The 108,872-nt window shown below is 67.6% G+C and carries 120 protein-coding genes, 2 tRNA genes and 2 pseudogenes (2 of these 124 only partly in view); 105 read left to right on the top strand and 19 right to left on the bottom strand.

The genetic code is table 11. From position 1 onward, the window contains the following. From EDC36_RS04615 to EDC36_RS04545, 15 genes are all read left to right on the top strand, one after another. A protein-coding gene (locus EDC36_RS04615; RefSeq protein WP_132962070.1) for a hypothetical protein crosses the window boundary here: on the top strand, window positions 1-416 show its 3' portion. It extends 178 nt beyond the left edge of the window; the window shows 416 of its 594 coding nt (coding positions 179-594); its start codon lies off the left edge, out of view; it ends in the stop codon at window positions 414-416. Window positions 417-430: 14 nt separating this feature from the next. Then, window positions 431-742 (top strand): hypothetical protein, encoded by a 312-nt coding sequence (locus EDC36_RS04610; protein WP_132962069.1) that lies wholly within the window; start codon window positions 431-433, stop codon window positions 740-742. Between the two features lie 13 nt (window positions 743-755). Then, window positions 756-2,177, top strand: coding sequence for a hypothetical protein (locus EDC36_RS04605; protein ID WP_132962068.1), 1,422 nt, complete (start codon window positions 756-758; stop codon window positions 2,175-2,177). Beyond that, window positions 2,177-2,656, top strand: coding sequence for a hypothetical protein (locus EDC36_RS04600; protein ID WP_132962067.1), 480 nt, complete (start codon window positions 2,177-2,179; stop codon window positions 2,654-2,656). Before EDC36_RS04605 ends, EDC36_RS04600 begins: the two co-directional genes overlap by 1 nt. Further along, complete coding sequence (locus tag EDC36_RS04595; protein WP_132962066.1) at window positions 2,653-3,075, top strand: DUF1353 domain-containing protein; 423 nt, start codon at window positions 2,653-2,655, stop codon at window positions 3,073-3,075. The genes EDC36_RS04600 and EDC36_RS04595 overlap by 4 nt, the downstream gene beginning before the upstream one ends. A gap of 66 nt (window positions 3,076-3,141) precedes the next feature. Next, the gene (locus EDC36_RS04590; protein WP_132962065.1) at window positions 3,142-4,338 is read left to right on the top strand and encodes a phage tail sheath C-terminal domain-containing protein; all 1,197 of its coding nucleotides are present in this window, start codon (window positions 3,142-3,144) and stop codon (window positions 4,336-4,338) included. After that, on the top strand, window positions 4,335-4,844 hold the full coding sequence (locus tag EDC36_RS04585) for a phage major tail tube protein (RefSeq protein WP_132962064.1): 510 nt from the start codon (window positions 4,335-4,337) through the stop codon (window positions 4,842-4,844). Before EDC36_RS04590 ends, EDC36_RS04585 begins: the two co-directional genes overlap by 4 nt. 3 nt (window positions 4,845-4,847) lie before the next feature. After that, a complete protein-coding gene (locus tag EDC36_RS04580; RefSeq protein WP_132962063.1) occupies window positions 4,848-5,087 on the top strand; it encodes a phage tail assembly protein in 240 nt (79 codons plus the stop codon). A gap of 403 nt (window positions 5,088-5,490) precedes the next feature. Beyond that, complete coding sequence (locus EDC36_RS04575; RefSeq protein ID WP_165902811.1) at window positions 5,491-7,989, top strand: phage tail tape measure protein; 2,499 nt, start codon at window positions 5,491-5,493, stop codon at window positions 7,987-7,989. A 12-nt stretch (window positions 7,990-8,001) separates the two neighbouring features. Further along, on the top strand, window positions 8,002-8,397 hold the full coding sequence (locus EDC36_RS04570) for a phage tail protein (protein WP_132962061.1): 396 nt from the start codon (window positions 8,002-8,004) through the stop codon (window positions 8,395-8,397). Further along, window positions 8,394-8,600: a tail protein X gene (locus EDC36_RS04565; protein ID WP_132962060.1), complete on the top strand. Its 207-nt coding sequence runs from the start codon at window positions 8,394-8,396 to the stop codon at window positions 8,598-8,600. The genes EDC36_RS04570 and EDC36_RS04565 overlap by 4 nt, the downstream gene beginning before the upstream one ends. Continuing rightward, the gene (locus tag EDC36_RS04560; protein WP_132962059.1) at window positions 8,597-9,622 is read left to right on the top strand and encodes a phage late control D family protein; all 1,026 of its coding nucleotides are present in this window, start codon (window positions 8,597-8,599) and stop codon (window positions 9,620-9,622) included. The genes EDC36_RS04565 and EDC36_RS04560 overlap by 4 nt, the downstream gene beginning before the upstream one ends. Before the next feature lie 2 nt (window positions 9,623-9,624). After that, a complete protein-coding gene (locus EDC36_RS04555) occupies window positions 9,625-9,963 on the top strand; it encodes a phage holin family protein (protein WP_132962058.1) in 339 nt (112 codons plus the stop codon). Beyond that, window positions 9,956-10,465, top strand: coding sequence for a glycoside hydrolase family 108 protein (locus EDC36_RS04550; protein WP_165902810.1), 510 nt, complete (start codon window positions 9,956-9,958; stop codon window positions 10,463-10,465). Before EDC36_RS04555 ends, EDC36_RS04550 begins: the two co-directional genes overlap by 8 nt. Next, a complete protein-coding gene (locus EDC36_RS04545) occupies window positions 10,465-10,905 on the top strand; it encodes a holin family protein (RefSeq protein WP_132962056.1) in 441 nt (146 codons plus the stop codon). The genes EDC36_RS04550 and EDC36_RS04545 overlap by 1 nt, the downstream gene beginning before the upstream one ends. Window positions 10,906-10,971: 66 nt before the next feature. On the opposite strand, the gene EDC36_RS04540 is transcribed toward EDC36_RS04545, so the two are convergent. Next, window positions 10,972-12,195, bottom strand: coding sequence for a site-specific integrase (locus tag EDC36_RS04540; protein WP_165902809.1), 1,224 nt, complete (start codon window positions 12,193-12,195; stop codon window positions 10,972-10,974). 115 nt (window positions 12,196-12,310) lie between these two features. On the opposite strand from EDC36_RS04540, the gene EDC36_RS04535 reads away from it, so the two are divergent. From EDC36_RS04535 to EDC36_RS04525, 3 genes are all read left to right on the top strand, one after another. Then, window positions 12,311-12,973, top strand: coding sequence for a DUF3782 domain-containing protein (locus tag EDC36_RS04535; protein WP_132962054.1), 663 nt, complete (start codon window positions 12,311-12,313; stop codon window positions 12,971-12,973). A 229-nt stretch (window positions 12,974-13,202) separates the two neighbouring features. Beyond that, window positions 13,203-15,386: a beta strand repeat-containing protein gene (locus EDC36_RS04530; protein WP_132962053.1), complete on the top strand. Its 2,184-nt coding sequence runs from the start codon at window positions 13,203-13,205 to the stop codon at window positions 15,384-15,386. A 117-nt stretch (window positions 15,387-15,503) separates the two neighbouring features. Then, the gene (locus tag EDC36_RS04525; RefSeq protein WP_132962052.1) at window positions 15,504-15,794 is read left to right on the top strand and encodes a hypothetical protein; all 291 of its coding nucleotides are present in this window, start codon (window positions 15,504-15,506) and stop codon (window positions 15,792-15,794) included. 436 nt (window positions 15,795-16,230) lie between these two features. On the opposite strand, the gene EDC36_RS13235 is transcribed toward EDC36_RS04525, so the two are convergent. Then, window positions 16,231-16,512, bottom strand: coding sequence for a hypothetical protein (locus tag EDC36_RS13235; RefSeq protein WP_207895041.1), 282 nt, complete (start codon window positions 16,510-16,512; stop codon window positions 16,231-16,233). Between EDC36_RS13235 and EDC36_RS04515 the strand changes: the two genes are divergently transcribed. From EDC36_RS04515 to EDC36_RS04490, 8 genes are all read left to right on the top strand, one after another. Then, window positions 16,511-17,122, top strand: coding sequence for a DUF6088 family protein (locus tag EDC36_RS04515; protein ID WP_132962051.1), 612 nt, complete (start codon window positions 16,511-16,513; stop codon window positions 17,120-17,122). The genes EDC36_RS13235 and EDC36_RS04515 overlap by 2 nt on opposite strands. Further along, on the top strand, window positions 17,115-17,582 hold the full coding sequence (locus tag EDC36_RS13350; RefSeq protein WP_243646470.1) for a nucleotidyl transferase AbiEii/AbiGii toxin family protein: 468 nt from the start codon (window positions 17,115-17,117) through the stop codon (window positions 17,580-17,582). The genes EDC36_RS04515 and EDC36_RS13350 overlap by 8 nt, the downstream gene beginning before the upstream one ends. After that, window positions 17,542-18,174 (top strand): nucleotidyl transferase AbiEii/AbiGii toxin family protein, encoded by a 633-nt coding sequence (locus EDC36_RS04510; protein ID WP_341539529.1) that lies wholly within the window; start codon window positions 17,542-17,544, stop codon window positions 18,172-18,174. Before EDC36_RS13350 ends, EDC36_RS04510 begins: the two co-directional genes overlap by 41 nt. 64 nt (window positions 18,175-18,238) lie before the next feature. After that, complete coding sequence (locus EDC36_RS13460) at window positions 18,239-18,364, top strand: hypothetical protein (protein WP_260680257.1); 126 nt, start codon at window positions 18,239-18,241, stop codon at window positions 18,362-18,364. 17 nt (window positions 18,365-18,381) lie between these two features. Then, a complete protein-coding gene (locus EDC36_RS04505) occupies window positions 18,382-19,206 on the top strand; it encodes a hypothetical protein (protein WP_132962050.1) in 825 nt (274 codons plus the stop codon). An 82-nt stretch (window positions 19,207-19,288) separates the two neighbouring features. Next, a complete protein-coding gene (locus EDC36_RS04500; protein WP_132962049.1) occupies window positions 19,289-19,558 on the top strand; it encodes a helix-turn-helix domain-containing protein in 270 nt (89 codons plus the stop codon). An 11-nt stretch (window positions 19,559-19,569) separates the two neighbouring features. After that, on the top strand, window positions 19,570-20,352 hold the full coding sequence (locus EDC36_RS04495) for a hypothetical protein (protein ID WP_132962048.1): 783 nt from the start codon (window positions 19,570-19,572) through the stop codon (window positions 20,350-20,352). 242 nt (window positions 20,353-20,594) lie between these two features. After that, window positions 20,595-22,118: a replication endonuclease gene (locus EDC36_RS04490; RefSeq protein ID WP_165902808.1), complete on the top strand. Its 1,524-nt coding sequence runs from the start codon at window positions 20,595-20,597 to the stop codon at window positions 22,116-22,118. 120 nt (window positions 22,119-22,238) lie between these two features. Here the strand turns inward: EDC36_RS04490 and EDC36_RS04485 are convergent, their stop codons facing one another. Both EDC36_RS04485 and EDC36_RS04480 read right to left on the bottom strand, forming a co-directional pair. Further along, the gene (locus tag EDC36_RS04485) at window positions 22,239-22,559 is read right to left on the bottom strand and encodes a hypothetical protein (RefSeq protein WP_132962046.1); all 321 of its coding nucleotides are present in this window, start codon (window positions 22,557-22,559) and stop codon (window positions 22,239-22,241) included. Beyond that, window positions 22,546-22,830 carry a hypothetical protein gene (locus EDC36_RS04480; RefSeq protein ID WP_132962045.1) on the bottom strand — a complete coding sequence of 95 codons (285 nt, stop codon included), beginning with the start codon at window positions 22,828-22,830 and terminating at the stop codon, window positions 22,546-22,548. The genes EDC36_RS04485 and EDC36_RS04480 overlap by 14 nt, the downstream gene beginning before the upstream one ends. A gap of 213 nt (window positions 22,831-23,043) precedes the next feature. Between EDC36_RS04480 and EDC36_RS04475 the strand changes: the two genes are divergently transcribed. The 12 genes and pseudogenes from EDC36_RS04475 (at window position 23,044) to rfbC (ending at window position 32,352) form a co-directional block, all read left to right on the top strand. Next, window positions 23,044-24,042, top strand: a complete 999-nt coding sequence (locus EDC36_RS04475; protein ID WP_165902807.1) for a methyltransferase regulatory domain-containing protein — start codon at window positions 23,044-23,046, stop codon at window positions 24,040-24,042. A 206-nt stretch (window positions 24,043-24,248) separates the two neighbouring features. After that, window positions 24,249-24,530 (top strand): FitA-like ribbon-helix-helix domain-containing protein, encoded by a 282-nt coding sequence (locus tag EDC36_RS04470; protein ID WP_424565382.1) that lies wholly within the window; start codon window positions 24,249-24,251, stop codon window positions 24,528-24,530. Further along, the gene (locus tag EDC36_RS04465; protein WP_132962042.1) at window positions 24,527-24,955 is read left to right on the top strand and encodes a type II toxin-antitoxin system VapC family toxin; all 429 of its coding nucleotides are present in this window, start codon (window positions 24,527-24,529) and stop codon (window positions 24,953-24,955) included. Before EDC36_RS04470 ends, EDC36_RS04465 begins: the two co-directional genes overlap by 4 nt. After that, window positions 24,952-25,469: pseudogene (locus tag EDC36_RS13345) on the top strand (glycosyl transferase family 1); the annotation flags it as partial. The gene EDC36_RS04465 and the pseudogene EDC36_RS13345, both read left to right, overlap by 4 nt. A 30-nt stretch (window positions 25,470-25,499) precedes the next feature. Continuing rightward, entirely contained in the window at window positions 25,500-26,183 is a 684-nt protein-coding gene (locus EDC36_RS04460) for a glycosyltransferase (RefSeq protein WP_424565383.1), read from the top strand. Between the two features lie 18 nt (window positions 26,184-26,201). After that, on the top strand, window positions 26,202-26,831 hold the full coding sequence (locus EDC36_RS04455) for a hypothetical protein (RefSeq protein ID WP_132962041.1): 630 nt from the start codon (window positions 26,202-26,204) through the stop codon (window positions 26,829-26,831). Window positions 26,832-27,489: 658 nt separating this feature from the next. Continuing rightward, window positions 27,490-27,885: pseudogene (locus EDC36_RS13340) on the top strand (transposase); the annotation flags it as partial. A 306-nt stretch (window positions 27,886-28,191) separates the two neighbouring features. After that, complete coding sequence (locus EDC36_RS13335; protein ID WP_416340915.1) at window positions 28,192-28,545, top strand: transposase; 354 nt, start codon at window positions 28,192-28,194, stop codon at window positions 28,543-28,545. Between the two features lie 225 nt (window positions 28,546-28,770). Next, window positions 28,771-29,877 (top strand): dTDP-glucose 4,6-dehydratase, encoded by a 1,107-nt coding sequence (rfbB, locus tag EDC36_RS04445; protein WP_132962040.1) that lies wholly within the window; start codon window positions 28,771-28,773, stop codon window positions 29,875-29,877. Then, window positions 29,874-30,848 (top strand): dTDP-4-dehydrorhamnose reductase, encoded by a 975-nt coding sequence (gene rfbD / locus EDC36_RS04440; RefSeq protein WP_132962039.1) that lies wholly within the window; start codon window positions 29,874-29,876, stop codon window positions 30,846-30,848. Before rfbB ends, rfbD begins: the two co-directional genes overlap by 4 nt. Window positions 30,849-30,873: 25 nt before the next feature. Beyond that, on the top strand, window positions 30,874-31,773 hold the full coding sequence (gene rfbA, locus EDC36_RS04435; protein WP_132962038.1) for a glucose-1-phosphate thymidylyltransferase RfbA: 900 nt from the start codon (window positions 30,874-30,876) through the stop codon (window positions 31,771-31,773). A gap of 6 nt (window positions 31,774-31,779) precedes the next feature. Then, window positions 31,780-32,352: a dTDP-4-dehydrorhamnose 3,5-epimerase gene (gene rfbC, locus EDC36_RS04430; protein WP_132962037.1), complete on the top strand. Its 573-nt coding sequence runs from the start codon at window positions 31,780-31,782 to the stop codon at window positions 32,350-32,352. A 23-nt stretch (window positions 32,353-32,375) separates the two neighbouring features. On the opposite strand, the gene metK is transcribed toward rfbC, so the two are convergent. Beyond that, entirely contained in the window at window positions 32,376-33,560 is a 1,185-nt protein-coding gene (gene metK / locus EDC36_RS04425) for a methionine adenosyltransferase (RefSeq protein ID WP_132962036.1), read from the bottom strand. A 201-nt stretch (window positions 33,561-33,761) separates the two neighbouring features. Between metK and EDC36_RS04420 the strand changes: the two genes are divergently transcribed. Then, a complete protein-coding gene (locus tag EDC36_RS04420) occupies window positions 33,762-34,616 on the top strand; it encodes a lysophospholipid acyltransferase family protein (RefSeq protein WP_132962035.1) in 855 nt (284 codons plus the stop codon). Window positions 34,617-34,650: 34 nt separating this feature from the next. On the opposite strand, the gene EDC36_RS04415 is transcribed toward EDC36_RS04420, so the two are convergent. Together EDC36_RS04415 and yihA are read right to left on the bottom strand one after the other, a co-directional pair. Beyond that, window positions 34,651-35,586 (bottom strand): alpha/beta fold hydrolase, encoded by a 936-nt coding sequence (locus EDC36_RS04415; protein ID WP_132962034.1) that lies wholly within the window; start codon window positions 35,584-35,586, stop codon window positions 34,651-34,653. A 41-nt stretch (window positions 35,587-35,627) separates the two neighbouring features. Next, on the bottom strand, window positions 35,628-36,269 hold the full coding sequence (gene yihA / locus EDC36_RS04410; protein ID WP_132962033.1) for a ribosome biogenesis GTP-binding protein YihA/YsxC: 642 nt from the start codon (window positions 36,267-36,269) through the stop codon (window positions 35,628-35,630). Window positions 36,270-36,392: 123 nt separating this feature from the next. On the opposite strand from yihA, the gene EDC36_RS04405 reads away from it, so the two are divergent. The 5 genes from EDC36_RS04405 (at window position 36,393) to EDC36_RS04385 (ending at window position 42,308) form a co-directional block, all read left to right on the top strand. Next, window positions 36,393-37,007 carry a c-type cytochrome gene (locus EDC36_RS04405; RefSeq protein ID WP_132962032.1) on the top strand — a complete coding sequence of 205 codons (615 nt, stop codon included), beginning with the start codon at window positions 36,393-36,395 and terminating at the stop codon, window positions 37,005-37,007. 168 nt (window positions 37,008-37,175) lie between these two features. After that, window positions 37,176-39,317: a cytochrome c biogenesis protein ResB gene (locus EDC36_RS04400; RefSeq protein WP_132962031.1), complete on the top strand. Its 2,142-nt coding sequence runs from the start codon at window positions 37,176-37,178 to the stop codon at window positions 39,315-39,317. A gap of 1 nt (window position 39,318) precedes the next feature. Then, window positions 39,319-40,677 carry a c-type cytochrome biogenesis protein CcsB gene (ccsB, locus tag EDC36_RS04395; protein WP_132962030.1) on the top strand — a complete coding sequence of 453 codons (1,359 nt, stop codon included), beginning with the start codon at window positions 39,319-39,321 and terminating at the stop codon, window positions 40,675-40,677. Between the two features lie 13 nt (window positions 40,678-40,690). Beyond that, window positions 40,691-41,644 carry a protein-methionine-sulfoxide reductase catalytic subunit MsrP gene (gene msrP, locus EDC36_RS04390; RefSeq protein WP_132962029.1) on the top strand — a complete coding sequence of 318 codons (954 nt, stop codon included), beginning with the start codon at window positions 40,691-40,693 and terminating at the stop codon, window positions 41,642-41,644. A gap of 19 nt (window positions 41,645-41,663) precedes the next feature. Continuing rightward, window positions 41,664-42,308, top strand: coding sequence for a protein-methionine-sulfoxide reductase heme-binding subunit MsrQ (locus EDC36_RS04385; protein ID WP_243646468.1), 645 nt, complete (start codon window positions 41,664-41,666; stop codon window positions 42,306-42,308). Here EDC36_RS04385 and lysA read toward each other — a convergent pair. Beyond that, window positions 42,244-43,545, bottom strand: a complete 1,302-nt coding sequence (lysA, locus tag EDC36_RS04380) for a diaminopimelate decarboxylase (RefSeq protein ID WP_132962027.1) — start codon at window positions 43,543-43,545, stop codon at window positions 42,244-42,246. The two genes, EDC36_RS04385 and lysA, sit on opposite strands and share 65 nt — an antisense overlap. Further along, window positions 43,532-43,684 carry an LPS translocon maturation chaperone LptM gene (lptM, locus tag EDC36_RS04375; RefSeq protein WP_132962026.1) on the bottom strand — a complete coding sequence of 51 codons (153 nt, stop codon included), beginning with the start codon at window positions 43,682-43,684 and terminating at the stop codon, window positions 43,532-43,534. The genes lysA and lptM overlap by 14 nt, the downstream gene beginning before the upstream one ends. Before the next feature lie 15 nt (window positions 43,685-43,699). On the opposite strand from lptM, the gene cyaY reads away from it, so the two are divergent. After that, window positions 43,700-44,029: an iron donor protein CyaY gene (gene cyaY, locus EDC36_RS04370; protein WP_132962025.1), complete on the top strand. Its 330-nt coding sequence runs from the start codon at window positions 43,700-43,702 to the stop codon at window positions 44,027-44,029. Window positions 44,030-44,053: 24 nt separating this feature from the next. Here cyaY and EDC36_RS04365 read toward each other — a convergent pair whose 3' ends face one another. Further along, window positions 44,054-46,429, bottom strand: coding sequence for a penicillin-binding protein 1A (locus tag EDC36_RS04365; RefSeq protein WP_132962024.1), 2,376 nt, complete (start codon window positions 46,427-46,429; stop codon window positions 44,054-44,056). A 171-nt stretch (window positions 46,430-46,600) separates the two neighbouring features. On the opposite strand from EDC36_RS04365, the gene EDC36_RS04360 reads away from it, so the two are divergent. The 36 genes from EDC36_RS04360 (at window position 46,601) to tatC (ending at window position 79,708) form a co-directional block, all read left to right on the top strand. Beyond that, window positions 46,601-47,683: a pilus assembly protein PilM gene (locus tag EDC36_RS04360; RefSeq protein ID WP_132962128.1), complete on the top strand. Its 1,083-nt coding sequence runs from the start codon at window positions 46,601-46,603 to the stop codon at window positions 47,681-47,683. Further along, entirely contained in the window at window positions 47,680-48,288 is a 609-nt protein-coding gene (locus EDC36_RS04355; protein ID WP_132962023.1) for a PilN domain-containing protein, read from the top strand. Before EDC36_RS04360 ends, EDC36_RS04355 begins: the two co-directional genes overlap by 4 nt. A gap of 22 nt (window positions 48,289-48,310) precedes the next feature. Further along, window positions 48,311-49,009, top strand: coding sequence for a type IV pilus inner membrane component PilO (locus EDC36_RS04350; RefSeq protein WP_132962022.1), 699 nt, complete (start codon window positions 48,311-48,313; stop codon window positions 49,007-49,009). Beyond that, window positions 49,006-49,554, top strand: coding sequence for a pilus assembly protein PilP (locus tag EDC36_RS04345; RefSeq protein ID WP_132962021.1), 549 nt, complete (start codon window positions 49,006-49,008; stop codon window positions 49,552-49,554). Before EDC36_RS04350 ends, EDC36_RS04345 begins: the two co-directional genes overlap by 4 nt. Continuing rightward, window positions 49,551-51,761: a type IV pilus secretin PilQ gene (locus EDC36_RS04340; RefSeq protein WP_132962020.1), complete on the top strand. Its 2,211-nt coding sequence runs from the start codon at window positions 49,551-49,553 to the stop codon at window positions 51,759-51,761. Before EDC36_RS04345 ends, EDC36_RS04340 begins: the two co-directional genes overlap by 4 nt. Then, window positions 51,758-52,312 (top strand): shikimate kinase, encoded by a 555-nt coding sequence (locus EDC36_RS04335; RefSeq protein ID WP_243646466.1) that lies wholly within the window; start codon window positions 51,758-51,760, stop codon window positions 52,310-52,312. The genes EDC36_RS04340 and EDC36_RS04335 overlap by 4 nt, the downstream gene beginning before the upstream one ends. 9 nt (window positions 52,313-52,321) lie before the next feature. Beyond that, window positions 52,322-53,503, top strand: a complete 1,182-nt coding sequence (aroB, locus tag EDC36_RS04330; protein WP_132962019.1) for a 3-dehydroquinate synthase — start codon at window positions 52,322-52,324, stop codon at window positions 53,501-53,503. Between the two features lie 22 nt (window positions 53,504-53,525). Continuing rightward, entirely contained in the window at window positions 53,526-54,740 is a 1,215-nt protein-coding gene (locus EDC36_RS04325) for a deoxyguanosinetriphosphate triphosphohydrolase (protein WP_132962018.1), read from the top strand. A gap of 4 nt (window positions 54,741-54,744) precedes the next feature. Continuing rightward, window positions 54,745-55,962, top strand: coding sequence for an MFS transporter (locus EDC36_RS04320; RefSeq protein WP_185971240.1), 1,218 nt, complete (start codon window positions 54,745-54,747; stop codon window positions 55,960-55,962). A gap of 7 nt (window positions 55,963-55,969) precedes the next feature. After that, a complete protein-coding gene (locus EDC36_RS04315) occupies window positions 55,970-56,680 on the top strand; it encodes a transposase (RefSeq protein WP_132962017.1) in 711 nt (236 codons plus the stop codon). 121 nt (window positions 56,681-56,801) lie between these two features. Then, window positions 56,802-61,559 (top strand): glutamate synthase-related protein, encoded by a 4,758-nt coding sequence (locus EDC36_RS04310; protein WP_243646465.1) that lies wholly within the window; start codon window positions 56,802-56,804, stop codon window positions 61,557-61,559. Between the two features lie 33 nt (window positions 61,560-61,592). Further along, window positions 61,593-63,059 carry a glutamate synthase subunit beta gene (locus tag EDC36_RS04305; protein ID WP_132962016.1) on the top strand — a complete coding sequence of 489 codons (1,467 nt, stop codon included), beginning with the start codon at window positions 61,593-61,595 and terminating at the stop codon, window positions 63,057-63,059. A gap of 101 nt (window positions 63,060-63,160) precedes the next feature. Then, window positions 63,161-63,970, top strand: coding sequence for an ABC transporter ATP-binding protein (locus EDC36_RS04300; protein WP_132962015.1), 810 nt, complete (start codon window positions 63,161-63,163; stop codon window positions 63,968-63,970). Beyond that, complete coding sequence (gene mlaE, locus EDC36_RS04295) at window positions 63,967-64,752, top strand: lipid asymmetry maintenance ABC transporter permease subunit MlaE (RefSeq protein ID WP_185971241.1); 786 nt, start codon at window positions 63,967-63,969, stop codon at window positions 64,750-64,752. Before EDC36_RS04300 ends, mlaE begins: the two co-directional genes overlap by 4 nt. Window positions 64,753-64,761: 9 nt before the next feature. After that, window positions 64,762-65,235 (top strand): outer membrane lipid asymmetry maintenance protein MlaD, encoded by a 474-nt coding sequence (gene mlaD, locus EDC36_RS04290; RefSeq protein ID WP_132962014.1) that lies wholly within the window; start codon window positions 64,762-64,764, stop codon window positions 65,233-65,235. Further along, window positions 65,232-65,966, top strand: coding sequence for an MlaA family lipoprotein (locus EDC36_RS04285; protein WP_390617283.1), 735 nt, complete (start codon window positions 65,232-65,234; stop codon window positions 65,964-65,966). Before mlaD ends, EDC36_RS04285 begins: the two co-directional genes overlap by 4 nt. 98 nt (window positions 65,967-66,064) lie before the next feature. Then, window positions 66,065-66,715 carry an MlaC/ttg2D family ABC transporter substrate-binding protein gene (locus EDC36_RS04280; protein WP_132962122.1) on the top strand — a complete coding sequence of 217 codons (651 nt, stop codon included), beginning with the start codon at window positions 66,065-66,067 and terminating at the stop codon, window positions 66,713-66,715. Next, window positions 66,699-66,992, top strand: a complete 294-nt coding sequence (locus EDC36_RS04275) for an STAS domain-containing protein (protein WP_132962013.1) — start codon at window positions 66,699-66,701, stop codon at window positions 66,990-66,992. The genes EDC36_RS04280 and EDC36_RS04275 overlap by 17 nt, the downstream gene beginning before the upstream one ends. Window positions 66,993-67,005: 13 nt before the next feature. Further along, entirely contained in the window at window positions 67,006-67,926 is a 921-nt protein-coding gene (locus EDC36_RS04270; RefSeq protein ID WP_132962012.1) for an ABC transporter ATP-binding protein, read from the top strand. After that, window positions 67,923-68,678, top strand: a complete 756-nt coding sequence (locus tag EDC36_RS04265) for an ABC transporter permease (protein WP_132962011.1) — start codon at window positions 67,923-67,925, stop codon at window positions 68,676-68,678. Before EDC36_RS04270 ends, EDC36_RS04265 begins: the two co-directional genes overlap by 4 nt. A gap of 58 nt (window positions 68,679-68,736) precedes the next feature. Continuing rightward, window positions 68,737-68,991, top strand: coding sequence for a BolA family protein (locus EDC36_RS04260; protein WP_132962010.1), 255 nt, complete (start codon window positions 68,737-68,739; stop codon window positions 68,989-68,991). Continuing rightward, window positions 68,984-70,258, top strand: a complete 1,275-nt coding sequence (gene murA / locus EDC36_RS04255) for a UDP-N-acetylglucosamine 1-carboxyvinyltransferase (RefSeq protein ID WP_132962009.1) — start codon at window positions 68,984-68,986, stop codon at window positions 70,256-70,258. Before EDC36_RS04260 ends, murA begins: the two co-directional genes overlap by 8 nt. Further along, entirely contained in the window at window positions 70,255-70,941 is a 687-nt protein-coding gene (gene hisG, locus EDC36_RS04250) for an ATP phosphoribosyltransferase (RefSeq protein ID WP_132962008.1), read from the top strand. Before murA ends, hisG begins: the two co-directional genes overlap by 4 nt. Before the next feature lie 66 nt (window positions 70,942-71,007). Next, the gene (gene hisD, locus EDC36_RS04245; protein WP_132962007.1) at window positions 71,008-72,345 is read left to right on the top strand and encodes a histidinol dehydrogenase; all 1,338 of its coding nucleotides are present in this window, start codon (window positions 71,008-71,010) and stop codon (window positions 72,343-72,345) included. After that, entirely contained in the window at window positions 72,342-73,436 is a 1,095-nt protein-coding gene (gene hisC / locus EDC36_RS04240) for a histidinol-phosphate transaminase (protein ID WP_132962006.1), read from the top strand. Before hisD ends, hisC begins: the two co-directional genes overlap by 4 nt. Beyond that, window positions 73,433-74,053, top strand: a complete 621-nt coding sequence (gene hisB / locus EDC36_RS04235; protein ID WP_132962005.1) for an imidazoleglycerol-phosphate dehydratase HisB — start codon at window positions 73,433-73,435, stop codon at window positions 74,051-74,053. Before hisC ends, hisB begins: the two co-directional genes overlap by 4 nt. Window positions 74,054-74,087: 34 nt before the next feature. Next, window positions 74,088-74,780, top strand: a complete 693-nt coding sequence (hisH, locus tag EDC36_RS04230; protein WP_132962004.1) for an imidazole glycerol phosphate synthase subunit HisH — start codon at window positions 74,088-74,090, stop codon at window positions 74,778-74,780. A 22-nt stretch (window positions 74,781-74,802) separates the two neighbouring features. Then, window positions 74,803-75,543: a 1-(5-phosphoribosyl)-5-[(5-phosphoribosylamino)methylideneamino]imidazole-4-carboxamide isomerase gene (gene hisA, locus EDC36_RS04225; RefSeq protein ID WP_132962003.1), complete on the top strand. Its 741-nt coding sequence runs from the start codon at window positions 74,803-74,805 to the stop codon at window positions 75,541-75,543. A 7-nt stretch (window positions 75,544-75,550) separates the two neighbouring features. Then, window positions 75,551-76,351, top strand: coding sequence for an imidazole glycerol phosphate synthase subunit HisF (gene hisF / locus EDC36_RS04220; protein WP_132962002.1), 801 nt, complete (start codon window positions 75,551-75,553; stop codon window positions 76,349-76,351). A 38-nt stretch (window positions 76,352-76,389) separates the two neighbouring features. Continuing rightward, window positions 76,390-76,785: a phosphoribosyl-AMP cyclohydrolase gene (gene hisI / locus EDC36_RS04215; protein WP_132962001.1), complete on the top strand. Its 396-nt coding sequence runs from the start codon at window positions 76,390-76,392 to the stop codon at window positions 76,783-76,785. Between the two features lie 4 nt (window positions 76,786-76,789). Next, complete coding sequence (locus EDC36_RS04210) at window positions 76,790-77,194, top strand: phosphoribosyl-ATP diphosphatase (RefSeq protein WP_132962000.1); 405 nt, start codon at window positions 76,790-76,792, stop codon at window positions 77,192-77,194. Window positions 77,195-77,213: 19 nt separating this feature from the next. Next, on the top strand, window positions 77,214-77,597 hold the full coding sequence (locus EDC36_RS04205) for a DUF4870 family protein (protein WP_207895038.1): 384 nt from the start codon (window positions 77,214-77,216) through the stop codon (window positions 77,595-77,597). 24 nt (window positions 77,598-77,621) lie between these two features. Further along, on the top strand, window positions 77,622-77,981 hold the full coding sequence (locus EDC36_RS04200; RefSeq protein WP_132961999.1) for a histidine triad nucleotide-binding protein: 360 nt from the start codon (window positions 77,622-77,624) through the stop codon (window positions 77,979-77,981). Window positions 77,982-78,105: 124 nt separating this feature from the next. Then, on the top strand, window positions 78,106-78,342 hold the full coding sequence (gene tatA / locus EDC36_RS04195) for a Sec-independent protein translocase subunit TatA (protein WP_132961998.1): 237 nt from the start codon (window positions 78,106-78,108) through the stop codon (window positions 78,340-78,342). A 58-nt stretch (window positions 78,343-78,400) separates the two neighbouring features. After that, a complete protein-coding gene (gene tatB, locus EDC36_RS04190) occupies window positions 78,401-78,898 on the top strand; it encodes a Sec-independent protein translocase protein TatB (RefSeq protein ID WP_132961997.1) in 498 nt (165 codons plus the stop codon). A 6-nt stretch (window positions 78,899-78,904) separates the two neighbouring features. After that, window positions 78,905-79,708, top strand: coding sequence for a twin-arginine translocase subunit TatC (gene tatC, locus EDC36_RS04185; protein ID WP_132961996.1), 804 nt, complete (start codon window positions 78,905-78,907; stop codon window positions 79,706-79,708). A 124-nt stretch (window positions 79,709-79,832) separates the two neighbouring features. On the opposite strand, the gene EDC36_RS04180 is transcribed toward tatC, so the two are convergent. Further along, a complete protein-coding gene (locus EDC36_RS04180) occupies window positions 79,833-80,978 on the bottom strand; it encodes a S1C family serine protease (protein WP_132961995.1) in 1,146 nt (381 codons plus the stop codon). 126 nt (window positions 80,979-81,104) lie between these two features. Between EDC36_RS04180 and EDC36_RS04175 the strand changes: the two genes are divergently transcribed. The 9 genes from EDC36_RS04175 to EDC36_RS04135 all read left to right on the top strand — a co-directional run bounded on the left by EDC36_RS04175 (window position 81,105) and on the right by EDC36_RS04135 (window position 87,472). Next, on the top strand, window positions 81,105-81,254 hold the full coding sequence (locus EDC36_RS04175) for a DUF3149 domain-containing protein (protein ID WP_132961994.1): 150 nt from the start codon (window positions 81,105-81,107) through the stop codon (window positions 81,252-81,254). A 52-nt stretch (window positions 81,255-81,306) separates the two neighbouring features. Next, entirely contained in the window at window positions 81,307-82,098 is a 792-nt protein-coding gene (locus tag EDC36_RS04170; protein ID WP_132961993.1) for a Nif3-like dinuclear metal center hexameric protein, read from the top strand. Between the two features lie 7 nt (window positions 82,099-82,105). Continuing rightward, on the top strand, window positions 82,106-83,149 hold the full coding sequence (gene pdxA / locus EDC36_RS04165; RefSeq protein WP_132961992.1) for a 4-hydroxythreonine-4-phosphate dehydrogenase PdxA: 1,044 nt from the start codon (window positions 82,106-82,108) through the stop codon (window positions 83,147-83,149). Window positions 83,150-83,269: 120 nt separating this feature from the next. Beyond that, window positions 83,270-83,869 carry a ubiquinol-cytochrome c reductase iron-sulfur subunit gene (petA, locus tag EDC36_RS04160; protein ID WP_132961991.1) on the top strand — a complete coding sequence of 200 codons (600 nt, stop codon included), beginning with the start codon at window positions 83,270-83,272 and terminating at the stop codon, window positions 83,867-83,869. A 42-nt stretch (window positions 83,870-83,911) separates the two neighbouring features. After that, complete coding sequence (locus EDC36_RS04155; RefSeq protein WP_132961990.1) at window positions 83,912-85,333, top strand: cytochrome b; 1,422 nt, start codon at window positions 83,912-83,914, stop codon at window positions 85,331-85,333. A gap of 35 nt (window positions 85,334-85,368) precedes the next feature. Beyond that, entirely contained in the window at window positions 85,369-86,136 is a 768-nt protein-coding gene (locus tag EDC36_RS04150) for a cytochrome c1 (RefSeq protein ID WP_132961989.1), read from the top strand. A 114-nt stretch (window positions 86,137-86,250) separates the two neighbouring features. Continuing rightward, on the top strand, window positions 86,251-86,862 hold the full coding sequence (locus tag EDC36_RS04145) for a glutathione S-transferase N-terminal domain-containing protein (protein WP_132961988.1): 612 nt from the start codon (window positions 86,251-86,253) through the stop codon (window positions 86,860-86,862). Then, the gene (locus tag EDC36_RS04140) at window positions 86,862-87,374 is read left to right on the top strand and encodes a ClpXP protease specificity-enhancing factor (protein ID WP_165902806.1); all 513 of its coding nucleotides are present in this window, start codon (window positions 86,862-86,864) and stop codon (window positions 87,372-87,374) included. Before EDC36_RS04145 ends, EDC36_RS04140 begins: the two co-directional genes overlap by 1 nt. 22 nt (window positions 87,375-87,396) lie before the next feature. Continuing rightward, window positions 87,397-87,472, top strand: a tRNA-Thr gene (locus EDC36_RS04135). Here the strand turns inward: EDC36_RS04135 and EDC36_RS04130 are convergent. From EDC36_RS04130 to EDC36_RS04105, 6 genes are all read right to left on the bottom strand, one after another. Beyond that, window positions 87,456-89,846: a bifunctional diguanylate cyclase/phosphodiesterase gene (locus tag EDC36_RS04130; RefSeq protein ID WP_132961986.1), complete on the bottom strand. Its 2,391-nt coding sequence runs from the start codon at window positions 89,844-89,846 to the stop codon at window positions 87,456-87,458. The two genes, EDC36_RS04135 and EDC36_RS04130, sit on opposite strands and share 17 nt — an antisense overlap. A gap of 260 nt (window positions 89,847-90,106) precedes the next feature. Next, window positions 90,107-90,199 (bottom strand) — tRNA-Ser (locus tag EDC36_RS04125). A 44-nt stretch (window positions 90,200-90,243) separates the two neighbouring features. Next, window positions 90,244-91,542, bottom strand: coding sequence for a tryptophan--tRNA ligase (locus tag EDC36_RS04120; RefSeq protein ID WP_132961985.1), 1,299 nt, complete (start codon window positions 91,540-91,542; stop codon window positions 90,244-90,246). A gap of 31 nt (window positions 91,543-91,573) precedes the next feature. Continuing rightward, window positions 91,574-92,242, bottom strand: coding sequence for a site-2 protease family protein (locus EDC36_RS04115; protein WP_132961984.1), 669 nt, complete (start codon window positions 92,240-92,242; stop codon window positions 91,574-91,576). A 25-nt stretch (window positions 92,243-92,267) separates the two neighbouring features. Beyond that, window positions 92,268-92,906, bottom strand: coding sequence for an L-threonylcarbamoyladenylate synthase (locus EDC36_RS04110; RefSeq protein ID WP_132961983.1), 639 nt, complete (start codon window positions 92,904-92,906; stop codon window positions 92,268-92,270). Window positions 92,907-92,924: 18 nt separating this feature from the next. After that, entirely contained in the window at window positions 92,925-93,782 is an 858-nt protein-coding gene (locus EDC36_RS04105; RefSeq protein WP_132961982.1) for a 3',5'-nucleoside bisphosphate phosphatase, read from the bottom strand. A 39-nt stretch (window positions 93,783-93,821) separates the two neighbouring features. Between EDC36_RS04105 and murJ the strand changes: the two genes are divergently transcribed. Both murJ and EDC36_RS04095 read left to right on the top strand, forming a co-directional pair. Next, window positions 93,822-95,384 carry a murein biosynthesis integral membrane protein MurJ gene (gene murJ, locus EDC36_RS04100; protein WP_132961981.1) on the top strand — a complete coding sequence of 521 codons (1,563 nt, stop codon included), beginning with the start codon at window positions 93,822-93,824 and terminating at the stop codon, window positions 95,382-95,384. 4 nt (window positions 95,385-95,388) lie between these two features. Then, window positions 95,389-96,240: a SirB1 family protein gene (locus EDC36_RS04095; protein ID WP_132961980.1), complete on the top strand. Its 852-nt coding sequence runs from the start codon at window positions 95,389-95,391 to the stop codon at window positions 96,238-96,240. A gap of 11 nt (window positions 96,241-96,251) precedes the next feature. On the opposite strand, the gene purM is transcribed toward EDC36_RS04095, so the two are convergent. After that, on the bottom strand, window positions 96,252-97,283 hold the full coding sequence (gene purM, locus EDC36_RS04090) for a phosphoribosylformylglycinamidine cyclo-ligase (RefSeq protein WP_132961979.1): 1,032 nt from the start codon (window positions 97,281-97,283) through the stop codon (window positions 96,252-96,254). A gap of 38 nt (window positions 97,284-97,321) precedes the next feature. On the opposite strand from purM, the gene EDC36_RS04085 reads away from it, so the two are divergent. From EDC36_RS04085 to folK, 5 genes are read left to right on the top strand one after another with little or no spacing between them, the layout of a single operon-like run. Continuing rightward, the gene (locus EDC36_RS04085) at window positions 97,322-98,401 is read left to right on the top strand and encodes an AI-2E family transporter (protein ID WP_132961978.1); all 1,080 of its coding nucleotides are present in this window, start codon (window positions 97,322-97,324) and stop codon (window positions 98,399-98,401) included. Between the two features lie 3 nt (window positions 98,402-98,404). Beyond that, on the top strand, window positions 98,405-99,112 hold the full coding sequence (gene hda, locus EDC36_RS04080; protein ID WP_132961977.1) for a DnaA regulatory inactivator Hda: 708 nt from the start codon (window positions 98,405-98,407) through the stop codon (window positions 99,110-99,112). Next, window positions 99,109-99,834, top strand: a complete 726-nt coding sequence (locus EDC36_RS04075) for an HAD family hydrolase (RefSeq protein WP_185971222.1) — start codon at window positions 99,109-99,111, stop codon at window positions 99,832-99,834. The genes hda and EDC36_RS04075 overlap by 4 nt, the downstream gene beginning before the upstream one ends. Next, the gene (pcnB, locus tag EDC36_RS04070; RefSeq protein ID WP_132961976.1) at window positions 99,831-101,429 is read left to right on the top strand and encodes a polynucleotide adenylyltransferase PcnB; all 1,599 of its coding nucleotides are present in this window, start codon (window positions 99,831-99,833) and stop codon (window positions 101,427-101,429) included. The genes EDC36_RS04075 and pcnB overlap by 4 nt, the downstream gene beginning before the upstream one ends. Beyond that, window positions 101,422-101,889, top strand: coding sequence for a 2-amino-4-hydroxy-6-hydroxymethyldihydropteridine diphosphokinase (gene folK, locus EDC36_RS04065; RefSeq protein ID WP_132961975.1), 468 nt, complete (start codon window positions 101,422-101,424; stop codon window positions 101,887-101,889). Before pcnB ends, folK begins: the two co-directional genes overlap by 8 nt. Before the next feature lie 22 nt (window positions 101,890-101,911). Here folK and pdxH read toward each other — a convergent pair whose 3' ends face one another. Continuing rightward, window positions 101,912-102,544, bottom strand: coding sequence for a pyridoxamine 5'-phosphate oxidase (gene pdxH / locus EDC36_RS04060; RefSeq protein WP_132961974.1), 633 nt, complete (start codon window positions 102,542-102,544; stop codon window positions 101,912-101,914). A 42-nt stretch (window positions 102,545-102,586) separates the two neighbouring features. On the opposite strand from pdxH, the gene EDC36_RS04055 reads away from it, so the two are divergent. The 8 genes from EDC36_RS04055 to fabF form a co-directional block, all read left to right on the top strand. Next, window positions 102,587-103,216, top strand: coding sequence for a YceD family protein (locus EDC36_RS04055; RefSeq protein ID WP_132961973.1), 630 nt, complete (start codon window positions 102,587-102,589; stop codon window positions 103,214-103,216). 44 nt (window positions 103,217-103,260) lie between these two features. Then, on the top strand, window positions 103,261-103,443 hold the full coding sequence (gene rpmF, locus EDC36_RS04050) for a 50S ribosomal protein L32 (protein WP_132961972.1): 183 nt from the start codon (window positions 103,261-103,263) through the stop codon (window positions 103,441-103,443). Between the two features lie 54 nt (window positions 103,444-103,497). Next, the gene (gene plsX / locus EDC36_RS04045) at window positions 103,498-104,535 is read left to right on the top strand and encodes a phosphate acyltransferase PlsX (protein WP_132961971.1); all 1,038 of its coding nucleotides are present in this window, start codon (window positions 103,498-103,500) and stop codon (window positions 104,533-104,535) included. Between the two features lie 35 nt (window positions 104,536-104,570). Further along, window positions 104,571-105,590: a beta-ketoacyl-ACP synthase III gene (locus EDC36_RS04040; RefSeq protein ID WP_132961970.1), complete on the top strand. Its 1,020-nt coding sequence runs from the start codon at window positions 104,571-104,573 to the stop codon at window positions 105,588-105,590. Between the two features lie 16 nt (window positions 105,591-105,606). Beyond that, window positions 105,607-106,560 (top strand): ACP S-malonyltransferase, encoded by a 954-nt coding sequence (gene fabD / locus EDC36_RS04035; RefSeq protein ID WP_132961969.1) that lies wholly within the window; start codon window positions 105,607-105,609, stop codon window positions 106,558-106,560. 46 nt (window positions 106,561-106,606) lie between these two features. Further along, on the top strand, window positions 106,607-107,356 hold the full coding sequence (fabG, locus tag EDC36_RS04030) for a 3-oxoacyl-ACP reductase FabG (RefSeq protein ID WP_132961968.1): 750 nt from the start codon (window positions 106,607-106,609) through the stop codon (window positions 107,354-107,356). A gap of 88 nt (window positions 107,357-107,444) precedes the next feature. Further along, the gene (gene acpP, locus EDC36_RS04025; RefSeq protein WP_043703749.1) at window positions 107,445-107,684 is read left to right on the top strand and encodes an acyl carrier protein; all 240 of its coding nucleotides are present in this window, start codon (window positions 107,445-107,447) and stop codon (window positions 107,682-107,684) included. A 7-nt stretch (window positions 107,685-107,691) separates the two neighbouring features. Further along, window positions 107,692-108,872, top strand: partial view of a beta-ketoacyl-ACP synthase II gene (fabF, locus tag EDC36_RS04020; protein WP_132961967.1) — the 5' portion only. The gene runs 64 nt beyond the window's last position; the window shows 1,181 of its 1,245 coding nt (coding positions 1-1,181); the start codon lies at window positions 107,692-107,694; the stop codon falls past the right edge of the window.

Here is a 108,872-nt window from a genome sequence, read left to right as displayed (position 1 = left end):
TCACCGAGCACGCCGATCAGGTCAAGTCGGCGGCGATTGCCAACATCACATCGACCAAGAACGCGGCTGAGGCCAGCATCAACTCGACCAAGAACGCAGCCGAAGCCAGCGTCACGGCTACGAAGAACGCGGCTGAGGCCAGCATCAACTCGACCAAGAACGCAGCCGAAGCCAGCGTCACGGCTACGAAGAACGCGGCTGAGGCCAGCATCAATTCGACCAAGGATGCGGCCATTGCCGCCGTCAACACGGCGTCCAACGCCGCCATCACAGCGGCCAACAACAACCGCGACGCGGTGATCGCGCAAGCGAACGCCGCCAAGGACGCGATGCTGGCCGACATCGCGGCGGCGGCGAACTCGGTGACGCAGCAATTCACCTTCGGCGCGCGCGCTTTCTTCTACGCCCAGCTTTGAGAAAGGAGTGATCCATGAGCCTGCTTGCTTCAACCCGTCCGGCGGCTGCGGCCACGGTTGCGGTCTACACCGTGCCCACGCAGCGCCGCGCGACCATCAACATCAACTGCTGCAACGTGGGCGCGTCATCGGCCCGCGTGCGTCTGGCGGTCTCCGCCGATGCGACGCCAGCGGACGCCCAGTGGATCGAGTGGGACGCGGCGCTTGATCCGTCCGGGGTGCTGGAGCGCACCGGCATTGTGCTTTCCGCTGGGCAAAAGCTCTTTGCCCGCTCGGACACCGGCGCGGTCAATGTGGCGGTCTGGGGTATTGAGGAAATTGCCTGATAGGGGGTAGGACATGGGACGCAATTTGATGACGGCTACCCAGCCGCAGCGAATTTGGGAGCGCGAGGGCTACAGTGCCCGCCCGCTGTGGGAGTATGTGACCCAAAACAGCAGCGCAACCTCGCAATGGCGCGCGGCCTATGCGCCAAACGACACGATCAATTATCTGGAATACACGTCGCTTGGCTCACAGAACAACGGCCGCAGCCGCTCGTTGGGGCGAACCAGCGACGAGGCCGCAGCCCACTATTCCCTGATCGGTAACGCTACCGCAGGGTCGACCACGTCGGCCTGGTTGCCGGGTAGTGGCTATTGGGGCATCACGGGCTTTACCAACACCGGCACCTGCAACAACTGGTATTCGTCGGTGACGGAGTTCGGCTACATCGACGGCACTGACGCGGCCAACGTGCTGCGCTATTCGACCCCGGTGATCCTGCCGGCCATCGAGCTGCAGAACTTCGAGCTGATCACGCTGAACACCACGGTCGGGGTGTATCCGATTGGTGCCACCTGGGCGGCGCACGTCAGCAACACCGCATTCCCGCGCGTGGATGTGACGCAGCTGACCGGCTTTCAGGCGGCCACGGGACAAGTGGCGACCAACTTTGGCATGGCCTGCTACAACGCACGGATTGGCGTCTATGCGCTGCTGCTGCGCACGGGCACGAGCGGGGCGAACTACCGGCTGCACCTGTTCCCCATCGGGCCGGGCATCCGCGCACACACGACCTATGCCGAGCTCCTGGCGGCTTTCCAGGCGTCGATGTCGGGCTATCGGTTCGTGGACATCACGCTCAACGGTCTGTCCTACACCGGCACGGAGAACGACCGCTACGCGCATCGGCTGTGTCTGTGCAACGACGGCACGCTGTGGATCGTGGTCACCGACACCAGCAACACCACCTCCGGCGCCCAGGGCTTGCGGGTGTTCCGTGTCACCGACTCGGTGATGAGCGCCACTGGCACGCTGACACTCAGTCAGTACGTGCAAAGCGCCACGAGCGGCGCGCACTACGGGCTGAACGCGGGCGCGTATTACGCTACGCGCTTCATGTTGTCGGACGACCAGAGCGTGATGGCGGTCTACACCCACCACTACTACTACCTGAGCGGTGCGGTGGGGCGCTTCCTGCCGACCGATTCGGTCAACAACACGGCGCTGGGTTGCCGGGGGTTTCTGTACAACGACAGCAGCTATGGCTTTTCGATTGCGCCGGTCGGCGGCAGCGCCTTTGCCATCTGCCGGGGCCACGACAAGAACGGCGCCCAGGCGCATCTGTGGTTCCTCGATCCGCGCTTCTCGACGCTCGCCGAGACCGGCAGCGACACCACGATGCGCACGGTCGTCGGGGCCTATCCGCAGCGCGAGGACGGCACGATGTATCAGGCTCAGTTCGTCAACAAGATCCTGCCGCTGGATCGGTTCAAGTGATGGAGGGGGTGGAAGCGATGTTGTATCTGCATTTCGATGAGAGCGGGCGCTTTGTCGGCAAGACGAGCGATCCCAATGACGGCTACTTCAGCTTCAAGGTCGGCAAGGGCAAGGAGCTTGGCGAGCGCTTCTCGGTGGTCGATGGCAAGCTGGTCGACAACTTCCCCGGCAAGACCGACGAGGAGGTGCTCTCGATCCTGGCCGAGCAGGCCGCCCAGTCGGTCGAGGCGGCCGCCGAGCCGGCCAAGCCGACCCCGCGCCCCATCAGCAAGCTCGCCTTCATGGAGCGCTTCACCGACGAGGAGCTGGCTGCCATCTACGCGGCGGCCAAGACGGATGTGCGGGTGGAGGTCTGGATGGACAAGATGAAGCTCGCCAGCGAGATCGATCTCGCCGATCCCCGCACGCGAGCGGGCGTTGAGGCGCTGGAGACGCTGGGGCTCATTGGCCAGGGCCGCGCGGCTGAGGTGCTCTCGTGAGCAGCTTCACCACCCCCGCGATCCTGGAGATCGTGGGGCCAAACCGCTGGCGGCTCGTGGAGCCCTTCGAGTACCACGTCGGCGAATACCCCTCCACAGACGTCATCCGCGTGCCCAAAGGGTTCGAAACCGACCTGGCCTCGGTGCCGCGCATCTTCTGGCCGATCTTCCCGCCGCAAGGCCGCTACGCCAAGGCCGCCATCTTGCACGACTGGCTCTACGCCTTGGGGCCGGCGGGCGATGAGGCCGCAAGACGCCGGGCGGATGACATCTTTGCCGAAGCGATGGCGGTGCTCGGGTGTCCTGCCTGGCAGCGCTGGGTGATCCACCGCGCCGTGCGGCTTTTTGGCGGCTCCGCCTTTGGCCGCTCGGATCATCCCTTCGATGTGGCCGCCCGCCAGCAGCGCGGAGCAGGCTGACCATTCACGGCTTGCCCATCCCAGGCCGCGCCAGCGGCCTTTTGCGTTTCTTGAGGAGACCCTCCCATGTCCGAGACCTTCCTGCATGGCGTGGAGGTCGTCGAGATCGACGACGGCCTGCGCCCCATCCGCACCGTTCGCTCCTCGGTGATCGGCCTCATCGGCACCGCGCCCGAGGCCGATGAGAGCGCCTTTCCGCTTGACACCCCCGTGCTGATTGCCGGCAGCCGCCGCGAGGCGGCTAAGCTCGGCGCTGCCGGCACGCTGCCGGCAGCCATCGATGGCATCTTCGATCAGGCCGGCGCGGTGGTGGTCGTCGTGCGCGTCGCGCAAGGCGCAACCGAAGCCGCCACGCTTGCCAACGTCCTCGGCGGGGTGGACGCCGCCACGGGGCAATACCGCGGCCTGCACGCCTTCCTGGCGGCCCAGTCGGTGGTGAAGGCCACGCCGCGCCTTCTCATCGCGCCGGGCTTCACGCACCAAAAGCCTGCCGACCCGGACGACCCCGACGGCAAGCTGGCCAATCCGGTGGTGGCAGAGATGCTGGCGATCGCCGAGCGGCTGCGCGCTGTCATCATCGCCGACGGTCCCAACACGAACGATCAGGACGCCATTGCCTACCGCCAAGACTGGGGCAGCCCGCGCGTCTATGTCGTCGACCCCTGGGTCAAGGTCATGAAGGGCGAACAGATAGCGGTCGAACCTGCCTCGGCCCGCGTAGCAGGCTTGATCGCCAAGCTCGACAACGACCGTGGATTCTGGTGGAGCCCCTCGAACAACATCCTCCACGGCGTCATCGGCACGGCGCGTCCCATCGACTTCGCGCTGGGCGACCCCAATGCCCGCGCCAACCTGCTCAACGAGCAGGAAGTCGCCACCATCATCCAGGAAGACGGCTACCGGCTATGGGGCAACCGCACCTGTTCGTCCGACCCCAAGTGGGCGTTTCTCTCGGTGCGGCGCACCGCCGACATGATCAACGAGTCGATCCTGCAGGCCCACCTGTGGGCGGTAGATCGCAACATCACCAAGACCTACGTCGAAGACGTGCTCGAAGGCGTCAACGCCTATCTGCGCCACCTCAAGGCCAAGGGCGCGATCCTGGGCGGGCGCTGCTGGGCGGATGAAGAGCTCAACACGCCGGATCAGATCGCCCAAGGCAAGGTCTATTTCGACTTCGAATTCACCGCGCCTTACCCCGCCGAGCGCATCACCTTCCGCTCGCATCTTGTCACAGACTACATCGTGGAGGTCTTCCAATGATCCAGCTGCCCAAGGTTCTGAAGAACATGAATCTCTTCGTCGACGGGCGGGGCTTTGCCGGCCGCGTCGACGAAATCCAGCTGCCCAAGCTCGCCTTGAAGACCGAGGAGCACAGAGCCGGCGGGATGGATGCGCCCATCGAAATCGATCTCGGCATGGACAAGCTCGAGGCGGAGCTCACCCTTTCAGACTACGACCCGCAGGTCTTCAAGCTCTTTGGCCTGCTGGATGTTCAAGCCACGCCGATCACGCTCAGAGGCGCGATCCAAGCGCAAGGCGAAGCGGCCAAGCCCGTGGTGGTCAACCTGCGCGGCGGCCTCAAGGCCATCGAGCCCTCGAGCTGGAAGATGGGCGACAAAAGCACCGTCAAGCTCTCGGTGGCCGCCTCCTACTACAAGCTTGCGATCGACGGCGAGGAGCTCATCGAGATCGACGCGATCAACCTCGTGCGCAAGGTGGGCGGCGTCGATCAGATGGCGCGCATCCGGCAGGCCATTGGAGTCTAAGCGATGGAGCGCATCCCCCTGACCTACCCCATCGAGCATGAGGGCTTGCGCATTGCGGAAGTGGGCCTGCGCCGCCCCACGGTGGGCGACCACCTGCTGGTGGCCAAGCTCAACCTTTCGGATGCCGAGCGCGAGGTGCGGCTCATTGCCAACCTCGCGGAGCTGCCGCCGGAGGCGATCCTGAAGCTGGACCTGAAGGACTACGCGGCGATCCAGCGGGCGCTTTCGGGTTTTTTGTCGTAAGCGAGGGGCTTGCTGAGCTCGTGGTGGAACTGGCTCTGTACACCCACTGGCCGCGCTCGGAGATTGTCGCGATGGAGATCGATGACTTCCTGCAGGCGCTTCTGACCGCGCGCAGGCTCTCCCATCCTGAAGGGCAGGCATGACAAGCGCAACCTTTCCGCTGTCGGTCGAGATCGGCGCGGTGCTGTCCTCCAGCCTTGGGGCGGCGCTGCGCTCGGCTGAGGGGCAGCTAGGCCGCCTGGGCGCAGCGCTGGCCAGGCTTGAGGGCAAGTCTGCGGGCATCGCCAGGCTGGAGGCCCTGCGCGCGCAGGCGGCCGAAGCCGGGCAAGCCTGGCGACGGGCGCAGCAGGAGGTAGCGCGCTTTCAGGCCGACAAGACCTCCGGGGCGCTCACCCCCAAGGGGGTGCTGGCGGCGCGCCAGCGCGTTGAGGCGCTGCAAGCAAAGCTCTCGGATGCGAGCCTGCCTGAGTCTCGCCGCCTGCGCCTCATGCGCCAGCTCGAAGCCGCCCAGGCGCGGCTGGCCGAAAGAGAGGCTCAGGCCGAAGCGCGCCATGCCCGCCAGCTTGAGCGGCTCATCGCCCAGGCGGGCCGCGCCAAGGAGGCCTTCGGGCAGCTGAAAGCCGCCATCGCCGAAGAGCAGGCCGCGCTTGAGAAGGCAGGCATCGCCACGGGGCGGCTTGCCGCCGAGAAGGTCAAGTTGGGCCAGGCGCTTGAGGCCGTCAAAGCCAAAACCCAGGCGCTGGCCCAGGCGCAGGCCGCGCAGCAGGCCAACCTCGAGCAGCGCAGCGCCTACCGCGCCCAGCTCATGGACGCAGCCGCCCTAGGGGCCTCGCTCTATGGGCTCATCAAGCCTGCGGTGGCGTTTGAGTCGGTGATGGCCGACGTCAGGAAGGTGGTCGACTTCGAGACGCCTGCGCAGTTCGCGCAGATGTCCAAGGACATCCTGCAGCTGTCCACCCGCATCCCGATGGCCGCTGAGGGCATCGGCCAGATCGTGGCCGCCGCAGGCCAAGCCGGCATCGCGCGCGAGGAGCTCGTGCGCTTTGCCGAAGACGCCGCCAAGATGGGCGTGGCCTTTGACCTCACAGGCGAGCAAGCCGGAGCCGCGATGACGGGGCTGCGCTCGATCTTTGCGCTTGCGCAAGATGAGGTGGTGCGGCTCGGAGACGCCTTCAACCACCTCTCCAACAACATGGACGCCACCGCTGCCGGGCTGCTCAATGTGGCCAACCGCAGCGGCTCCACCGCCAAGCTCTTTGGGCTCACGGGCGCGCAGCTTGGGGCGCTTGGAGCCACGTTCCTGGCGCTGAAGACCCCGCCGGAGGTGGCCGCCACCGGCATCAACGCGCTGCTCTTGAAGCTCGCCACCGCCGACAAGCAGGGGAGCAAGTTTCAGGAGGCGCTCGAAGGCATTGGTCTGTCGGCAGGCGTCATGAAGGAGATGATCCGGCGCGATGCGCAAGGGGCGCTCATCACCTTCCTTGAGCATGTGGCGCGCGCGCCCGACGTCATGGGGGCTTTGTCCGACCTCTTTGGCGCGGAGTATGCGGATGACATCGCCAAGCTCGTGGGCTCGCTTGACCTCTACCGCCAGGCGCTGGGGCTGGTCGCGGATGAGGCAGCCTACGCCGGCTCGATGCAGCGTGAGTACGAGGCGCGCGCGGCCACCACGGCCAACAACCTGCAGCTGCTCAAAAACCAGATATCCCGCCTTGGCATCACCATCGGCAACGCGCTGCTGCCGCCCCTGAACAGCCTCTTGGGCGCGCTGATGGCCCCCATCGGGGCCTTGGCGCAGCTGGCCGAGCGGTTCCCCGTCATCACTCAAGTGGTGGTGGGGACTATCGGCGCGGTGGTGGGACTGAAGGTGGCGACCATCGCATTGGGCTATGCCTGGACCTTCGTGAAGGGGCCGATCCTCGATGCGCAGGTGGCGGTTCAGTCGGCCCGCGCGAAGCTGGCCCGGCTGCAAGCGCAGGCAGCAGCAACCGGGGCCAGCGCGGGCATTCTGTCGCTGGCCTGGGCACGCATCAAGATGGGCGCGCTTGGCTTGATCGCGCCGATCAAGTCGGCTGCGCTGGCCTTCTGGTCGATGCTGCCGGCCATTGGTGCCACCACGGCTGCGCTGCTTGCCAACCCGATCACGTGGATCGTGGCGGGCATCGGCGCAGCCGTCGCCGGCCTGGCGCTTGCGATCCGCCGATACTGGCAGCCGCTTGCCGCCTGGATCGGAGGATTCTGGCAGGGGATCCAGGAGGGCATTGCGCCTGCCGCGCAGGGCATCGCGCAGGCGCTAGCGCCTCTGGAGCCCCTCGGGCGCGGCATCGCCTGGGTCTTCGGCTCGGTGGCTGAGGCCTTCTCGGGGGCTTGGCGCTTCATCGGCGAGCTCATCAGCCCCGTCAGGGCGACCTCGCAGGAGCTGCAAGCGCTCTCCGCCAGCGGGCATTCGGTCGGGCAGGCCATCGGCAAGACGCTGGGCTGGGCGCTTGAAGCCATCACCGCGCCGCTCAGAGCTGTCTGCGCCCTCATGGAGCTGCTGGGCGCAGGAATGGCCAAGGTCGCGCAGGGCATCGACTGGCTCAAGACCAAGGCCGCGGGCCTTGCCAGCCTGCAGCCAGCAGCGGCGCTGTCGTGGCTCAAGGACCAGGCCCAAGCAGGCGTGGGCCGGCTCATGGGCGGTCGCGCAGGCGCGCCCGCGCAGCCTGCCCAGGCCATGCGTGCCGGCATGCCTGCCGCGCAGCCCGTGGCGCGCGCCTCAAGCGTGCAGGCAACGTACTCCGCCCCCATCACGATCCATGCGCCGGCCGGCGCGGATGCGCGCGAGATGGCCCGGCTGGTCGATGAGCGGGTAAGAAGCGCGCTGAAGGATCAATCGCGCCGCCTTGGGGCGCTGTACGACTGATGGGGCAGCCTCATGCCGCAGACGATGATGACGCTGGGCGGATTTCCCTTTGCGCTGGAGACGGCTGCTTACGAGCAGCTGGTCTTGTCGCAATCCTGGCGCTGGCCCAAGCACGATCGGCTTGGGCGCGAGCCTGCGCTGCAGTTCGTGGGGGCGGATGCCGCCGAAATCGAGCTCGAAGGCGCGATCTATCCGAGCTTGCGCGGCGGGCTTGGCGCTATCGAGCGGCTGCGCGAGCTCGCTGGCCAAGGCCAGCCCCTCATGCTGACCGATGGCTTGGGGCGCGTGTGGGGGCGCTGGGTCATCGCCCAGGTCAGCGACACCCGCTCGGTCCTCATGGACGACGGGCAGGCCAGGAAGATCGTCTTTCGCATCACGCTCAAAGCCTACGGGGAGGATGGCCGATGACCCAGGAGATCATCGCGCAGGAGGGCGAAACGCTCGATGCGGCGCTGTGGCGCGTCTTGCGCCGCACCGACATCGCCCCCCAGGTGCTGGAGGCCAATGCGCAGCTGGCGCGGCTGCCGATCAAGCTGCCCGCTGGCGCGCGCATCCTCGTGCCTGAGCTGCCCGAGCCGCCCGTGCAGTCCATCGTGAGGCTGTGGGGATGAGGCCGGCCTTTCGCATCCTGGCAGGACGCGCCGATGTGACGGCAGCCATTCGCGAGCGGCTGCTGGAGCTTGCCATCGTCGATGAGGCCGGCATCGAGTCCGATGAGCTGCGCTTGACGCTCGACGACCGCCGAGGCGAGGATGGCGCGATCGCTCAACTTCCCGGCATCGGCGCGCGGCTGGAGGTCGCCCTGGGCTACGAGGAGACGGGCATCATCCCGATGGGGGTCTTCCTCGTCGATGAGATTGAGCTGTCCAGCCCGCCGGCCACGCTTGTGGTGGCGGCGCGCGCCGCCGAGCTCTCAGGCCCCTTGCGCTCGCCCAAAACCCGCTCCTTTGACGGCCTCACGCTTGGCGAGCTTGCCCGGCGCATCGCCGCCGAGCACGGCATGCAGGCCCGCATCGATGCGGCGCTCGATGGCGTTGCGCTGGGCCACATCGACCAGACGGCCGAGTCGGACATCGCGCTCTTGACGCGGCTGGCCGCCCTTTATGACGCCATCGTCAAGCCCGCAGGGGGCTTGCTGGTCGTGGCCCGCCGCGCAGCAGGCCAGTCCGCCAGCGGCCAAGCCATGCCGGTGATCGAGCTCAAGGCGCGCGACCTCATCGAGTGGCGATACCGCCATTCGGCAAGACGCCCGGCGGGATCAGGCAAGCCCGAAGACGGCTCCTCCACCCCTGCCAAGGGGGGTGTGAAGGCCTACTGGTGGGATTTCGAGGCCGGCCAGCGCCAAGAAGTGACCGTGGGCCGGCCGCCCTATGCGGAGCTCAAGCACGTGCATGTCTCGCGTGAGAAGGCCCTGGCCGCGGCCCAGGCCGCCTTGCGCACAGGGGCAAGACAGCAAGGCGAGCTCAGCCTCACGCTGCCCGGCGATGCGCGGCTTGTGGCCGAGTGCCGCCTGCGCCTGCGGCTTCGCCCCGGCGTGCCTGAGGCGTGGGTGGTCAGCCGCGCCGAGCACCGCTTCGGCCCCCAGGGCTACGTGACGCAGCTTGAGTGCAACCTTCCCAACCCAGAATCCTAGCCATGCACGACAAAGACCCCACCGCCTATGGCCTCATCACCTACCTGTGGGTCACGGGGCTGGCCGCCTGGGGCGGCCTGGTGAGCTTTTACCGCCGCGTCAAAGCCGGCGAGTCAAGCTTTGCCAACCTCTTTGAGCTCATCGGGGAGCTTGCCACCAGCGCTTTCGCGGGGCTCATCACCTTCTGGCTGTGCGAGGCGGCGCAGTTCAAGCCATTGATCACGGCCGCCCTGGTGGGCATCTCCGGCCACATGGGCAGCCGCGCGATATTTCAACTGGAGCGCTGGGCGCAGGCGAGGTTTGGGCATCGCGATCATGAAGGAGATGGGAAAAATGGCTGACTTCCTCCCAGCTTTCGAGCGCATGATCCAAAACGAGGGCGGCTACGTCCTCCACGACGTTCCAGGCGACCGCGGCGGGCAGACCTACGCCGGCATCGCGCGGAACAGGCACCCCGACTGGCGCGGCTGGCGCGAGATCGACGCCGGCCGCGAGCCGGAGGCCGAAGCGGTGCGGGAGTTCTACCGCGAGCATTTCTGGCGGCCGCTGCAGGGCGAGGCGATCCGCTCGCAGGCCATCGCGCAGACCCTGTTCGATTTTGCCGTCAACGCCGGCGTCAAAACCGCCGTCGTGCTGGCGCAGGCCGTGCTCGGCGGCCTCACGCCCGATGGCAAGCTTGGCCCCAAGACGCTTGCCGCGCTCAATGAGGCGGATGAAGCGCTCTTCATCGCGCGCTATGCGCTTGCCAAGATCGCGCGCTATGCCGAGCTCGTGCGGCGGGATCGCAGCCAGGCGAAGTTTCTGCTCGGCTGGATCAACCGGACATTGAAGGAGGCCGCCTGATGCCGCTGCCTGCGCTTGCCCTTGGCGGCATCGTCTCGACGGTCGCCGGCCTCATCGACAGCCTGCACACCTCGGACAAGGAGAGGCTCGAAGCCGAGATTGAACTGCAAAAGCTCGGGCTCGAAGCCGCGAAGCTCGAAGCCGAGCTCATCAAAGGCCAGCAGGAGATCAACCGGACGGAAGCGCAGCATGCCAGCCTCTTCGTGGCCGGCTGGCGGCCGGCGATCGGCTGGATCGGCGCGGCGGCGCTCGGCTACCAGTTCCTGCTCTACCCGATGCTCACCTGGGCCTGGGCCGCGATGCAAGGGGCCGGATGGATACCGGCCAGCCTGCAGCCGCCGCCGATCCTCGACGCCGAAGCGCTCTGGGTCATCCTCACCGGCATGCTCGGCATCGCCGGCATGCGGACGGTGGAGAAATTCAAGGGGGTGGCAAGGTAGCTTAGGCCGCGATCAGCCCAGGCTCGGCCATGCGTGGCGAGCCAGAGACCTTGCTACGCCTTTGCCTCACGCCCCCGGTTCTGCTGGCCCAGCGCCGGCAGGGCCGGGGGCTTGGGCGTTTGAAGGGCGCTGCACGGCCCTGCCCACCACGTTGACCGCTTCCAGCATCGCCTGCGGCGACAGATGCGCATAGCGCATCGTCACCTTGGGGTCGTAGTGGCCCAGGAGCTTTTGCACTTCGAAGAGGCTCCTGCCCGCGTTGATGAGGAAGGAGGCAAAGCTGTGGCGCAGGTCGTGCAGCCGCACCTCGGGCAATCCTGCCTGCTTGCGGATGGAGTCCCAGGCGTAGAAGATAGACACGGGCGGCTTGCCCGTGGCGGGGTTGACGAAGACCCAGGGGCAATCCTCCTGCCGGGCGGCGCGGATCTGGCGCAGGATAGAGAGCGCCGCATCGGAGAGCGGCACCACGTGGGTCTTCTTGGACTTGCTGCGGCTAGCCGGGATGGTGAGGATGCGCCGCTCGAAGTCGATTTCCTCCCAGCGGGCATCGAGCAGCTCGCGCTTTCTGGCGCCGGTGTAGAGCAAGAGCTGGATGATCTGGCCGACCTGGGTGTTGCGGTTCTTCTCGATCACCGCCAGCAGACGCTGCGCTTCCTCAGCGGAAAGATAGCGCTCGCGCGCGCCGTGATCCTCGAAGAGCTCCACGCCCACGCAAGGGTTGGCATCCTTGGGCAAGACCTCCCAGCGGATGGCGCAGTTGTAGATGAACTTCAGAAGCACCAGCGCCCGGTTGCAGGTGCCCGCGGCGTAGCCCTGCTCTTTGAGGCGCTGGTGCCAGGCGATGACATCGGCGCGGCGGATGCGATCCATGCGCCAAGCGCCAAAGGCCGGCAGAATATGGTGCCTGAGCATGGTGGCGTCGGTGGCCCAGCTGCGCTTGCGCTGGCGGGCGTAGGGCAGATAGCGTTCCTCGACGAAGGCTTGCAGCGTGGGCGGATCGTCAAAGCGCCGCTTCTCAAGCCCGGGGTCGCCGCCTGCATCGAGCAGGGCGCGCATCTGGTAAGCCTTGGCGCGGGCATCCGCCAGGGGCATCTCATCGAGGCGGCCGATGCGCTCAAAGCGCACCTTGCCCTGGTGCCGGTAGCGGAAGTAGAAGGTGGCCCCGCCCGAGGCGCGCAGCTCCAGCACGAAGCCCTTGATCTCGGCATCGAAGAAGTGCGCTGCGCCGGAAGGCGGAACGAGCTCGGGCAGGCGGTTGAGGAAGTCCTGGGTGAGGCTTACCCTTGGCATGCGCATGGCCTCCTGTGTGCCTGAGCCATACTGCCATAGCCGGGCCAAGACAGGCAGCGGGCTTGGGTGCTAGACTGTTTGCCCCGATCCAGCCCAGTGCAAGCCAACCAGAACCATGACCACCGCCGCTGACATCTCCTGGGATGACCTCAAAGCGATGATTGCCTCCTTGGCTGAGTCCAGCAAGGAGACTGACAGGCGCTTGCGTGAAACCGATGAGCTCATCCGCGAGCTGCGCGACTCCAGCAAGGAGACCGACCGCCGTTTGCGTGAAACCGACGAGCTCATCCGTGCGCTGCGCGATGCCGATGACCGCATCGACCAGCAGCTTGAAAAGCTCGGCAAGGAGATTGGCGGGCTCGGCAACAAGTTTGGCTACTTCACCGAGGGGCTGGCGCTGCCCTCATTGGAGCGCATCCTGACCGAGCGCTTCGGCATGGAAAACATCTCGCCGCGCCACCGGGTGCGCCGGGGCAAGCGCGAGCAGGAATACGACGTGCTGGCCTGGGCCAACGGCGAGATCAACCTGGCTATCATCGTGGAGGTCAAAAGCCGGGTAGAACGAGCAGCCATCGAGCAGCTTATCAGGCAGCTTGAGCAGCTGCCCGAGCTGATGCCGGAGCTTGCTGGCAAGGCACGCATTGGCATTCTGGCGGGGGTGGAGTGGCAGCCTGGGGTGGCCGAGGAAGCGCAGAGCTTGGGCCTCATGACTGCAACCATCCACGATGAAATCTTCGATCTGACGGTGCCCGAAGGTTTTGAGCCCAAGCGCTGGTGATGCGGGTCAGAGGTTGGTATGAGCTCGGTATGACGAGCTGGCCAAGCATCACCAGCAGAGCAGAAATTCGGCGCTAACCCTTTGATCTGCCAAAGAAAACTTTGGCCAGGCGCGGCATTGGCGGCATAGGGCCGCAGGTGGTATGAGCGTGGTATGAGAAGGCGCGGGCAGCCCACGGGTGTCGGCCTAAGCCTTTGATCTGTCGAAGGCTTGCGGGTGGCTGGCTGTTTTGCTCACTACTGGTACGGACAATCTGACGGGTACCTCGGGCAACGACACCATCAACGCCAGCACCGGTCTGTCTGCTGATGGCACCAAGCAGATCCCCACCACCAACGCCCTCGACAAGATCGACGGTGGCGCTGGCATCGACACCCTGAAGATCGAGAACACCGGGGGAGTAAACACCATCACCGGCACGATCACGAACGTGGAAAGGCTGGTGCTGGTTGGTGCTGGCACGGTGAATGGTGACAACCCCATCAATGCTGCAGCCTTCTCTGACTCGATTACTCTGTCGCAGACGAACGACACGGCTGTCACCATTAACGGTATTACGGCTCAAGCCATCAACCTGGATGCTGTTGCTGATAGCACGGTTCTGACTGCAAACTTTGGTGCAAACCAAACGACTGGTTCCTTCGCAGTGACCTCCGCTGTCGGTGATGTCACTGTTAATGCCGCTGGTGCCAAGCTGGCTAGCATTTCGGTGTCTGTCGACGGAACCGAGAGCGGCAAAAAAGTGACGATTAATGATGCCGACACCACCGTGACCGCTGTGTCCATCGCCGCGTCGGCAGACTCGGCAGTTGCGGTGACTGGCAATAAGGTAGTCACCCTGACCGTGACTGGAGCTGGCGCTGTCGATCTGACCGGTACCACTGCTGATCTGAAGACCCTGACTGCTACCGACAACACTGGTGGTGTGACTTACGACAACACCGGTTCGCTCACCAATAGCCTGACGGCTAACCTCGGTTCTGGTAACGACACGCTGACCGTTGTTGGCGCTAAGGTCACCTCCGTGAGCACTGGCGCAGGCAACGATAGCGTTACCGTTGCGGACTCTGGTTTCGCAGCCACTTCCGTGGTTGACCTCGGTGATGGCAACGACACCCTGAACTTGGCTATCGCTCCGACTGCCGGCGCGACACTCAAGGGCGGCGACGGCATCGACATCCTGGCAACGGGCTACACGATCTTCGACACCATCGGTGGTTTCACCTCTGCTCAGAAGGCCCTGATCTCCGGTTTTGAAACGCTCGAGATCACCGACGCTCTGGTAGATGGGAGCGATGTCAAGGTCAATACGCTCACGGGTCTGACTAATGTCATCCTGGATAATGGCGTTGTAGCCGCCGAAACCGCAACCATCTCCAAGATCGGTGCAAATAGCTCGGTCACCTTGCTGGGTGATTTGAGCGCTAATAATGGTGCCCTGACGCTGGCGCTGACTGACGACAGCGGTTCGTCTGACGCCATCACGGTCAAGGCTAATGCGACCGTCGCTGCGACTTCTAATAACGCGGCTGACGACGCTGACCAGGCGATTACTCTGACGCTTGATACTTCTGGCATTGAGACCGTCAACTTCAATGGCGCTTACAAACTGGCCACCGATGTTGCGACTGACGGAGCCGACAGCGCAAAGTATACGCTTAGCCTAACCGATGATGATCTGGTCAACTTGAATATCTCTGGTGATCAAAAAGTCGTTTTTGCATCCGTGGTGACCCAAATCAATCTGGCGACCGTCAATGCTTCTACTGCAACTGCTGCTGTAGACATCGACGTCAGCGCGGCAAAGACTGACGGTACTGCTGCTGCAATCACCATCACGGGTGGTTCTGGTGATGACACGCTCTTGGGTTCTGGAAACGCTGACACCATTTCCGGTGGTGCTGGCAACGACACGATCACTGGTGGCGCTGGCGCTGATGTGCTGACCGGTGGCGCTGGCAATGACACGATCACTGGTGGCGCTGGCGCTGATGTGCTGACCGGTGGCGCTGGCAATGACAAGTTTGTTATCGCTACCGCGACGGACTCGACCCTTGCCAAAACCGACAAGATCACCGATTTCGTTGCCAATACCTACGGCCAAGGTACAAACAATGCTGCCAACGCCGATGGCGCTAAGGCCGCAGACTCAGCCAAGTGGACTGGTGATGTCATCGACCTGACTGCTGCTACTCCGACCAAGCTCGAACTGCTGGTTGTGAACAACGCAGCTGACGCTCAGACGTTCATCCAGAACGCTGCAACCGATACAACCCTCACCGCTGTCAATATCGCTCTTGATTCCAGCACTGGCAAGCTGTACATCGACTTCGATAACAGCGGTACGGTTGACACCGTTATCGAACTGACTGGTGTTACCACCATCACCGAAGCCGCGTTCCTTATCGCCTAATCTCCCCCGGAGACAAGCACCCGCCCTCGGGTAGGTGCTTGAGGTGACAGCCTTAAACCCCGTCCCTCCCCGAGGGGCGGGGTTTTTTAGTTTTGATCGTAAGTTCAGGAGGTTTGTATGGACCGTGGAATTAAAGACGAAGCATTCGTTCGTCGAGCCTTACAGGAAGCCGATTTTGATATGGGTCGCTGGATTGCCAACCAGGCGTGCTTCAACAATGCCGCTACCAGTCCAATCAATGAGGTGGCTAGAGCGGCGGTCGTTACTGCAGTCGCGATCTACAACCAGAAATATGGTGAAGTGATAACTGAACAGGATTTAATAGCTGCACAGGGCATCAAGACCGTTGGAGATGCCAGGCAACTTATTGATTCAGTTTCTGCACGCTTGCCAAAATTTGAGGGGTGAGCGGCTGCATGAGGCGGTGTAGGTGGTGTCTGTGAGGTGAGGCAGCTTACCCGTAGGCAGCCATGCGGAATCGGACGCGATCAACAAGCTCTCTGAACTGTGCTGAAGAAAAAATCCGATAGGCCGCTTTTTGCGTCTTTCTGCTTTGCTGCGCAGTCGGCTTCTGGCCCTGATTTTGTTCCCGGCAAGCACAGCCACACCTTCCGTTCGGTGAAGGTGTGCTCAATGTTCAGAAATGATGGAATTGCGGGCGTGGTCAAGCCTCGGCTGTCGGCACCGATGACCGCGACTCGCCAACTTGTCAGTCGAGAATGACGCGGCCCAGCGGTCGCTGGCGTGGAGCCCGCCCAGCCACTTCCGGCGCACGAGTTTGCGCGGGGTCTTGGTCTGGATGCCCATGGCAGGCAACGTCTGTTTGACGATCGGTAAGAAAATACTATCCCACCTTGCTGCGCAGGCTCTTGAGTTCGAGCGACAGCACCTTCAACTGCAACCGCCGCTGCGCCCAGGCAACGCGATCATGCCGGTAGCGGCGCACGCTGAGTCTTCCCACAAGAACCCCGATGGCGAAGACCAGCAGGGATAACCCTATCCACATCACGAATCCTCTTTCCGAGCAAAAAGGCGCGCAGGATAAACTGGGCGGTTTTTTGTCTATAACTTGCGCCTTGTGAGATGTTAGATATTTTGGTAGATTATCTAACATGGAGGCAACCATGAGCACATCACAAGCCATCCGCGAGCGCATCGCGGCCCAACCTGCTGGAGTTCCTTTCACTCCAGCCCTGTTTGCGGGGTTGGGCTCGCGCGCGTCCATTGATCAGACCTTGATGCGTCTGATCAAGGAAGGGTTCATCGAGCGCCTCGGCCGTGGCATTTACACCATCCCCAAGACCAGCCGTTTTGGCCTAAAGACCATGCCTTCGCCAGAAACAGTGGCGCAAACGGTGGCTGCCACCGAAGGTGCCTCCATCGAAGTGCACGGGGCCGAGGCCGCTCGTCGTTTTGGTTTCAGCACCCAGGTGCCGGCCCAGCCGGTCTTCTACACCACCGGCTCGTCTCACACCGTGCGGATGGGTAAGCTGCAAGTGCGATTGCAGCACGTGGCAGCGCGCAAGCTCGCACTGGCAGGTCGCCCAGCGGGCCAAGCGTTATCCGCGCTCTGGTACCTTGGTCGTCGACAAGTCACGCCGGCCACGTTCGAGCGTATTGCCGCCAAGCTGCCGCAGGTGGAATTCGAGGCCTTGCGCAGTGCCAAGTCCTCGATGCCGGCTTGGATGGTCGAAGCCCTTCGCCGGTATGAGGAAGGCACGGTGGCGCATGGCTGACATCCCCCGCGAACACTACTTCGACCTGTCCGCCAGCGATCAAGCCGATTTACTCCAGAGCCTGGCACCCGTGGTGGGACGCCGGGCCGAAATCCTCGAAAAAGACATCTGGCTGTGGCAGGTGCTCGACATACTGTTTCAGCTGCCTTGCCGCAAGCCCATGGCTTTCAAGGGTGGCACCTCGCTGTCCAAGGTCTACAAGGCGATTGACCGTTTCTCCGAGGACATCGACGTCACCGTCGATTACCGCAGCCTGGTGGCCGACGCCCCCGAGCTGGAATCGATGACCAGCAACAGCCAGCGCAGCAAGTTGTCGGATGAACAGCCAGCGCAGCAAGTTGTCGGATCCATTGAAGGCGGCACTCACGACGCACGTCATCGACGAGTTGACGCCGGCATTACAGGCAGCACTTGCCACGGTGCTTCCCACGCAGCCCACCAGCATCGAGGTCAGCGATGACGCTGAGAAGTTGTGGGTGTTCTACCCCAGCGCGGTAGAAAACACCGACAGCTATGTGCGTCCGAGCATCCTGATCGAATTTGGCGGTCGCAACTCGACCTTGCCACAGAGCACGTTGGCTATTTCACCGGATATTGCCGAGCACGTCCCTGACCTCGCCTTGCCGACCGCTCAGGTGTCAGTGTTGTCTGCGGCGCGCACCTTCTGGGAGAAGGCCACGCTGATTCACGTTGAGTGCCATCGCCCGAGCCTGAGACCCAGTGCCGAGAGACTGTCTCGCCATTGGTACGACCTGGCGCGGCTGGCTGATCACGAGGTCGGTCAACAGGCTCTGCAAGACACCGACCTGCTGCGCGACGTACTGCGAATCAAGGAAACTTTCTACCGCAGCGGTTTCAGTCACTACGACCAGTGCACAACGGGCGGCTTGCAGCTGATTCCAGATAAGCCACTGCTGGATGCCTTGCGTCAGGACTACCAGGCGATGCTGGCGGCACAGATGTTCTACGGCGACACCCTGGCATTCGAGACCATCGTGGAACGACTGCGGCAGTTGGAAGCAGAAATCAATCAGAAGGTGTTGCCGGGATAAACGATGCGGACGAGCTAAAAACCGAACTCGCCGCCATCGAAGCCGAATCCATCGGCTGGCGCCGATGGGCGACGGCGCCTACCTGCACCTGGGCAAGCCGCAGGAGGAAAAAGCCGTGATCACAGTGACGGGTGTGCCTGCTGCTGGCATGGCGGAGATGAATGTGCTGTTGGTGGGGGGTGATGACTGATGTGTTGGAGGTGGCCTGTGAGCCATGATCTTAAAAGCCTCTTGCTTGAAAAAGTGAACGCCCTGATTGGCGAAATTGCCGGCAGTAACGGTAGCCATACCGATCTGCTGCAAGCACTCGTTCAATTCGTCAATCTCCGAGACCGTGTCCCCGGCATCAGGAAGTGGATCGTCTGTAAATCCGACCATCTCCGTAAGCAAAGTTTGAATGCTAATATTTCTGCAGGACTGGAAAAACTTGTTTCTGCAGCAGAGGCAGGTGAAGATCTACGCCCTTGGCTACACGATGCGATATTCGCAGATAAGCAGGATGCGCTGTTCAACGACTGGGGCATCCAACACTATCACCTTGGTGTCGAGTTCGAGATTGTTAAAAATGGCCGACCAAGAATTCGCCGAACGGGTGATGTACTGTTTGCGACGCATAGAGAAGATACCGGCCACTTCTACCTGATTGGAATTTTTGACCATAAAAACTTTTCGAATAAACAGTTGCTCGAAATCGTCAATGCCAATTGGCCTGAGTTGATTGATCACGCGAAGATAAGAAGCCTGATTGAGATCAGTCATTCGCCAACGAGCTCCGAGATTCATCTGTTACGCAAGAATCAGGTCAACTCGGCAGCGGAGATTGACGGCAAATTTTTCGTTGGGCCAGGTGGTGGTTACACCACGAGCGGTCAATCCACGAAGGCAGTCATGAAAGCCTTGTATGTCACGCGCTTGCTATACTCGCTTCAAAAAGAAGTGGATAGCAAACAACTGGAGGTTCGCTTTGTTGTTCAGGATCGGTCGGTGTTCTTGGTAGACGAAACCAATAACAGGCATCGACTGGTTTTGTGATTGACCGTTAACAAGACAGTTGACGGCAGACCTTCACCTTCCCTACAATCGCCGTTAATCCATCACGCAACGGTTAACGATCATGGGCTTCGGCACCTTCATCCGAGAAAAACGCGAGCAGGCCAATGTGCCGATGAACGAATTCGCCCGCAGCCTGGGTATCTCGCCGGCTTACTGGTCGCGCATCGAGCGCGAGCTGGAGAAGCCGCCCAAGGACGAGCTAATCACCAAGGCCGCTGAGGCCTTGGGACTTAACCCCGACGAAGCTTTCATCGAGGCCAGCCGGCTGCCGCCGGATATGCAGAAGGACGTCAGCACCGTCGTGCGCTTGTATCGCAAAAACCTGGGTTAAGGCGGTGACGAATGCCAGCGCTTTCCCTGCGGTATGACCATTGTTCTCTTCGCAAGCCTCGATACCTGAAAAAGTCCGCCATCGAGACCGTGGCCCGCGAGGCCAGAGCACAGCTTTTGCCGCCTGGCGCGGATGCGCTGACGCTGGAGCAATTGGCGGCCATCTCCGATCTGACCATCAACGGTCTGCCGTACCAGCTGTGGGTCAGCCTGGATCATCCCGTTACCGATGAAGATGGCCTGCCCGTGCTGGGCCTGTGCGAGTTTGATCCGGACTGCGGCGAAGACGCCGTGTCCGTGCTGGTCTCACCCGTTGGCGAGCAACTCACGCCCGAGCTGGCGCTTTCCACCTTCGCCCACGAACTGGGCCACGCCATCTTCGACGCCCCGGCCTGGCTGGTTGCTGCCAAGCAAGGATCGGGATTGTTCGACGAACCGGATACCAGCCAACGCCGCGCCTACCGCACGGCCACTGTGCTGGTGAAAAATCCCCATAAGCCACGTGGGGGGCCATTCTTGGCTTGCCGCGCAGCCGGTCGCTGGCGTGCAGCCCGCGCACCGCGATCATCGCCAGCGATGCCGCTCCTCAAACACCAGACCATCCTGCAGCCGGACATCGTCGGCCAGTTCGAGCTCGGCAAACCGCTCACGCCCCAAGAGCGTCGCGTCGATTTCGCGTGGCGCCTGTGCCCGGTGATCGTTGCCAACCAAGCCCACCCAGCCCCGTGCGTGTGGTTGCCCTGCCGCAACACGCAGCGGTTGCGGGTTGACCCACAGCGCCCAGCTCCCCCTTGATGCCCACCGCGTCGTTTGGCGCGCCGCACAAGCGCTGAGCACGCCGTGGCCTGCCCGGGGCGTTGAGGTCATGGCCCAGCCTATCGGGGCCGCTGCAGCGCCCCGCGGATGTGGCCCAAGGCTTTGCGTGCCTGCGTGTAGCCGCTTCGCGCAAGCGATTCGCTATACGGAGGATGACGCATGAACACGCTGAACACCATTCCCTCGGCATCGATGACGATGAGTTAGACCTCGATGCACTGTTGACCCCGGCAGACGAGTCGCAACAACGGCTCGCCTGGGGCCGCGCCGAGCTGCACGCCTGGGCCCAGCGCCAAGCGCTCATGTGCGCCCAAGCCGGCGTCGTGCTGCGCGACGCCGCATGGAACCTGCAGCCCCACGGCCAAACACCCGAAGAAGCCTTTTTGAAGAGCGTCGATCCGCGTTGGTGGCGCCGCGCCGGGGCGCGCAAATTGCGCCAAGCCCAGGAAAGCGCGCTGCTCGTGCAGGGCTGCATCGGCCACGATGGCCAGCGCTACGCCAGCGACACGGCACTGGCGTGGTACCGCGAAAGCCAAGCGCGCGCTCGACACTTTGCCATGCACAGCGTCATCTACGACAGCGCCAGCGGCCACATCCAGTCCCTGCAACCGGTGCTGGAGCGCACCCGCCAGCTCGGGGCGCGCTACTACGCCATCCTCAAAGGCATCGAAACCTTGGCCGCCGAAGCCGGCCTGCGCTGGGCCATGCTCACGATCACGCTGCCCAGCGCCTGGCACGCCCGGCCCCAACACCACAACGCTGGGCACCGCTGGAACGGCCAAACCCCCGATGCCGGCCACCGCGAAATCGCCACCCGATGGCACCGGCTGCGCATGCAGCTGCGCAAGCACGGCATTGTGCTGAGCGGCGTGCGCACCGAAGAGCCCATGCAAGACGGCACCCCGCATTGGCACTGCGCCTTCTTCTTCAAGGGCGACGACGAACTGCAGCGCATCGGCCACGCCATCCTGACCCAGTTTCCCGCGGGCTTGCGCCTGCGCGAGGTTGTCGGGGTGCGCCGGGGCAAACTGCAGTTTCGCATCCGGCAGTACGACAGCCTTGAGCTGTTCCAACGGGGCCAGCACCATCGCAACGCTCGCCGCGGTGCGCAGTGCCAGCTCGACCTCGGCGCACCCCCAACGGCTGGCACGGCAGGGCTGGTGGCCAGCTTTGCCAGCTACGTGATGAAGTACGTGGCCAAGGCGTGCGGGGTGAGCATGCGACCACGGCAGGGCAAGCCCGGTGAGCCGCCACACGCCGCGCACAGCGAGGCGGTCTCGGGTGGTGATGCGGCGGGGCCAACCGAGCTGTGCGGTGAACAGGACGACACGCTCATCGACTCGGGCCCCGCCGCCCGGGTGCGCGCGCACCGCAGCACCTGGGGCATACGTGGCATTGAGTTTTACGGCATCCCCAAGGGCGCGGCCACCTGCTGGGACCTGCTGCGTCAGGTGCGGCTCAGCGACCCGCGCGAGCGCAAGCGGTTGGACCCCGCCGTTGTGGCGTTGGCCAAGGTCTGTCAGCGCCGGCAGCGCCGCAGGCGCTCTTGTCAGCCCACCCGCTGCTGCAGCCCCTGCGGCGCCCTTGGCAAGCCCACAGCCGCAGGCGCACGACGACGGCGAGGCCCCCTGGCTGCAGTTCACCTAAAAGACGGCCATCAACGACGCTGCGCGTTGGTGCGTAGGGCAACAAGCCGGGCAGCCAGCGCAAGCTGCTGCCTGAGCCTGCAAGGTCAACGGTGGTGACCAACCCACACCCTGCGGGTGCGAGCAAGGCGTGGGATGGCGCCTGTGTGGATGATGCCCCCGGTCAGCACCCGCTGCCGGGGGATTTGGATGTCAACACCGCTTGCGCAGCAAGGCCGCTCACTTCTTGCCGTAGGTGGCATCGTGGTCCGTTGCGATCGTCAAAAAACGAATGAAATCCCCATCCCGGTACGCTGTTGCCCGACGTGACCGGGTGATGCGCAGCGAGTAAATCGCCTCAATGCCTGGCGGCGGCTTGACGCTGGTGATTTTTTCCCATTTCAGGCCCGGGTCACGGTACAGCTGGTTCCAACTCAGCTGTCGAATCTTGCGCAGCGTGTCCAGCGCCGCGTGGCGCTCGGGCTTTTGCAGCGCGAGCAGGTTGTCCTGAAACACCGGGTTGTTCAGGTCAAGCCTGACCTTGGCTTCACCGCTGGCCATGGCCGAGCCGCTGCAGCGTGTCTTCGATGTCGCTGTCCGATGCGGCATGGTCCAACGACCACGCGATGGCCGCTTGCAGATCGGCCGCTGCCTTGGGTTCGTGCAGCCAGCGCTCGTTGTCGGGAACCACCGTGGCGGTGCGCACCAACCACACACCAGGCTCGTACTCTTCCACCAGCACCTGGCGGCCCGCATATCGCTTGCCCAGCGAAATCTGACCGTTGGCACCAACGACCTTGACGGTGGCGGGCGGATGTGCAGCGATGGCCATCGTGGAGCTCCTGTAGTGCACGATATTATACGATTCGTGCGGCACTATCAGGCAAGTGCCCTGTTGCGCCCCTGCGCGGGGGGGCGAGCATCAACCTCGCCCCACGTGACAACCGCCCAAGCATCCACCTTCGCAGCCCCAGACGGTGCCAACGTCGCCTCGGATGGCCCCTGGCCAGCCCTGGCCGCCATCGACGTCGGGCGTGAGCGGCTCATGAAACTCATCGAACGCGACGCCGCCATGACGCGGGTGCTGCCAGCGATGAAGGCGCGGCTGGAGAAGTTTGCCGAGCTTGACAAAGCCTACCTTGTCAACGAGTACATGCACGAGGAGTGGACCACCTTTTGGTTCGACGAGCTGGCGACGGAGCTGGCGCCCACCAAGCTTGTGCACTTAGGCACCGCCACCGCCGGAGACTGGTACTTGACGGCGATGCTGCCACAACCCTGGAAAGAGGAGCTTGCTCAGCACCGCGACCCCATCGTGCGCGAGGTGATGCAAGACGTCCTTATCAACCAGTCCTTCCGCCGAGACCTCTGGGCGCGCGGGCAGGCCCCCGTGTGGCCGGCACGCCAGCGCGAGCTGCTGCAAAGCCAGCGCTTTGTGCTCTTGAGCCGCCCCCAAGCCAAGGAGGGCGACAACCCATACAAGTTCGCCACGAGCGTCGGCGAAGTCAGCGGCAAGCCGGAAGTCTATGCGCCGTTGTACGACGCGCTGCAAAGCGGCCCCAAGACGCTGGCGGAGCTCATCGCTACCCCGGTGCAAGCGAGCGAGAACAGCCCCACGCCGCAGCCGCGCACACTTGCCGACACGTTGCAGGCCGTGGGGCTGATGCTGCACGCGGGGCATGTGGCGTTGGCGCATCCCCTGTCCAACGACAAGCCGGCCAAGGCCATCAACCGCGCCATCGCCCAGGCGGTGCTCGCGGGCGCTCCCTACCGCAACCTCGTGGCTGGCGCCATCCCCTGGGTCATCACCGCGGGAGAAGTGGACCTGATGCTGCTGGCGCTGGCCCAATCCAATCCCAAAGCCGGCGCTGATGCCCTCGGAGAGCGGCTGGCGGCAAGCCTTGTGCAACTGGGCCGCGGCCTCAAAGGGGCGGATGGTCAACCGCTCACCACGCGCGAGGCCCTCACGCCCCGCGCGCGGGAGCTTGCACAGGCGTTCCTGGCGCAGACCCTGCCCACCTGGCAGCGCCTGGGGGTGCTGTAGCCAAATAAGACACCCACTTATTGTCCTTGTTGCAAAGAACGAGATTCAGGCGCTACGGCAGGCGGCAGCGGCTGGGCCAAAGGCGGCGCGTGAGCTGCTCGCCCAGATTTGCGCTGACGGCAGGCTCTCGTCTTGCGCAGCCTGGCGTGGCTGGTGAAGCTGGGTGTGCTGAGGGTACTTTGACACGATAGATCGCAGTGCATACAATGCACGCATTGCTATCAGTCGGGGTTTCCATGGCCGCTTTGACGATTCGTAACGTGGATGACGCCATCAAGCAATCGCTGCGCATCCGCGCTGCGCAGCATGGGGTGTCGATGGAAGAAGAGGCCCGCCGCATTCTGCGTGAAGCTTTGGGCTGCGCAGCCCGGTCGCAGCCTTTGGGGCAGCGGCTGAAGCAGCGCTTTGCTGAGGTGGCTGCTACGGACTTTGAGCTGCCTGCACGCCAATTGCCGCGCAGACCACCCCATTGGGACGAGATGCCGTGAATCTTCTCGACACCAATGTGCTGTCTGAGTTCATGCGGCCGCAGCCTGCTGAGGCGGTGGTCGCCTGGCTGGATCGTCTGCCTGCCGATCAGGTGTGGATCAGCGCCATCAGCGTAGCCGAAATCCAGCTCGGGCTGGCCTTGATACCTGCGGGGAAACGCCAGGCGGCGCTGGCGCTGGCAGCACAAGCGATGTTCGCGGAAGACTTTGCGGGGCGCTGCCTGCCTTTCGATGAGCGAGCGGCGCTGCACTACGCTGCTATCGTCGCCCAGCGCACGCGCGCCGGCCGCCCCATCAGCACCGAGGATGCTCAGATCGCCGCCATTGCGCTCGCGCACGGTCTGACCTTGGCGACGCGCAATGTGTCCGACTTTGCAGGCATTGACGGCTTGGCTGTTATCAATCCCTGGCGGACAAGCCCATGAACATCCTCTTCATCCACCAGAACTTCCCCGGCCAGTTCAAGTCCCTGGCGCCGGCTTTGGTGCAGCACGGCCACCAGGTTGTCGCGATGACGATGCACAAGACCGAAACCCGCGAATGGCAGGGCGTGAGGCTCGTGCCCTACACGGCCAGCCGTGGCACCACGCCGAATGTGCATCCGTGGGTTGCCGACTTCGAAACCAAAGTCATCCGGGGCGAGGCCTGCTTTCGCGCCGCGCTCACGATGAAGGCGCAAGGGTACAAACCTGATGTCATCATCGCCCACCACGGCTGGGGCGAGAGCCTGTTCCTGAGGGAAGTCTGGCCTGACGCCAAGCTCGGGATTTACTGCGAGTTCTTCTATCACCCGCAGGGAGCCGAGTCGGTTTTGACCCCGAGTTTGCCACCGCCGACGCTGGCGAAGCGTGCCGCCTGCGCCTGAAAAACCTCAACAACCTGCTCCACTTCGAAGTGGCTGACGCCGGCATCAGCCCCACCCACTGGCAGGCGAGCACCTTTCCCGAGCCGTTTCGCGACAAGATCACCGTGGTGCATGACGGGATCGACACCCAGGCGGTCGCGCCCAACCCGGCGGTGAGTTTGACGCTGAACGGCAATCTGACCCTGACGAAGCAGGATGAGGTCATCACCTTCGTCAACTGCAACCTTGAGCCTTACCGGGGCTATCACATCTTCATGCGCGCGCTGCCGGAGATCCTCAAGCGCCGGCCCAAGGCTCGGGTGTTGATCGTCGGCGGCGATGGGGTGAGCTATGGCGCAAAGCCGCCCGCGGGTGCGACCTGGAAACAGATGTTCATCGACGAAGTCCGACCGCGCATCCCCGATCCAGACTGGGCGCGGGTGCATTTCGTAGGTAACATCCCGTACCCGCATTTCATCGCGCTTTTGCAGCTTTCCACGGTGCATGTCTATCTGACCTATCCGTTTGTGCTCTCTTGGAGCTTGCTGGAAGCGATGAGCGCGGGTTGCGCGATTGTGGCCAGCGACACCCAGCCGTTGCACGAAGCGATCCATCATGGCGAGACGGGGCGGCTCGTCAACTTCTTCGACGTGGCGGGGCTTGCCAACGAAGTCTGTGCACTGCTCGACGACCCAGCGCAAAGAGAGCGCCTCGGCCAGAACGCCCGGGCGTTTGCCCGGGCGAACTATGACCTCAAGCGTGTATGTCTGCCGCGGCAGTTGGCGTGGGTGGAAGGGTTGGTAAATTGAACCATAGAAACACAAGCGATGACAGCAAGCGATGAGATAAATAAACTTCAGCGCATGTTGAGCGAGCTGGCGGCAACATGCACGCAGATGCGACAGCGCATGTTGCAGCTCGAACAGCGCGTGCAGTCATTGGAAGAAGTACATGGGCAGTGGCCAACATATGGCGACCATGACGAAGACAGTAATTGCGACCGGAAGCGACAACCAAGGTGGCGCCGGATATTGGATATGGACGATGGCATGGACGATTTTGAAGAGGAAACGCGGCGAGCCATAGAATCCTTCCTCATACAAAACGGCGCCAAGCGTATCATCAGCTTTGGTAGTGGCATTACAAAGTACGGGCGTGATGGAAGAGTCGAGATGAGCTGCGGGCCGGCGATCATGGATGACCGCCGTATCATCGTCATCCATTACGCAAAGCGCTTGAAAAACGCCAATGTAGACTGGCATATCGAGCAGCTTATGCGCTTTAGGCAATTCTTTCCGGAGCATGCAGGAAAAGCTTTACACGGCGCGGTTGGGGGTATGGTCGTTCCCGAAGAAGTGCAACGCTATGCTGAACAGCAAGGGCTCTATGTCCTGACGCAGGTCGATGGTGTCGTCATGATCAAGAACCAGCCGGACTTTGTGGCCAAGACATGGTAGCTGAGTCTCATGCATGGTTTCTCAGATATGTCATGAGGAGCGTTTGCCCAAAAAAGCGCTAAAGTCAAATCTGGTGTATGGCATGCTTTCAAGCTGGGTTGAGCAAGCGGCCAAACTGCTGCGCTTCCGGCGGACTGTCAAGCTCTGGAATGCCATCTTTGAAGACCATGCCGTTTGGCAAATCGGTTAGGCGATCCACACTCCGAATGCGTCGCCAGGACTTCTCGGCTTCCTGCACCAGTTTGAAGGGCTAATAAATAAAGTAAATAAAGGACGCCGACTTATTGCTATTACTTATTACTCAAGGCGATGCTGGCGAGCAAAGGAAGGTCTGCACAACAGCCTTTGACTCGGCCGTTGCCGACGGATGTTTCACATGGCGGCATCTTGATGTGCTCTAGGGAAACGCTGATTTATTCAGCCAGCGGGATAAAGCGCAAGAAGCCGAGCGCGCAGAGAGCGAGAAATATCATGCAGATAGGCGGGCTTTCGAACAACGCGCAACGCCACAGTTCGCCAGCACAGCGAATAAATCAGCGCTTCCTAGTCGCCCCTGATGTTTCCGCAACCCATTGATTTTATTTGGAAATATCAGGGCTTTCGGGCATAATTTCTCCCAGTTCTTTGTTCTGGGCGCGCATTTTCTGGGAGTTTTTCGATGTCTGTTTGCCCCGCCACCGAGGATTTTTTCCGCCTGCGCCTGGACCACATGATCGACCTGCGCCACCCGCTGGCGGTGCTGGCCTGGCGCATGCCGTGGCAGGAGCTCGAAGCGCGGGTGGCGCATCGGTTTTCACGCAAGGCTCGCGCAGGCGTGGCCATGCCCGAGCTGGATTGGTTTGGCGAGCAGGTTCAGACAAGCGAGCGGGTGAGTCGCGCCGGGCGGCCTCGCGTGCCGCTGCGCATCATGATCAGCCTGCTGTACCTCAAGCACGCGTTCAACGAGTCGGACGAAGGCGTCGTTGAGCGCTGGCGCGACACGCCGCGCTGGCAGTATTTCTCGGGGCTGGCGTACTACGAGGATCGGCTGCCTTGCGACGCCACCACCTTGGTCAAGTTTCGCCAGCTGCTGGGCGAAGAAGGGGTGCAAGAGCTGCTGGCCCAAACCATCAACGTAGCTGTTGAGCTCAAGCTCATCAAGCCGCAAGAACTCACTCGCGTGATCGTGGACAGCACCGTGCAGCCCAAGGCCATCGCCCACCCCACCGACAGCCGGCTGCTGGAGACGGCACGCGCCCAACCAAGGCCAGCGCCATCGCAACTGCCATGCGGCAAGCGCAGCGTGGGACCTTGCACAAGGCCGCGCGCATCGTGGCCCAGAGTTGCCAGCACAAAGCCATGGACTGATAGGGCAAGCTCTATGCTTGGTATGCCACCCGAGGTGGAGTGCATCAGCAAGGGCAAGGCCAGACGGATCCGACCGCAAGACCGCAAGCGGCTCAAGCGACGGCAAGCGATTGAGCCCATCATCGGCCACCTCAAGATGGATCACCGCATGCAGCGCTGCCACCTCAAAGGGCAAACCGGCGACCGGCTACACGCGGTGCTGTGTGCGGCGGGCTACAACATCCGCTGGCTGCTGCGCATGATCGCCAAGAAGGGCATCACCTTCTTGTGGGCGGTTTTGTTGTGCCTGCTGCAGGCCAGCGCGCCGCTGCGCGCAGGGCGGGCACAGCTGCGTTGGAGCACGCACGCGGCGGCGATGGTGAGGTGAGATGAATTTTTCAGGGACGACTCTTTAACCCCGTGAGGGGTGGTTTTGGTGAGGGGGTCGCCAAGCTTACGGCCATGCGTGTCATCCTCGACGATGACGGCTGGTTGGTGGTGGTCTGAGCAAGCACCTCGATGTTCCCGCTCAACCTCCACGCGGACAGGGCACGCTACACTTGCGCAGCAAGCTGGGCGGCTGGTGCCTGGGCCCACTCGGAATGCATCGCACATGACCATCCTCGTGACCGGTGGCGCCGGCTTCATTGGCGCGAACTTCGTGTTGGAGTGGCTCGCACAGTCCGATGAGCCGGTTGTCAACCTGGACAAACTGACCTACGCCGGCAACTTGGACAACCTGGCCAGCCTGCAGGACGATGCGCGCCACACCTTTGTGCAGGGCGACATCGGCGACCGTGCGTTGGTCGAGCGGCTGCTGGCCCAGCACCGGCCGCGGGCGGTGCTCAACTTCGCGGCGGAAAGCCACGTGGACCGCTCGATCCACGGCCCCGAGGACTTCATCCAGACCAATGTCGTGGGCACCTTTCGGCTGCTGGAAGCGGTGCGGGCCTACTGGAGCAGCCTGCCGGCGCCCGAGGCGGCCGCGTTTCGCTTGCTGCACGTCAGCACCGACGAAGTCTTTGGCAGCCTGGGGCCACACGACGCCCCGTTCACCGAAACCCACCGCTACGAGCCCAACAGCCCGTACTCGGCCAGCAAAGCCGCCAGCGACCACTTGGTGCGTGCCTGGCACCACACCTACGGTCTGCCCGTGCTCACCACCAACTGCTCCAACAACTACGGGCCGTACCACTTTCCGGAAAAGCTCATCCCGCTGATGATCGTCAACGCCTTGGCCGGCAAGCCCCTGCCGGTGTACGGCGACGGTCAGCAGGTGCGCGACTGGCTTTATGTGGGCGACCACTGCAGCGCCATCCGCCGCGTGCTGCAGGCGGGGCAGCCGGGGCAGACCTACAACATCGGTGGTCGCAACGAAAAAACCAACCTGGAGGTGGTGCGCACCGTGTGCGCGTTGCTCGACGAGCTGGCGCCAGCCCCGGCACGCGGGGTGGTCGATGCGCGCAGCGGCCAGCCGGTGCAGCACTACGGGGAGCTCATCACCTTCGTGGCCGACCGGCCGGGGCACGACCGGCGCTACGCGATGGATGCGCGCAAAATCGAGCGCGAACTGGGTTGGACCCCGGCGGAGACGTTCGAGACGGGCCTGCGCAAAACCGTGCGCTGGTACCTGGACCACCCCGAGTGGGTGCAGCGCGTGCAAAGCGGTGCGTACCGCGCGTGGCTGGCCCAGCATTACGGCGCGGCGGTGGCGGCATGAGCGTGGCCCAGGCACCGCGTATCCTGCTGCTCGGTAAAGACGGCCAGGTGGGCTGGGAGCTGCAGCGCGCGCTGGCGCCGCTGGGCGAGCTGGTGGCGCTGGGCCGCGCCGGTGGCACCGAGCCCGCCACGGGCGCGCCGCTGGTGGGTGACCTCGCCGACCTCGAGGGTTTGGCGGCCACCGTGCAGGTGGTACGGCCGGCCGCCATCGTCAACGCCGCCGCCTACACCGCGGTGGACCAGGCCGAGCGTGAGCCCGAGCTGGCCGAGCGCATCAACGCCGACGCCGTGGATGTGCTGGCCCAGGCCGCCGCCCGCTGCGGTGCGTGGTTGGTGCACTACAGCACCGATTACGTCTTCGACGGCAGCGGCCAGCGTCCATGGCGCGAAGACGATCCGGTGGCGCCGCTCAGCGTCTACGGCCGCAGCAAACGGGCGGGCGAAGAGGCTGTGCGTGCGAGCGGCTGCCGCCACCTGATCCTGCGCACCCAGTGGGTGTACGGCGTGCGCGGTGGCAACTTCGCGCGCACCATGCTGCGGCTGGCGCGTGAGCGCGAGGTGCTGCGTGTGGTGGACGACCAATGGGGCGCGCCCACCGGCGCCGACCTCATTGCCGACGTCACCGCGTGCGCGCTGCGCCAGGCGCTCGCCGGCGGCGTGCATGCGGCGGCGCTCAGCGGCACGTACCACCTGGCTGCGGCGGGGACCACGACCTGGTGCGGCTACGCCCGCTACCTTATCGAGCAGGCCCGGCAGATCGCCCCGCACGCCGGTTGGTGCGTGCACACGATCGAAGCGATCCCGACCGCCGCCTACCCCACGCCAGCGCGCCGCCCAGCCAACGGCCGGCTGGACACCACGCGCCTGCAAACCGCCTTTGGCATGCACCTGCCGCCGTGGCAGCACGGGGTGGCGCGGTGGGTGGCGATGGTGTGCAGCGACGCCTGGGCGGGTTGGCCCAACCCAGCTTGAATCCTCGTCATCAGGGAGTGTTGCCATGACGACCCCGACCTCGCACGCCCATCGGCAGCGCAAGGGCATCATCCTCGCCGGTGGTGCGGGCACACGCCTGCACCCGGCCACGCTGGCGCTCAGCAAACAGCTGCTGCCGGTGTACGACAAGCCCATGATTTACTACCCGCTGGCCACCCTGATGCTGGCGGGCATCCGTGACATGCTGGTCATCAGCACCCCGCAGGACACGCCGCGCTTTGCCCAGTTGCTGGGCGATGGGCACGCTTGGGGCATCGACCTGCACTACGCGGTGCAACCCAGCCCGGACGGGTTGGCGCAAGCGTTCATCATCGGCGCGGACTTTTTGGCTGGTAGCCCCTGCGCCATGGTGCTGGGCGACAACATTTTCTACGGTCACGACCTGCAAACGCTGCTGCAAGCCGCGCACGACCAGCCCTCAGGGGCCACGGTGTTTGCCTACCATGTGCACGATCCCGAGCGCTACGGCGTGGTCGAGTTCGACGCCCACGGGCGCGCCGTCAGCATCGAAGAAAAGCCCGCGCAGCCGCGCTCGAATTACGCCGTCACGGGTCTGTACTTTTACGACGAACAGGTGGTGGACATCGCGCGCGCGGTGCGCCCCAGCGCCCGCGGTGAGCTGGAGATCACCTCGGTCAACCAGACGTACCTGGACCGCGGCCAGCTCAACGTGCAGATCATGAAGCGCGGCTACGCCTGGCTGGACACGGGCACGCACGACAGCTTGCTCGAAGCAGGGCAGTTCATCGCCACGCTGGAGCGGCGCCAGGGCCTCAAGATCGCCTGCCCCGAGGAGGTGGCCTGGCGCCAGGGCTGGATTGACGATGCCCAACTGCAGGCGCTGGCCGAGCCGCTGGCCAAAAGCGGCTACGGGCGCTACCTGCTGGGCCTGCTGCGAGGGTGAGTCGCCATGCCCTACACCGTGACCCCGACGGCCATTGCCGACGTGCTCATCCTCACCCCGCGCGTGTTCGGGGACGAGCGCGGCTTCTTTTTGGAAAGCTTCAACCAGCGCGACTTCGAGGCCGCCACCGGCTTGCACGGCGTCCGCTTCGTGCAGGACAACCACAGCCGCAGCCGCCGCGACGTGCTGCGCGGGCTGCACTACCAACGGCCGCCGCACGCGCAGGGCAAGCTCGTGCGCGTGGCGCGCGGCGCCGTGTGGGACGTGGCGGTGGACATTCGCCGCGACTCACCCACCTACGGCCGTTGGGTGGGCGTGGAGCTGTCGGACGCCAACCAGCGTATGCTGTGGATCCCGCCGGGCTTGGCGCACGGCTTTGTGGTGCTGTCGGACGAGGCCGATTTTCTGTACAAAACCACCGACTACTACAGCCCCGCGCACGAGGGCTGCATCCGCTGGGACGACCCGACGTTGGCCATCGACTGGCCGTTGCAGGGTCGCGTGCCGGTGGTGTCAGCGCGCGACGCCCAGGCGCCGCTGTGGAGCGAGGCGTTGGCGTGGCCCGCCCCTGCGCGTTGAGCAGGCTGCCGTGAGCGCCGCGCTCAACCCTTGAGCCCCGCCAAATCCCGCAACACCTCGACCTTGTCGGTGCGTTCCCAGGTGAACTCGGGCTCATCGCGGCCGAAGTGGCCGTACGCCGCCGTTTTGCTGTAGATCGGCCGCAGCAGGTCCAGCATCTGGATGATGCCCTTGGGACGCAGGTCGAACACCTCGCCCACGATCTTGGCGATCTTGTCGTCGGGGATGACGCCCGTGCCTTCGGTGTACACCGTCACGTTGATGGGGCGGGCCACGCCGATGGCGTAGCTGACCTGGATTTGGCACTGCCGCGCCAGCCCGGCGGCGACGATGTTCTTGGCCACGTAGCGCGCGGCGTAAGCGGCCGAGCGGTCCACCTTGGTCGGGTCTTTGCCGCTGAAGGCGCCGCCACCGTGCGGGCAGGCCCCGCCGTAGGTGTCGACGATGATCTTGCGCCCGGTCAAGCCGCAGTCGCCTTGCGGGCCGCCGATGACGAAGCGGCCCGTGGGGTTGATCAGGTAGCGGGTGTCCTTGAGCCACTCCTTGGGCAGCACGGGCTTGATGATTTCTTCGATGCAGGCCTCGATGAAGGCCGGCTTCATGTGCTTGCCGTCGCTCATCTCGGGGCTGTGCTGGCTGGACAGCACCACGGTGTCGATGCTGTGCGGGCGACCATCGACGTAGCGCATCGTGATCTGGCTCTTGGCGTCCGGGCGCAAAAACGGCAGGCGGCCGTCCTTGCGCAGCTGCGCCTGGCGCTCGACGATGCGGTGCGCGTAGTAGATCGGCGCGGGCATCAGTTCGGGCGTCTCGTCGCAGGCGTAGCCGAACATCAAACCCTGGTCGCCCGCGCCGGTGTTGAGGTAGTCGTCCGACGCATGGTCCACGCCTTGGGCGATGTCGTTGCTTTGCTTGTCGTAGGCCACCAGCACCGCGCAGCCCTTGTAGTCGATGCCGTACTCGGTGTTGTCGTAGCCGATGCGCTTGATGGTGTCGCGCGCCACCTGGATGTAGTCCACGTGCGCGTTGGTGGTGATTTCACCCGCCAGCACCACCAGGCCGGTGTTGCACAGCGTCTCGGCCGCCACACGGCTGCGCGGGTCTTGCTCGAGGATCGCGTCGAGAATGGCGTCCGAGATCTGGTCGGCCACCTTGTCCGGGTGGCCTTCGGAGACCGATTCGCTGGTGAAAAGAAAGTCGTTCGCCATGGTTGCTACACTCCTTAGGAATCGTGAGGCGCCGGCGTTGCGCCGGTCCCTCACAGGGGCGTGATGGCGAACGCTTTAGCGGCATTTGTGAATCGCCCGCAAGTAGTTCAGTAACTCGGCGATGGGGTGCCATTTTAACCGAAAGGACGTGCCGAGGGTGCGGCACGTCTTGTTGCCCCTTGGGGGCTGCACAACGCAACGATGCTCATCACGCTGTTTCGAACGTTGGGGCGCTGGCCGCTGCCGGCGCTGCATGCCCTGGGTTGGTTGGGCGGCTGGCTGGTGTGGCTGGCCTCGCCGACCTACCGGCGGCGCTGGCGCGAGCACACGCGCCGTGCCGCTTTGCGCGGCTGGGCGCGCTGGGCGTCGGTGGGGGCGGCGGGCCAGCAGGTGGCCGAGCTGCCGCGGCTGTGGTTTGGACCGCCGGTGCCCGTGGGCTGGCGGGGGGCGGCGCACATCGAGGCGGCGCTGGCTCGTGGCAACGGGGTGCTGTTTTTGACGCCGCACCTGGGCTGCTTCGAAGTTACCCCGCGCGCCTACGCCGAGCGTTTTGGGGTGCAGGGGCGCCCGATCACGGTGCTGTACCGCCCGGCGCGCCACGCCGCGCTGGACGCCGTGCTGCGCCAAGCGCGGCAGCGGCCCGGCATGGCGGCGGCGCCCACCACGCTGGCCGGCGTGCGGCAGTTGATGCAAGCGCTGCGCCGCGGCGAGGCGGTGGGTTTGCTGCCCGACCAAGTGCCCCCGCAAGGCCTGGGTGTGTGGGCCCCGTTTTGGGGCGCACCTGCTTACACGATGACGCTGGCGGCCCGCTTGGCCCAGCAACCCGGCGTGCACGTGCTGTTGGCTTGGGGCGAGCGCTTGCCGTGGGGGCGCGGCTACGTGGTGCACGTGCACCCGTGGGCCGAGGTGATGGACGCCCCCCTGGCCGCCGACCCCGCGCAGGCGGCGGCGCAGATCAACCAGGCGATGGAACGGCTGATCCGCCGCTGCCCGCAGCAATACTTGTGGGGGTACGCGCGCTACAAGCAACCCCGGGCGCTGCCCCAGGCGACATGACGCCGCACCACGGCGGCGGCGCGGCGGGGTGGCTTCAGGGCGCGTCGGCCGACGGGAGCGCCCGACCGACGAAGCGCTCGATGCTGGCCAGCACGCGCGCCGGTTGCTCGTGCAGCAGCCAATGGGATGCCTCTGGCAGGCACTCGAGGCGCAGATCCGGCACCCAGGCCTCCAAACCGTCCAGCAGGCCCGGCAGCAGCGCCTGGTCGCGCAGGCCCCACAGCACCAGCGTGGGCACGCGCACGTGCAGCAGCTCGTCGGGCAGGGTAACCGCCGCTGCGGCGGGATCGTGTTCGGTGGGTGGCCGCAGCGGCGAGGCGGCGTAGTAGTTCAGACCGCCCTGCAGTCCCATGGCCCACACGGCCTCGTGTTGCGCTTGCAGGGCGGGGGTCAACCACGACGAGGTGTCGGACATGCCGCGAAAAAAGCCCCACAGCTTGGCGTACCCGTGGGCGGTCAACCGCGCCGCCGCGTCGGGGCGCGCCAGCATGTTCATGTACGCGCTGGCCGCTTGCTGGGCCGGCGACTGGCGCAGGTCACGCCAGAACGTGGCCGGGTGCGGCGAGTTGAGGATGACCAGCCGCGCCAGCCGCTGGGGTTGCAGCGCCGCCAGGTTCCAGGCCACCGCACCGCCCCAGTCGTGCGCCACCAAACCAGCCACGCGTCCGGGTGTGGCGCTGTCCGCCGTCACGGCGTCGATCAGCGCGGTGACGTCGTGCACCAAGTGGCGCACGCGGTACGCCTGCACGTCGGCCGGGGCGCTGGAGCGCTCGTAGCCGCGCAGGTTGGGGGCGATGCAGCGCCAACCGCCGTGCTCGGGCGCGGCGAAATGCGTCAACGCCTCGTCCCACACGAACGCGCCCTGGGGGAAGCCATGCAAGAACAGCAGCACCGGGCGGCCTGGCTGCCCGGCGGCGCGCACGCTCAGGGTGATGCCGTGGGGTAGCGCGAGCTCAAACGTTTCGACCATGGGCGGTGCTCTCCGGTGGATGGCCCCGCCGCGGCTCGGAGCTACGGCGCTGGGTGGCCCCATTGCCACAGCCGTTGCGCCACCTCGTCGACCCCGATGCGCTTGAGGGCGGAAAACAGCATCGCATCGCCACCGCGGGTTTGCAGTCGCGCAACGGACAGCGCCTTGGCCTGTTCCGGGCGCGACAGCTTGTCGGCCTTGGTCAGCAGCACCAAAAACGGCATTCCCTGCTCGACGCGCGGGCGGATCACGTCCAGCAGCGCTTCGTCCAGCTCGGTCAAACCCAGCCGCGCGTCGGCCAGCAGCACCACCGCCCGCAGGTTGGGGCGGCTGACCAGGTAGTTGGCCATGACCTGCTGCCAGCGCCGTTTGGCGGTCTGCGGCACCGCCGCGTAGCCGTAGCCGGGCAAATCGGCCAGCACCGCGTCGGTGGCGCCCTGTTTGCCCACCGCGAACAACACGATGCTTTGCGTGCGGCCAGGCATTTTGGAGGCGAACGCCAACTGGCGCTGCTGCGCCAGCGTGTTGATGCAGGTGGATTTGCCGGCGTTGGAGCGGCCGACGAAGGCGATTTCGGGCGCGGTCAACGCGGGCAGGTCGCGCAGCTGCGGCGCTTCGGTGAGGAAGCGCGCGGTGTGCAGCCAGGCGTGCGCCTGGGCGGGGGAGGGGGGGATGTGGTCCATGGCAAACGCGGCAGGGTGGGCGGGCATTGTAGAATCGGTGGCGTTTCGCCCACGCCGCCGGCGCCAAGGTGCGTGCCGCCGCGGTGCCTGGGCTGTCTCACCAACCTACGTCGCGACCCCGCCATGAAACCCATCGTCACGCTGATCGGCGCCGCCATGGCCGCCACCCTGACTTGGTCTGCCCACGCCCAGTCGGCGCAGCCGGACCTCAAGCGTGGGGCGGCGCTGTACGGCCAGGTGTGCGTGGCCTGCCATGCGGCGGACGGCAACTCCACCACCGCCGCCAACCCCAAGTTGGCGCAGCAGCACCCCGAATACCTGATCAAGCAGCTGCAGGAGTTCAAGTCGGGCAAGCGGGCCAACGCCGTGATGGTGGGGTTTGCCACGCCGCTGTCGGACCAGGACATGCGCGACATCGCCTACTGGTTGGCGAGCCAAAAAGCCACCACGGGTGCGGCCACCGACGCCGAGAAGGTGCGCCTGGGCGAGCGCATTTACCGCGGCGGTCTGATGGATCGTCGCATCCCGGCCTGCGCGGGCTGCCACGGGCCGTCGGGCTCGGGCATCCCGGCCGAGTACCCGCGTCTGAGCGGCCAGCACGCCGAGTACACGGCCACGCAGCTCAAGCTGTTCCGCACCAACGAGCGCGCCAACAACAAGCAGATGCACGAGATCGCGCGCTACCTGACGGACGTCGAAATCGCGGCGCTGGCCGATTACATCGCCGGCTTGCGTTGATGCGCCGGTGCGCGCGGTGGACCGTTGGTCCTACGCGGGTCAGGGAATATCAGTCTCCGTTAATATAGGCGCCGCCACGCGCGGCCGCGGTCCGGGAACCAACCGGGGCGCGCCTCCTCTCACAGCAGGCAGGTCCGTGGCGGGCCTGCCTTTTTTGTCGAGCGTCGCATGAGTGCATCCACCGCCGGCATCGAACTGCCCCGTGTCCACCGCCGCTTGGCGGCGTGGGTGGAGCTGTTGTCGTCGATGCGGTTTGCCATCGCGCTGCTGAGCGTGATCTGCATCGCCTCGGTGGTGGGCACCGTGCTCAAGCAGCACGAGCCGCCCAGCAACTACGTCAACCAGTTCGGGCCGTTCTGGTACGAGGTGTTTGCGCGGCTGGACCTGTACTCGGTCTACAGCGCGTGGTGGTTTTTGCTGATCTTGGCGTTTTTGGTGGTCAGCACGTCGCTGTGCATCGTGCGCAACACGCCCAAGATCCTGGCCGACATGCGCCAGTTCAAGGAGCATGTGCGCGAGCAAAGCCTGCGCGCGTTCCACCACAAGGCCGAAGTCGAGCTGGCCGAGGACCCACGGCAGGCGGCGCAGCGCCTTGGGCAGGCGCTGCTGCGGCGTGGCTGGAAGGTGCGGCTGCAGGCCCGTGCGACCGAGCACGGGACCGGCTGGATGGTGGCGGCCAAGGCCGGCGCGGCCAACAAGATCGGTTACCTCGCGGCGCACGCGGCCATCGTCATCATCTGCATCGGTGGCCTGCTCGACGGCGACCTGATGGTGCGGCTGCAGCTGTGGTGGGGCGGCAAAGAACCGTTGCGCGGCGGGGGGCTGATCGCCGAAGTGCCTGACAAGCACCGCCTCAGCGACGCCAACCCCACGTTCCGCGGCAACCTGCTGGTCACCGAAGGCACGCGCGCCGGCGTGGCCGTGCTGCAGCAGCCCGAGGGCGTGGTGCTGCAGGAGTTGCCGTTCGAGGTCGAACTGAAAAAATTCATCGTCGAGTACTACGACACCGGCATGCCGCGGCTGTTTGCCAGCGACATCGTCATCCACGACCGCTACACGGGTGAAGCCAAGCCCGCGCGGGTCGAGGTCAACCACCCGGTGCAGCACCGTGGCATCCAGATCTACCAGTCCAGCTTCGACGACGGTGGGTCGCTGGTCAAGCTGCGCGCGCTGCCGCTGGGCGCGGCGGTCAGGCCGTTCGAGGTGCAGGGTCGCATCGGCGAGGCCACCACGCTGACCAACGGCCAAGAGCGGTTGCGGCTGGAGTTCACGGGGCTGCGCGTCATCAACGTCGAAAACATGGGCGGCGCCGGCACGGCGGGCGCCGACGTGCGCAAGGTGGACCTGCGCCAGGCGATCGAGGCGCGACTGGGGGCGGGCAACAAAACGTCGAGCGAGCGCCAGCTGCGCAACGTGGGCCCGAGCGTGACGTACAAGCTGCGCGACGACGCGGGCCAGGCGCGCGAGTTCCACAACTACCAACTGCCGGTGGAGATCGACGGCCAGCGCGTGTACCTGCTGGGCGTGCGCGACACGCCGGCCGAGCCGTTCCGTTACCTGCGCGTGCCGGTGGACGAGCGCGATGGGCTGGAGGGGTTTGTGCACCTGCGCACCGCGCTGGCCGACCCAGCGCTGCGGCGCCAGGCCGCGCAGCGCTACGTGGCGCAGGCGGCGGCGGACCAGCCCGAGGCGGTGCGCGCCGCGCTGCTGGGCTCCGCGCAGCGCGCCATCGACCTCTTCGCGGGCGACGACCCGGAGCTGCAGCGGCTGCCCAAAGGCGACGCGCCGCGGCTCGGGGGGCTGCTGGCGTTGTCGGCGTTTGTCGAAGCCAACATCCCCGAGGCCGAGCGCGAGCGCTTCAGCGACGTGTTGCTGCGCATCCTCAACGGCACGCTGTGGGAGCTGTACCAGCTCAGCCGCGCGCAGGTGGGTTGGCCGCCCGCCGAGCGTGGCGACGCCAGCGCCGCGTTCATGACGCAGGCGGTGCTGGCGCTGTCGGACGCGTTTTTCTACCCCGCCCCGCTGGTGCTGCAACTGACCGACTTCGAGCAGGTGCAGGCCAGCGTCTTTCAGGTGGCGCGCGCCCCTGGCAAGACCATCGTGTACACCGGCTGCGTGCTGCTGATCGTGGGGGTGTTTGCGATGCTGTACGTGCGCGAGCGTCGGCTGTGGGTGTGGCTGGCCCCGCGCGGCGATGGCACGCATGCGTTGATGGCCTTGTCGAGCAACCGCAAGCTGCTGGACAATGACCGCGAGTTCGATGCCTTGCGAGCGCTGTTGAGCCCACCCCGTTCTGAGGAGACTGCGTGACATGAACACCGCAACCGAAACCATCGACCTGCGTCTGGAGGGCGCCGCCCAACGCGGGGCGCGCGGCTGGCTGGCCCGCCGCCGTTGGTCGGACTGGCTGTACGCCGTGCTGGTGCTGGTGGGCGCGGGCGTGGCCTACGCGCAGTGGGGCCACGCCATGGACGGCTACGAAAAAGCCATCCTGGCTGGCGTGGCGCCGGCGCTGGTGGCGCTGGCCTGGTTTTGGCGGCCGGTGCAGGCGCTCACCGTGGGGGTGGCGGCGCTGTCGCTGCTGGCCATCGGCCTGTACCAGGTGGATGGCCGCGCCGACCTCGGGCGTGCCGAGCACGTGTTTGCGCTCAAGTACTTTTTGTCCAGCCAGTCGGCGATCCTGTGGATGAGCGTGCTGTTTTTCATGAGCACGGTGTTTTACTGGATCGGGCTGCTCGCACCGCGCGGCGACACCGCCGAAAAACTCGGCTCGCGCATCGCCTGGGCGGGGGTGGTGATGGCGCTCACAGGCACGATGGTGCGCTGGTACGAAAGCCACCAGATCGGCCCGGGCATCGGGCACATCCCGGTGAGCAACCTGTACGAAGTGTTTGTGCTGTTCGCCTGGCTGACCGCGGCGTACCACCTGTACTACGAAGACCGCTACCAGACCCGTCGCATGGGGGCGTTTGCGATGCTGATCGTCAGCGCCGCGGTGGGCTTTTTGCTGTGGTACACCGTGGTGCGCGAAGCGCACCAGATCCAGCCGTTGGTGCCGGCGTTGCAGAGCTGGTGGATGAAGCTGCACGTGCCGGCCAATTTCATCGGCTACGGCACCTTCGCCATCGCGGCGATGCTGGCGTTCGCCTACCTGATCAAGCAAAGCGCGGGCGAGACGCGCTGGTACAAACTGGCGCCGCTGTGGTTGCTGGGCATCGTGCTGTGCTTCGAGCCGCTGGTGTTTCGCCGTGGCGCGGCCGAGCAGGGGGCGGGGTACTGGTTCGTCTACTTTGGCATGTCGGCGCTGATCGTGGGCGGCATCCTGGCGGCGCGGCGGCGCATTGCCGATCGGCTGCCCAGCTTGCAGGTGCTTGACGACGTGATGTACAAGGCCATCGCGGTGGGGTTTGCGTTTTTCACCATCGCCACCGTGCTGGGAGCGCTGTGGGCGGCCGAGGCCTGGGGCGGCTACTGGAGCTGGGACCCCAAGGAAACCTGGGCCTTGATCGTGTGGCTGAACTACGCCGCGTGGTTGCACATGCGCCTCATCAAGGGTCTGCGCGGCACCGTGGCCGCATGGTGGGCGCTGACCGGGTTGGCGATCACGACGTTCGCCTTCCTCGGCGTCAACATGTTCCTGAGCGGGCTGCACAGCTACGGGGCGCTGTGATGCGCATGTGACGATGGCTGCGCCGCTGCCCAGCGAGATCACCCCGCCGCAGGTGTGGGCCAGCCGCCGCGCGTGGCTGCGGCGGCTGGGGGCGGTGGCGCTGTGGGGGTCAGGCGCGTCGATGGCCGCCCAAGGCGCCGGGCCGGGGCGTCAGCCGCCGCTGCCGGCGCAGCCCTCGGCGCTGCCGGGCGCGCGCACGCCCGAAGCGCCCACGCCGTACGAGCTGGTGACGGGCTACAACAATTTCTACGAATTTGGCACCGACAAGGAAGACCCCGCGCGGCTGGCTGGGCGCATGAAGCTGCGGCCCTGGACCGTGCAGATCGACGGGCTGGTGGCCAAGCCGTTGACGCTGGACTGGGACGACCTGCGGCGGCTGGCGCCGTTGGAAGAGCGCATCTACCGCTTGCGCTGCGTCGAGGGCTGGTCGATGGTGATCCCCTGGGTCGGCTACAGCCTGCAGCACCTGATCGAGCGCGCGCAGCCGCTGGGCAGCGCACGCTACGTCGAGTTTCACAGCCTGGCCGACCGCGACACGATGCCGGGCCTGCGCTCCAGCGTGTTGCTGTGGCCCTATGTCGAGGGTTTGCGTATGGACGAAGCGCGTCACCCGCTGACGCTGCTGGCCTTGGGTCTGTACGGGGAGCTGCTGCCGCCGCAAAACGGCGCGCCGCTGCGCGTGGTGGTGCCGTGGAAATACGGCTTCAAGAGCGCCAAGTCGATCGTGCGCGTGCGCTTTGTCGACAAGCAGCCCGCCACGGCATGGAACGTGGCCGCGCCGCACGAGTACGGTTTTTACGCCAACGTCAACCCGGACGTGCCGCACCCCCGCTGGAGCCAGGCCACCGAGCGGCGGCTGGGGCAGGGCGGGCTGTGGGCACCCAGGCTCAAAACCCAGCTGTTCAATGGGTACGCCGAGCAGGTCGGCCAGCTCTACGCCGGCATGGATTTGCGGCGTTGGTATTGAGCAGCCGGGCAGGGGGGCCGTGAACCGGGTGTTGCGCGCCGCCAAGCCCTGGGTGTGGCTGGCGTGCGCACTGCCCGGGGCGTGGCTGTGGGCGCTGGCGCTGGCCGATCGGCTGGGGGCCAACCCAGCCGAGGCGCTGATCCGCGGCCTGGGGGACTGGGCCTTGCGGCTGCTGTGGCTGACCCTGCTGGTGACGCCGCTGCGGCATTGGACCGGCTGGCACGCGCTGGCCGGCTGGCGTCGCGGACTGGGGCTGTGGTCGTTTGCTTACGCGACGCAGCATGTGCTGGCCTACGCGTGGCTGGATCAGGCGGGCGACGTGTCGGCGGTGCTGGCCGACGTGGGCCAGCGGCCCTTCATCGCGGTGGGCATGGTGGCGTGGCTGTTGCTGGTGCCGTTGGCGGCCACGTCATGGGACGGCGCCGTGCAGCGGCTGGGGGCGGGACGCTGGCGCGCGTTGCATCGGCTGGTGTACGCCGTGGCGTTGCTGGTGCTGCTGCACTTCGCCTGGATGCGCAGTGGCAAACGTCTGTGGGACGACGTGTGGGTGTACGGTGCCGCGCTGGCCTTGTTGTTGCTGTGGCGGCTCGTCCACGCTTTCAGTCGAGCGCGAGCGCGCGCTCCTGCCGCCACAGGTCGGCCACCGTCTCGCGCGCGCGGATGAGCTGGCTGCGCGCGCCGGCCACCAGCACCTCGGCGGCCTTGCCGCGCGTGTTGTAGTGGCTGGCCATGCTCATGCAGTAAGCGCCCGCGGACCCCACCGCCAGCCAGTCGCCCGGCTGCACGGCCAGGCGCCGCCCACGGCCCAGCCAATCGCCGCTTTCGCACACCGGCCCCACCACATCCCACTCGGTGGTCGGCGCGTCGTTGCGCAGGCGCACCGGTGCGATCGCGTGCCATGCCTCGTACATGGCCGGGCGCGGCAGGTCGTTCATCGCGGCGTCGACGATGAGGAAGTTTTTGCCCGTGCCGGGCTTGAGGTACAGCACCTCGGTGAGGCACACGCCGGCGTTGCCCACCAGCGAGCGCCCCGGCTCGAACAGCAAACGCCGCCCGCCATGGCCCCGCGCGTCCAGCCGTGCCAGCAGCGCCTGCACCAGCGCCTGCGGCGTGGGGGGCTGCTCACCGTGGTACTCGATGCCCAGCCCGCCGCCCAAGTCCAGGTGGTGCAGGGCGATGCCTTCGGCCTCGATCGCCTCGACCAGATCCAGCACCCGGTCCAGCGCATCCAGGTAGGGTTCGATCGTGGTGATTTGCGAGCCGATGTGGCAATCGATGCCCACCACCTGCAGCCCGGGCAAGCGGGCCGCGTGGCGGTACGCGTCCAAAGCCTCCTCGTGCGCGATGCCGAATTTGTTGTCGCGCAGTCCCGTCGAGATGTAGGGGTGGGTCTGGGCGTCGACATCCGGGTTGACGCGCAGGCTCACCGGCGCGCGCACGCCCAGCTCGCGCGCCACGGCGTCGAGCACCTCCAGCTCGGCGCGGCTTTCCACGTTGAAGCAGCCGATGCCCGCTTGCAGCGCGGCACGCATCTCGGCGCGCGTCTTGCCCACCCCGGAAAATACGATGCGTGGGGGTTGGACGCCCGCGCGCAGCGCGCGCGCGAGTTCCCCACCCGAGACGATGTCAACGCCGCAGCCGGCTTGCACCAGCGCCTGCACGATGGCCAGCGTCGAGTTGGCCTTCATCGCGTAGCAGACCTGGGCGTCACGCCCGGCCAGCGCCTGCTGCCACGCCGCGGCGGCCGCGCGCAGCGCCGCCAGCGAGTACACGAACAAGGGCGTGCCATGCTCGCGCGCCAGCTGCGCCAGCGGCACATCTTCCACCCAAAGCTCGCCGTCACGGTAAGCAACGTAAGGGGCACCAGGCAGGTAAGGGGGGGTGGGGTCAGCGGGGGGCATCGGGCGTGGTCGGGGCAGCGGCGGCAGAGGGCGTGGCGGGCAGGGTCAGCGGGCCTTTTTGGCCACATCCGCCCAGGGTCATCAGGCAAACGGCGGCCAGCCACACCCAGCGGCGGCCTACAATGGGGCGCTTAGGCATACGGCGATTCTAGCGATGACCGACCTCGAATACCTGGACCGCGCCGAAGGCGTGCTCAAGGCGGTGGAGCTCAACTGCGACCGCCTCAACGACGAAACCGACGCCGACATCGACAACCAGCGCGTCGGGGGCATGGTGACGCTGACGTTTCGCAACGGCAGCCAAATCGTCATCAACCTGCAAAAGCCGTTGCACGAGATTTGGATGGCCACGCGCTCCGGCGGCTACCACTACCGCTTTGACGGCCAGCGTTGGATGGACACCAAGGGCGCCGGGGAGTTTTTTGCCCACCTGTCGCGCGAGGCCTCGGCGCAAGCCGGCATGCCGCTGACGTTTCGGCCCTGAACACGGCGTTGGTTCGGTCCGCGCTCAGTTGCGGAACAAATCCAGGATGCTGCGCCGCTCGCCCTCGGGCGCGGCGTCGCCAGCGGCGGGCACGCTGCTGTCACCCTCGAAGCCCAGCCGACGCACGTAGTTGCCGCCAGCGTATTCTTCGAACACCCAGTCGCCACCGCTGAAGGCGACACCCGCCGGTGGTTGCAGCTCGTGCACCGGCTCGTTGCGCAGCGCTTGCGCCATGAAGTCGATCCAGATCGGCAGCGCCAGCGCCCCACCGGTGGCGCGCCGGCCCAGGTTGCGGGGCTGGTCGTAGCCCAACCAGGCGGCGGCTGACAAGGTGGGGTGAAAGCCCACGAACCACGCGTCCTGCGCGTCGTTGGTGGTGCCGGTTTTGCCGTACACGTCCGGGCGCTTGAGCGTGGCCTGGGCGCGCGCCGCGGTGCCGCTGCGCGTGATTTCGTTGAGCAACTGGCTCATCACAAAGGCGTTGCGCTCGGGCAGGGTGCGGTTGGCCTCGTCCGTCTGTTGCCCGGGGACTTGCAGCAGCACCCGACCCTTGGGGTCGGTGATGCGGGTGATCAGCACCGGCGGCAGGTAGTGCCCGCCGTTGGCGAACACGGCGTAGCCGGCGGCCATTTCCAGCGGCGTGACCGCGCCGGCGCCCAGCGCCATCGTCAGGTACGGCGGGTGCTTGGCCGGGTCGAGGCCGAAGCGGGTGATCCACTGCTGCGCGTAATCGGTGCCGATGGCGCGCAGGATTTGGATCGAGACCATGTTTTTGGATTTAGCCAGCGCCGTGCGCACCGTCATCGGACCGTCGTACTGGCCGTCGTAGTTTTTGGGCTCCCACGGCTTGCCGCCGGTGACGCTGGCCGGGAAAAACAGCGGCGCGTCGTTGACCACGGTGGCGGGCATGATGCCCTTTTCCAGCGCGGCCGAGTAGATGAACGGCTTGAAACTGGAGCCCGGCTGGCGCTGCGATTGGGTGACGCGGTTGAACTTGTTGCGCTCGAAGTCAAAGCCCCCCACCAGCGCGCGGATGCCGCCGTCGCGCGGGTCGACGGCGACGAACGCCGCTTCGACTTCGGGCGTTTGGGTCAACACCCACCCTTGGGGGGTTTGCACGATGCGCACCACCGCGCCTGGGCGCAGCTTCAGCTGCGGCGGCGCCTTGGCGTCCAGGCCGGAGCGCACCGGGTCCAGCCCCGCGCCGGTGACGTCGATGGTGCCGCCGTCGCCGCGCGTGACCACCACCTTGGTCGGGCTGGCCGACAGCACCACCGCGGTCAGCAGCGTGTCGTTGTCCGGCAATGCCGCCAACGCTTCGTCGATTGCGGCTTCGCGCGCGGCCGGGTCGGCCGGCAGGTCGATAAAACGCTCCGGCCCACGGTAGAACTGCCGTTGCTCGAATGCCAGCACGCCGTTGCGCAGCGCCCGCCAGGCGGCGCGCTGCAGGTTGGCATCCACCGTGGTGTACACCTGCAGCCCGGCGGTGTAGGCGTGCTCGCCGTAGCGCTCGACGATGGTCTGGCGCACCATCTCGGCGATGTACTCGGCACGCACGCCATCGTCGTCGGCGCCGCGGCGCAGGCGCAGCGGCTCGGCGCGCGCTGCCTTGGCCTCGGCTTCGGTGATGAAGCCGTTTTCCAGCATGCGATCGATGATGTAGAGCTGGCGTGCCCGCGCGCGCTTGGGGTTGCGGTAGGGGTTGTAGGCCGAGGGCGCTTTGGGCAGTCCCGCCAGCAGCGCCGCTTCGGCCACCGTCAAGTCTTTGAGTGGCTTGCCAAAATAGGCCTGCGCCGCGGCGGCAAAACCGTACGAGCGCTGCCCCAGGAAGATCTGGTTCATGTAGATTTCCAGGATCTGTTCCTTGGTCAGCATGTGCTCCAGCTTGAACGTCAGCAAGATTTCGTACAGCTTGCGCAGGTAGCTCTTTTCGCTGGAGAGGTAGACGTTGCGCGCCACCTGCATCGTGATGGTGGAGGCGCCCTGGCTTTTGGCTTCGCCCAGGTTGGCCAGCGCCGCGCGCAGCAGGCCCCGGTAGTCCACGCCGCCGTGCTCAAAGAAGCGCGCGTCCTCGATGGCCAGCACGGCGTTGATCATCACCGGTGGGATGTCCTCGTACGGCACCACGATGCGGCGCTCTTCCCCAAACTCGCCCAGCAGCGTGCCGTCGCGGGCGTAAATGCGCAGCGGCAGCTTGGGTCGGTAGTCGGCCAGCTCGCTGACGTCGGGCAGGTTGGGGTAGGCCAGCGCCAACCCGAGCGCCGTGAGCATGGCGCCCGCAGCCAGCAGCGCCGCCACCACGCCCAAGGTGCCCAGCAACCCGCGCAGCCACCAGGGCCTGGGTTGGGCCTTGCGGGCGGGCGCGTGCTGGGGTGGGGGAGGCGTTGGGGCGGAGGCCATAGGCTGGCCGGCATTATAGGAAGCCCCCTGGCACGGTGTGTTGTGGGTTCGTAGCAACGTGGCTGCGGGGCTCGACGGCACCGATGGTAGCCACCGGCCGATGAAACTGCTAGGATCGGCAGCAATCGAGTGTCGCGCCGTGTGGCACGTGGTCGAGTGTGGGGGTGGGATTTGTTTGCGTTCAATGCCCTGTTGCGTCGAGAACCAGCCCCGCTGCTGGGGATCGACATCAGCTCCTCCACCGTCAAGCTGGTGGAGCTCGACCGCGACCGTGGCGGGGCGCTGCGCCTGCTGCATTGCGCCATCGAACCCCTGGAGCGGGGCTGGGTGGTGGACGGCAACATCGAAAAGTTCGACGAAGTGGCCGAAGCCCTGCGGCGGCTGGTGCGCAAAGCGGGCACCCGCACCAAGCGCGCCGCGTTGGCGTTGCCGGGCTCGGCCGTCATCACCCGCAAGATCAGCCTGCCGGCCGAGCTGGACGAAGACCAGCTCGAAATCCAGGTCGAGGCCGAAGCCGCGCAGCTGATCCCGTTTCCGCTGACCGATGTCGCGCTGGACTTTTGCGTCATCGGCCCCTCCAGCACCGCTGCGGGCTACCAGGAAGTGCTGGTGGCCGCCGCGCGCAAAGAAAAGGTCAACGACCGCCAGGGCGTGGCCGAGGCCGCCGGGTTGCAGCCCGTCATCGTGGACGTCGAGCCCTACGCGTCGCGCTTGGCGGCGGGGCGGGCTATCGACCGTTTGCCGGGCGGGCGCCAGCAGTTGGTGGCGCTGTTTGAGATCGGCTCGCAATCCACGACGTTGCAGGTGGTGCGCGGTGACGACATGGTGTACGAGCGCGACCAGCCGGTGGGCGGCGAGGGGCTGACCGAGATGATCGCGCGCCAGTACGGCCTGAGCCGCGACGAAGCCGAGCTCAAAAAGAAGCAGGGGGGCGCCGCGCTGCCCCCGGATTACGCGCAGGCGGTGCTGCAGCCCTTTTTGGACAGCTTGGGCCAGGAGCTGGGGCGGGCGCTGCAGTTTTTCTTCACCAGCACCCCCCACAACCGGGTGGACCACATCCTGCTGTCGGGCGGGTCGGCCAATTTGCCCGGGCTGGCGCAGACGGTCACCCTGCAGACCGGTTTCGCGGCCAGCATCGTCAACCCGTTCGATGGCATGGCGGTGCCGCCCTCGATCCCGGCCGCGCGGCTGGCGCTGGAGTCCACCTCGTACCTCGTGGCCACGGGGTTGGCGCTGCGGAGGTTTGCGTCATGATCGCCATCAACCTGCTGCCGCACCGCGAGTGGGCGCGCAAAAAGCGTCGTGAGGCGTTTTACACCCAGCTCGTGCTGGCGGTGCTGGTTGGGGTGGGCATCGCCGTGGGGGTGTACACGCTGTACGAAATGCGCATCGGTGCGCAAGAAGCGCGCAACCACCTGCTGCAAACTGAGATTGCCAAGCTCGACGCCCAGATCAAAGAGATCGCGACGCTGCAAGAGGAGCTCGACGCCCTCAAGGCGCGGCAGCAGGCGGTGGAGAGCCTGCAGGCCGACCGCAACCTGCCCGTGCACCTGCTCAACGAACTGGTGCGGCAGCTGCCCGACGGGGTGGCGCTGCGCTCGATCAAGCAAGATGGGGCTTCGATCGCCATCACCGGCGTGGCGCAGTCGCAGGAGCGGGTGTCGGAGCTGCTGCGCAACCTGGGTGGGGCCAGCCCCTGGCTGACGCAGCCGCAACTGATCGAAATCGCGGCCGCGACGATGAACCTCAACCCGGGCGGCCAGCGGCGCGTGTTCAACTTTTCGCTGCGGGTGCAGCAGGCCAAAGGACCGCCAGCCCCGGCTTCGACGGCGGCGCCAGCGGGCGGTTCATCGGCCTGAAGGACCATACGAGGGATACCCCATGGCCAACCCCCGAGCCAAAACCGCCCGCAAGCCCGCCATCGACGTGGCGGCGCTGCAGACGCAGCTGCGCCGTCAGTTCACCAACCTTGATCCCAACGACCCTTCGCGCTGGCCGGCCTTGCCGCGCGGCCTGCTGCTGCTGGCGGTGGGCGTGTTGGTGGTGGTGGGGCTGTGGTACGTCTGGCTGTCGGACCAGGCCGTAGCGTTGGAAAACGCCCAGCGCCGCGAAGCCGACTTGCGCACCCAGTACACCCAGAAGGTGGCCAAGGCGGTGGCGCTGGACACCCTCAAAGGGCAGTTGGAACAGGTGCGCCAGTACGTGGCGCAGCTCGAAAAACAACTGCCCAACCGCGCCGAGATGGACGCGCTGCTGTCCGACATCAACCAGGCGGGCATCGGCCGCGGATTGCAGTTCGAGCTGTTCCGGCCGGGGCAGGAGGTCGTGCGCGACTACTACGCTGAGTTGCCCATCACCGTGCGCGTGTCCGGCTCGTACCACGACATCGGACGTTTTGTGGCCGATGTGGCGCACCTGTCACGCATCGTCACGCTCAACAACCTGTCGATCGCGCCCGCGCCCAACCGCAACGAACTGCTGACCATGGAAGCCACGGCCAAGACGTTCCGTTACCTCGACCCCGAGGAGGTGCTGGAACGCAAAGCCGCAGCCAAAAAAGCCCAGGGAGGCAAGCGATGAGGCCGGAGCGAGGTTGGGGTATCGCCGCGCTGGTGGGCGTGCTTATGATCCTGGGCGGCTGCGGCGCCCGGGATGATGACCTTGCCCAGTGGATGGCGCAGCAACGCGCCCAGGCCACGCCCAAAGTCGAGCCTGTCAAGGCCCCCAGCGTGTTTCAGCCTGAACAATACACGGTGGCTTTGGAACTGTCGCCGTTCAGCGACGACAAGCTTGTGCGCGCGCTGCGCAGTGACAGTGCCAACGTGGCGCTGTCACGTTTGCTGGCGGCCGAGCAAAACCGCAAGCGCGAGCCGCTGGAGGATTTTCCGCTGGACACGATGGCGATGGTGGGGTTGCTGGACAAGGGCGGGCGACGCGTGGCCTTGGTGCGCGTCAATGGCCTGCTGTACCCAGTGCGCGTGGGCAACTACATGGGGCAAAACTTCGGGCGCGTCACCGCCATCGGTGACAACCACATCACCCTGCGCGAAATCGTGCAGGACGCCGCTGGCGAATGGGTGGAGCGCACCACGACGCTGCAGCTGCAGGAAGGAACTGGCAAATGAACGAGCGACTCGGGTACCAGGGGCGGCGGCCCGCAGCGACCGCACGGCGGCCCGGCCGCTGGGTGGGGTGGGCCGTGGGGTTGGGCGTGCTGTGTTCGCACGGCTGGGCGTGGGCGCAGGGTGCGATCCGGGCGGTGAGCACCCAGGTCAGCGGCGGCGTCGAAGTCGTGCGCATCGAGACCGAAGCCTCGCTGCCCGGGGTGCCACCGACGTTCACGATTCAGTCACCGGCGCGCATCGCGCTGGACTTTGCCGGCACCCGTAACGCCACGGGCAAAACCGTGTTCGAGGTCAACCAAGGCAACCTGCGCTCCGTCAACGTCATCGAAGCCGGCGAACGCACCCGCGTCGTGCTCAACCTCAACCGGTCGGTGCCCTACGAGGCGCGCGCGGAAGGCAACGTGCTGCTGGTGACCCTGCAGCCCCCGGTGGCCGCGGCACCGACGGCCGACGCGGGCCCGACCTTTGCCGCCGCGGCTGCGCCCGACGCCAGCGCGGCGCCTTTGGCGGACATTGACTTTCGCCGTGGCGACGACGCGGCGGGGCGCGTGATCGTGCAACTGGGCAACGCCCAAACGCCGGTCGACATTCGCCCGCAGGGACGCAACGTCGTGGTCGAGTTTCAGCGCAGCACCTTGCCCGAAGGGCTGCGACGCCGCCTCGACGTCACCGACTTTGGCACGCCGGTGCGCACCATCACCGCGACGCAGACCGGCGACCGCGTGCGGCTGCTCGTCGAAGCCAGCGGCGACTGGGAGCACAGCGCCTACCAAAGCGACAAGCAGTTCGTGCTGGAGGTGCGCCCGCTCAAAGCCGACCCGACCAAGCTCGTGCAGGGACCCAAGTACAGCGGCGAAAAGCTCTCGCTCAATTTTCAAAACATCGACGTGCGCGCGCTGCTGCAAGTCATCGCGGACTTCACCAACTTCAACATCATCACCACCGACACGGTGCAGGGCAGCCTGACGCTGCGCCTGAAGGACGTGCCGTGGGACCAAGCGCTCGACATCATCCTCGAGGCCAAGGGTCTGGGCATGACACGCACGGGCAACGTGATCCGTGTGGCGCCGAAGAAAGAGTTGGCGGAAGAGACCAAGCAGGCGCTGGAACAAAAGGCGCTGGAGCAAAAGCTGATTCCGTTGCGCAGCGAATCGTTCCAGCTCAACTATGCCAAAGCCTCGGATGTGGCAGCCCAGCTGATGGGGGCTGACATGGTCGCGCGAGAGGGTGCTGCTCAGCGCAGCAGCGCCAACGAAGGTGCTCAGGTGTCCGGTGAAAGTCGGTCGTTGTTTACCTCGGGCACTCGCATTCTGAGCGAGCGTGGTGTGGCTGTAGCGGAGCCAAGAACCAATCGCCTTTTTGTGATGGACGTACCGGAGCGGATTGAAAAAATTGCCGAATTGATTCGTCTGCTCGATATCCCGGTTCGTCAGGTGTTGATCGAGGCGCGTATTGTTGAAGCCGACGAGGGGGTCGGAAAGTCGCTGGGTGTGCGCTTTGGTGGCATCATCAGCGGGGCCAGCTTAGGAACCGCCAACGGCAGCCGGGTGTTGACCTCGGTTGGCGGATCGTACGGGGCAACGTCGCCCACCATCAGTCCGGCGATGGTCAACCTGCCGGCACAGTCGCTGGCGCAGGCAGCAACCACGGCGGCCGGGGCTATCGGCGCTACGATCTTCAACGCCTCGCTGACCCGCATGTTGAGTCTGGAAATATCCGCATTGGAGGCAGACCGTCGCGTGCGCGTCATTTCAAGTCCCCGCTTGATCACGTCCGACCTCAAAAAAGCGGTGATCGAGCAAGGCGAAGAGATTCCGTATCAGTCCTCATCGGCCAATCAAGGCACAACGGTTCAATTCAAGAAGGCAGTGTTGAAGCTGGATGTGGTGCCTCAGATCACGCCGGACGGCTCGATCATCATGGACGTGGAGGTTTCGAAGGATTCCCGTGGCGATATCCTGCCGGGGGGCGTGGCCATCAACACCAACAAAGTGCAAACGAAGGTGCTGGTGGACAACGGGGGTACGGTCGCGATCGGTGGTATTTTTCGATCGGAAGAGACGGTGGATAACCAAAAAATACCCGGGTTGGGTGACTTGCCGGCGGTGGGGGCGCTGTTTCGCTCCAAGCGCAACAGTTTGGATCGCAAGGAGTTGATTGTCTTTTTGACCCCACGGGTGCTGCCGGCCGTGATGGGGGGGCAGTGACGACGTTGGCTTTGATCGGTCTGCCCGGGGCCGGCAAATCCACCGTCGGGCGGCAGTTGGCGCGGCGGCTGCAGGTGCCGTTTGTGGACAGCGATGCGGTCATTGAAGACCGCATCGGCTGCACGATCCGCGAGTTCTTCGAGCGCGAGGGCGAGGAGGCGTTTCGCGACCTCGAGGAAGCGGTGTTGGACGAGCTGACCCAGGGGCCGCCATGCGTGCTGTCCACGGGTGGCGGTGCGGTGCTGCGGCCGCTCAACCGGCAACGCTTGCGCGCGCGCGGGCGGGTGTTTTACTTGCGCAGCACGCCGGAGGAGTTGTATCGGCGTTTGCGGCACGACCGCACGCGCCCGCTGCTGCAAGTGGCCGACCCGTTGCAGCGGCTGCGCGATCTGTACGCGGTGCGGGATCCGCTGTACCGTGAGACGGCGCACTACGTCATCGAAACCGGTCGGCCCACGGTGGCTACGTTGGTCAACATGATCTTGATGCAGCTGGAGCTGGGCGATGGGGCCCCACCGTCCGTGCCGGCGCAGGCACAGGCGCACGGCTAAACTTGCGGCATGACCACCGCCGCCCGTTCCACCAACGCCCCGTTGCCCACCCCGGCCGAAGCGCCGACGGTGCTGCACACCGTGACCATTGACCTGGGGGCGCGCAGCTACCCGATCGTCATCGGCACAGGCGTGCTGGACGACCCGGCCACGTGGGCGGGTCTGCCCCGCGCGGGCAACGCCGTGGTCGTGACCAACACCACCGTGGGCCCGCTGTACGCGGCGCGGCTGTGCGCCGCGTTGCAACCGCACTACCCGCGGGTGCTGCAGGTGGTGCTGCCCGATGGCGAGGATCACAAAGACTGGCCGACGCTCAACCTGATCTTCGATGCCTTGCTGGCGCAGGGCTGCGACCGCAAGACGGTGCTGTTTGCCTTGGGTGGTGGGGTCGTCGGCGACATGACCGGCTTTGCCGCCGCGTGCTACATGCGGGGTGTGCCGTTCGTGCAGGTGCCCACGACGCTGCTGGCGCAAGTCGATTCGTCCGTGGGGGGCAAGACCGCGATCAACCACCCGTTGGGTAAAAACATGATCGGCGCCTTTTACCAGCCGGTGCGGGTGGTGTGTGACCTGGCCACGCTGGGTACGCTGCCCGAGCGTGAGTTCAACGCCGGCTTAGCCGAGGTGATCAAATACGGCCCCATCGCCGACCCGGCGCTGCTGGATTGGATCGAGGCCAACCTGGCGCAGCTGCACGCGCGTGATCCCGCCGCGCTGGCGCACGCGGTGCGGCGCAGCTGCGAGATCAAGGCCGCTGTCGTGGGGCAGGACGAGCGCGAATCGGGGCTGCGCGCGATCCTGAATTTTGGTCACACGTTCGGCCACGCCATCGAGGCGGGGCTGGGCTACGGCCGGTGGCTGCATGGCGAGGCGGTGGGCTGTGGCATGGTGATGGCGGCTCACCTGTCGCAGCGTCTCGGGCGGGTCTCGCCGGGGTATGTGCAGCGGCTCACCCGCCTCATCGCGGCGGCCGGGTTGCCCACGCGCGCGCCGCGGCTGGGCGACGACAACGTGGCGCGTTACCTGGCGCTGATGCGGGTGGACAAAAAGGCCGACGCGGGCGCCATCCGTTTCGTCGTCGTCGATGAGCAGGGCCACGCCGACCTGTGCCCGGTGCCGGACGCGCTGGTGGCCGAGGTCATCGAGGCCTGCAGCGCGCAGCCTGCGGCTGCGGCGGCCGGCACGGTGTGAGCCGGGCGTGCGGGGCGGGCCCATGGACGCGCCGGTGTGGACCACCCAACCGCCGAGTGCATTGGCGCCGTACGCCTGCGACCCCGCGCGCAGCCGTGGGCGGCGCCACGCCGAGCCGGCCGCCCCCACGCGCAACGCCTTTCAGCGCGACCGCGACCGCGTCATCCACTCCACCGCGTTTCGGCGCCTGGTGTACAAGACCCAGGTGTTTCTCAACCACGAAGGTGACCTGTTCCGCACCCGGTTGACGCATTCGCTGGAGGTGGCGCAGCTCGGGCGCAGCATCGCCCGCGCGCTGGGGTTGCACGAGGACCTGGTGGAGGCCATCGCGCTGGCGCACGACCTTGGGCACACCCCGTTTGGCCATGCCGGCCAAGACGCCCTCAACGCCTGCTTGCATGAGGACGACGGCCCTGCCGCCCAGGAGCCGCGCGGCCCCGACGAGCCGCACGGCGGCTTCGAGCACAACCTGCAAAGCCTGCGCGTGGTCGATGCGCTGGAGCAGCGCTACCCGGCGTTCGACGGCCTCAACCTGTGCTTCGAGACGCGCGAAGGCATCCTCAAGCACTGCTCGCGCGCCAACGCCGAGTGGCTCGAGGCGCGCGAGCCCAATGGCGTGGGTGCGCGTTTCCTGCGCGGGCAGTCGCCCTCCCTGGAGGCGCAGCTGGCCAACGTGGCCGATGAAATCGCCTACAACGCGCACGACATCGACGACGGCGTGCGCAGCGGCCTGCTGACGCTGGAGCAACTGGAGGCGGTGCCGTTGTTTGACCAGTTCCGGCGTGAAGCCCTGGCCGAGTTCCCCCGCTTGCAGGGGCGTCGCTTGTTGTACGAATCGATCCGGCGCATGCTCAGCGCCCAGGTGTACGACGTGATTGACGCCACGCGCGCCGCGCTGCGCGACGCGGGCGTGCGCACGCTGGACGAGGTGCGCGCCAGCCGGCCGCTGCTGGGGTTTTCAGCCGGGATGCGGCAGGCCAGCGCCGAGCTTAAGCGCTTTTTGCTGGTCAACCTGTACCGCCACCCGCAGGTGCTGGACACCACCGCGCGCGCGCGCCAGGTGGTGCGTGATTTGTACCGCGCCTACTGCGCGCAGCCGACCTTGTTGCCCCCGCCCCGGCCTGACGTGAACGTGTCGTTGCGGCGGCGCGCGGCGGACCACATCGCTGGCATGACCGACCGCTACGCGATTCGCGAGCATGAGCGCTTGACTGGCCAGCGCCTGTTTGGAGGCTGACCCCATGGCGCGCGCGGGTGTGCGGGGTATTCCGGCGGGCGCGATGTGGATCGTGGCCGTGGGGGTGGCCAGCGCGTTGCACGTGGGCAAGCTGCCGCCCGCGCTGCCGGTGCTGGCGCGCGAGCTGGGGGTGACGCTTGTCCAGGGCGGTTTTTTGCTGTCGCTGATTCAGTTGGCGGGCATGACGTTGGGCGCCATGCTGGGCCAGGTGGCCGACCGGCTGGGGCCGCGGCGGGTGATGCTGGCGGGCTTGCTGGTGCTGGCGGTGGCCAGCGCCGCCGGGGCGCTGGCGCCGACACCGGTCTGGTTGCTCGGGACGCGGGCGGTGGAGGGCGTGGGCTTTTTGATGGCCGTGCTGCCCGCACCCGGCCTGATCCGGCGCCTGGTGAGCCAGCCGACGCTGCTGGCCCGTGCATTGGGCTGGTGGGGGGCCTACATGCCCATGGGGGCGGCGCTGGGGCTGCTGCTGGCGCCGTGGGGCTACGCGGCGTGGGGTTGGCGCCCGATGTGGGCGCTGCTGGCTGGGGTGGCCGCGCTGAGCGCGTGGGTCGTGGCGCGGCAGGTTCCCGCCGATGGACCCGCGCAAGGGGGGACGGCGGCGCTGCGTGCGGCGTGGGGTGGTCTGCGGCAGACGCTGGCCGCACCGGGGCCGTGGCTCGTGGCGTTGGCGTTCGGGGTTTATTCGGGACAGTGGCTGGCGGTGGTGGGTTTTTTGCCCACGCTGTACACCCAGGCCGGCTGGCCGCTGTGGTGGGTGGGCAGCGCCAGCGCGTTGGCCGCAGGGGTCAACCTGGTGGGCAACATCGTGGCCGGCCGGCTGCTGGCGCAGGGCTGGCCGGTGCGGCGGTTGTTGTGGTTGGGCTACGGCGCCATGGCGGTGGGGGCGCTGGGCACCTTCACGGCGCCGGCCCCGCTGGCCTACGGCGCGGTGCTGGTGTTTTCGGCCTTGGGTGGGTTGGTGCCGGGCACGTTGTTCGCGCTGGCGGTGCGGCTGGCGCCCAGCCCCACCACGGTGTCCACCACGGTGGGCTGGGTGCAGCAGTTGTCGTCGCTGGGGCAGTTTGTCGGCCCACCGCTGGTGGCGTGGTGGGCGGCCCGCGTGGGCGGGTGGCAGTGGTCGTGGCTGTTCAACGCCGCGTGCTGCGCGCTGGGTGGCGGCTTGGCCGTGGCGCTGCACGCGCGCTGGCAACGCGCGCAGCCGGCGCCACAGCGCGGGGGGTAGGGGCACGATGGCTCGCTTACCCCGCTTGCGCGCCGCCGGCCACCTGCACCTGGTGGTGTGGCGGGGCCACAACGGCCAGCCGGTGGTGGCCGACGACACCGACGCCCACCGGCTGCTGGATGCGGTGGCCGAGCTGGCCGCGCGCGAGGGCGTGGCCTGGCACGGCTTTGCGCTGTTGCCCAACGAGGTATGGCTGCTGCTGACCCCCGCCACCGACGGCGCGCTGGGGCGGCTGATGCAAGGGGTGGGGCGGCGCTACGTTCGGCTCTACAACGACCGCCACGGGCGCCGCGGCACGCTGTGGGAGGGGCGCTACCGTGCGGCGGTGCTGGCGCCGTCGTGGGCGCTGCCGGCGCTGGTGCTGCTGGACACGCTGCCGCTGGAAGCGGGGCTGTGCGCGCAGCCCGAGCACCACCCGTGGAGCAGCCACCGCCACTACAGCGGCATGCAGATGTGGCGTGGCCTGCAGCCGCCGCCCGCCTGGTGGGCGCTGGGCGACACCCCTTTCGCGCGCGAGGCGGCGTACCGTCAGCGCGTGGCGCAGGGTTTGACGTCCTCGCAACGCGACGCGCTGCGCCGTGCGGCGCTGCACGGCTGGCCCCTCGGCGACGATGCGTTTTTGGCGGCGTTGCAAGCCAGCAGCGGCCGGCGCGTGCAGCCAGCCCGTCCGGGGCGTCCGCGCAAAGGGTCTGCACCCAACGACTCTGTCCCCAAATAAATCGAGACAGCAAACTGGCTGACAATAATAGTACTCTGACCCCAAAAAAATAAGTTGCACGGCCGCAACGGCTCCGCTATGCTTAGGGTATTCCCTCTTGTCACGAGCCAGGAGCATCAGCGTGAGCAACCACCAGCCCCCCGCCGAGCAGCGCGGCCTGTACGACGCTGCCTATGAGCACGACGCCTGCGGCGTCGGCTTCGTGGCCCACATCAAGGGCCGCAAAAGCCACGGTATCGTCACCCAGGCGCTCAAAATCCTGGAAAACCTCGACCACCGCGGTGCGGTGGGGGCCGACCCGTTGATGGGCGATGGCGCCGGCATCCTGATCCAGATCCCAGACCAGCTCTACCGTGAGGAGATGGCCAAGCAGGGCGTGACCCTGCCGCCGCCCGGCGAGTACGGCGTGGGCATGATCTTTTTGCCCAAGGAGCACGCCAGCCGTCTGGCCTGCGAGCAGGAGCTGGAGCGCGCCATCAAGGCCGAAGGGCAGGTGCTGCTGGGCTGGCGCGACGTGCCGGTCAACAAGGCCATGCCGATGTCGCCCGCGGTGCGCAAGACCGAGCCGGTGATCCGCCAGGTCTTCATCGGCCGCGGCAGCGACGTCATCGTGCAAGACGCGCTGGAGCGCAAGCTGTACGTGATCCGCAAGACCGCCAGCGCCGCCATCCAGCGCCTGCAGCTCACGCACAGCAAAGAGTACTACGTGCCCAGCATGAGCAGCCGCACGGTGGTGTACAAGGGGCTGCTGCTGGCCAACCAGGTGGGCGAGTACTACCTGGACCTGCAAGATCCGCGCTGCACGTCGGCGCTGGGGCTGGTGCACCAGCGCTTTTCCACCAACACCTTCCCCGAGTGGCCGCTGGCGCACCCGTACCGCTACATCGCGCACAACGGCGAGATCAACACCGTCAAGGGCAACTACAACTGGATGCGCGCGCGCGAAGGCGTGATGAGCTCGCCGGTGCTGGGGCCAGACCTCAAAAAGCTGTACCCGATCAGCTTCGCGGGCCAGTCGGACACGGCCACGTTTGACAACTGCCTGGAGCTGCTGGCGATGGCGGGCTACCCGTTGGCGCACGCGATCATGATGATGATCCCCGAGCCGTGGGAGCAGCACACGCTGATGGACGAGCGCCGCCGCGCGTTTTACGAATACCACGCGGCGATGTTGGAGCCGTGGGACGGTCCGGCCTCGATCGTCTTCACCGACGGGCGTCAGATCGGGGCGACGCTGGACCGCAACGGCTTGCGGCCGTCGCGCTACTGCATCACCGACGACGACATGGTCATCATGGCCTCCGAGTCCGGCGTGCTGCCGGTGCCGGAGAGCAAGATCGTGCGCAAGTGGCGCTTGCAGCCGGGCAAGATGTTCCTGATCGACCTGGAGCAGGGGCGCATGATCGACGACGAGGAGATCAAAGCGCAACTGTCCAACGCCAAGCCGTACAAGCAGTGGATTGAGAACCTGCGCATCCGGCTCGACGACGTCGAGCGCCCCGTGGCGGGTGACGACGAAGCCAGCGTCAAGGCGGTGGCCGACGAATCGGCGCAAGCCGCGGTGGACACCGACCAGCAGCTGCTGGACCTGCAGCAAGCCTTTGGCTACACGCAGGAGGACATCAAATTCCTGATGGCGCCGATGGCGCAAAACGGCGAAGAGGGCGTGGGCTCGATGGGCAACGACAGCCCGCTGCCGGTGCTGTCCGACCGTCCCAAGCCGCTGTACAACTACTTCAAGCAGCTGTTCGCGCAGGTCACCAACCCGCCGATCGACCCGATCCGCGAAGCGATCGTGATGTCGCTGGTGTCGTTCATCGGCCCCAAGCCCAACCTGCTCGACATCAACCAGGTGAACCCGCCGATGCGGCTGGAGGTCAGCCAGCCCGTGCTCAACGAGGCCGACATGGCCAAGCTGCGCGACATCGAGCGGCGCACCGGTGGCAAATTCCGCAGCGCCACGCTGGACATCACCTACCCCGTGGCCTGGGGCAAGGAAGGGGTGGAGGCCAAGCTGGCGTCGCTGTGCGCCGAGGCGGTGGATGCCATCCGCAGCGGGCGCAACATCCTGATCCTGAGCGACCGCGGCGTCAACCGCGAGCGCGTGGCCATCCCGGCGCTGTTGGCGCTGTCGGCCGTGCACCAGCACCTGATCCGCGAGGGCCTGCGCACCGCCACCGGCTTGGTGGTGGAAACCGGCAGCGCGCGCGAGGTGCACCACTTTGCCGTGCTGGCGGGCTACGGCGCCGAGGCCGTGCACCCGTACCTGGCGCTGCAAACCATCCGCACCATCCACAAAGACCTGCCCGGCGAGCTCGGCGCCGACAAGGCGGTGGCCAACTACATCAAGGCGGTGGGCAAGGGCCTGTCCAAGATCATGTCCAAGATGGGCGTGTCCACCTACATGAGCTACTGCGGCGCGCAACTGTTCGAGGCGGTGGGCATCAACAGCGCCACGATCGACAAGTACTTCACCGGCACGCCCAGCCGCGTCGAAGGCATCGGTGTGTTCGAGATCGCCGAGGAAGCCATCCGCTGGCACCAGCGCGCCTACAGCGACGACCCGCTGCTGCGTGAGATGCTTGACGTCGGCGGCGAGTACGCCTGGCGCGCCCGTGGCGAGGAGCACATGTGGACGCCGGACGCGATCGCCAAGCTGCAGCACGCCACGCGCGCCGGCAACTACGCCACCTACAAGGAGTACGCGCAGATCATCAACGACCAGTCGCGCCGCCTGATGACGCTGCGCGGCTTGTTCGAATTCAAGGTCGATCCGGCCAAGGCGATCCCGATCGAGGAGGTCGAGCCGGCCAGCGAAATCGTCAAGCGCTTTGCCACCGGCGCGATGTCGCTGGGGTCGATCTCGACCGAAGCGCACACCACGCTGGCCATCGCGATGAACCGCATCGGCGGCAAGAGCAACACCGGCGAAGGCGGCGAGGACCCGGCGCGCTACCGCAACGAGCTCAAGGGCATCCCGATCCGCAAGGGTCAGACGGTGGGCTCGATCATCGGCCACGACAAGGTCGAGGTGGACTACGAGCTGCAAGACGGCGACAGCCTGCGCTCCAAGATCAAGCAAGTCGCCTCGGGCCGCTTTGGCGTCACCGCGGAGTACCTGGTCAGCGCCGACCAGATCCAGATCAAGATGGCGCAGGGCGCCAAGCCCGGTGAGGGCGGCCAGTTGCCGGGCTCCAAGGTCAGCCCCTACATCGGCTACCTGCGCTACTCGGTGCCGGGGGTGGGCCTGATCAGCCCGCCGCCGCACCACGACATCTACTCGATCGAGGACCTGGCGCAGTTGATCCACGACCTCAAGAACGTCAACCCGCGCGCCGACATCTCGGTCAAGCTGGTGGCCGAGGTGGGCGTGGGCACGATCGCCGCGGGCGTGGCCAAGGCCAAGGCCGACCACGTGGTCATCGCCGGGCACGACGGCGGCACCGGGGCGTCGCCGTGGTCGTCGATCAAGCACGCCGGCAGCCCGTGGGAAATCGGCCTGGCCGAAACCCAGCAAACGCTGGTGCTCAACCGCCTGCGCGGGCGCATCCGCGTGCAGGTGGACGGCCAAATCAAGACCGGACGTGACGTCGTCATCGGCGCGCTGCTGGGGGCCGACGAGTTTGGCTTTGCCACCGCGCCGCTGGTCGTCGAGGGCTGCATCATGATGCGCAAGTGCCACCTCAACACCTGCCCGGTGGGGGTGGCGACGCAAGACCCGGTGCTGCGCAAGAAGTTCGCCGGCAAGCCTGAGCACGTCGTCAACTACTTCTTCTTCGTCGCCGAAGAGGTGCGCGCCATCATGGCGCAACTGGGCATCCGCAAGTTCGACGACCTGATCGGTCGCACCGACTTGCTGGACATGAAAAAGGGCATCGCCCACTGGAAGGCCAAGGGCCTGGACTACAGTCGCCTGCTGGCGCAGCCCGACGTGCCGGCCGACGTGCCGCGCCGGCACGTGGAGGCGCAAAACCACGGCCTGGACAAGGCGCTGGACGTGCGCCTGATCGAAAAGGCCCGAGCGGCCATCGAGCGTGGCGAGAAGGTGCACTTCATCGAAGCGGTGCGCAACGTCAACCGCACCGTCGGCGCCATGTTGTCGGGCGAGGTCACGCGCCACCACCCCGAGGGGCTGCCCGACGACACCATCCGCATCCAGATGGAAGGCACGGGCGGCCAGTCGTTCGGCGCCTTCCTGTGCAAGGGCATCACGCTGTACCTGATCGGGGACGCCAACGACTACACCGGCAAGGGGTTGTCGGGCGGGCGCATCGTCGTGCGGCCCAGCATCGACTTCCGTGGCGACGCCGGCGACAACATCATCGTGGGCAACACGGTGCTGTACGGCGCCACCCAGGGCGAGGCGTTTTTCCGCGGCGTGGCCGGAGAGCGCTTCGCGGTGCGCCTGTCGGGCGCCACCGCGGTGGTGGAAGGCACCGGCGACCATGGCTGCGAGTACATGACCGGCGGCACCGTGGTGGTGCTGGGCAAAACCGGGCGCAACTTCGCCGCGGGCATGAGCGGCGGCATCGCCTACGTGTACGACGAAGACGGCATGTTCGCCAAGCGCTGCAACACCGCGATGGTGGCGCTGGAGCGCGTGGTCAGCAGCGCCGAGCAGGAAGCCACCGTGGACCGCGCCATTTGGCACCGCGGCATGACCGACGAAGCCCAGCTGCGCCAGTTGCTGGAAGAACACCACCGCTGGACCGGCTCGACCAAGGCGCGCGCCTTGCTGGACGACTGGGCCAGCGCGCGCGCACGCTTCGTCAAGGTTTTCCCGCACGAGTACAAGCGGGCGCTGGCCGAGCTGGCCGGCAAGGGGACCGACAAGCCCGCGGCACAACCGGCGGCCAAGCCCGCGCGTGCCACGGCTTGAGGGTTGCACCGACCACGCAAAGGATTCGACACCATGGGCAAGATCACCGGATTTCTGGAGTTCGAGCGGCTGGAAGAGGGCTACCAACCGCCGCAGGAGCGCGTCAAGCACTGGCGTGAGTTCGTCATCGGCCTGGACGACGCCCAGGCCAAGGTGCAAGGCGCGCGCTGCATGGACTGCGGCACGCCGTTTTGCAACAACGGCTGCCCGGTCAACAACATCATCCCGGACTTCAACGACCTGGTCTACCGCGGCGACTGGAAGCACGCCATCCAGGTGCTGCACAGCACCAACAACTTCCCCGAGTTCACCGGGCGCATTTGCCCGGCGCCGTGCGAGGCGGCGTGCGTGCTCAACATCAACAACGACCCGGTGGGCATCAAGTCCATCGAGCACGCCATTGCCGACCGCGCCTGGAAGGAAGGCTGGGTGACGCCGCAGCCGCCCAAGGCCAAGACCGGCAAAAAGGTGGCGGTGGTGGGCTCCGGGCCTGCGGGGCTGGCCGCTGCGCAGCAACTGGCGCGCGCCGGACACGAGGTCACGGTGTTCGAGAAAAACGACCGCATCGGCGGCCTGCTGCGCTACGGCATCCCGGACTTCAAGCTGGAAAAGTGGCTGATCGACCGCCGCATCGAGCAGATGCAGGCCGAGGGTGTCACCTTCCGCACCCGCGTGCTGGTGGGGCGGCTACCCGAAGGCAGCAAGGTCAACAACGACGCGCGCGAAACGATCGAGCCGCAGCAGTTGCTGGCCGAGTTCGACGCCGTGCTGCTGTGCGGCGGCGCCGAGCAACCGCGCGACCTGCCCGTGCCGGGCCGCGAGCTGGACGGCATCCATTTCGCGATGGAGTTTTTGCCGCAGCAAAACAAGGTCAACGCCGGCGACAAGCTCAAAAAGCAGATCCGCGCCGACGGCAAGCATGTCATCGTCATCGGTGGCGGCGACACCGGCAGCGACTGCGTGGGCACCTCCAACCGCCATGGTGCGGCCAGCGTGACCCAGTTCGAAGTCATGCCGATGCCGCCCGAAAAGGAAAACAAGCCGCTGACCTGGCCGTACTGGCCGCTGAAGCTGCGCACCAGCTCCAGCCACGAAGAGGGCTGCCAGCGCGAGTTCGCCATCGCCACCAAGGCGTTCGTCGGCAAGGGCGGCAAGGTCACCGGGGTGCAGACCGTGCACGTCGAAATGAAGGACGGCAAGTTGGTCGAAATCCCGGGCACCGAAAAGGAGTACAAGGCCGACCTGGTGCTGCTGGCGATGGGCTTTGTGTCGCCGGTGGCCACGGTGCTGGAGGCGTTTGGCGTGGAGCGCGACGCGCGCGGCAACGCCAAGGCCAGCACCGACGAGGTGGGCGGCTACGCCACCAACGTCCCCAAGGTGTTTGCCGCCGGTGACATGCGCCGTGGCCAGTCGCTGGTGGTGTGGGCCATCCGCGAAGGCCGCCAGGCCGCGCGCGCGGTGGACGAGTACCTGATGGGCGCCAGCCTGCTGCCGCGCTGACCTGCACGGCGGCCGTGCGGGGCCGCCGTCGCCGACGCGGCTGCGGGTTATCCCTTATGATCGGGCCGGCCCTGCGCCGGCCTTTTTGATCGTTGTTGCGTATGAGCACCGAGCCCCTCGTCGAACTGCGTGACGTCACCTTCGGGTACGACGAGCGCGTCGTGCTCGACCGCGTCAGCTTGCACGTGCCGCGGGGCCGGGTGACGGTCATCATGGGCGCCTCGGGTGGCGGCAAGACGACCGTGCTGCGCCTCATCGGTGGCTTGGTGCGCGCCCAGCACGGCCAGGTGTGTTTCGACGGTCAGGATGTGGGCGCGCTGGACCGCAAGGGCCTGTACGCGGCGCGCCGGCGCATGGGCATGCTGTTTCAGTACGGCGCGTTGTTCACCGATTTGTCGGTGTTTGACAACGTGGCCTTCCCGCTGCGTGAGCACACCCGTCTGCCCGAGCCACTGATCCGCGACATCGTGCTGATGAAGCTGCACGCCGTGGGCCTGCGCGGTGCGCGCGACCTGATGCCCGTGGCGCTGTCGGGCGGCATGGCGCGCCGGGTGGCGCTGGCGCGCGCCATCGCGCTGGACCCCGAGCTGATCATGTACGACGAGCCGTTTGCGGGGCTGGATCCGATCTCGCTTGGCACCGCCGCGCGCCTGATCCGCCAGCTCAACGACACGCTGGGGCTCACCAGCATCATGGTGTCGCATGAGCTGGACACCGCCTTTGCCGTGGCTGACCACATGGTGGTGCTGGCCAACGGGCGGGTGGCGGTGCAGGGCACGCCCGACGAGGTGCGCCGCTGTCCGGATCCGTTGGTGCAGCAGTTCATCACCGCCGCGCCCGAAGGGCCGGTGCATTTTCACTACGCCGCGCCGGCCGTGGCCGAGGACTACGGTCCGGAGGCAGCGCGATGAAGGGGGTGTCGATGCTGGCGGCGTTGGGTGCGGCGGTGCGCGGCAAGCTGGCGGATCTGGGCTGGGGGGCGCGGCTGCTGCTGCGGTTGCTGGCGGGATGCCCCCAGGCGCTGCGGCGCTTTGGCCTGGTGCGCGATCAGATCCACTTTTTGGGCAACCACTCGCTGTCCATCATCACCGTGTCGGGCCTGTTTGTCGGCTTCGTGCTGGGGCTGCAAGGCTACTACACGTTGCAGCGGTACGGCTCGGCCGAATCGCTCGGGCTGCTGGTGACGCTGAGCCTGGTGCGCGAGCTGGGGCCAGTGGTGACGGCGCTGTTGTTCGCCGGTCGCGCGGGCACGTCGCTGACGGCGGAGATCGGCCTCATGAAAGCCGGCGAGCAGCTCAGCGTCATGGAAATGATGGCGGTGGATCCGATCGACCGTGTGTTGGCGCCGCGCTTCGTGGCCGGGGTGGTGGCGCTGCCGCTGCTGGCCGCGGTGTTCAGCAGCATGGGCATCGTTGGTGGCTGGATCGTCGGGGTGCCCATGATCGGCGTCGATGGCGGCGCGTTTTGGAGCCAGGTGCAAAGCGGCGTGGACGTCTGGTCCGATGTCGGCAACGGCATCGTCAAAAGCGTCGTGTTCGCCGTGGCGGTGACGTTTATCGCGCTGCTGCAGGGTTACGCCGCCCGGCCAACGCCCGAAGGGGTGTCGCGCGCCACCACCCGCACGGTCGTGATGGCGTCGTTGACGGTGCTGGGACTGGACTTCATCCTGACGGCGCTGATGTTTACGGTTTGAGGGGCTCGCATGCAACGGTCCAAAGTCGATGTCTGGGTGGGGTTGTTCGTGCTGGTGGGGGCGCTGGCGGTGCTGTTTTTGGCGTTGCAGGCGGCCAACCTGTTGCAGCTGAGCTGGCAGCCCACCTACCGGGTCACGGCGCTGTTTGACAACGCCGGCTCCCTCAAGCCCCGGGCCGCGGTGCGCAGCGCCGGGGTGACCGTGGGGCGCGTCGAGTCGGTCAGTTTCGACGACCGCACCTTCCAGGCGCGCGTGGTGCTGGCGCTGGAAAAGCGCTATGCTTTCCCCAAAGACAGTTCGTTCAAAATCCTCACCAGCGGCTTGTTGGGCGAGCAGTACGTTGGCATCGAGCCCGGCGGGGCGGACGCCAACCTGGCCGATGGCGACGTGGTCACGCGCACCCAGTCGGCCCTGGTGCTGGAAAACTTGATCGGCCAGTTCCTGTTCAACAAAGCGGCCGAGATGGGAGGGGAAGGGAAATGACCATGCACACCCGACGCTGCATGCCCGCGCGCCGCGCGACGGCGGGGCTGCTGCTGGGCGCGGCGTTGACGCTGGGGGGCTGCGCCACGGGGCCGCAAGCGCACCCGGCCGATCCGCTGGAGCCGTTCAACCGCGGCGTCTTTCAATTCAACGAGGCGGTGGACGCGGCGGTGCTCAAGCCCGTGGCCACGGGCTACACCCACGTGGTGCCCAGCCCTGTGCGCACCGGCGTGCGCAACTTCTTTGCCAACTGGCGCGACCTGTGGTCGGCCGTCAACGCTGTGCTGCAGGCGCGCCCCCAGCCGGCGGCGGAAAACACCATGCGCTTTGCCGTCAACACCGTGTTCGGGTTTGGCGGCCTGTTGGACATCGCCACCGAAATGGGCATCCCGCGCACGACGCTGGACTTTGGTCACACGCTGGGGCGCTGGGGGGTGCCCGCCGGCCCGTACCTGGTGTTGCCGCTGTTGGGGCCGTCCAGCGTGCGCGAAACGGTCGCGCTGCCGGTGGACCGCCGCGGCGATGCGGTGGCGCAGGGCATCGACGACGTGGCCACGCGCAACACCGCCCAAGGCTTGCGGGTGGTGGACACGCGCGCGGGGTTGCTGCGCGCTGGCGATTTGTTGGAGCAGGCCGCGCTGGACAAGTACAGCTTTACGCGCGACGCCTACCTGGCGCGGCGCCAGCGCCAGGTGCAAGCCGCGCGCGGCGAAGATGAGGCGGCGGATTGATACGCCGGCGTTGCCGATGTGAGCAGGTGTAACGGCCGGGGAACGTCGGCCGGGCAGGGAAGGTCAACCGAACCATGGACAAGCTTGTGATCAACCCGATGGACGTCACCGTGAACGCGCGCCGCCGCTGGCTGGCGGCGTTGGCCTGGGGCGTGGCGGGCGCCGCCGTGCTGGGCGGGGCGCCGTGGGCGCGTGCGCAAACGCCCGAGACCCCCGATGCCCTGATCCAGCGTGTGGCGGCCGAGGTGTTCGACACCGTCAAGCGCGATCCGGCGCTGCGCGCGGGCGACATCGCCCGCATCAGCGCGCTGGTGGACACCAAGCTGATGCCGCACGTGGACTTTGAGCGCATGACGGCCTCGGCCGTGGGGCGCTTTTGGCGCAGCGCCACGCCGGAGCAGCGCCAGCGCCTGATGGCCGAATTCAAAACGCTGTTGGTGCGCACCTACTCGGGGGCGCTGACCCAGATCAACGACCAGACGCTGGTGGTGCGGCCGCTGCGCGCCGCGGCCGACGCCACCGAGGTGGTGGTGCGCTCCGAAATCCGCGGCAAGGGCGAGCCGATCCAGCTCGACTACCGGCTGGCGCGCACGCCGCAGGGCTGGAAGGTGTACGACCTCAACGTGATGGGGGTGTGGCTGGTGGACACCTACCGCACGCAGTTCGCGCAAGAGATCAACGCCCGCGGCATCGACGGCCTGATCGCCACGTTGGCCGAGCGCAACCGCAGCAATGCCCAGCGTTCTTGAGGCCACCTTGCCGGCGCTGCCGGCGGTGCTGACGCACGAGCAGGCCCCGCGCTGGCTGGCCGACGCCGAGCGTGCGCTGGCGTCCCTGCCCGTGGGAGCCACGGCGGTGGTGTCGGCCGCCGCGCTGCAGGGCTTCGACTCGTCGGCGCTGGCGGCGCTGCTGGCGTTGCGCCGTGGCGCGCTGCGCCGCGGGCTGGGCTGGCGCGTCGCGGACATGCCCCCGAAGCTGCGCACGCTGGCCGAGGTGTACGGGGTGGCCGAACTGCTGCCCGGGTAGAATGCCCGGTTCGATGTCCGCCGTCACCTTTGAGCAGGTCAGCAAGCAGTTCCGCACCCCGCGTGGGGTGCTGCAGGCGCTCGACCAGGTCTCATTCACCATCGAGCCGGGGGAGTTTTTTGGCCTGCTGGGCCCCAACGGCGCAGGCAAGACCACGCTGATCAGCATCCTGGCGGGGTTGAGCCGACCCAGCACCGGGCGGGTCACCGTGGCGGGGGTGGATGTGCACGCGCAGCCGTTGCAGGCGCGCCGCCGCTTAGGCGTCGTGCCGCAGGAGCTGGTGTTCGACCCCTTTTTCACCGTGCGCGAGGCGCTGCGCTTTCAGTCCGGCTACTTCGGCATCCGGCGCAACGACGACTGGATCGACGAACTGCTCACCGGCCTGGGCCTGCGTGACAAGGCTGACACCAACATGCGCCAGCTCTCGGGCGGCATGAAACGGCGCGTGATGGTGGCGCAGGCGCTGGTGCATCGCCCCCCCGTGATCGTGCTGGATGAGCCGACCGCAGGGGTGGACGTTGAGCTGCGTCAGAGCCTGTGGGCGTTCATCGCCCAGCTCAACCGCCAGGGCAGCACGGTGCTGCTGACCACGCACTACCTTGAAGAAGCCGAGGCGCTGTGCACGCGCATCGCCATGCTGCGCGCGGGGCGCGTGGTGGCGCTGGAGCGCACCGCAACGCTGCTGCAGCGCTTTTCGGCGCACGTGGTGCGCTTCAAAACCGACCAGGCGCTGCCAGCCGCGCTGGCGGCGCGGGCGCGGGTCACCGGCCGCATCGCCCAGATCAAGGTGCACGACGCGCTGGAGGTGGAGCAGGTGCTGGCCACGCTGCGCCAGGCCGGCGTGGTGCTGGAGGACGTCGAGGTGCACAAGGCCGACTTGGAAGACGTGTTCCTGGACTTGATGGCCCAGCAGCGGCAGGAGGCGCTGGCATGAGCGGCTGGCGTGCCCTGTTCATCAAGGAGGTGCTGCGGTTTTGGAAGGTGGCCTTCCAGACGGTGGCCGCGCCGATCGTGACGGCGTTGCTGTACCTGCTGATTTTTGGCCATGTGCTCGAAGAGCACGTGCAGGTGTACGACGGTGTGTCCTACACGGCGTTTTTGCTGCCTGGGCTGGCGATGATGAGCCTGCTGCAAAACGCGTTTGCCAACAGCTCGTCCAGTCTGATCCAAAGCAAGATCATGGGCAACCTGGTGTTCGTGCTGGTGGCCCCGCTGTCGCACTGGGCGTGGTTCGTGGCGTACGTGGGCTCGTCGGTGCTGCGCGGCCTGGTCGTGGGCGGCGGCGTGCTGCTGGTGACGGCCTGGGCCGCGCCGCTGCGCTGGGCGCATCCGGGCTGGATTGTGGTGTTTGCGGTGCTGGGTGCGGCGCTGCTGGGGTCGCTTGGCGTCATCGCCGGGTTGTGGGCCGAGAAGTTCGACCAGATGGCGGCGTTCCAGAATTTCATCATCATGCCGATGACGTTTTTGTCGGGCGTGTTTTACTCCATCCACTCGTTGCCGCCGCTGTGGCAGGCGGTCAGCCACCTCAACCCGTTTTTCTACATGATCGACGGGGCGCGCTACGGCTTTTTTGGCGTCAGCGACGTCTCGCCCTGGCTCAGCCTGGCCGTGGTGTCGATGGCGTTGCTGGCGGTGGCGGGGCTGACCATCCACCTGTTGCGCATCGGCTACAAAGTCCGCCATTGACCCCGGGCGGGGCGCTTCGTCCCGCGGCCCTCACCTTTGCATCGACCCACGTTGCACCATGACCGCCGAACAACTTCGCAGCCTCATCGCCGCCGGCCTGCCGTGCGAGCACCTGGACGTCTCCGGCGACGGTCGCCACTGGTACGCCACGGTGGTGTCGTCCGCGTTCGAGGGCAAGCGCCCCGTGCAGCGCCACCAGATGGTGTACGCCACGCTGGGCCAGCGTCTGCACACCGATGAGGTGCACGCGCTGTCGATGAAGACGCTGACGCCCGACGAATGGCGTGCGCACATGGAGAGCGCGCGTGGATAAGCTGCGCATCCGTGGCGGCCAGCGGTTGCACGGCGAGGTCACCATCTCAGGCGCCAAAAACGCGGCGCTGCCTGAGCTGTGCGCGGCGCTGCTGACCGCCGAGGCGGTGACGCTGCGCAACGTGCCGCGCTTGCGTGATGTGGCGACGATGCGCGCACTGCTGCAAGGCATGGGCGTGCGTGTGGACACGCTGGGCGAGCGCGGCGGGCTGCGGCTGCACGCGGCCGACCCGCTGCAACCGCTGGCGCCCTACGAGCTGGTGCGCACGATGCGCGCCTCGATCCTGGTGCTGGGGCCGCTGCTGGCGCGTTGTGGCCAGGCGCGCGTGTCGCTGCCGGGGGGCTGCGCCATTGGGGCGCGGCCGGTGGACCAGCACATCCGCGGCTTGCAGGCCATGGGGGCCGAGATCACGGTGGAGCACGGCTACATCGAGGCCCGCCTGCCGCCAGGGCGCAGCCGCCTGCGCGGGGCGCGCATCACCACCGACATGGTCACCGTCACCGGCACCGAAAACCTGCTGATGGCCGCCGCGTTGGCCGACGGCGAAACCGTGCTGGAAAACGCCGCGCAGGAGCCCGAAGTGGTCGATTTGGCCGAGCTGTTGATCGCGATGGGCGCGCGCATCGAAGGCCACGGCACCAGCCGCATCCACGTGCAGGGGGTGCACGCCCTGCACGGCGCCGAGCACCACGTCGTGGCCGACCGCATCGAGGCAGGGACCTTTTTGTGCGCCGTGGCGGCCACCGGCGGGCAGGCGCGCTTGCACGCCGCGCGCGCCGACCACCTGGACGCCGTCATTGACAAACTGCTGGCCGCCGGGGTGCAGGTGCAGGCCGACGCGGGTGGCATCGAGGTGCGCTCGCCGGGCGGCGCCGCGCTGCAAGCGCAGAGTTTTCGCACCACCGAGTACCCGGGCTTCCCGACCGACATGCAAGCGCAGTTCATGGCGCTCAACTGCGTCGCCCAGGGGCCCAGCGCCGTCACCGAAACCATTTTCGAAAACCGCTTCATGCACGTGCAGGAGCTGGTGCGGCTGGGCGCGCGCATCCGCATCGACGGACGCACGGCCTTCGTCGAAGGGGGGCAGCGCCTGTCCGGCGCCGCGGTGATGGCCACCGACCTGCGGGCCTCGGCCAGCCTGGTCATCGCGGGCCTGGTGGCCGACGGCGAGACGGTGGTGGACCGCATCTACCACCTGGACCGTGGCTACGATCAGATGGAAATCAAGCTGCGCGCGCTGGGCGCCGACATCGAGAGGGTGGCATGAGCACCGACACACTGACGCTGGCCCTGTCCAAGGGCCGCATCTTCGACGAGACGCTGCCGCTGCTGCGCGCCGCTGGCATCGAGGTGCTGGAGGATCCGCAGACCTCGCGCAAGCTGATCCTGCCCACCAACCGTCCCGGCGTGCGCGTGGTGCTGGTGCGCGCCACCGACGTGCCGACCTACGTCGAGCACGGGGGGGCCGACCTTGGGGTGTGCGGCAAGGACACGCTGATCGAGCACGCCGCCGCCTGGGGTGGCAGCGCCCACGTGGGGCTGTACGAGCCGCTGGACCTGGGCATCGCGCGCTGCCGCATGAGCGTGGCGGTGCCGGCGGAGTTTGATTACGCGCGCGCGGTGCGCCAGGGCGCGCGGCTGCGCGTGGCCACCAAGTACGTGGCCATCGCGCGCGAGTTCTTCGCCGCCAAAGGCGTGCACGTGGACCTGATCAAGCTGTACGGCAGCATGGAGCTGGCGCCGCTGACGGGCTTGGCCGACGCCATCGTGGACCTGGTGTCGACGGGCAACACGCTCAAGGCCAACCGGCTGGTCGAGGTCGAGCGCATCATGGACATTTCGTCGCGCCTGGTCGTGCGACCGGCCTCGCTGAAGGTCAAAGGTGCGCTGATTCGCCCGCTGCTGGATGCTTTCGCGCAGGCGTTGGGGCACGCCGCGCCCCAACCCTGAGCGCTGTTGAACCGTGGTTGTCCCCCCGGCCCCACGCCCAGCCCGTCACCCGTTACCATGGCCGCTATGAACGCCACCGAACCGCCCACCGCCCGCCCCCTGCGGCTGGACACCGCCCAACCCGATTTTGAAGCGACGTTTGCGCAGCGCCTGCACTGGAGCGCCGACACCGACGCGGCGATCGAAGCGCGCGTGGCCGACATCCTGGCCGACGTGCGTGCGCGCGGCGACGCGGCGGTGCTGGACTACACGCAGCGCTTCGACGCGCTGCCCGCGGCCAGCGTGGCCGAGCTTGAAATCGACCCGGCCACGCTGCGCGCGGCGTTCGAAGCGCTGCCCGCTGCGCAGCGCGACGCGCTGCAGCAAGCCGCGGCACGCATCCGGCGCTACCACGAAGCGCAGCTCGAAGCGTGTGGCCGCTCGTGGCAGTACCGCGACGACGACGGCACGCTGCTGGGGCAGATGGTCACGCCGCTGGACCGCGTCGGCGTTTACGTGCCCGGTGGCAAGGCCGCCTACCCCAGCAGCGTGCTGATGAACGCCATCCCCGCCCACGTGGCCGGGGTGGGCGAGATCATCATGGTCGTGCCCACGCCGCGTGGCGAGCGCAACGCGCTGGTGCTGGCCGCGGCGCACGTGGCCGGGGTCACGCGCGCGTTCACGATCGGCGGGGCGCAGGCGGTGGCGGCGTTGGCCTACGGCACCGCGACGATTCCGCGCGTCGACAAAATCACCGGCCCCGGCAACGCCTACGTCGCCGCGGCCAAGCGGCGCGTGTTTGGCACCGTGGGCATCGACATGATCGCCGGCCCCAGCGAAATCCTGGTGCTGGCCGACGGCAGCACGCCGCCCGAGTGGGTGGCGATGGACCTGTTTTCGCAGGCCGAGCATGACGAGCTGGCGCAGTCCATCCTGCTGTGCCCCGACGCCGACTACCTGGACGCCGTGCAGGCCGCCATCGACCGGCTGCTGCCGACGCTGCCGCGCGCGGCCATCATCGCCGCCAGCCTCAACGGCCGCGGCATGCTGGTGCGCACCCGCAGCATGCAAGAGGCCTGCGCGCTGAGCAACCGCATCGCGCCGGAGCACCTGGAAGTCGCCAGCCGCGAGCCGCAGCGCTGGGTGCCGCTGCTCAAGCACGCGGGCGCCATCTTCCTGGGCGCCTACACCAGCGAAAGCCTGGGTGACTACTGCGCCGGCCCCAACCACGTGCTGCCCACCAGCGGCACGGCGCGCTTTTCCAGCCCGCTGGGCGTGTACGACTTCCAAAAGCGCTCCAGCCTGATCGAGGTCAGCGCCGCCGGGGCGCAGCGGTTGGGCCGCATCGCCTCGGTGCTGGCGCACGGCGAAGGGCTGCAGGCGCACGCCCGGGCGGCCGAGCTGCGCCTGGAGGCCCAGCCATGAGCCGCACCGCCCAGGCGCTGGCGCGCATCCGGCGCGACGTGCAGGGCATGCACGCCTACGCGATCCAGGACGCCACCGGCCTGATCAAGCTGGACGCGATGGAAAACCCCTACGCGCTGCCGCCGGCGCTGCAGCAGGCGTTGGGCGAGCGGCTGGGGCGTGTGCCGATCCACCGCTACCCCGGGCCGCGCATCGACGACCTCAAGCGTGCGCTGGCGGCGTTCGTCGGCCTGCCCGACGGCGCGGCGTTGATGCTGGGCAACGGCTCCGACGAGCTCATCAGCTTGCTGGCCATGGCGTGCGACACGCCCGGGGCGGCGATCCTGGCGCCGGTGCCCGGCTTTGTGATGTACGAGATGTCGGCGCGGCTGCAAGGCTTGCGCTTTGTGGGCGTGCCGCTGACCGCCGACTTTGCGCTGGACGAAGCCGCGATGCACGCGGCGATCGCGCGCGAGCGGCCCGCGATCACGTACCTGGCCTACCCCAACAACCCCACCGCCAACCTGTGGGATGCAGGCGTTATGCGCCGCCTCATCGACGCCGTGGCCGACGTCGGCGGGCTGGTCGTCATCGACGAGGCGTACCAGCCCTTTGCCAGCCGAACCTGGCTCGACGTCTGGCGCGCCGAGCCGCACGCGCACGGGCACGTGCTGATCATGCGCACGCTGTCCAAATTCGGGCTGGCGGGGGTGCGGCTGGGGTACCTGATCGGCGCCGCGGCGCTGGTGGCCGAGCTCGACAAGGTGCGCCCGCCCTACAACGTCAGCGCGCTCAACGCCGAGTGCGCGCTGTTTGCGCTGGAGCACGCCGACGAGTACGCGCGCCAGGCCGCAGCCATCCGTGCCGAGCGCGCGCGCCTGATGGCCGCGCTGGCGGCGCTGCCCGGTGTGCAGGTGTACCCCAGCGAGGCCAACATGATCCTGGTGCGTGTGCCGCACGCCACACGCGCCTTCGCAGGCTTGCGCCAGCGCGGCGTGTTGGTCAAGAATGTTTCTACAATGCACCCGTTGCTGGCCAACTGTCTGCGCCTGACGGTGGGCACGCCCGCCGAAAACGACGCGCTGCTGGCCGCGCTGCCACCTTCGCTATGACCACCCTGCCTGCCGCGCCCGCCGCTGCTGCCCGCACCGCCGAGGTGCAGCGTGTGACGGCCGAAACCCGCATCCACGTGCGCGTCAACCTGGACGGCACGGGCACAAGCCGCCTGCACACGGGCATCGGCTTCTTTGACCACATGCTCGATCAGATCGCCCGCCACGGCCTCATCGACCTTGAGGTGCAGTGCGAAGGCGACCTGCACATCGACGGCCACCACACGGTGGAAGACGTCGGCATCACGCTGGGTCAGGCGCTGGCGCGCGCGGTGGGCGACAAGCGCGGCATCCGTCGCTATGGCCACGCCTACGTCCCGCTGGACGAGGCGTTGTCGCGCGTCGTCATCGACTGGTCCGGCCGGCCGGGCCTGCACCTGGACGTGCGCTTCACCGCGGCGATGATCGGCCAGTTCGACACGCAACTGGTGCACGAGTTTTTCCAGGGGTTGGTCAACCACGCCGGCGTCACGCTGCACATCGACAACCTCAAGGGCCACAACGCCCACCACCAGTGCGAAACGATCTTCAAGGCGTTTGCGCGCGCGCTGCGCGCCGCCGTGGAGCGCGACCCTCGCCTGGGCGACGCGGTGCCCTCCACCAAAGGCAGTTTGTGAGTCTGCGTGGCTGCGCGCACCCCGAGGTGAACCGATGAGCTTGACGCCCCGGCGTGAAAAAGTCGCCGTTGTGGACTACGGTATGGGCAACCTGCGCTCGGTGGCGCAGGCGGTCATCCATGCGGCGCTGGCCACCGACCACGTGGACGTCGTCGTCACCGACAACCCCCAGGTGGTGCGCGACGCGCACCGCGTCGTGCTGCCGGGCCAGGGGGCCATGCCGGACTGCATGGCGGAGCTGCAACGCAGCGGGTTGCGCGAAGCGGTGCTGCAGGCGGCGGCCAGCAAGCCGTTGTTTGGCGTGTGCGTGGGCATGCAAATGCTGCTGGAGCACTCCGAAGAGGGCGACACCCCGGGCCTGGGCCTGATCCCGGGGCGGGTGGTGCGCTTCCGGCTCGAGGGCCAGCGCCAGCCCGACGGCAGCCGCTTCAAGGTGCCGCAAATGGGCTGGAACCGCGTCTGGCACAGCTTCGACCACGGCGGCAGCGAAGCCGCGGCGGCCCACCCGCTGTGGGCCGGCATCCCGGATGGAAGCTACTTTTATTTTGTGCACAGCTACCACGCCCACCCGGCCGACCCTGCCCACGCGGCCGGCATGACGGACTACGGCGTGCGCTTTGCCAGCGCGATCGCGCGCGACAACCTGTTTGCCACCCAGTTTCACCCCGAAAAAAGCGCCGCCCAGGGCTTGGCGCTGTACCGCAACTTCCTGCACTGGAAACCCTGAACCCCCGCCGCGAGTCAACGCCATGCTGCTGATCCCCGCCATCGACCTGAAAGACGGCCAATGCGTGCGCCTCAAGCAAGGCGACATGGAGCAGTCCACCGTGTTCAGCGACGACCCCGCCGCGATGGCGCGCCATTGGGTCGAGCAGGGCGCGCAACGGCTGCATCTGGTGGACCTCAACGGCGCCTTCGCCGGCAAGCCCAAGAATGAAGCCGCCATCCGCAGCATCCTGCGCGAAGTCGGCGATGAGGTCGATGTGCAGCTCGGCGGGGGCATTCGCGACCTCGACACCATCGAGCGCTACCTGGACGCCGGGCTGCGCTACGTCATCATTGGCACCGCCGCGGTCAAAAACCCGGGCTTTTTGCACGACGCCTGCACCGCGTTTGGCGGGCACATCATCGTCGGGCTCGACGCCAAGGACGGCAAAGTGGCCACCGACGGCTGGAGCAAACTCACCGGGCACGAGGTGGTGGACCTGGCGCGCAAATTCGAAGACTACGGCGTCGAGGCCATCATCTACACCGACATCGGGCGCGACGGCATGCTGACCGGCCTCAACATCGACGCCACGGTGCGGCTGGCGCAGGCGCTCACCATCCCCGTCATCGCCTCGGGCGGGCTGTCCAGCCTGGACGATATCCGCCGCTTGTGCGAGGTCGAGTCCGAGGGGGTCGAGGGTGTCATCTGTGGCCGTGCCATCTACAGCGGCGAGCTGGACTTCGCTGCCGCGGTGCGGCTGGCCGACGAGCTCAGCGCCTGAGGCGGCGATGCTGGCCAAACGCATCATCCCCTGCCTGGACGTCACCGGCGGCCGCGTCGTCAAAGGGGTCAACTTTGTCGAGCTGCGCGACGCTGGCGACCCGGTCGAAATCGCCGCGCGCTACAACGAGCAGGGCGCCGACGAACTCACCTTCCTCGACATCACCGCCACCAGCGACGGGCGTGACCTGATCCTGCCGATCATCGAGGCCGTGGCGTCGCAGGTGTTCATCCCGCTGACCGTGGGCGGGGGCGTGCGCACCGTCGAAGACGTGCGCCGTCTGCTCAACGCGGGCGCCGACAAGGTCAGCTTCAACTCGGCGGCGATCGCCAACCCCCAGGTCATCCGCGACGCCGCCGGCAAATACGGTTCGCAGTGCATCGTCGTGGCGATCGACGCCAAGCGGCGCAGCGCCGACGATGCGCAGCGCCCCGGGCCGGATGGCCAGCCCGTGGGGCCGGGGTGGGACGTGTACTCGCACGGCGGGCGCAAAAACACGGGGCTGGACGCCGTGGCCTGGGCGCGGCAAATGGCCGCCTACGGCGCCGGCGAAATCCTGCTGACCAGCATGGACCGCGACGGCACCCAGGCCGGCTTTGACCTGGCGTTGACCCGCGCCGTCAGCGACGCGGTGGACGTGCCGGTCATCGCCTCAGGCGGCGTGGGCAACCTGGATCACCTGGTCGATGGCATCCGTGTCGGCGGGGCCGATGCGGTGCTGGCCGCCAGCATCTTCCACTACGGCACCTACACGATCGCGCAGGCCAAGCAGCGGCTGGCCGAAGCGGGCATCCCCGTGCGGTGGTAGCCGTGGGCGCGCGCGGCGGGCGTGGTACGCTTACGCCCATGGATTGGCTGGACGAGGTGCGCTGGGACGCGCAAGGCTTGGTGCCGGTGGTGGCGCAGGAGCGCGACAGCGGCGACGTGCTGATGGTGGCCTGGATGAACCGCGAGGCGCTGCAAAAGACCGCGCAGCTGGGCCGCGCCGTGTACTGGAGCCGCTCGCGTGGCAAGCTGTGGTACAAGGGCGAAGAGTCCGGCCACGTGCAGCAGGTGCACGACATCCGCCTGGACTGCGACGGCGACGTGGTGCTGCTCAAGGTCACGCAACTGGGGCACACGCCGAGCATCGCCTGCCACACGGGCCGGCATTCGTGCTTTTACCAGCGGCTGGACGTTGCGCAGGGGCGCTGGCAGGCCGTCGATCCGGTGCTCAAAGACCCAGAAGCCATCTACCGTTGACCCGATGAACGCCCCTGCCCACGCCGAATCCCCGTTGGATGTGCTGCTGCGCCTGGCTGCTGTCATCGACAGCCGCAAGCCCAGCGCCGGTGGCGACCCCGAGCGCAGTTACGTCGCGCGGCTGCTGCACAAGGGCCCTGACGCCTTTCTCAAAAAGATCGCCGAGGAAGCCGGCGAAGTGGTGATGGCCGCCAAGGACCTGCAGCACGGCGCCGGCAGCCCCCACGCGCTGGTGGGCGAGGTGGCCGACCTGTGGTTTCACAGCATGATTGCGCTGGCCCACTTTGGCCTCGGGCCGGCCGACGTGGTGGCCGAGCTGGCCCGCCGCGAGGGCCTGTCGGGGCTGGAAGAAAAGGCGCTGCGCCAGGCCCGCGCGCGCGAGGCCGACACCGCCTCGCGCCCCACCTGAACCTTGCCCGGGAGCCGCCATGGCCCACGACCCCGACATCGTCGACGTCACACCCACACGCACGGTGCCCGGCCCGGATGCCGAGCGCATGGCCAGCCTGCGGCAACTGACCTTGGTCGTCTACGTGCTGTACGCGCTGTCGTGGTTTGTGGGCATCACGGCGCTGGTGGCCATCATCATCAACCACGTCAAGCGTGACGACGTGGCCGGCACGCTGTACGAGAGCCACTTCACCTGGCAGATCCGCACCTTTTGGTGGGGCCTGCTGTGGGCCATCGTGGGCGCGCTGACGCTGATGATCGGCGTTGGTTTTGTGATCCTGGCGGCCGATTTCGTCTGGACGCTGTACCGGCTGGTCAAGGGCTTTTTGTACTGGAACGACCGCAAGCCCTTGCCGGTTTGACCCTCCTTGCCACCTGCTTGCACCATGAACGCGGACCCGAACTGCATTTTTTGCAAAATCATCGCCGGCCAGATCCCAAGCCGCAAGGTGTACGAGGACGACGAGCTGTACGCCTTTCACGACATCCACCCATGGGCGCCGGTGCACTTTCTGATCGTGCCCAAGCAGCACATCCCGTCGATGGCGCAGTTGGCGCCCGAGCACGAGCGCCTGATGGGACGCCTGATGGTGCTGGCGCCGCGGCTGGCCCTGGAGCAGGGGTGTCAGCCCTACCCGCAGGGCGGCTTTCGCATCGTGTGCAACACCGGCGAGCACGGTGGCCAGGAGGTGCACCACCTGCACGTGCACGTCATCGGTGGCCCGCGCCCGTGGCGCAAGGGCTGATGCGCAAGGTGCGCGCGCTTGCGGCACAATCGCATACCCCCGTGGGTGCCAACGAACCCGCGCGAGGTCCTAGAATCCAAGGTTGAACCGGGGTCGCGCATGGCCCCGCCAGATGGAGTCGAGCATGGGTAGTTTTTCGATTTGGCACTGGCTGGTGGTGCTGCTGATCGTGGTGCTGGTGTTTGGCACCAAAAAGCTCAAGAACCTGGGCTCCGACTTGGGCGCCGCCGTCAAGGGCTTCAAGGATGGCATGGCGCAGGGCAGCACGCCCGAGACGAGCGCCCCTGCGCCCCAGGTGACGGCCGACAAGCAAGCCACCGACAAGACCACCATCGACGTCGACGCCAAGACCAAGTCGTGAGCACGCCTGACCCTGCAGGCGTGAGGCGCCGTGTTGGTGCGGATGGGTTAAGCCTGTCATGATCGACCTGGGCATTTCCAAGCTCGCCCTCATTGGGGTGGTGGCGCTGGTCGTCATCGGCCCCGAGAAGCTGCCGCGCGTCGCCCGCACGGTGGGCGCGCTGCTGGGCAAGGCGCAGCGCTACGTCGCCGAGGTCAAGGCCGAGGTCAACCGCAGCATCGAGCTCGAAGAGCTCAAGCGCATGAAGGAGTCGGTGGAAAAGACCGCGCGTGAAGTCGAAACGCAGGTCAGCTCGACCGCCGCCGACTTCGAGCGCGAGTGGTCGCAGGTGACCGCCGGGCTTGAGAGTGCCAGCGCCCCGGCGCCCGACGTCAGCGCCGATTTGGCCGCGCTGGGCAGCCCGCTGTACCCCGAGTACAAGCGCCCGAAAAAGAATTTCCGCCTCAAACGGCAGGCCGTGCCGCAGTGGTACAAGGCGCGCGCCGGGGTGCGCCGCTACGCGTTGTCCGGCGCGGCGCGCGTGGCGCGCTACCGCCCCAAGACACTTCCCCGCTGAGACGTCATGGCCGACCCCCGCCCCGAGCACCCCGACGACGAGCTGGCCGGCACCGAGCAGCCGTTCGTGGCGCACCTGATGGAGCTGCGCGACCGCATCCTGTACGCCCTGTACGGCGTCGGGGCGGCGATGGCGTTGCTGGCCATTTGGCCCGGCCCTAGCGGCCTGATCGACCTCATCGCCACCCCCATCCGGGCGCACATGCCACCCGACGCGCGGCTGATCGCCGTGGGCGTGTTCACGCCGTTTTTCGTGCCGCTGAAGGTGCTGATGATGGCCGGGCTGCTGCTGGCGCTGCCGTGGGTCATCTACCAGATATGGGCGTTCGTGGCGCCGGGCTTGTACAGCCACGAAAAGCGCTTTGCCCTGCCGCTGATCATCATCGGCAGCGCGCTGGCCTACCTGGGCATCGCGTTCGTGCAGTTTTTCGTGCTGGACAAGATGTTCGCCTTCATCCAGGGGGTGACCCCGGCCAGCGTCAACGCCACACCCGACATCGCCTCGTACGTGGAGGCGATCCTGTCGCTGTACCTGGCCTTTGGGCTGGCCTTCCAGGTGCCGGTGGTGGTGATGCTGCTGGTGCGCTTCGAGATGGTCACGGTGGACAAGCTCAAGTCCTTCCGCGGCTACTTTATCGTCATCGCCTTCATCATCGCTGCCGTGGTCACACCGCCGGACGTGATTTCGCAAATCGCGCTGGCGGTGCCGATGACGCTGCTGTACGAGCTGGGCATCTGGGGCTCGATCTGGTACGCGCGCATCAGCCGCGCGCCGGATGCGGACGCGCCGGCGTCGTCGTCCGGTGAGTAAAGGGCACGGTGCGTGAGGCGTTCAAGCGCGGCTTGATCGACGACGTTGACGTGTGGATGGACATGATCGGCAAGCGCGGGGCGGACCACCGGGCGTCGGCCGCGGCACCGGGTGGCGCTTCGACTTAGCGCATGTCGCGCGCGGTGGGACGCCGGCCGGGCAGCACGCGCAGTTTGATTTCGCGGCCCTGGCGCCACAGCGTCAGCGTGGTCGGCTCGCCGGGGGGCAGCGCCGCCACGGCGGCCAGCAGTGCGGGCACGTCGGGCACCGCACGCTCGCCCACGTGCGTGATGACGTCGCCCGGCTCCACGCCCGCACGCGCCGCCGGCCCGTCCTGCAGCACGCCGCCCACCACCACGCCGCGCACGCTTGGGGGCAAGCCCAGATGCTCGGCCCACTGCGGCTCCAGCGGGCGCGGCTCCACCCCGATCCAGCCGCGCGTCACGCTGCCGTCGCGCACGATGGCCTCCATGACGCCGCGGGCGGTGTCGATCGGGATCGCAAAGCCGATGCCCATCGAGCCCCCCGAGCGCGAAAAGATCGCGGTGTTGATGCCCACCAGCCGCCCTTCGGCGTCCACCAGCGCGCCGCCGGAGTTGCCCGGGTTGATGGCGGCGTCGGTTTGGATGAAATTTTCGAACGTGTTGAGCCCGAGCTGGCTGCGTCCCAGCGCGCTGACGATGCCGGCGGTGACGGTCTGCCCGACCCCGAACGGGTTGCCGATGGCCAGCACGCGGTCGCCCACCTGCAGCGTGTCGCTGCGGCCCAACACGATGGTGGGCAGGTCCGCCAGCGTCACGCGCAGCACCGCCAGGTCGGTGTCGGGGTCGGTGCCGATGACCTGCGCCGTGGCCTGGCGGCCGTCGCTGAGTTGCACGACGATCTCGTCGGCGCCCTCGACGACGTGGTTGTTGGTCAGGATGTAGCCGGCCGGGCTGACGATGACGCCCGAGCCCAGTCCGTTGGGCGGCTCGGCGTCACCGCGGTCGCCAAAAAAATCGCGCCACCACGGCTCGTCGGCGTGCGGGTTGGTGGCGCGCACGGTGGTTGAGATGCTCACCACCGCCGGCGCGGCGGCGTGGGCGGCGGGGGCCAAGCTGGTCGCTTCGACCATGGGGCTGCGCGCGGGGTCGGCCGTTTCCAGCACCGGGATGCTGCGCACCAGCGCCCCGGGACGGGCCAGCCACTGCGGCCGCAGCGTCGCCACCACGAACCACGCCGCCAGCAGCACCGTCACCGTTTGCGCAAACACCAACCACCACCGTCGCATCGTTCACCCCACCTGGGCCGCCGCCAACCCCACCGGCGATGGGGTTGACGTGGGTCAATTCGCCGCCGTGCGTTTCGGGTTTCAATGATCCTCGGTGCGCAACGAAGGCATCGAGGAGCACGGCACATGAAAGCGATTGTCGATCTTTTTTCGACCGATTACGGCCTGATGAGCCTGGGGGTGATCGCCTTTGTCATCGTCATGGGGTGGTGGTTCTCGCGCTTCTTCGCGCGCAAGATCGCCGAGTCCGAGCGCGACGCGCGCCGCGGCGGGTGACCACACCGCCCTTGGGGGGCGCGCAGCGTGGTGCGGATGCGACAATGCGCGCATGAGCACCACCATCGACGAAGCTGCGCGTGGCGCGGTTGCGCTGGACGACCTGGTTGCCGCGTTGGACGGGCTGCTGGAGCCGGCCCGGTTTCAGGATTACGGACCCAACGGCCTGCAGGTGCAGGGCCGTCCCACCGTGCGCCGCGTCGTCAGCGGCGTGACCGCCAGCCTGGCCCTGATCGAGGCGGCCATTGAGGACGGCGCCGACGCCATCGTCGTGCATCACGGCCTGTTCTGGCGCGGCCAGCGTGGCACGGTGACCGGCTGGCTCAAGACGCGGTTGCAGCGGCTGCTGGTGCACGACATCAGCCTGCTGGCGTACCACCTGCCGCTGGACGCCCACCCGCAGCTGGGCAACAACGCGCAACTGGCGCAGCGACTGGGGTTCGCGCCGGAGGGCGAGACGTGGCAGCGCTGCGGTGAGCAGCAGCTCGTGTTTCTGGGGCGCAGCCCCGTGACGGAGGCCACGGCGCTGGCGGGGCACCTCGAGCGCGTGCTGGGGCGCACGCCGGTGTGGGTGCCGGGTGATGGGCGGCCAATAGGGCGCGTGGCCTGGTGCAGCGGCGGCGCGCAAGGGTATTTTGAAGCCGCGTTGGCCGCCGGGGTGGACGCGTTCATCACCGGCGAAATCTCCGAGCCGCAGGCTCACCTGGCGCGCGAAACCGGCGTGGCGTTTTACGCCTGCGGCCACCACGCCACCGAGCGCTACGGCGCGCCGGCGCTGGGCGCGTGGCTGGCCGAGCGCTTCGGGCTGGCGCACCGCTTCATCGACATCGACAACCCGGCCTGAGCCCCCCATGCCACCTTCCGCCCCGATCGCCATCACGATGGGCGACGCCGCCGGCATCGGCCCGGAGCTCATCACCCAGGTGTTTCGTCGCCAGCCGACGTGGTCGTCGCGCTGCGTCGTCATCGGCGACCTGGCGGTGTTGAGGCGCGCCGCGGCCGTCACGGGCGGCCTGCTGCCGATCGCCGAGCTGGACGGGCCGGCCGACGCCGCGCACGTGCCGCCAGGGGTGGTGCCGCTGTGGCCGGCGGTGACGTTGGCGGCGTTGCCCGCCTGGGGGCAGGTGAGCGCGGCGGCCGGCCGTGCCGCCGCCGACGCCGTGACGCTGGCGGCCGAAGCGGCGCTGCGCGGTGAGGTCAGCGCCGTGGTCACCGCACCGCTGAACAAGGCGGCGCTGGCCGCGGCCGGCCTCGACGTGCCCGGCCACACCGAGCTGCTGCAGGCCCTGGCCGCGCGCCACCTGGGTCTGACGCCCGAGCAGCTGCCCGTGCGCATGATGCTGCACAACGCCGAGCTGCGCACGGTGCTGGTCAGCATCCACGTGCCGTTGCGGCACGCCATCGAGCTGCTGACGCCCGCGCGCCTGGACGAGACGCTGGCGGTGGTGCAGCGCCACTTCACCGAGGTGCTGCGCTGGGCGCGTTGCCGCATCGCCGTGGCCGGACTCAACCCGCACGCCGGCGAAGGCGGCCTGTTCGGCCGCGAGGAGCTCGACATCATCGTCCCGGCCGTGGCCCGCGCCCGGGCGCGCGGCTGGGACGTCAGCGGTCCGTACCCGCCCGACACCGTGTTCATGCGCGCGCGCCGCGGCGAGTTCGATGTCGTCGTGGCCATGTACCACGACCAGGGTTTGATCCCGGTCAAGTACCTGGGCTGGGAGGGCGGCGTCAACACGACGCTGGGTTTGCCGTTTGTGCGCACCAGCCCCGACCACGGCACGGCGTTCGAGATCGCCGGCCGCGGCGTGGCCGACCCGTCCAGCCTGGAAGCCGCCATACGCGCCGCGCTGCAGGCGGCCTCACCCGTCACCGAGGAGGCGCGCCCGTCAGGGTAATCCCCAGCCGTTCCTTTACAATGCCGGATGGTCTGCCATCAGCAGGCTGGGACGGCGCCGCGCTGGCGCGGTTCCGTGCCGTTGGCGGCTGTGTCATCCCCACCCGGAGAGTCTTCCCCCATGAGCGAAGCCACCGTCGATCCCCAACGCCGAACCTGGCTCATCACCGCGGGCGCCGTGGGCGGTGCCGGCACCGTCGCCACCCTCGTGCCCTTCGTCAGCTCGTTGGCGCCCTCGGAACGGGCCAAAGCCGCAGGCGCCTCGGTCGAGGTGGACGTGTCCAAGCTGCAGCCGGGCGAAAAAATCGTCGTCGAGTGGCGCGGCAAGCCGGTATGGATCATGCGCCGCACGCCCGAGCAGCTCGCCTCGCTGGAAAAGGTCGAGCCGCAGCTGGCCGACCCCAACTCCGAGCGCAAGGCGTACCCGACGCCGCCGTACGCGCAAAACCGGCATCGCTCGATCAAGCCCGAGTACCTGGTGGCGGTGGGCATTTGCACGCACCTGGGATGCTCGCCGGTGGACAAGCTGCAGCCCGGCCCGCAGCCGTCGCTGCCCGACGACTGGCAAGGCGGCTTTTTGTGCCCCTGCCACGGCTCCACGTTCGACATGGCCGGGCGCGTGTTCAAGAACAAGCCGGCGCCGGACAACCTGGAGATTCCGCCGCACCACTACGTGTCCGACACCGTGGTGCTGATCGGCGAGGATCCGCCCAAGGCTTGACGCACCGCTGCCACGCCCGCCTGTAAGCTCAAGGGAACCACCATGGCCGAATTCAAGGAAGCCCCCCCCAACGCCACGCGCGCCGAAAAGCTCCTGACCTGGATCGACAACCGCTTCCCGTTGTCGAAGATGTACAAGGAGCACATGTCGGAGTACTACGCGCCGAAGAACTTCAACGTCTGGTACTTCTTCGGCTCGCTGGCGATGCTGGTGCTGGTGATCCAGATCGTCACCGGCATTTTCCTCGTCATGCACTACAAGCCCGACGCCTCGCTCAACGCCGCGGGGGTGCCGGTGGCGTTCGCGTCGGTCGAGTACATCATGCGCGACGTCCCCTGGGGTTGGTTGATCCGCTACATGCACTCCACGGGGGCGTCGGCGTTTTTCATCGTCGTGTACCTGCACATGTGGCGCGGCCTCATCTACGGCTCGTACCGCAAGCCGCGCGAGCTGGTGTGGATCTTCGGCGTGGCGATCTTCCTGTGCCTGATGGCCGAGGCGTTCTTTGGCTACCTGCTGCCGTGGGGCCAGATGTCGTACTGGGGCGCGCAGGTGATCGTCAACCTGTTCTCGGCCATCCCGTTCATCGGGCCTGACCTGGCGATCTGGATCCGCGGCGACTACGTGGTGTCCGACGCCACGCTGAACCGCTTCTTCAGCTTCCACGTCATCGCCATTCCGCTGGTGCTGCTGGGGCTGGTGGTGGCGCACATCATCGCGCTGCACGAAGTCGGCTCCAACAACCCCGACGGCATCGAGATCAAGGCCACCAAGGGGCCGGACGGCAAGCCGCTGGACGGCATCCCGTTCCACCCGTACTACACCATCCACGACATCCTGGGCGTGTCGGTGTTCCTGCTGGTGTTTGCCGCGGTGGTGTTCTTCGCGCCCGAAGCGGGTGGCTACTTCCTGGAGTTCAACAACTTCATTCCGGCCGACCCGATGGTGACGCCGCCGCACATCGCGCCGGTGTGGTACTTCACGCCGTTTTACTCGATGCTGCGGGCCACCACCACCGAGATGATGTACGTGCTGGTGGCGGTGGTGCTGCTGGGCGCGCTGCTGGGGGCGCTCAAGTCGGGCTACGGCGCGTTGGGCAAGGCGGCGATGCTGGGCGGCGCGGTCGTGCTGGCGGCGCTGATGCTGACCATCGACGCCAAGTTCTGGGGCGTGGTGGTGATGGGTGGCGCGGTCGTCGTGCTGTTCTTCCTGCCCTGGCTGGACAACAGCCCGGTCAAGTCGATCCGCTACCGCCCGAACTGGAACAAGTGGCTCTACGGTCTGTTCATCATCAACTTCCTGATCCTGGGCTACCTGGGGGTGCAGCCGCCCTCGCCGGTGGGTGAGCGCATCAGCCAAGCTGGCACGCTGTTTTACTTTGGCTTCTTCCTGCTGATGCCGTGGTGGAGCCGACTGGGCGAATTCAAGCCCGTGCCCGCGCGTGTGACCTTCCAGCCCCACTGAACGGGCACCACCGATCGAGGAGAAAGGCATTGGCCATGAAACGATGGATCGCAACGGGTCTGCTGGCGCTGGGTGCTCTGCTGGGCGCCCACACCGCGGTGCACGCGGCAGGCACCAACTTCCCGATGGACAAGGCGCCGCGCCTGACCAACGACCAAGCGGCGCTGCAGCACGGCGCCAAGATCTTCGTCAACTACTGCCTGAGCTGCCACTCGGCGTCGTTCGTGCGTTACAACCGCCTGACCGAGCTGGGCCTGACCGAAAAGCAGATCAAGGAAAACCTGATGTTCACCACCGAAAAGGTGGGGGACCCGATGGTGGCGGCGATTTCGCCGCAGCAGGCCAAGGCGTGGTTCGGCGCGCAGCCGCCGGACCTGTCGCTGGTGGCGCGCTCGCGCGCTGGCCACGGCTACAGCGGCGCGGACTACCTGTACACGCTGCTGCGCGGCTACTACCGTGACCCCAACCGGCCCACCGGTTGGAACAACGTGGTGTTCCACAACATCGGCATGCCGCACCCGCTGTGGGAGCTGCAGGGCGAGCGCAAGCCCATCTTCGAAAAAGTGGCCAGCCACGGCCACGAGGCCGAGGTCTTCAAGGGCTGGGAGCAGGTCAAGCCCGGCCTGCTGACGCCGGAGGAGTACGACCGCACGGTGGCGGACCTGGTGGCCTACCTGGAGTGGATGGGCGAGCCGGTCAAAAACAGCCGCGTGCGGCTGGGCGTGTGGGTCATGATTTTCCTGGGCCTGTTCACCGTGGTGGCCTGGCGCCTCAACGCCGCCTATTGGAAAGACGTCAAGTGACCCCCATTTGAGCGGCGCGCCGCGCCGCCCGGGTCACCCCCACAGTGGGTGGGGCCGCCGGCGGGCGGCCGCCCACTGTTTTTTGCTTGGAACTTCGCCAGGAGCGACAACGCCATGATGGTCTTGTATTCGGGCACGACCTGTCCGTATTCGCACCGCTGCCGTTTCGTGTTGTTCGAAAAGGGCATGGATTTCGAGATCCGCGACGTGGATCTGTACAACAAGCCCGAGGATATTTCGGTGATGAACCCGTACGGGCAGGTGCCGATTTTGGTCGAGCGCGACCTGATCCTGTACGAATCGAACATCATCAACGAATACATCGACGAGCGCTTTCCGCACCCGCAGCTGATGCCGGGCGACCCGGTGGACCGCGCGCGCGTGCGGCTGTTTTTGCTCAACTTCGAAAAAGAGCTGTTCACCCACGTGTCGGTGCTGGAGCAGCGCACGCCCAAGCCCACCGACAAGCAGCTCGACAAGGCGCGCGCGCACATCCGTGAGCGCCTGACGCAACTCGCGCCGGTGTTTTTGAAGAACAAATACATGCTGGGCGAAAACTTTTCGATGCTGGACGTGGCCATCGCCCCGCTGCTGTGGCGCCTGGACCACTACGGCATCGAGCTCAACAAGAACGCCGCGCCGCTGCTCAAGTACGCCGAGCGCATCTTTTCGCGCCCGGCGTTCATCGAGGCGCTGACGCCGTCCGAAAAGGTCATGCGCAAGTGATGGACGCCGACCTGCCCTCGCTGCGCCCGTACCTGGTGCGTGCGGTGCACGAATGGTGCACCGACCACGGCTTCACGCCGTACATGGCCGTCGCGGTGGACGCGCGGGTGCAGGTGCCGCGCGAGTACGTGCGCAACGGCGAGATCATCCTCAACGTCAGCTACGACGCCACCGCCAACCTGCGCATGGACAACGAGGCGGTGACGTTTCGCGCGCGCTTTGGCGGCGTGCCGCGCGATGTGGTGGTGCCGATGGGCAACGTCGTGGGCATCTACGCACGTGAAAACGGTCAGGGGCTGGCGTTTCCTCACCCCGACCCGATACCGGAGGGCGAGGAGGCGGCGCAGCCGCCGGTGACGCACGGCAAGGGCCCGCAGCGTTTGCAGGTGGTGACGCCGCCCGCGGCCGAGCCGACCGCGCCCGCCGCTGGCTCCGCCGCGGACGGTGGCGACGACGACGTGCCGCCACCGCCCCCGCGTGGCGGCCGTCCGGCGCTCAAACGGGTCAAGTGACCGCTACAATCGCGCTCTACGTGCCGCTTTAGCTCAGTTGGTAGAGCACCCGCCTTGTAAGCGGTAGGTCGTCTGTTCGAGTCAGACAAGCGGCACCATCGATTCCCATTCGCTGGCCGGTGTCGGTCGGCCCAGCGCGTAGCCTTGCAGCCGCTCGCAGCCCAGTTCGCGCAGCCAGCGGCGCTGGTCATCGGTTTCGACGCCCTCGGCCACGGTGCGCAGCCCCAGGGTGCGCGCCAGCTCGACGATGGCGCGCACCACCGTCCGGTCGCGTTCGCGCGTGCTGGCCTCGCGCACAAAGGTCTGGTCGATTTTGAGTTCGTCCAGCGGCAACGCGGTCAGGTACGCCAGCGACGCGTAGCCGGTGCCGAAGTCGTCCAACGAAATGTGCACGCCACGCGCCCGCAACGGCGCCAAGCGTTGGGCGGTGCCGTGGAGGTCGCCCAACACGACGCTCTCGGTGATTTCCAGTGTCAGGCGATCGGGTGGGGCGCCGGTTTCGTCCAAGATGGTCAGCACGCGCTCGACAAAGTCGCGCTCACGGAACTGGCGTGGGCTGACGTTGACGCTGAGGGATAGCGCTTGCAGGCGCGGGTCGTGGGACCAGCGCCGCAGACGCTCGCAGGTGTCGCGCAACACCCATTCGCCCATCGGAACGATCAGTCCAGTCTCTTCGGCAACGTCGATGAAGGTGCCCGGCGGGCTGTAGGTGCCGTCGTCGTGCTGCCAGCGCAACAACACCTCGGCGCCCAGCACACGGCCATCCGCGTCGCACTGGGACTGCAAAAACGCCACAAACTGCCGGCGTTGCAGCGCCTCGCGCAAACCCTGCTCGGTGTGCACGCGGGTGCGCACGATGGCTTGCAGCTCGTCGCTGAAAAAGCGAATACCGTTGCGTCCTTCCTCTTTGACGCGAAACAGCGCCACTTCGGCCTGGCGCAGCACGGCGTCGGCGTGCACACTGTCGCCATCGAACAGGGTCAGCCCGATGCTGGCCGTGGCGTAATACGGCGGCTGTTGGTCATCCCACGCGTAGGGTTGCAGCATCGCGGTTTGCACTTTGTGCGCCAGCCGTTCGGCGGTGCTGGCGGCCTGCGGTGCCGTGGCCGGCAAATCCTCCAACACCACGGCAAAGGCGTCATCGCCCAGGCGGGCCACGGTGTCTTGTTCGCGCACCGCTTGCCGCAGCCGTTGGGCCGCTTGGCGCAGCACGGCGTCGCCGGCGTCGTGACCGAACGTGTCGTTGATGTGTTTGAAGCGGTCGATGTCCACCAGCAGCAACGCGGCGTAGCGCTGGTGGCGCACGCAGCTTTGGATGGCGTGTTCCAGGCGGTCGCGCAGCAAGACGCGGTTGGGCAGTCCGGTCAGCGGGTCGTGGTGCGTGAGGTGGTGCAGGTCGTCGCGGTGGCGGCGCAGCGCGTCGGCCATCTGGTTGATCGCCGTTTCCACCGCCCCCAGCTCACGCACCGGCGAGGGTCGGGCGAAGGGCGGCTCGAAGCGGCCCTGGCCGATGGCGTCGAGGGCCTTGCGCAGGCGGTGGATCCAGCGTTCGATCAGCACGTACACCTGGTGGCGCGTGAACACCACCAACGTGGTGGCCAACAACACCAACCCGACCAAGCGCCACAGGAACGTGCGTTCAACCACCGACAGCCCGCGCTCGGGGTTGCTGTGGGCCACCACGTACAACGGCTGCATGGCCAAGCGCAGCGGGATCAGCCCGGCCAGGGTGGGTGGACCGTCCGGGGCGGCAAGCTCGTGAAACTCCGCCACCGAGCGTGCGGGGTCGGCGCGGCGCAGTTGCATGAACAGCTGGCGCAGCGCCGCCGCGTCGGTGCCGGGCATCGAGCTCAGCACATGCCCTTCACCGTCGACGACATGGGCCTGCCAGCCGGGCGGCAGGCTGGAAGCGCGCACCAGGTCGTCGAACCACTCCTTTTGCAGCGCGGCAAACAAGGCCATTTGCAGGGTGCCCTGGTCGTCGCGCACGGGGTAGCCGTACACGAGGCCACGGCGACCGCTGATGCGGCCCACGACCAGCTCCCCGGCGGTCATGTCGTAGGCCTGCAGCGTGGCCTGGAACCATGCGCGGTCGTTGACACGCACCGGCAACGTCGTCCCTGGTGGCGCAGGACGGCCGCTGCAAAACACCGTGCCGTCAGGACGCACGGCCCCGAGGTTGTTGAACGTGGGGTACGCCAGCATCAGCCGCGCGGCCAGGCCGTTGCAGGCGGCGGGGGCGGCGTCGGAGACTTCGTCCGCGCGCGACATCATCGTCAGCACGCGCCGCAGCTCGGTTTGCACGTCACGTTCGCGCGCCAGTACCGCCGCGCGCACGGCGTGCACCTCGGCCGCAATGGCCGCCACCGCCTGCTGCCGCTGGCGCTGGTGGTCCAGGTACGACAGCGCCAACAGTGGCACCACCGCCAAGGCGATGATCAACCACAGCCGCGCACGCAAGGAATTCCACATGGTCGAAGGACGATGGTTGGGCGGCGCGGCCTACGCCACGCTCCACACTGGCTTTGTAGCACAGTCCCAGACCCTACGACCGCAACGCGCACCGACGCCGCGCCCCGGGGTGGATGCCTGGTGAGCCGGTCGTTCACACTGCCCTTGGCGCCCCATCGACCCTGTGGCGGGCGCCGCTTTGCGCCGACGCGCGGCCAAATGCTGCTGATGCGTGGTGCCCCCCGCATCCGAACGGCTGGCCCTCTTGGGGCCGGATGCGGTGGCGGAGAGAGAGGGATTCGAACCCTCGATACGGGGAAGACCCGTATACCGGATTTCGAGTCCGGCGCATTCGACCACTCTGCCATCTCTCCGCGGTCGAACCGAAGCTCCGCATTGTAGCAGGCCGCGGGCTGGTTCAGGCGTCGCGCAGCAGCGCCAGCGCGGCTTCGACCTGCTCGGCGTCGGCGTGGGCCGCCACCTGCTCGTGCAGATCGGCGCAGGCGGCCCAGCCCTCGGCTTTGAGCCGCGCCACCGCCTGGCCGGCCTGGCGCGGGGACTCGAAGCCCGTGCTTTGCAGCAGCAGGTGGCCTTTGGCGTCGGTGAGCTTGAAGTAAAACCGCCCGTTGGCCTCGCGGTATTGTTTGAACATGGGGCGCGCGGCCTTGGCGTCGGTGGCGGGTGTGGGCGCAGGGGCCAGGTCGGCCAGCGACCGCAGGCCAACCGCCCGCCGCAGCCGCTGCGCCAGCGGTGTGGTCACCGCGCGTGCCTTGGCAGCACCGGCTTGCAAGATGGCTTCGACGCGCGCGGGGTCGGCCATCAAGTCGTCGTAGGTGGCGCGCAGCGGCGCGATTTCGCGGTCGATGCGCTCGAACAGGCGCTGCTTGGCTTCGCTCCAGGCGAGGCCGGCGGCCAGGTCGCGCGCGAACTGTGCGGTTTCGTCGGCGCTGGCGAACGCCTGGTAGAGCTGGAACACGGCGTTGCCCTCGGTGGGTTTGGGTTCGCCCGGCGCGCGCGAGTCGGTGACGATGCCCATGATGAGGCGGCGCAGTTGCTCGCGCGGCGCAAACAGCGGAATGACGTTGTCGTAGCTCTTGCTCATCTTGCGCCCGTCCAGGCCGGGCAGCGTGGCCACTTGCTCGTCGATGACCGCCTCGGGCAGCGTGAAGTGTTCGCCGTAGCGGTGGTTGAAGCTGGCGGCCAGGTCGCGCGCCATTTCCACGTGCTGGATCTGGTCGCGCCCCACGGGCACGCGGTGGGCGTTGAACATCAGAATGTCGGCCGCCATCAGCACCGGGTACATGAACAGCCCCATCGTCACGCCGTCGTCGGGGTCGCGCCCGTCGGCGACGTTTTTGTCCACCGCGGCCTTGTAGGCGTGCGCGCGGTTGAGCAGCCCCTTGCCGCACACGCACGACAGCAGCCAGGTCAGTTCCGGGATTTCCGGGATGTCGGACTGGCGGTAAAACGTCACGCGCTCCGGGTCCAGCCCACAGGCGATCCAGGTGGCGGCGATGTCCAGCGTCGAGCGCTGCACGCGCACCGGGTCGTGGGTGGAGATGAGGGCGTGGTAATCGGCCAGGAACAGAAAGCTTTCGATGCCCGGCTCGCGGCTGGCGCGCACGGTGGGGCGAATGGCCCCGACGTAGTTGCCCAGGTGGGGGGTGCCCGAGGGCTTGATGCCGGTGAGGACGCGCACGGTTGCGGGGGTTGGCATGATCGGAACAGACGACAGGTGGGGTAGGGCGTCAGAACAGCAGCCAGCGCAGCGGCGCCAGCACCAGTTGGATGGCCTGCAGGGTCAACTGCATCAACGGACGCAGCCACAGCGCGCTGACGACACCGGTGATGACCAACGCCATCACGATAAAAAAGCCGTACGGCTCCACGCGCGACAGCGCCAGCGCCTGGCGCAGCGGCAGCAGGCCCACCAGGATGCGTCCGCCGTCCAGCGGCGGCAGCGGAAACAGGTTGAAGGCGAACATCACCACGTTGACCAGCACGCCGGCGCGCGCCATGCTGTGAAAGAACGGCTCTTCGATGGCCAGCGCCGCCAGCAGGTAGCCCAGCGCCGCCCACAGCAGCGCCTGCGCCAGGTTGGCGCCGGGGCCGGCCAGCGCCACCCAGACCATGTCGCGCTTGGGGTGGCGCAGGCGCCCAAAATCCACCGGCACCGGTTTGGCGTAGCCGAACAGGAAGTTGCCCGCGGTGGCAAAGTACAGCAGCAGCGGCATCAGCACGGTGCCGATGGGGTCGATGTGCGGCAACGGGTTGAGCGTGATGCGGCCCAGCCGCTCGGCCGTGGGGTCGCCGAAGTGGCGCGCGGCGTAGCCGTGCGCGGCTTCGTGCACGGTGATGGCGAACAGCACCGGCAGCGCGTACACGGCGACGGTTTGGATCAACGCGGCGAGGTCCATGCGCGTATTGTCGCAGCCGCTTGGGTCAGGCCAGGCCCAAGGCCGCCAGTGCCCCGCGTCCGTGGCGGATGACCACCGGATCGTCGCCGCGCCCCATGGGGGTGAGGTCCACCACCGTGGTCGGCTCGGCAGGGCAGGCGCCCGCATCCAGCACCGCGGCCAGCTCGTGCTGCAGCCGCGTCTGGATCTCGTGCGCGTCGTTGAGCGGCGTGTCGTCGCCGGGCAGCAGCAGCGTGGTGGCCAGCAGCGGCGCGCCGTGGCCTTGCAGCAGCGCCAGCGTCACCGCGTGGTCGGGCACGCGCAGGCCGATGGTTTTGCGCGCCGGGTGGCTGACGCGCCGCGGCACTTCCTTGGTGGCTTCGAGGATGAAGGTGTAGGGCCCCGGCGTGGCGGCCTTGAGCAAGCGGTACTGGCGGTTGTCCACACGGGCGTACTGCGCCAGCTCCGACAGGTCACGGCACAGCAGCGTCAGGTGGTGGCGCTCGTCCACGCCGCGGATGCGACGCAGCCGCTCCACGGCGCCCTTGTCGTCCAGGTGGCACACCAGCGCGTAGCTGGAGTCGGTGGGCACGGCCAGCACGCCGCCGCCCTGCAGCGCCTGCACGGCTTGGCGCAGCAGACGCGGCTGGGGGTTGACGGGGTGCAGCTCAAACCGTTGGGCCATGGCGGGCGCGCCTGGGTGTCAGTGCAGCACGCGGTCGGTCAGCAGCTCCCACACCGGGGTCAGGCGCCCGTCCAGGTACGGCAGCGCCCCCAGGTCGCAGTGCGATTCGGTGGGGCTGTGGAAGTCGCTGCCACGCGAGGCCGCCAGCCCAAACTCCAGCGCCAGGTCGGCGTAGCGCACCATCTCGGCGTTGCTGTGGCTGCCGGTGACGACCTCGACCGCCTGGCCACCGTGCGCTTTGAACTCGGCAAACAGCGCGTACTCCTGCGTCGGGTTGGGGTGGGCGTAGCGCGCCGGGTGGGCGATGACGGCCACGCCACCCGCCTCGCGGATCCAGCGCACCGCATCGCCCAGCTTGGCCCACTGGTGTTCGACAAAGCCGGGCTTGCCTTCGGTCAGGAAGCGGCGAAACACCTCGTGCGTGTCGCTGCACACGCCGGTCTCGACCAGGTAGCGCGCAAAGTGCGTGCGCGAGATCAGCTCCGGGTTGCCGACGTACTGCAGCGCGCCCTCGAAGGCGCCGCGGATGCCGACCGCGGCGAGCTGTTCGGCCATCGCGCGGGCACGGCGCTCGCGCCCGCCGCGCGTCTGGGCCAGCCCGTGCAGGAGTTGCGGGTCGTCCGGGTCGATGCCCAGCCCGACGATGTGCACCGTCAAGCCCGCGAAGGTGACGGAAATCTCCACCCCGCACAGGTACGGCAGGCCCAGGGCCCGCGCGGCGGCGGCGGCGCGGTGCTGGCCGCCCACTTCGTCGTGGTCGGTCAGCGCCCACAGCTCCACGCCGTTGGCGTGCGCGCGCGCGGCCAGCGCTTCGGGGTCCAGCGTGCCGTCCGAGACGGTGGAGTGGCAGTGCAGGTCGGCGTTGAGCAGGGCCATGGTGCCAACCATTGTAGGCGCGCCGCTACACTGGCGCCGATGTCGCTGTTCAAATCCGCTTCCGTCGTGTCGTTGTGGACGCTGGCGTCGCGCGTCACGGGGCTGGCGCGCGAGCTGTTGATCGCCGCCACCTTTGGCGCCAGCGCCCTGACCGACGCGTTCAACGTGGCGTTTCGCATCCCCAACCTGCTGCGGCGGCTGTTTGCCGAGGGGGCGTTTTCGCAGGCGTTCGTGCCGGTGCTGGCGGCCACGCGCGCGCAGCAGGGCGATGCGGCCACGCGCGAGCTGATCGACCGCGTGGCCACCGTGCTGGTGGCGGCGTTGCTGGTGACGGCGCTGCTGGGCGTGCTGGCCGCCCCGCTGCTGGTGTGGGCCATGGCCGCGGGCTTGCGGCAAACGCCCCAAGGGTTCGAGGTGGCGGTGGTGCTGACGCGCTGGATGTTTCCCTACATCGGCTTCATGTCGCTGGTGGCGCTCAGCGCCGGCATCCTCAACACCTGGCGGCGCTACGCGGTGCCGGCGGCCACGCCGGTGCTGCTCAACGTGGCCATGATCGCCGCCGCGGCGTGGGGCGCGCCGTGGCTGGGCCGCCACGGGGTCGAGCCGATCTACGCGCTGGCTGGCGGCGTGATGCTGGGCGGGGTGCTGCAGCTCGGGCTGCAACTCCCCGCGCTGGCGCGGCTGGGCGCGCTGCCGCGCGTGCGCCTGGGGCCGGCGGGGTTGCGTGCGGGCTGGCAGCACCCCGGCACGCGGCGCATCCTGGCGTTGATGGCGCCGGCGCTGCTGGGGGTGGGGGTGGCGCAAATCTCGCTGCTGATCAACACCCAGATCGCGTCGCACCTGACGCCGGGCAGCGTGTCGTGGCTGACCTACGCCGACCGGCTGATGGAGTTTCCGACCGCGCTGTTGGGCGTGGCGCTGGGGGTGGTGCTGCTGCCGCAGTTGGCTGCGGCGCAGGCCAGCGGCGACGGCGCGCGCTACAGCGAGCTGCTCGACTGGGGCCTGCGCTGGGTGGTGCTGCTGGCCGTGCCCAGTGCGGTGGGGCTGTTGACGCTGGCCGAGCCGCTGGTGGCGGTGCTGTACCACTACGGCGCGTTTGGCGTGGCCGACGTGCGCCAGACCGCCACGGCCTTGATGGGCTACGGCGCCGGCTTGCTGGGGTTGGTGGCCATCAAGGTGCTGGCGCCGGGCTACTACGCCCGCCAGGACATCCGCACCCCGGTGCGCATCGCCATCGTGGTGCTGGTGTGCACGCAGGCCTTCAACGCGGTGCTGGTGCCACACCTGGCGCACGCGGGGCTGGCGCTGGCCATCGGACTGGGGGCGTTGCTCAACGCCGGCTGGCTGCTGTGGGGGTTGCGACGCCGCGGCGCCTACGCGCCGCAACCGGGCTGGGGCCGCTTTGCTGTGCAGATCGGGGTGGCGGCGGCGCTGCTGGCGGCGTACCTGCTGTGGGCGCAGCAGGCGCTGGACTGGCTGGACGCCTCGCGCCGCGTGGCGCGCATCGGCTGGATGGTGGCGGTGCTGGGCGGCGCGGCGCTGCTGTACTTTGGGGCCTTGGCGGCGCTGGGTTTGCCGCTGCGCCGATTTGTGCGAAAGTAGCACCATGGGCTGGAACGCGCAGGCGCCGACGTCGCTGGACTACTTTGCCGCGCTGGTGGCGCAGGACGAAGGCTTGCCGCTGTTGGAGGCGGTGGCCGCGGTGGCGCTGGACGAATACCCGGAGCTGGACCTGCAAGCGGTGCTGGACGACGTCGAGCGGCTGCTGCAGCGCCTGCGGCGGCGCCTGCCCGCCGATGCCGGCACGTTGCACCGGCTGCGCCTGCTCAACCACTATTTTTTCCGTGAGCTGGGCTTTGGCGGCAACATCAACGACTACTACGACCCGGACAACAGCTACCTGCACCTGGTGTTGCAGCGCCGCCGCGGGCTGCCGATCACGCTGGGGGTGTTGTGGCTGGAGCTGGCGCGCGGCATCGGGCTGCGCGCCGACGGCATCAACTTCCCCGGGCACTTTCTGGTCAAGGCGCAGTTGCCGCACGGGCAGGTGATCGTCGACCCGTTCACCGGCCAGTCGCTCAGCCGCGACGATTTGGTCGAGCGGCTCGAGCCGTACAAGCGCCGGCAGGGGCTGATCGACGACTTCGACGTGCCGGTGGAGCTGTTTTTGCAGCCGGCCGCGGCGCGCGACATCGTCGCGCGGGTGCTGCGCAACCTCAAGGAAATCCACCGCAGCGGGCACGATTGGGCGCGCCTGCTGGCGGTGACGGAGCGGCTGGTATGCCTGCTGCCCCACGACTGGGCCGAGCGGCGCGACCGCGGCCTGACCTGGGCCGAGCTGGGCCAAGCGCAGCGTGCCTTGGCCGACCTGGAGGGCTACCTGCACCACCAGCCCGATGCCAGCGACGCGGACACGGTGGCCGCGCGCGTGCAGGCGTTGCGCCAGGGCTTGGGCTGACGCGCGCCGCGTCAGCGCACCTCGACCGGAGCGCCGTCCCCACGCGGCGCGATGGTGCCGATCGTGTACACCGTCTCCCCCTGGGCGCGCAGCGTCGCTGCGGTGGCGTCGGCGTGGTCGGCACCGACCACGACCACCATGCCGATGCCGTTGTTGAAGGTGCGGTTCATCTCGTGGTCGTCGATGCCGGCGGTGCGCTGCAGCCAGGCGAACAACTCCGACCGCGGCCAGCTGCCCTTGACCAAGTGGGCCGCCAGCCCCTGCGGCAGCACGCGCGGGATATTTTCCAGCAGCCCACCACCGGTGATGTGCGCCAGCGCCTTGATTGGGTGTTGCTGCAAAGCCGCCAGCACCGGTTTGACGTACAGGCGCGTGGGCGCCATGATGGCTTCGCGCAAGGGGCGGCCGTCCAGCGTGCTGGGCAGGTTGTTTGCGGCGCGCTCCAGGCACTTGCGCACCAGGCTAAAGCCGTTGGAGTGCACGCCGTTGGAGGCCAGCCCCAGCACCACGTCACCCACCTGCACGGCAGCGCCGGTGAGGATGCGCGACTTTTCCACCACGCCGACGCAAAACCCGGCCAGGTCGTACTCGCCCGGCGGGTACATGCCGGGCATTTCGGCCGTTTCGCCGCCGATGAGCGCGCAGCCCGACTGCTCACAGCCCGCCGCGATGCCAGCCACCACCCGCGCGGCGGTGTCCACATCCAGCTTGCCACAGGCGAAGTAGTCGAGGAAAAACAGCGGCTCAGCCCCTTGCACCAGCACGTCGTTGACGCTCATGGCCACGAGGTCGATGCCGACCGTGTCGTGCATGTCCCACGCGAACGCCAGCTTGAGCTTGGTGCCGACACCGTCGGTGCCGCTGACCAGCACCGGCTCCCGGTAGCGCTTGGGGATTTCGAACAGCGCGCCAAAGCCGCCGATGCCGGCCAGCACGCCGTCACGCAAGGTGCGCTTGGCCAGCGGTTTGATGCGCTCCACCAGCGCGTCACCGGCGTCGATGTCGACGCCGGCGTCTTTGTAGGAAAGGGGTGTCGTGTTCATGGGGTCGGTACAATCCGGCCCGATTGTACGGTGACCCGATGCCCCCCACGCTGAAACTTCAACAGGCCTTGCCGTGGCTGGCCCTGGCGCTGGCCACGTGGTGGCTGGTGGGGCGGCTGGCGCCGGTGCTGTTTCCGCTGCTGTTGGCGCTGGTGCTGGCGTACATCCTGGCGCCGCTGGTGCAATGGCTGCACCAGCGCCGGGTGCCCCGTTGGCTGGGGGCGGGGTTGGCCATCGCGCTGGTGTGCACGCTGCTGCTGGCGTTGGTGCTGATCATCGTGCCGGTCATCGTCAAACAGTGGCCGCTGCTGCGCGAGCAGATTCCGGCGCTGCTGGAGCGTCTCAACGCGTGGCTGGTGCCGCATGCGCGCCGGCTGGGGCTGGACATCGCGGTCGACGTCGACGGCGTGCGCCAGTTGCTGCGCAACCTGCTCAGCGGCCACGAGGAGCAGGTGCTGGCGCACCTGCTGTCGTCGCTGCGCATCGGCGGCAGCCTGCTGGTGGCGGTGCTGGGCAACGCGGTGTTGATGCCGGTGGTGGCCTACTACCTGTTGCTGGACTGGCCGGCGTTGGGCGCGCGCGTGCAGGCGCTGGTGCCGCCGCGCTGGCGCGCGGCGCTGAGCGGCTGGTGGGCGGAGACCGACGCGGTGCTGGGGCAGTACGTGCGCGGGCAGCTGCTGGTGATGGGGACGCTGGCCGTGTACTACGCGCTGGCGCTGTGGCTGGTGGGGCTGGATCTGGCGCTGCCGGTGGGGGTGTTCACGGGGCTGGCGGTGTTCGTGCCGTACGTGGGCTTTGGCGTCGGGCTGGTGCTGGCGTTGCTGGCGGCGCTGCTGCAGTTTGCCGACCCATGGTCGGTGGCCGCGGTGGCGGCGGTGTACGGTGTGGGCCAGGTGCTGGAGAGCTTTGTGCTCACCCCGCGCTGGGTGGGCGAACGCATCGGCCTGCACCCGGTGGCGGTGATTTTTGCGTTGATGGCGTTTGGGCACTTGTTCGGTTTCGTCGGTGTGTTGCTGGCGCTGCCGGCTTCGGCGGTGGCGCTGGTGGCGCTGCGGCGGCTGCAGGCGCTGTACCTCAGCAGCCCCCTGTTTGGCCCGCCGCCCACGCGCGGGGAGTGAGGCGTGCGCCAGTTGACGCTCGACCTGGGGCTGGCGCCGTTGCCCACGCTGCACGCCTTTGTGCCCGAGGGCAACGAAGAGGCCGTGGCGCTGCTGCGCCAGTGGTTGCAGCAACGGCCGGCGGTGCCGCTGTACCTGTGGGGGCCACCGGCCAGCGGCAAGACGCACCTGCTGCGCGCTGCCGTGCAGGCGCTGGCCGAGCAGGGCGAATGCGCGGGGTGGCTGGATGCGCGTGGCGCCCAGCCGCAGCCTTTCGACGAGCGCTGGGCCGCCATCGTGCTGGACGACGTGCACCGCTACGACCCGTTGCGGCAGGCGGCGGCGTTCAACTGGTTCGTCCATGCCCAGGCGCCCGACCGTGGCGCGCCGCGCCCGGTGCTGGCGGCGGGCGACGTTCCACCGGCGCAGCTGCCGTTGCGCGCCGACCTGCGCAGCCGCCTGGCCTGGGGTCAGGTGCAGGGCCTGCGGCCGCTGTCCGAAGCGGCCTGCCGTGCGGTGCTGCAGCAGGCCGCCCAGGCGCGCGGCTTCACCCTGCCGCCCGAGGTGCTGGACTACGTGCTGACGCGTTGGGCGCGTGACCTGGGCAGCCTGATGGACCTGCTGCAGCGGCTGGACGCCTACGCGCTGCGCACCCAGCGGGCGGTGACGGTGCCGCTGCTGCGCGCCATGCTGGCCGACGACGCGCACGAACGGGAGGACACCCCTCGATGACGACGCTGCCCGCACCAGCCTCCACCACGCGCGACGCCGCAGGGCGCGTGCCGGTGGCGCTGTTCGACCTGGACCACACGCTGCTGCCGCTGGACTCGGACTACGAATGGGGGGTGTTCACCACCCGCATCGGCTGGACCGATCCGGTGGCGTTTGCGCGCCGCAACGACGCCTTTTTTGCCGACTACCAGGCGGGCCGCCTGGACGTGCACGCGTACGTGGCGTTTGCCACCGAGGCGATCCGCCGCGCCGGCCCGCAGGCCGCGGCGGCGGCGCACGCGCGCTTCATGGCCGAGGTCATCGAGCCCGTGCTGCGGCCCGAAGCGCGCGCGCTGGTGGCGGCGCACCGCGCACGCGGCGAGCGCGTGGCCATCGTCACCGCCACCAACGAATTTGTCACCGCCCCGATCGCGCGCGCGCTGGGGGTGGACGAACTGATCGCCGTGCGGCTGCAGCGCGACGCCAGCGGCTGGATCACCGGCGGCATTGACGGCGTGCCGTCGTTTCGCGAAGGCAAGGTGCAGCGCGTGCAGGCGTGGCTGCAGCAGCAAGGCTTGTCGCGCGAGCAGGCGCACCTAACGTTTTATTCCGACTCGACCAACGACCTGCCGCTGCTGCAGTACGCCGACGTGCCCGTGGCCACCAACCCCAGCGCGGCGCTGCGCACGCTGGCGCGCCAGCGCGGCTGGCGTATCCTCGACCTGTTCGAGCCCAAGCCATGATCAAAACACTGATCGACAAACTGCTGGACAAAACCGTGCGCACCACGCTGCGCCGCCCCCGGTGGGGCAAGCGCGAGGACGTGCCGGCGACGGTGCACGGCATCGACCCCTCCCTGGTCGACGGGCGTGCCATCGACGTGGTGCACACGCTCAAGCGCGCCGGCTACGAGGCCTACATCGTGGGCGGCGCGGTGCGCGACCTGCTGCTGGGCCTGCGGCCCAAGGACTTCGACGTGGCCACCAACGCCACGCCCGAGCAGGTCAAAGCGCTGTTTCGGCGCGCGTTCATCATCGGGCGACGCTTTCGCATCGTGCACGTGGTGTTTGGGCGCGGACGCGAGCACGAGGTCATCGAGGTGTCGACCTTTCGCGCCTACCTCGACCCCAGCCAGGCCGAGCCGGTGGTGGGCGATGAGCGCAGCAAGCGCGCGCTGGCCGGCGTGGCGCTGGCGGTGGACGCCAGCGGCCGCGTGCTGCGCGACAACGTCTGGGGGCCGATCGAGCAAGACGCGGCGCGGCGCGACTTCACCATCAACGCCATGTACTACGACCCGGAAACGCAGACCGTGGTCGACTTTCACCATGGCATCCGCGACGCGCGCAAGCGCGTCATCCGCATGATCGGCGACCCGGCCACGCGTTACCGCGAGGACCCGGTGCGCATCATCCGCGCGGTGCGCTTCGAGGCCAAGTTGAGCCGCCTGGGCTTCAAGCTGGACGCCAAGACGCGCGCGCCGATGGCGGCCCACCTGCACCTGCTGGGCGACGTGCCGCCCAGCCGGCTGTTCGACGAAATGCTCAAATTGCTGCAAACGGGGCACGCCATCGCCAGCGTCGAAGCGCTGCGTGCCCATGGCTTGGACCGCGGCATTTACCCGCTGTTGGACGTGGTGGTGGAGCGTGCCGACGAGCCGTTGGTGCGTGCGGCGCTGCTGGACACCGACCGCCGTGTGGCCGAGGGCAAGCCCGTGGCGCCGAGCTTTTTGCTGGCCTGCGTGCTGTGGCAGGACGTGCGTGCGGCGTGGCAGCGCCGGGTGCAGGCGGGCACGCCCACCTTTCCGGCGCTGGCCGAAGCGGTGGACGAGGTGTTTGAGGCGCGCATCGGCGACGTGTCGGGCCGCGGCAAGTTGGGCGCCGACATGCGCGAGATCTGGATGATGCAGCCGCGCTTCGACAAGCGCACCGGGCAGTCGCCGTTCACGCTGGTGGAGGCGCCGCGCTTTCGCGCCGGGTTCGACTTTTTGCGCCTGCGCGCGCAGGTGGGTGAAGTCGAGGAGGAACTGGCCCACTGGTGGGAGACGTTCAGCCAGGCCAGCGAGCCGGTGCGGCGCGACATGATCGAAGCCGTGCGGCTGGAGCAGCAGCGCGCCCAGCGTGCCGGCAAGGGCACGCGGAGCCGGCGCACGCGCGCCGACGACGCGCCTGCCCAGGCGGCGCCCGCCACGCCGGCGGCCGACGCCGTGCCGCCAGCGCCCGATGACGCGCAGGCCAGCGCAGATGCCCCGGCCCGCAAGCGCCGGCGTCGCCGCCGCAAGCCCTCCGGTGGCGGCCAAGGGGACGGCGCCGCGCCCGACACCGGTGCCCCCGATGCGTGACGCGGTGATGGCCTACGTGGGCCTGGGGGCCAACCTGGGCGATGCGGCGGCGCGGTTGCGCACGGCGCTGGGTTGGCTCGACGAGCTGCCGCAGACCCGTTGCGTGGCGGCTTCGGGGTTGTGGCGCAGCGCGCCGGTGGACGCCGACGGCCCCGACTACTGCAACGCCGTGGCAGCGCTGCGCACGCACCTGACGGCGCCTGCGCTGCTGCAGGCGTTGCTGGCGCTGGAGGCGCGTGCGGGCCGCCAGCGACCATACCGCAACGCCCCGCGCACGCTGGACCTGGACCTGCTGCTGTACGGCGGCGCGCGCATCGCGTCGCCGTGGCTGACGGTGCCGCACCCGCGTCTGGCGCAGCGCGCGTTTGTGCTCGTGCCGCTGCGCGAGGTGGCCCCGCATCTGGTCGATGCCGCCGCGCTGGACGCGGTGGCCGGGCAGGCCATCCGCCCTTGGGACTGACCCAGCGCTTGACCGCCAGGGCTCAGGGCGCCAGGCGCTCGCGAACCCACTGGCCGTCGTGCCACCGGTAGCGCAGCCGGTCGTGCAGCCGGCTCTTGCGTCCTTGCCAGAACTCCCAACGGTCGGGCTTGAGCCGGTAGCCCCCCCAGTGCGGCGGGCGCGGCGGGTTCATCAGAAATTGCGCCGCGTACTTGGCGGCGTTGGCCACCAGCACCGCACGGCTGTCGATCACCTCGCTTTGCGGGCTGGCCCACGCGCCGATGCGGTGGTCCAGCGGCCGGCTGGCGAAGTAGGCGTCGCTTTCTTCGGCGCTGACGGGTTCGACCACCCCCTCGATGCGCACCACGCGCTCCAGCTCCACCCAGTGGAACTGCAACGCGGCGTAGGGGTTGCCGGCCAGCTCGCGCCCCTTGCGGCTGTGGTAGTTGGTGTACCAGACGATGCCGCGCTCGTCGTAGCCCTTGATCAGCACCACGCGCGTGCTGGGCCGCAGGTCGCTGCCCACGGTGGCCAGCGTCATCGCGTTGGGTTCGGGCAGTTCGGCGCGGATCGCCTCCTGCAGCCACTGGTCGAACTGGCGCAGCGGGTCGGGGTGCGACGCTTCCTCGCTCAGCTCGGCCTTTTCGTAACTTTTGCGCAACGCGGCGATGTCCATGCGGGCAAGTATCGCACGCGCCGCCGGGGGATAATGCGCCGCATGCACGACACCGCCCTGCACGATTGGATCGACCTGGATGCGCTGGCGCGCAGCGGCCAGTGGCTCGAGGGGCGGCAGCCCATCGACCGCCTGGCGCGCGTGCGCGCCGAGGCCCCTGAGCTCGACGCGCGTGACCACGCCGGCGTGGCCTGGCGCGTCTGGGCCGAGTGGCGCGAGCCGCCCGCGGCGGTGGCCGCCGCACTGCGCGCGCTGGGTGGCGCGCCGGCGGCACGGCAGCTGTGGCTGCGGCTGCAGGTCCACGGCGCGGTGCCGTTGGTGTGCCAGCGTTGCCTGGAGCCGTACTGGCAGCCGCTCGAGGTGGATCGGTGGTTTCGGTTCGTCGCCGACGAAGCCACCGCCGAGGCCGAGGACGAGCACTGCGAAGAAGATCTGCTGGTGCGCAGCGGCCCACGCTTCGACCTGCGGGGCCTGATCGAAGACGAGCTGCTGCTGGCGGCGCCGTTGGTGCCGCACCACCTGCAGTGCCCCACACCGTTGCCGTTGGCAGCAGGCGACCGCTTGGGCGCCGTGGACCACCTGCCCGATGCCAAAGTCAGCGACGATGCGGCTGCCGCGCCGCGCCAACCGCTTGCGGTGCTGGCCAGCTTGCGCAAAGGCGGCAAGCTATAATATGAAGTTTCGTTGTCAGCCCCACCCACGGTAAGGATTCGATCATGGCCGTTCAGCAAAACAAGAAATCGCCCTCCAAGCGCGGCATGCACCGCTCGCACCAGGCGTTGTCGGTGCCCGGCATCGCGGTGGAGCCCACCACGGGCGAAGTGCACCTGCGCCACCACATCAGCCCCAACGGTTTTTACCGCGGCCGTCAGGTCATCAAGTCCAAGGCTTCGGCCTGATCACCCGCCTGGGCGGGTCGGCGGCGGTGCCGCATCCGCCTCTTGCGCGCAAACGTGGTGCGTATCGCCGTCGATTGCATGGGGGGCGACCACGGCCCGGCGGTGACGCTGCCGGCCTGTCGGGCGTTCCTGCAAAGCCACCCGCACGCTCACCTCTTGCTGGTGGGGTTGCCTGACGCCCTGCAGGAGGTTGCCGGGTGGGCCGACGGCCGTTGCACGGTGGTGCCGGCCACCGAGGTCGTCGCCATGGACGACCCGGTGGAAGTGGCCCTGCGACGCAAGAAAGACTCGTCGATGCGTGTGGCCATCACGCTGGTGCGTGACGGCCAAGCCGACGCCGCCGTGTCGGCCGGCAACACGGGCGCGCTGATGGCCATCGCGCGCTACGTGCTCAAGACGCTGGACGGCATCGACCGCCCCGCCATCGCCACCCAGATTCCCAACGCCCGCGGCGGCGCCACGACGATGCTGGACCTGGGTGCCAACGTCGACTGCAGCGCCGAACACCTGCTGCAGTTTGCCCTGATGGGCTCGGCGCTGGTGGCGGCCACCGGCGGGCGCGCGCAGCCCAGCGTCGGACTGCTCAACATCGGCGAAGAGGTCATCAAGGGCAACGACGTCATCAAGCGCGCCGGCCAGTTGTTGCGTGAGGCCGCCGCGCGGGGCGACCTCAACTTCCACGGCAACGTCGAAGGCAACGACATCTTCAAAGGCACCACCGACATCGTCGTGTGCGACGGCTTCGTCGGCAACGTCGCGCTCAAAACCAGCGAAGGCTTGGCGTCGATGGTGGGGGGCTTTTTGCGCGAGGAGTTCGAGCGCAACCTGTACACGCGCCTGGTGGCCTTGCTGGCCTTGCCGGTGCTGCGCGCGTTCAAGCGCCGGGTGGACCACCGGCGCTACAACGGCGCGGCGCTGCTGGGGCTGCGCGGCTTGGTGTTCAAGAGCCACGGTTCGGCCGACGCGCTGGCGTTCGAGCACGCGCTGGCGCGTGCGTATGATGCCGCCGGTGCGCAGCTGCTGCAGCGCGTGCAGGCGGGCATCGCCCACGCCGCGCCGCTGCTGGTCCCCGCGCCTGCGGCGGGCGACTGACGCGCCGCTTCGATCAACCCTACCGCGATGCACCGATGACCCGTTACGCCCGCATCACCGGCACCGGCAGCCACCTGCCCGCGCGGCGCCTGACCAACGACGACATGGCCACGCTGCTGGCGCAGCGGGGGCTGCAGACCAGCGACGAGTGGATCGTCGAGCGCACCGGCATCCGCGCCCGGCACTTTGCGGCCGACGGTGAGATGGCCAGCGACCTGGCGCTGCAGGCCAGCCTGCAGGCGCTGGCCGCCGCCGGCCGACAGCCGCACGAGGTGGACCTGATCGTCGTGGCGACTTCCACGCCGGACATGGTGTTTCCCTCCACCGCCACCATCCTGCAGCGCAAGCTGCACGAGGCGGCGCTGGCGCAAGGGGGGCAGGGGCCGATCGGTGCCGCGGCGTTCGATGTGCAGGCGGTGTGCACCGGCTTCATCTACGCGCTGACCGTGGCCGACGCGTTGATCCGCGCCGGCACGGCGCGCTGCGCGCTGGTGGTGGGGGCCGAGGTGTTTTCGCGCATCCTCAACTTCGACGACCGCACCACCTGCGTGCTGTTCGGCGACGGCGCGGGCGCCGTGGTGCTGGAGGCCACCGAACACGACGGCAGCGGCCCTGGCGTGCTGGCCACCGACATCCACGCCGACGGACGCCACACCGGCATTCTGTGCGTGCCGGGCACGGTCGCCGGCGGCCAGGTGCTGGGCGACCCGCTGCTGCGCATGGACGGGCAGGCGGTGTTCAAGCTCGCCGTCGGTGTGCTGGAAGAGACCGCCCGCACCACGCTGGCCAAGGCGGGCATGACGGAAGCCGACCTCGATTGGCTGGTTCCGCACCAGGCCAACATCCGCATCATGCAAAGCACCGCGCGCAAGCTCAAGCTGCCGATGGAGCGTGTGGTCGTCACCGTGGATCAGCACGGCAACACCTCGGCGGCGTCGATCCCGCTGGCGTTGGACCACGCGGTGCGCGCCGGCCGCATCCAGCCCGGCCAGCTGCTGATGCTGGAGGGTGTGGGCGGCGGCTTCACGTGGGGCTCGGCGCTGGTGCGCTACTGAGCAAGGAGTCGTTTCGATGACCGCATTCGCGTTTGTTTTTCCTGGCCAAGGCTCGCAGTCGGTTGGCATGCTCGACGGCTGGGGCGACCATCCGGTGGTGCGTGCCACGCTGGAGGAGGCGTCCGACGCGCTGGGCGAGGACATCGGCCGCCTGATCCACGAAGGGCCCAAGGAGGCGCTGGCCCTGACCACCAACACCCAGCCGGTGATGCTGGTGGCCGGGGTGGCCGCATGGCGCGTGTGGCAAGCCGAAGGCGGCGCCGACCCGATCGCCGTGGCTGGCCACTCGCTGGGCGAATACTCGGCGTTGGTGGCGGCCGGTGCGCTCAGCCTGGCGGATGCGGCGCCGCTGGTGCGGTTTCGCGCGCAGGCCATGCAGCAGGCGGTGCCGGTGGGGGCGGGCGCGATGGCGGCCATCCTGGGGCTGGACGCCGACGCCGTGCGCGCCGGTTGTGCCGAAGCCCAAGCCAGCATGGCGCCCAACAGCGGCGAGGTGGTCGAGGCGGTCAATTTCAACGACCCGGCGCAGACCGTGATCGCCGGCTCCAAGGCCGCGGTGGACAAGGCGTGCGAGGTGCTCAAGGCGCGTGGCGCCAAGCGGGCGCTGCCGCTGCCGGTGTCGGCGCCGTTTCATTCGAGCCTGATGCGCCCGGCCGCCGAGGCCCTGCGCGAGCGCCTGGCCACGGTGCCGCTGCAGGCGCCGCGCATCCCGGTGGTCAACAACATCGACGTGGCGGTCGAGACGGACCCCGCGCGCATCCGCGACGCGCTGGTGCGCCAGGCCGCCGGCCCGGTGCGCTGGGTGGAGTGCGTGCAGGCGCTGCGCGCGCGCGGCGCGCAGGCCATCGTCGAATGCGGGCCGGGCAAGGTGCTGCTGGGGCTGACCAAGCGCATCGACCCGCAGGTGCAGGCGGCGGCGCTGTACGATCCGGCCACGTTGACCGAAGTCAAGGCGCTGCTGGCCGCCTGAGGCCAGCATCGCGTGCCACGGGCATTCAAACAGGGAAAACCTTGCCATGTCAGAACTCAGCTTCCAGGGGCAGGTGGCGTTGGTCACCGGCGCGTCGCGCGGCATCGGCGCGGCCATTGCCCGTGAGTTGGCCCAACGCGGTGTGCGCGTGGTCGGCACCGCCACCACCGACGACGGCGCGCAGCGCATCACGCAGGCGCTGGCCGGCTTCGAGGGCTGCCGCGGCGCGCGGCTGGACGTCAACGACGGCCCGGCGGCCGAGGCGCTGGTCGACGCCATCGTCAAGGAACACGGCGCGTTGCACATCCTGGTCAACAACGCCGGCATCACGCGCGACATGCTGGCCATGCGCCTCAAGGACGAGGATTGGGACGCGGTGCTCGACACCAACCTCAAGGCGGTGTTTCGGCTGTGCCGCGCCGCCATTCGGCCGATGATGAAGCAGCGCTACGGGCGCATCGTCAACATCACCAGCGTGGTCGGCGCCGCGGGCAACCCCGGCCAAGCCAACTACGCCGCCGCCAAGGCCGGCGTGGCGGGCATGACGCGCGCGCTGGCGCGCGAGCTGGGCAGCCGGCGCATCACGGTCAACTGCGTGGCGCCAGGCTTCATCGAAACCGACATGACCGCCAGCCTGCCGCCGGAGCAGCAGCAGGCGCTGCTGGCGCAAATTCCGCTGGGACACCTGGGCAAACCGGCCGACGTCGCGCACGCGGTGGCGTTCGTGGCCAGCCCGCAGGCGGGCTACATCACCGGACAGGAGTTGCACGTCAACGGCGGCATGTTCATGGCCTGACACCGGCCGGGCACGCGCGGCTTGTCCCCCACGCGGGCAGGCCCGCTACAATGCCGGGGCATTTTTCAACCACCCGACGAGGGAACCCATGAGCGACATCGAAGCACGCGTCAAGAAGATCATCGCCGAGCAGCTCGGCGTGGAGGAGAGCCAGGTGACCCCCGAGAAGGCGTTCGTCGCCGACCTGGGCGCCGACTCCCTCGACACCGTGGAGCTGGTGATGGCCCTCGAAGACGAGTTCGGTATCGAAATCCCCGACGAGGACGCCGAAAAGATCACCACCGTGCAGCAGGCGATCGACTACGCCAAGGCGCACTACAAGGGCTGAGCCTGCGATGAGCCGCCGCCGTGTCGTCGTGACCGGCTTGGGCTGCATCAGCCCCGTGGGCAACACGGTGGCTGAGGCCTGGGCCAATGTGCTCGCCGGCCGCTCCGGCATCGACCGCATCACCAAGTTCGATGCCAGCGCCTTTGCCTGCCAGATCGCGGGCGAGGTGCGCGGCTTCGACGTCGCTGCGTACCTCCCGCCCAAGGAGGCACGCACGATGGACACTTTTATCCACTACGGTCTGGCGGCCGCGGCGCAGGCGGTGGCCGACGCCGGCCTGCCCACCGGCGAACAACTGTCCGAGGACGAGGCGTGCCGCATCGGTTGCGTGATCGGCTCGGGCATCGGCGGGCTGCCGCTGATCGAGGCCACGCACACCGAGCTGACCGCGCGCGGGCCACGGCGCATCTCGCCGTTTTTCGTGCCGGCCTCGATCATCAACATGATCTCGGGCCATGTGTCGATGCGCTACGGCTTCAAGGGGCCCAACCTGGCCGTGGTGACGGCCTGCACCACCGGCCTGCACTGCATCGGCGAAGCCGCGCGCCTGATCGAGTACGGCGACGCTGACGTCGTGGTGGCCGGGGGCGCCGAAGCCACCGTGTCGCCGCTGGGCATCGGCGGCTTTGCGGCGATGCGCGCGCTGTCCACCCGCAACGACGACCCGCAAGCGGCCTCGCGTCCCTTCGACAAGGACCGCGACGGCTTCGTGCTCGGCGAAGGCGCCGGCGTGCTGGTGCTGGAAGCGTACGAGCACGCCAAGGCACGCGGCGCCAAGATCTACGCCGAGCTGGCTGGCTACGGCATGAGCGCCGACGCCGGGCACATGACCGCGCCGAACATGGACGGCCCGCGCCGCGCCATGCTCAACGCCCTGCGCAACGCCGGGGTCAACCCCGACGAGGTCGATTACCTCAACGCCCACGGCACCTCGACGCCGCTGGGTGACGTCAACGAAACCAACGCCATCAAGGCGGCGCTGGGCGAGCACGCGCGCCGTGTCGTGGTCAGCTCGACCAAGTCGATGACCGGCCACCTGCTGGGCGGCGCCGGCGGGCTGGAAAGCGTGTTCACCGTGCTGGCGGTGCACCACCAGCAGATCCCACCGACGATCAACCTGGCGCAGCCCGACCCCGAGTGCGACCTCGACTACTGCGCCAACACCGCGCGCGATGCCACGGTCCGGGT

Origin of the sequence: Tepidimonas ignava, from assembly GCF_004342625.1 — a bacterium.
GTDB classification, from domain to species: domain Bacteria; phylum Pseudomonadota; class Gammaproteobacteria; order Burkholderiales; family Burkholderiaceae_C; genus Tepidimonas; species Tepidimonas ignava.
The sequence above is the reverse complement of the archived record's forward strand: the minus strand, read 5'-3'. Positions and strand labels throughout refer to the sequence as shown.

What these genes read in the sequence shown, in the direction of transcription:
- EDC36_RS04285 (WP_390617283.1), top strand. Translation starts at nt 65,232, where the DNA reads ATGACCATGCACACCCGACGCTGCATGCCCGCGCGCCGCGCGACGGCG.
- EDC36_RS04120 (WP_132961985.1), bottom strand. Translation starts at nt 91,542, where the DNA reads ATGCCAACCCCCGCAACCGTGCGCGTCCTCACCGGCATCAAGCCCTCG.
- purM (WP_132961979.1), bottom strand. Translation starts at nt 97,283, where the DNA reads ATGAACACGACACCCCTTTCCTACAAAGACGCCGGCGTCGACATCGAC.
- EDC36_RS04315 (WP_132962017.1), top strand. Translation starts at nt 55,970, where the DNA reads ATGGCTCGCTTACCCCGCTTGCGCGCCGCCGGCCACCTGCACCTGGTG.
- fabG (WP_132961968.1), top strand. Translation starts at nt 106,607, where the DNA reads ATGTCAGAACTCAGCTTCCAGGGGCAGGTGGCGTTGGTCACCGGCGCG.
- hisG (WP_132962008.1), top strand. Translation starts at nt 70,255, where the DNA reads ATGAGCACCGACACACTGACGCTGGCCCTGTCCAAGGGCCGCATCTTC.
- petA (WP_132961991.1), top strand. Translation starts at nt 83,270, where the DNA reads ATGAGCGAAGCCACCGTCGATCCCCAACGCCGAACCTGGCTCATCACC.
- EDC36_RS04270 (WP_132962012.1), top strand. Translation starts at nt 67,006, where the DNA reads ATGTCCGCCGTCACCTTTGAGCAGGTCAGCAAGCAGTTCCGCACCCCG.
- EDC36_RS13335 (WP_416340915.1), top strand. Translation starts at nt 28,192, where the DNA reads ATGCTTGGTATGCCACCCGAGGTGGAGTGCATCAGCAAGGGCAAGGCC.
- cyaY (WP_132962025.1), top strand. Translation starts at nt 43,700, where the DNA reads ATGACCGACCTCGAATACCTGGACCGCGCCGAAGGCGTGCTCAAGGCG.
- EDC36_RS04590 (WP_132962065.1), top strand. Translation starts at nt 3,142, where the DNA reads ATGTCCGAGACCTTCCTGCATGGCGTGGAGGTCGTCGAGATCGACGAC.
- tatB (WP_132961997.1), top strand. Translation starts at nt 78,401, where the DNA reads ATGATCGACCTGGGCATTTCCAAGCTCGCCCTCATTGGGGTGGTGGCG.
- EDC36_RS04300 (WP_132962015.1), top strand. Translation starts at nt 63,161, where the DNA reads ATGAGCACCGAGCCCCTCGTCGAACTGCGTGACGTCACCTTCGGGTAC.
- lysA (WP_132962027.1), bottom strand. Translation starts at nt 43,545, where the DNA reads ATGCCCCCCGCTGACCCCACCCCCCCTTACCTGCCTGGTGCCCCTTAC.
- metK (WP_132962036.1), bottom strand. Translation starts at nt 33,560, where the DNA reads ATGGCGAACGACTTTCTTTTCACCAGCGAATCGGTCTCCGAAGGCCAC.
- EDC36_RS04305 (WP_132962016.1), top strand. Translation starts at nt 61,593, where the DNA reads ATGGGCAAGATCACCGGATTTCTGGAGTTCGAGCGGCTGGAAGAGGGC.
- EDC36_RS04110 (WP_132961983.1), bottom strand. Translation starts at nt 92,906, where the DNA reads ATGGCCCAACGGTTTGAGCTGCACCCCGTCAACCCCCAGCCGCGTCTG.
- EDC36_RS04040 (WP_132961970.1), top strand. Translation starts at nt 104,571, where the DNA reads ATGACCCGTTACGCCCGCATCACCGGCACCGGCAGCCACCTGCCCGCG.
- EDC36_RS04180 (WP_132961995.1), bottom strand. Translation starts at nt 80,978, where the DNA reads ATGCGACGGTGGTGGTTGGTGTTTGCGCAAACGGTGACGGTGCTGCTG.
- EDC36_RS04405 (WP_132962032.1), top strand. Translation starts at nt 36,393, where the DNA reads ATGAAACCCATCGTCACGCTGATCGGCGCCGCCATGGCCGCCACCCTG.
- EDC36_RS04155 (WP_132961990.1), top strand. Translation starts at nt 83,912, where the DNA reads ATGGCCGAATTCAAGGAAGCCCCCCCCAACGCCACGCGCGCCGAAAAG.
- pdxA (WP_132961992.1), top strand. Translation starts at nt 82,106, where the DNA reads ATGCCACCTTCCGCCCCGATCGCCATCACGATGGGCGACGCCGCCGGC.
- EDC36_RS04205 (WP_207895038.1), top strand. Translation starts at nt 77,214, where the DNA reads ATGGCCCACGACCCCGACATCGTCGACGTCACACCCACACGCACGGTG.
- EDC36_RS04480 (WP_132962045.1), bottom strand. Translation starts at nt 22,830, where the DNA reads ATGGCCATCGCTGCACATCCGCCCGCCACCGTCAAGGTCGTTGGTGCC.
- rpmF (WP_132961972.1), top strand. Translation starts at nt 103,261, where the DNA reads ATGGCCGTTCAGCAAAACAAGAAATCGCCCTCCAAGCGCGGCATGCAC.
- EDC36_RS04130 (WP_132961986.1), bottom strand. Translation starts at nt 89,846, where the DNA reads ATGTGGAATTCCTTGCGTGCGCGGCTGTGGTTGATCATCGCCTTGGCG.
- rfbA (WP_132962038.1), top strand. Translation starts at nt 30,874, where the DNA reads ATGACGACCCCGACCTCGCACGCCCATCGGCAGCGCAAGGGCATCATC.
- EDC36_RS04570 (WP_132962061.1), top strand. Translation starts at nt 8,002, where the DNA reads ATGCCGCAGACGATGATGACGCTGGGCGGATTTCCCTTTGCGCTGGAG.
- EDC36_RS04280 (WP_132962122.1), top strand. Translation starts at nt 66,065, where the DNA reads ATGGACGTCACCGTGAACGCGCGCCGCCGCTGGCTGGCGGCGTTGGCC.
- EDC36_RS04055 (WP_132961973.1), top strand. Translation starts at nt 102,587, where the DNA reads ATGCACGACACCGCCCTGCACGATTGGATCGACCTGGATGCGCTGGCG.
- EDC36_RS04540 (WP_165902809.1), bottom strand. Translation starts at nt 12,195, where the DNA reads ATGCCAAGGGTAAGCCTCACCCAGGACTTCCTCAACCGCCTGCCCGAG.
- EDC36_RS04545 (WP_132962056.1), top strand. Translation starts at nt 10,465, where the DNA reads ATGCCGCTGCCTGCGCTTGCCCTTGGCGGCATCGTCTCGACGGTCGCC.
- EDC36_RS04485 (WP_132962046.1), bottom strand. Translation starts at nt 22,559, where the DNA reads ATGGCCAGCGGTGAAGCCAAGGTCAGGCTTGACCTGAACAACCCGGTG.
- hisI (WP_132962001.1), top strand. Translation starts at nt 76,390, where the DNA reads ATGGATTGGCTGGACGAGGTGCGCTGGGACGCGCAAGGCTTGGTGCCG.
- EDC36_RS04560 (WP_132962059.1), top strand. Translation starts at nt 8,597, where the DNA reads ATGAGGCCGGCCTTTCGCATCCTGGCAGGACGCGCCGATGTGACGGCA.
- pdxH (WP_132961974.1), bottom strand. Translation starts at nt 102,544, where the DNA reads ATGGACATCGCCGCGTTGCGCAAAAGTTACGAAAAGGCCGAGCTGAGC.
- hisD (WP_132962007.1), top strand. Translation starts at nt 71,008, where the DNA reads ATGAACGCCACCGAACCGCCCACCGCCCGCCCCCTGCGGCTGGACACC.
- EDC36_RS04115 (WP_132961984.1), bottom strand. Translation starts at nt 92,242, where the DNA reads ATGGACCTCGCCGCGTTGATCCAAACCGTCGCCGTGTACGCGCTGCCG.
- EDC36_RS04170 (WP_132961993.1), top strand. Translation starts at nt 81,307, where the DNA reads ATGAGCACCACCATCGACGAAGCTGCGCGTGGCGCGGTTGCGCTGGAC.
- aroB (WP_132962019.1), top strand. Translation starts at nt 52,322, where the DNA reads ATGACCACCGCCGCCCGTTCCACCAACGCCCCGTTGCCCACCCCGGCC.
- EDC36_RS04320 (WP_185971240.1), top strand. Translation starts at nt 54,745, where the DNA reads ATGGCGCGCGCGGGTGTGCGGGGTATTCCGGCGGGCGCGATGTGGATC.
- EDC36_RS04145 (WP_132961988.1), top strand. Translation starts at nt 86,251, where the DNA reads ATGATGGTCTTGTATTCGGGCACGACCTGTCCGTATTCGCACCGCTGC.
- EDC36_RS04585 (WP_132962064.1), top strand. Translation starts at nt 4,335, where the DNA reads ATGATCCAGCTGCCCAAGGTTCTGAAGAACATGAATCTCTTCGTCGAC.
- EDC36_RS04600 (WP_132962067.1), top strand. Translation starts at nt 2,177, where the DNA reads ATGGAGGGGGTGGAAGCGATGTTGTATCTGCATTTCGATGAGAGCGGG.
- EDC36_RS04420 (WP_132962035.1), top strand. Translation starts at nt 33,762, where the DNA reads ATGCTCATCACGCTGTTTCGAACGTTGGGGCGCTGGCCGCTGCCGGCG.
- EDC36_RS04555 (WP_132962058.1), top strand. Translation starts at nt 9,625, where the DNA reads ATGCACGACAAAGACCCCACCGCCTATGGCCTCATCACCTACCTGTGG.
- EDC36_RS04550 (WP_165902810.1), top strand. Translation starts at nt 9,956, where the DNA reads ATGGCTGACTTCCTCCCAGCTTTCGAGCGCATGATCCAAAACGAGGGC.
- pcnB (WP_132961976.1), top strand. Translation starts at nt 99,831, where the DNA reads ATGATCAAAACACTGATCGACAAACTGCTGGACAAAACCGTGCGCACC.
- EDC36_RS13235 (WP_207895041.1), bottom strand. Translation starts at nt 16,512, where the DNA reads ATGGTTGCCTCCATGTTAGATAATCTACCAAAATATCTAACATCTCAC.
- mlaE (WP_185971241.1), top strand. Translation starts at nt 63,967, where the DNA reads ATGAAGGGGGTGTCGATGCTGGCGGCGTTGGGTGCGGCGGTGCGCGGC.
- EDC36_RS04210 (WP_132962000.1), top strand. Translation starts at nt 76,790, where the DNA reads ATGAACGCCCCTGCCCACGCCGAATCCCCGTTGGATGTGCTGCTGCGC.
- EDC36_RS04140 (WP_165902806.1), top strand. Translation starts at nt 86,862, where the DNA reads ATGGACGCCGACCTGCCCTCGCTGCGCCCGTACCTGGTGCGTGCGGTG.
- EDC36_RS04500 (WP_132962049.1), top strand. Translation starts at nt 19,289, where the DNA reads ATGGGCTTCGGCACCTTCATCCGAGAAAAACGCGAGCAGGCCAATGTG.
- EDC36_RS04345 (WP_132962021.1), top strand. Translation starts at nt 49,006, where the DNA reads ATGAGGCCGGAGCGAGGTTGGGGTATCGCCGCGCTGGTGGGCGTGCTT.
- EDC36_RS04325 (WP_132962018.1), top strand. Translation starts at nt 53,526, where the DNA reads ATGGACGCGCCGGTGTGGACCACCCAACCGCCGAGTGCATTGGCGCCG.
- hisB (WP_132962005.1), top strand. Translation starts at nt 73,433, where the DNA reads ATGACCACCCTGCCTGCCGCGCCCGCCGCTGCTGCCCGCACCGCCGAG.
- EDC36_RS04355 (WP_132962023.1), top strand. Translation starts at nt 47,680, where the DNA reads ATGATCGCCATCAACCTGCTGCCGCACCGCGAGTGGGCGCGCAAAAAG.
- EDC36_RS04495 (WP_132962048.1), top strand. Translation starts at nt 19,570, where the DNA reads ATGCCAGCGCTTTCCCTGCGGTATGACCATTGTTCTCTTCGCAAGCCT.
- mlaD (WP_132962014.1), top strand. Translation starts at nt 64,762, where the DNA reads ATGCAACGGTCCAAAGTCGATGTCTGGGTGGGGTTGTTCGTGCTGGTG.
- EDC36_RS04470 (WP_424565382.1), top strand. Translation starts at nt 24,249, where the DNA reads ATGCACGCATTGCTATCAGTCGGGGTTTCCATGGCCGCTTTGACGATT.
- EDC36_RS04105 (WP_132961982.1), bottom strand. Translation starts at nt 93,782, where the DNA reads ATGGCCCTGCTCAACGCCGACCTGCACTGCCACTCCACCGTCTCGGAC.
- EDC36_RS04085 (WP_132961978.1), top strand. Translation starts at nt 97,322, where the DNA reads ATGCCCCCCACGCTGAAACTTCAACAGGCCTTGCCGTGGCTGGCCCTG.
- ccsB (WP_132962030.1), top strand. Translation starts at nt 39,319, where the DNA reads ATGAACACCGCAACCGAAACCATCGACCTGCGTCTGGAGGGCGCCGCC.
- rfbB (WP_132962040.1), top strand. Translation starts at nt 28,771, where the DNA reads ATGACCATCCTCGTGACCGGTGGCGCCGGCTTCATTGGCGCGAACTTC.
- fabD (WP_132961969.1), top strand. Translation starts at nt 105,607, where the DNA reads ATGACCGCATTCGCGTTTGTTTTTCCTGGCCAAGGCTCGCAGTCGGTT.
- EDC36_RS04150 (WP_132961989.1), top strand. Translation starts at nt 85,369, where the DNA reads ATGAAACGATGGATCGCAACGGGTCTGCTGGCGCTGGGTGCTCTGCTG.
- EDC36_RS04095 (WP_132961980.1), top strand. Translation starts at nt 95,389, where the DNA reads ATGGGCTGGAACGCGCAGGCGCCGACGTCGCTGGACTACTTTGCCGCG.
- folK (WP_132961975.1), top strand. Translation starts at nt 101,422, where the DNA reads ATGCGTGACGCGGTGATGGCCTACGTGGGCCTGGGGGCCAACCTGGGC.
- EDC36_RS04525 (WP_132962052.1), top strand. Translation starts at nt 15,504, where the DNA reads ATGGACCGTGGAATTAAAGACGAAGCATTCGTTCGTCGAGCCTTACAG.
- EDC36_RS13350 (WP_243646470.1), top strand. Translation starts at nt 17,115, where the DNA reads ATGGCTGACATCCCCCGCGAACACTACTTCGACCTGTCCGCCAGCGAT.
- EDC36_RS04200 (WP_132961999.1), top strand. Translation starts at nt 77,622, where the DNA reads ATGAACGCGGACCCGAACTGCATTTTTTGCAAAATCATCGCCGGCCAG.
- EDC36_RS04275 (WP_132962013.1), top strand. Translation starts at nt 66,699, where the DNA reads ATGCCCAGCGTTCTTGAGGCCACCTTGCCGGCGCTGCCGGCGGTGCTG.
- EDC36_RS04515 (WP_132962051.1), top strand. Translation starts at nt 16,511, where the DNA reads ATGAGCACATCACAAGCCATCCGCGAGCGCATCGCGGCCCAACCTGCT.
- EDC36_RS13460 (WP_260680257.1), top strand. Translation starts at nt 18,239, where the DNA reads ATGGGCGACGGCGCCTACCTGCACCTGGGCAAGCCGCAGGAGGAAAAA.
- yihA (WP_132962033.1), bottom strand. Translation starts at nt 36,269, where the DNA reads ATGGACCACATCCCCCCCTCCCCCGCCCAGGCGCACGCCTGGCTGCAC.
- hisF (WP_132962002.1), top strand. Translation starts at nt 75,551, where the DNA reads ATGCTGGCCAAACGCATCATCCCCTGCCTGGACGTCACCGGCGGCCGC.
- EDC36_RS04340 (WP_132962020.1), top strand. Translation starts at nt 49,551, where the DNA reads ATGAACGAGCGACTCGGGTACCAGGGGCGGCGGCCCGCAGCGACCGCA.
- EDC36_RS04175 (WP_132961994.1), top strand. Translation starts at nt 81,105, where the DNA reads ATGAAAGCGATTGTCGATCTTTTTTCGACCGATTACGGCCTGATGAGC.
- acpP (WP_043703749.1), top strand. Translation starts at nt 107,445, where the DNA reads ATGAGCGACATCGAAGCACGCGTCAAGAAGATCATCGCCGAGCAGCTC.
- tatC (WP_132961996.1), top strand. Translation starts at nt 78,905, where the DNA reads ATGGCCGACCCCCGCCCCGAGCACCCCGACGACGAGCTGGCCGGCACC.
- hisA (WP_132962003.1), top strand. Translation starts at nt 74,803, where the DNA reads ATGCTGCTGATCCCCGCCATCGACCTGAAAGACGGCCAATGCGTGCGC.
- EDC36_RS04415 (WP_132962034.1), bottom strand. Translation starts at nt 35,586, where the DNA reads ATGGTCGAAACGTTTGAGCTCGCGCTACCCCACGGCATCACCCTGAGC.
- EDC36_RS04455 (WP_132962041.1), top strand. Translation starts at nt 26,202, where the DNA reads ATGACAGCAAGCGATGAGATAAATAAACTTCAGCGCATGTTGAGCGAG.
- EDC36_RS04260 (WP_132962010.1), top strand. Translation starts at nt 68,737, where the DNA reads ATGACCGCCGAACAACTTCGCAGCCTCATCGCCGCCGGCCTGCCGTGC.
- tatA (WP_132961998.1), top strand. Translation starts at nt 78,106, where the DNA reads ATGGGTAGTTTTTCGATTTGGCACTGGCTGGTGGTGCTGCTGATCGTG.
- rfbD (WP_132962039.1), top strand. Translation starts at nt 29,874, where the DNA reads ATGAGCGTGGCCCAGGCACCGCGTATCCTGCTGCTCGGTAAAGACGGC.
- EDC36_RS04265 (WP_132962011.1), top strand. Translation starts at nt 67,923, where the DNA reads ATGAGCGGCTGGCGTGCCCTGTTCATCAAGGAGGTGCTGCGGTTTTGG.
- msrP (WP_132962029.1), top strand. Translation starts at nt 40,691, where the DNA reads ATGGCTGCGCCGCTGCCCAGCGAGATCACCCCGCCGCAGGTGTGGGCC.
- murJ (WP_132961981.1), top strand. Translation starts at nt 93,822, where the DNA reads ATGTCGCTGTTCAAATCCGCTTCCGTCGTGTCGTTGTGGACGCTGGCG.
- hisH (WP_132962004.1), top strand. Translation starts at nt 74,088, where the DNA reads ATGAGCTTGACGCCCCGGCGTGAAAAAGTCGCCGTTGTGGACTACGGT.
- lptM (WP_132962026.1), bottom strand. Translation starts at nt 43,684, where the DNA reads ATGCCTAAGCGCCCCATTGTAGGCCGCCGCTGGGTGTGGCTGGCCGCC.
- EDC36_RS04365 (WP_132962024.1), bottom strand. Translation starts at nt 46,429, where the DNA reads ATGGCCTCCGCCCCAACGCCTCCCCCACCCCAGCACGCGCCCGCCCGC.
- EDC36_RS04400 (WP_132962031.1), top strand. Translation starts at nt 37,176, where the DNA reads ATGAGTGCATCCACCGCCGGCATCGAACTGCCCCGTGTCCACCGCCGC.
- EDC36_RS04610 (WP_132962069.1), top strand. Translation starts at nt 431, where the DNA reads ATGAGCCTGCTTGCTTCAACCCGTCCGGCGGCTGCGGCCACGGTTGCG.
- EDC36_RS04535 (WP_132962054.1), top strand. Translation starts at nt 12,311, where the DNA reads ATGACCACCGCCGCTGACATCTCCTGGGATGACCTCAAAGCGATGATT.
- EDC36_RS04350 (WP_132962022.1), top strand. Translation starts at nt 48,311, where the DNA reads ATGGCCAACCCCCGAGCCAAAACCGCCCGCAAGCCCGCCATCGACGTG.
- hisC (WP_132962006.1), top strand. Translation starts at nt 72,342, where the DNA reads ATGAGCCGCACCGCCCAGGCGCTGGCGCGCATCCGGCGCGACGTGCAG.
- EDC36_RS04075 (WP_185971222.1), top strand. Translation starts at nt 99,109, where the DNA reads ATGACGACGCTGCCCGCACCAGCCTCCACCACGCGCGACGCCGCAGGG.
- EDC36_RS04475 (WP_165902807.1), top strand. Translation starts at nt 23,044, where the DNA reads ATGAAACTCATCGAACGCGACGCCGCCATGACGCGGGTGCTGCCAGCG.
- EDC36_RS04565 (WP_132962060.1), top strand. Translation starts at nt 8,394, where the DNA reads ATGACCCAGGAGATCATCGCGCAGGAGGGCGAAACGCTCGATGCGGCG.
- EDC36_RS04605 (WP_132962068.1), top strand. Translation starts at nt 756, where the DNA reads ATGGGACGCAATTTGATGACGGCTACCCAGCCGCAGCGAATTTGGGAG.
- rfbC (WP_132962037.1), top strand. Translation starts at nt 31,780, where the DNA reads ATGCCCTACACCGTGACCCCGACGGCCATTGCCGACGTGCTCATCCTC.
- EDC36_RS04580 (WP_132962063.1), top strand. Translation starts at nt 4,848, where the DNA reads ATGGAGCGCATCCCCCTGACCTACCCCATCGAGCATGAGGGCTTGCGC.